The 115,343-nt window shown below is 62.8% G+C and carries 81 protein-coding genes, 2 tRNA genes and 1 riboswitch (1 of these 84 only partly in view); of the genes, 55 read left to right on the top strand and 28 right to left on the bottom strand.

The features are described 5' to 3' along the window. Nucleotides 1–988, bottom strand: the 5' portion of a protein-coding gene (locus tag HX881_RS05860; RefSeq protein ID WP_177083406.1) for an NAD(P)/FAD-dependent oxidoreductase. Its footprint begins 188 nt before the window's first position; 988 of the gene's 1,176 nt are visible here — the first part of the coding sequence; its start codon is at nucleotides 986–988; its stop codon lies beyond the left edge, outside the window. Between the two features lie 70 nt (nucleotides 989–1,058). Beyond that, nucleotides 1,059–1,391: a DMT family transporter gene (locus HX881_RS05855; RefSeq protein WP_177083404.1), complete on the bottom strand. Its 333-nt coding sequence runs from the start codon at nucleotides 1,389–1,391 to the stop codon at nucleotides 1,059–1,061. Between the two features lie 108 nt (nucleotides 1,392–1,499). On the opposite strand from HX881_RS05855, the gene HX881_RS05850 reads away from it, so the two are divergent. Continuing rightward, the gene (locus HX881_RS05850) at nucleotides 1,500–2,384 is read left to right on the top strand and encodes a LysR family transcriptional regulator (RefSeq protein ID WP_177083402.1); all 885 of its coding nucleotides are present in this window, start codon (nucleotides 1,500–1,502) and stop codon (nucleotides 2,382–2,384) included. Nucleotides 2,385–2,406: 22 nt separating this feature from the next. Further along, nucleotides 2,407–3,684, top strand: coding sequence for a lipid IV(A) 3-deoxy-D-manno-octulosonic acid transferase (gene waaA, locus HX881_RS05845; RefSeq protein ID WP_177083400.1), 1,278 nt, complete (start codon nucleotides 2,407–2,409; stop codon nucleotides 3,682–3,684). A 93-nt stretch (nucleotides 3,685–3,777) separates the two neighbouring features. Here the strand turns inward: waaA and HX881_RS05840 are convergent, their stop codons facing one another. After that, nucleotides 3,778–5,217 carry a TolC family outer membrane protein gene (locus HX881_RS05840; protein WP_177083398.1) on the bottom strand — a complete coding sequence of 480 codons (1,440 nt, stop codon included), beginning with the start codon at nucleotides 5,215–5,217 and terminating at the stop codon, nucleotides 3,778–3,780. A gap of 188 nt (nucleotides 5,218–5,405) precedes the next feature. Further along, nucleotides 5,406–5,511: riboswitch (TPP riboswitch) on the top strand. Between the two features lie 146 nt (nucleotides 5,512–5,657). On the opposite strand from HX881_RS05840, the gene thiC reads away from it, so the two are divergent. Both thiC and cytX read left to right on the top strand, forming a co-directional pair. Then, entirely contained in the window at nucleotides 5,658–7,547 is a 1,890-nt protein-coding gene (thiC, locus tag HX881_RS05835) for a phosphomethylpyrimidine synthase ThiC (protein ID WP_017125099.1), read from the top strand. Nucleotides 7,548–7,731: 184 nt separating this feature from the next. After that, nucleotides 7,732–9,024, top strand: a complete 1,293-nt coding sequence (gene cytX, locus HX881_RS05830; RefSeq protein ID WP_017125098.1) for a putative hydroxymethylpyrimidine transporter CytX — start codon at nucleotides 7,732–7,734, stop codon at nucleotides 9,022–9,024. Here the strand turns inward: cytX and HX881_RS05825 are convergent. Beyond that, entirely contained in the window at nucleotides 8,993–9,733 is a 741-nt protein-coding gene (locus tag HX881_RS05825; RefSeq protein WP_177083396.1) for an RsiV family protein, read from the bottom strand. The two genes, cytX and HX881_RS05825, sit on opposite strands and share 32 nt — an antisense overlap. 210 nt (nucleotides 9,734–9,943) lie before the next feature. Here HX881_RS05825 and HX881_RS05820 point away from each other — a divergent pair, with 210 nt between their 5' ends. The 8 genes from HX881_RS05820 (at nucleotide 9,944) to HX881_RS05785 (ending at nucleotide 18,957) form a co-directional block, all read left to right on the top strand. Next, nucleotides 9,944–10,564, top strand: coding sequence for an NUDIX domain-containing protein (locus HX881_RS05820; RefSeq protein ID WP_177083394.1), 621 nt, complete (start codon nucleotides 9,944–9,946; stop codon nucleotides 10,562–10,564). Next, complete coding sequence (locus HX881_RS05815) at nucleotides 10,555–11,010, top strand: DUF1249 domain-containing protein (RefSeq protein WP_017125095.1); 456 nt, start codon at nucleotides 10,555–10,557, stop codon at nucleotides 11,008–11,010. Before HX881_RS05820 ends, HX881_RS05815 begins: the two co-directional genes overlap by 10 nt. A 138-nt stretch (nucleotides 11,011–11,148) precedes the next feature. Then, on the top strand, nucleotides 11,149–11,967 hold the full coding sequence (gene cpdA, locus HX881_RS05810; RefSeq protein ID WP_017125094.1) for a 3',5'-cyclic-AMP phosphodiesterase: 819 nt from the start codon (nucleotides 11,149–11,151) through the stop codon (nucleotides 11,965–11,967). A gap of 176 nt (nucleotides 11,968–12,143) precedes the next feature. Beyond that, a complete protein-coding gene (locus HX881_RS05805) occupies nucleotides 12,144–12,752 on the top strand; it encodes a YqiA/YcfP family alpha/beta fold hydrolase (RefSeq protein WP_042934918.1) in 609 nt (202 codons plus the stop codon). Between the two features lie 39 nt (nucleotides 12,753–12,791). Continuing rightward, nucleotides 12,792–14,696 (top strand): DNA topoisomerase IV subunit B, encoded by a 1,905-nt coding sequence (gene parE / locus HX881_RS05800; protein WP_103033103.1) that lies wholly within the window; start codon nucleotides 12,792–12,794, stop codon nucleotides 14,694–14,696. Next, nucleotides 14,696–15,694 carry an esterase-like activity of phytase family protein gene (locus HX881_RS05795; protein ID WP_177083392.1) on the top strand — a complete coding sequence of 333 codons (999 nt, stop codon included), beginning with the start codon at nucleotides 14,696–14,698 and terminating at the stop codon, nucleotides 15,692–15,694. The genes parE and HX881_RS05795 overlap by 1 nt, the downstream gene beginning before the upstream one ends. A 117-nt stretch (nucleotides 15,695–15,811) precedes the next feature. Next, on the top strand, nucleotides 15,812–18,070 hold the full coding sequence (gene parC / locus HX881_RS05790; protein WP_177083390.1) for a DNA topoisomerase IV subunit A: 2,259 nt from the start codon (nucleotides 15,812–15,814) through the stop codon (nucleotides 18,068–18,070). Between the two features lie 176 nt (nucleotides 18,071–18,246). After that, nucleotides 18,247–18,957 (top strand): PqiC family protein, encoded by a 711-nt coding sequence (locus tag HX881_RS05785; RefSeq protein WP_484573274.1) that lies wholly within the window; start codon nucleotides 18,247–18,249, stop codon nucleotides 18,955–18,957. Nucleotides 18,958–19,030: 73 nt separating this feature from the next. Here the strand turns inward: HX881_RS05785 and HX881_RS05780 are convergent, their stop codons facing one another. Further along, entirely contained in the window at nucleotides 19,031–20,575 is a 1,545-nt protein-coding gene (locus tag HX881_RS05780) for an AhpA/YtjB family protein (RefSeq protein ID WP_177083388.1), read from the bottom strand. Nucleotides 20,576–20,707: 132 nt separating this feature from the next. On the opposite strand from HX881_RS05780, the gene serB reads away from it, so the two are divergent. Further along, nucleotides 20,708–21,922, top strand: a complete 1,215-nt coding sequence (gene serB, locus HX881_RS05775) for a phosphoserine phosphatase SerB (protein ID WP_017125088.1) — start codon at nucleotides 20,708–20,710, stop codon at nucleotides 21,920–21,922. A gap of 102 nt (nucleotides 21,923–22,024) precedes the next feature. Here the strand turns inward: serB and HX881_RS05770 are convergent, their stop codons facing one another. The 4 genes from HX881_RS05770 to HX881_RS05755 form a co-directional block, all read right to left on the bottom strand. Continuing rightward, nucleotides 22,025–23,830, bottom strand: a complete 1,806-nt coding sequence (locus HX881_RS05770) for a molecular chaperone (RefSeq protein ID WP_177083386.1) — start codon at nucleotides 23,828–23,830, stop codon at nucleotides 22,025–22,027. A 177-nt stretch (nucleotides 23,831–24,007) separates the two neighbouring features. Further along, a complete protein-coding gene (gene asd / locus HX881_RS05765) occupies nucleotides 24,008–24,871 on the bottom strand; it encodes an archaetidylserine decarboxylase (RefSeq protein WP_177083385.1) in 864 nt (287 codons plus the stop codon). A gap of 18 nt (nucleotides 24,872–24,889) precedes the next feature. Continuing rightward, nucleotides 24,890–25,705: a rhodanese-like domain-containing protein gene (locus tag HX881_RS05760; protein ID WP_177083384.1), complete on the bottom strand. Its 816-nt coding sequence runs from the start codon at nucleotides 25,703–25,705 to the stop codon at nucleotides 24,890–24,892. A gap of 43 nt (nucleotides 25,706–25,748) precedes the next feature. Continuing rightward, nucleotides 25,749–27,287 (bottom strand): HDOD domain-containing protein, encoded by a 1,539-nt coding sequence (locus HX881_RS05755; protein ID WP_017125085.1) that lies wholly within the window; start codon nucleotides 27,285–27,287, stop codon nucleotides 25,749–25,751. A gap of 210 nt (nucleotides 27,288–27,497) precedes the next feature. Between HX881_RS05755 and motA the strand changes: the two genes are divergently transcribed. Further along, nucleotides 27,498–28,349, top strand: coding sequence for a flagellar motor stator protein MotA (gene motA, locus HX881_RS05750; RefSeq protein ID WP_017125084.1), 852 nt, complete (start codon nucleotides 27,498–27,500; stop codon nucleotides 28,347–28,349). A gap of 3 nt (nucleotides 28,350–28,352) precedes the next feature. Continuing rightward, nucleotides 28,353–29,393 (top strand): flagellar motor protein MotB, encoded by a 1,041-nt coding sequence (gene motB, locus HX881_RS05745; protein WP_017125083.1) that lies wholly within the window; start codon nucleotides 28,353–28,355, stop codon nucleotides 29,391–29,393. 76 nt (nucleotides 29,394–29,469) lie between these two features. Here the strand turns inward: motB and rsgA are convergent, their stop codons facing one another. Next, complete coding sequence (rsgA, locus tag HX881_RS05740; RefSeq protein WP_017125082.1) at nucleotides 29,470–30,501, bottom strand: small ribosomal subunit biogenesis GTPase RsgA; 1,032 nt, start codon at nucleotides 30,499–30,501, stop codon at nucleotides 29,470–29,472. 110 nt (nucleotides 30,502–30,611) lie between these two features. Between rsgA and orn the strand changes: the two genes are divergently transcribed. The 6 genes from orn to HX881_RS05710 all read left to right on the top strand — a co-directional run bounded on the left by orn (nucleotide 30,612) and on the right by HX881_RS05710 (nucleotide 45,244). Then, nucleotides 30,612–31,154 (top strand): oligoribonuclease, encoded by a 543-nt coding sequence (orn, locus tag HX881_RS05735; protein WP_017125081.1) that lies wholly within the window; start codon nucleotides 30,612–30,614, stop codon nucleotides 31,152–31,154. 84 nt (nucleotides 31,155–31,238) lie between these two features. Further along, nucleotides 31,239–31,853, top strand: coding sequence for a trimeric intracellular cation channel family protein (locus tag HX881_RS05730; RefSeq protein ID WP_177083818.1), 615 nt, complete (start codon nucleotides 31,239–31,241; stop codon nucleotides 31,851–31,853). Nucleotides 31,854–32,052: 199 nt separating this feature from the next. Further along, nucleotides 32,053–36,057: a hypothetical protein gene (locus HX881_RS05725; RefSeq protein ID WP_246356466.1), complete on the top strand. Its 4,005-nt coding sequence runs from the start codon at nucleotides 32,053–32,055 to the stop codon at nucleotides 36,055–36,057. Between the two features lie 53 nt (nucleotides 36,058–36,110). Next, nucleotides 36,111–39,143: a hypothetical protein gene (locus tag HX881_RS05720; protein ID WP_177083383.1), complete on the top strand. Its 3,033-nt coding sequence runs from the start codon at nucleotides 36,111–36,113 to the stop codon at nucleotides 39,141–39,143. Nucleotides 39,144–39,155: 12 nt separating this feature from the next. After that, entirely contained in the window at nucleotides 39,156–41,012 is a 1,857-nt protein-coding gene (locus HX881_RS05715) for a hypothetical protein (RefSeq protein WP_177083382.1), read from the top strand. 8 nt (nucleotides 41,013–41,020) lie between these two features. After that, nucleotides 41,021–45,244, top strand: a complete 4,224-nt coding sequence (locus HX881_RS05710; RefSeq protein ID WP_177083381.1) for a hypothetical protein — start codon at nucleotides 41,021–41,023, stop codon at nucleotides 45,242–45,244. Between the two features lie 9 nt (nucleotides 45,245–45,253). Here the strand turns inward: HX881_RS05710 and queG are convergent, their stop codons facing one another. Next, on the bottom strand, nucleotides 45,254–46,327 hold the full coding sequence (gene queG / locus HX881_RS05705) for a tRNA epoxyqueuosine(34) reductase QueG (protein ID WP_177083380.1): 1,074 nt from the start codon (nucleotides 46,325–46,327) through the stop codon (nucleotides 45,254–45,256). Nucleotides 46,328–46,390: 63 nt separating this feature from the next. Here queG and HX881_RS05700 point away from each other — a divergent pair, with 63 nt between their 5' ends. The 12 genes from HX881_RS05700 (at nucleotide 46,391) to HX881_RS05645 (ending at nucleotide 60,776) form a co-directional block, all read left to right on the top strand. Then, nucleotides 46,391–47,251 carry an NAD(P)H-hydrate dehydratase gene (locus tag HX881_RS05700; protein WP_177083379.1) on the top strand — a complete coding sequence of 287 codons (861 nt, stop codon included), beginning with the start codon at nucleotides 46,391–46,393 and terminating at the stop codon, nucleotides 47,249–47,251. Next, nucleotides 47,239–47,709 (top strand): tRNA (adenosine(37)-N6)-threonylcarbamoyltransferase complex ATPase subunit type 1 TsaE, encoded by a 471-nt coding sequence (tsaE, locus tag HX881_RS05695; RefSeq protein ID WP_177083377.1) that lies wholly within the window; start codon nucleotides 47,239–47,241, stop codon nucleotides 47,707–47,709. The genes HX881_RS05700 and tsaE overlap by 13 nt, the downstream gene beginning before the upstream one ends. Before the next feature lie 3 nt (nucleotides 47,710–47,712). Continuing rightward, nucleotides 47,713–49,152 (top strand): N-acetylmuramoyl-L-alanine amidase, encoded by a 1,440-nt coding sequence (locus tag HX881_RS05690; protein WP_209436720.1) that lies wholly within the window; start codon nucleotides 47,713–47,715, stop codon nucleotides 49,150–49,152. Nucleotides 49,153–49,163: 11 nt separating this feature from the next. Further along, the gene (mutL, locus tag HX881_RS05685; protein ID WP_177083813.1) at nucleotides 49,164–51,068 is read left to right on the top strand and encodes a DNA mismatch repair endonuclease MutL; all 1,905 of its coding nucleotides are present in this window, start codon (nucleotides 49,164–49,166) and stop codon (nucleotides 51,066–51,068) included. After that, nucleotides 51,068–52,063 carry a tRNA (adenosine(37)-N6)-dimethylallyltransferase MiaA gene (gene miaA / locus HX881_RS05680; protein ID WP_017125071.1) on the top strand — a complete coding sequence of 332 codons (996 nt, stop codon included), beginning with the start codon at nucleotides 51,068–51,070 and terminating at the stop codon, nucleotides 52,061–52,063. The genes mutL and miaA overlap by 1 nt, the downstream gene beginning before the upstream one ends. A 93-nt stretch (nucleotides 52,064–52,156) precedes the next feature. Further along, on the top strand, nucleotides 52,157–52,417 hold the full coding sequence (gene hfq / locus HX881_RS05675; protein ID WP_017125070.1) for an RNA chaperone Hfq: 261 nt from the start codon (nucleotides 52,157–52,159) through the stop codon (nucleotides 52,415–52,417). A gap of 12 nt (nucleotides 52,418–52,429) precedes the next feature. After that, the gene (hflX, locus tag HX881_RS05670; protein ID WP_177083369.1) at nucleotides 52,430–53,731 is read left to right on the top strand and encodes a ribosome rescue GTPase HflX; all 1,302 of its coding nucleotides are present in this window, start codon (nucleotides 52,430–52,432) and stop codon (nucleotides 53,729–53,731) included. Between the two features lie 96 nt (nucleotides 53,732–53,827). Beyond that, nucleotides 53,828–54,997, top strand: a complete 1,170-nt coding sequence (gene hflK / locus HX881_RS05665) for an FtsH protease activity modulator HflK (RefSeq protein ID WP_017125068.1) — start codon at nucleotides 53,828–53,830, stop codon at nucleotides 54,995–54,997. After that, nucleotides 54,997–55,866: a protease modulator HflC gene (hflC, locus tag HX881_RS05660; RefSeq protein WP_017125067.1), complete on the top strand. Its 870-nt coding sequence runs from the start codon at nucleotides 54,997–54,999 to the stop codon at nucleotides 55,864–55,866. The genes hflK and hflC overlap by 1 nt, the downstream gene beginning before the upstream one ends. 300 nt (nucleotides 55,867–56,166) lie before the next feature. After that, the gene (locus HX881_RS05655; RefSeq protein WP_017125066.1) at nucleotides 56,167–57,354 is read left to right on the top strand and encodes an ATP phosphoribosyltransferase regulatory subunit; all 1,188 of its coding nucleotides are present in this window, start codon (nucleotides 56,167–56,169) and stop codon (nucleotides 57,352–57,354) included. A gap of 54 nt (nucleotides 57,355–57,408) precedes the next feature. Next, the gene (locus HX881_RS05650; RefSeq protein ID WP_177083359.1) at nucleotides 57,409–58,701 is read left to right on the top strand and encodes an adenylosuccinate synthase; all 1,293 of its coding nucleotides are present in this window, start codon (nucleotides 57,409–57,411) and stop codon (nucleotides 58,699–58,701) included. A gap of 140 nt (nucleotides 58,702–58,841) precedes the next feature. Continuing rightward, nucleotides 58,842–60,776, top strand: a complete 1,935-nt coding sequence (locus HX881_RS05645) for a methyl-accepting chemotaxis protein (protein WP_177083357.1) — start codon at nucleotides 58,842–58,844, stop codon at nucleotides 60,774–60,776. Nucleotides 60,777–60,990: 214 nt separating this feature from the next. Here the strand turns inward: HX881_RS05645 and HX881_RS05640 are convergent. After that, nucleotides 60,991–61,077 (bottom strand) — tRNA-Leu (locus HX881_RS05640). 298 nt (nucleotides 61,078–61,375) lie between these two features. Continuing rightward, a tRNA-Leu gene (locus tag HX881_RS05635) sits at nucleotides 61,376–61,462 on the bottom strand. Between the two features lie 224 nt (nucleotides 61,463–61,686). Between HX881_RS05635 and rnr the strand changes: the two genes are divergently transcribed. The 7 genes from rnr (at nucleotide 61,687) to dnaB (ending at nucleotide 68,972) form a co-directional block, all read left to right on the top strand. Beyond that, on the top strand, nucleotides 61,687–64,293 hold the full coding sequence (gene rnr / locus HX881_RS05630) for a ribonuclease R (protein WP_017125063.1): 2,607 nt from the start codon (nucleotides 61,687–61,689) through the stop codon (nucleotides 64,291–64,293). Then, complete coding sequence (rlmB, locus tag HX881_RS05625) at nucleotides 64,290–65,051, top strand: 23S rRNA (guanosine(2251)-2'-O)-methyltransferase RlmB (RefSeq protein WP_103033099.1); 762 nt, start codon at nucleotides 64,290–64,292, stop codon at nucleotides 65,049–65,051. The genes rnr and rlmB overlap by 4 nt, the downstream gene beginning before the upstream one ends. A 333-nt stretch (nucleotides 65,052–65,384) precedes the next feature. Then, complete coding sequence (gene rpsF, locus HX881_RS05620; protein WP_008035342.1) at nucleotides 65,385–65,807, top strand: 30S ribosomal protein S6; 423 nt, start codon at nucleotides 65,385–65,387, stop codon at nucleotides 65,805–65,807. Between the two features lie 28 nt (nucleotides 65,808–65,835). Then, nucleotides 65,836–66,066, top strand: a complete 231-nt coding sequence (gene rpsR, locus HX881_RS05615; protein ID WP_002551829.1) for a 30S ribosomal protein S18 — start codon at nucleotides 65,836–65,838, stop codon at nucleotides 66,064–66,066. A gap of 36 nt (nucleotides 66,067–66,102) precedes the next feature. Beyond that, entirely contained in the window at nucleotides 66,103–66,993 is an 891-nt protein-coding gene (locus HX881_RS05610) for a YybS family protein (protein WP_017125060.1), read from the top strand. A 19-nt stretch (nucleotides 66,994–67,012) separates the two neighbouring features. Continuing rightward, a complete protein-coding gene (rplI, locus tag HX881_RS05605; protein WP_017125059.1) occupies nucleotides 67,013–67,459 on the top strand; it encodes a 50S ribosomal protein L9 in 447 nt (148 codons plus the stop codon). Between the two features lie 115 nt (nucleotides 67,460–67,574). After that, nucleotides 67,575–68,972, top strand: a complete 1,398-nt coding sequence (gene dnaB / locus HX881_RS05600; RefSeq protein ID WP_017125058.1) for a replicative DNA helicase — start codon at nucleotides 67,575–67,577, stop codon at nucleotides 68,970–68,972. Nucleotides 68,973–68,991: 19 nt separating this feature from the next. On the opposite strand, the gene HX881_RS05595 is transcribed toward dnaB, so the two are convergent. Further along, nucleotides 68,992–72,996, bottom strand: coding sequence for a dermonecrotic toxin domain-containing protein (locus HX881_RS05595; RefSeq protein WP_177083355.1), 4,005 nt, complete (start codon nucleotides 72,994–72,996; stop codon nucleotides 68,992–68,994). A 41-nt stretch (nucleotides 72,997–73,037) separates the two neighbouring features. After that, a complete protein-coding gene (locus tag HX881_RS05590) occupies nucleotides 73,038–76,751 on the bottom strand; it encodes a dermonecrotic toxin domain-containing protein (RefSeq protein ID WP_177083353.1) in 3,714 nt (1,237 codons plus the stop codon). Nucleotides 76,752–76,953: 202 nt separating this feature from the next. Here HX881_RS05590 and HX881_RS05585 point away from each other — a divergent pair, with 202 nt between their 5' ends. Further along, on the top strand, nucleotides 76,954–79,257 hold the full coding sequence (locus HX881_RS05585; protein WP_103032799.1) for a YgiQ family radical SAM protein: 2,304 nt from the start codon (nucleotides 76,954–76,956) through the stop codon (nucleotides 79,255–79,257). Between the two features lie 33 nt (nucleotides 79,258–79,290). On the opposite strand, the gene HX881_RS05580 is transcribed toward HX881_RS05585, so the two are convergent. Further along, nucleotides 79,291–84,684, bottom strand: coding sequence for a hypothetical protein (locus HX881_RS05580; protein WP_177083344.1), 5,394 nt, complete (start codon nucleotides 84,682–84,684; stop codon nucleotides 79,291–79,293). A gap of 281 nt (nucleotides 84,685–84,965) precedes the next feature. Here HX881_RS05580 and ssp4 point away from each other — a divergent pair, with 281 nt between their 5' ends. From ssp4 to HX881_RS05555, 5 genes are all read left to right on the top strand, one after another. Continuing rightward, nucleotides 84,966–85,886, top strand: coding sequence for an Ssp4 family T6SS effector (gene ssp4 / locus HX881_RS05575; RefSeq protein WP_017125054.1), 921 nt, complete (start codon nucleotides 84,966–84,968; stop codon nucleotides 85,884–85,886). Beyond that, nucleotides 85,886–86,350 (top strand): hypothetical protein, encoded by a 465-nt coding sequence (locus tag HX881_RS05570; protein WP_017125053.1) that lies wholly within the window; start codon nucleotides 85,886–85,888, stop codon nucleotides 86,348–86,350. The genes ssp4 and HX881_RS05570 overlap by 1 nt, the downstream gene beginning before the upstream one ends. Before the next feature lie 176 nt (nucleotides 86,351–86,526). After that, nucleotides 86,527–89,802: a transglutaminase family protein gene (locus HX881_RS05565; protein ID WP_177083342.1), complete on the top strand. Its 3,276-nt coding sequence runs from the start codon at nucleotides 86,527–86,529 to the stop codon at nucleotides 89,800–89,802. An 87-nt stretch (nucleotides 89,803–89,889) separates the two neighbouring features. Next, entirely contained in the window at nucleotides 89,890–92,376 is a 2,487-nt protein-coding gene (locus HX881_RS05560) for a circularly permuted type 2 ATP-grasp protein (protein ID WP_177083340.1), read from the top strand. Beyond that, nucleotides 92,376–93,278, top strand: coding sequence for a transglutaminase family protein (locus HX881_RS05555; RefSeq protein WP_177083338.1), 903 nt, complete (start codon nucleotides 92,376–92,378; stop codon nucleotides 93,276–93,278). Before HX881_RS05560 ends, HX881_RS05555 begins: the two co-directional genes overlap by 1 nt. Nucleotides 93,279–93,495: 217 nt before the next feature. Here the strand turns inward: HX881_RS05555 and HX881_RS05550 are convergent, their stop codons facing one another. After that, on the bottom strand, nucleotides 93,496–93,669 hold the full coding sequence (locus HX881_RS05550; RefSeq protein ID WP_017125049.1) for a hypothetical protein: 174 nt from the start codon (nucleotides 93,667–93,669) through the stop codon (nucleotides 93,496–93,498). A 433-nt stretch (nucleotides 93,670–94,102) separates the two neighbouring features. Between HX881_RS05550 and azu the strand changes: the two genes are divergently transcribed. Further along, nucleotides 94,103–94,549 (top strand): azurin, encoded by a 447-nt coding sequence (gene azu, locus HX881_RS05545; protein WP_017125047.1) that lies wholly within the window; start codon nucleotides 94,103–94,105, stop codon nucleotides 94,547–94,549. A 36-nt stretch (nucleotides 94,550–94,585) separates the two neighbouring features. Here the strand turns inward: azu and HX881_RS05540 are convergent, their stop codons facing one another. From HX881_RS05540 to HX881_RS05520, 5 genes are all read right to left on the bottom strand, one after another. Further along, nucleotides 94,586–95,281 carry a hypothetical protein gene (locus HX881_RS05540; RefSeq protein WP_177083337.1) on the bottom strand — a complete coding sequence of 232 codons (696 nt, stop codon included), beginning with the start codon at nucleotides 95,279–95,281 and terminating at the stop codon, nucleotides 94,586–94,588. A 109-nt stretch (nucleotides 95,282–95,390) separates the two neighbouring features. Next, on the bottom strand, nucleotides 95,391–96,413 hold the full coding sequence (locus HX881_RS05535; protein ID WP_177083335.1) for a DUF1338 domain-containing protein: 1,023 nt from the start codon (nucleotides 96,411–96,413) through the stop codon (nucleotides 95,391–95,393). 368 nt (nucleotides 96,414–96,781) lie between these two features. Then, nucleotides 96,782–97,609, bottom strand: a complete 828-nt coding sequence (gene nadE / locus HX881_RS05530) for an ammonia-dependent NAD(+) synthetase (RefSeq protein WP_177083332.1) — start codon at nucleotides 97,607–97,609, stop codon at nucleotides 96,782–96,784. Nucleotides 97,610–97,645: 36 nt separating this feature from the next. Then, nucleotides 97,646–98,845 (bottom strand): nicotinate phosphoribosyltransferase, encoded by a 1,200-nt coding sequence (pncB, locus tag HX881_RS05525; RefSeq protein ID WP_177083325.1) that lies wholly within the window; start codon nucleotides 98,843–98,845, stop codon nucleotides 97,646–97,648. A gap of 209 nt (nucleotides 98,846–99,054) precedes the next feature. Beyond that, nucleotides 99,055–99,960, bottom strand: coding sequence for a LysR family transcriptional regulator (locus HX881_RS05520; protein WP_017125042.1), 906 nt, complete (start codon nucleotides 99,958–99,960; stop codon nucleotides 99,055–99,057). Between the two features lie 163 nt (nucleotides 99,961–100,123). On the opposite strand from HX881_RS05520, the gene amaB reads away from it, so the two are divergent. The 8 genes from amaB to HX881_RS05480 all read left to right on the top strand — a co-directional run bounded on the left by amaB (nucleotide 100,124) and on the right by HX881_RS05480 (nucleotide 110,177). Continuing rightward, nucleotides 100,124–101,614 carry an L-piperidine-6-carboxylate dehydrogenase gene (amaB, locus tag HX881_RS05515; protein WP_177083323.1) on the top strand — a complete coding sequence of 497 codons (1,491 nt, stop codon included), beginning with the start codon at nucleotides 100,124–100,126 and terminating at the stop codon, nucleotides 101,612–101,614. Between the two features lie 175 nt (nucleotides 101,615–101,789). After that, the gene (amaA, locus tag HX881_RS05510; RefSeq protein ID WP_177083321.1) at nucleotides 101,790–103,073 is read left to right on the top strand and encodes an L-pipecolate oxidase; all 1,284 of its coding nucleotides are present in this window, start codon (nucleotides 101,790–101,792) and stop codon (nucleotides 103,071–103,073) included. A 362-nt stretch (nucleotides 103,074–103,435) separates the two neighbouring features. Further along, entirely contained in the window at nucleotides 103,436–104,569 is a 1,134-nt protein-coding gene (locus HX881_RS05505) for a branched-chain amino acid ABC transporter substrate-binding protein (RefSeq protein ID WP_042934891.1), read from the top strand. Nucleotides 104,570–104,742: 173 nt separating this feature from the next. Beyond that, nucleotides 104,743–105,657, top strand: a complete 915-nt coding sequence (locus tag HX881_RS05500; protein ID WP_017125038.1) for an ABC transporter permease subunit — start codon at nucleotides 104,743–104,745, stop codon at nucleotides 105,655–105,657. A 3-nt stretch (nucleotides 105,658–105,660) separates the two neighbouring features. Further along, nucleotides 105,661–106,959 (top strand): high-affinity branched-chain amino acid ABC transporter permease LivM, encoded by a 1,299-nt coding sequence (livM, locus tag HX881_RS05495; protein ID WP_017125037.1) that lies wholly within the window; start codon nucleotides 105,661–105,663, stop codon nucleotides 106,957–106,959. After that, entirely contained in the window at nucleotides 106,956–107,831 is an 876-nt protein-coding gene (locus HX881_RS05490; protein ID WP_017125036.1) for an ABC transporter ATP-binding protein, read from the top strand. Before livM ends, HX881_RS05490 begins: the two co-directional genes overlap by 4 nt. Beyond that, nucleotides 107,828–108,544 carry an ABC transporter ATP-binding protein gene (locus tag HX881_RS05485; protein ID WP_017125035.1) on the top strand — a complete coding sequence of 239 codons (717 nt, stop codon included), beginning with the start codon at nucleotides 107,828–107,830 and terminating at the stop codon, nucleotides 108,542–108,544. The genes HX881_RS05490 and HX881_RS05485 overlap by 4 nt, the downstream gene beginning before the upstream one ends. Nucleotides 108,545–109,412: 868 nt before the next feature. After that, nucleotides 109,413–110,177, top strand: a complete 765-nt coding sequence (locus HX881_RS05480; protein WP_017125034.1) for an SDR family oxidoreductase — start codon at nucleotides 109,413–109,415, stop codon at nucleotides 110,175–110,177. Nucleotides 110,178–110,574: 397 nt separating this feature from the next. Here HX881_RS05480 and HX881_RS05475 read toward each other — a convergent pair whose 3' ends face one another. From HX881_RS05475 to HX881_RS05450, 6 genes are all read right to left on the bottom strand, one after another. Beyond that, nucleotides 110,575–111,708, bottom strand: a complete 1,134-nt coding sequence (locus HX881_RS05475; RefSeq protein ID WP_177083319.1) for an AGE family epimerase/isomerase — start codon at nucleotides 111,706–111,708, stop codon at nucleotides 110,575–110,577. A gap of 72 nt (nucleotides 111,709–111,780) precedes the next feature. Continuing rightward, nucleotides 111,781–112,353 carry a HupE/UreJ family protein gene (locus HX881_RS05470; protein ID WP_103033011.1) on the bottom strand — a complete coding sequence of 191 codons (573 nt, stop codon included), beginning with the start codon at nucleotides 112,351–112,353 and terminating at the stop codon, nucleotides 111,781–111,783. A 25-nt stretch (nucleotides 112,354–112,378) separates the two neighbouring features. Continuing rightward, nucleotides 112,379–112,993 (bottom strand): urease accessory protein UreG, encoded by a 615-nt coding sequence (ureG, locus tag HX881_RS05465; RefSeq protein ID WP_017125686.1) that lies wholly within the window; start codon nucleotides 112,991–112,993, stop codon nucleotides 112,379–112,381. Between the two features lie 9 nt (nucleotides 112,994–113,002). Further along, a complete protein-coding gene (locus HX881_RS05460) occupies nucleotides 113,003–113,677 on the bottom strand; it encodes an urease accessory protein UreF (protein WP_017125685.1) in 675 nt (224 codons plus the stop codon). Then, entirely contained in the window at nucleotides 113,674–114,174 is a 501-nt protein-coding gene (gene ureE / locus HX881_RS05455) for an urease accessory protein UreE (RefSeq protein ID WP_017125684.1), read from the bottom strand. Before ureE ends, HX881_RS05460 begins: the two co-directional genes overlap by 4 nt. 237 nt (nucleotides 114,175–114,411) lie before the next feature. Beyond that, nucleotides 114,412–115,044 (bottom strand): TetR family transcriptional regulator, encoded by a 633-nt coding sequence (locus HX881_RS05450; protein ID WP_177083317.1) that lies wholly within the window; start codon nucleotides 115,042–115,044, stop codon nucleotides 114,412–114,414. Nucleotides 115,045–115,343: the final 299 nt, after the last annotated feature.

Raw genomic sequence — 115,343 nt, 5'->3', positions numbered from 1 at the left:
CGTTGTCCGGGCGGGTCAGGCCGGACTGCAGGGGTTCGGCGCGATCGACGCGCAGGGTGGCCCATCGGGCCTGGCTCAGGTCGATCCAGGGCAGCAGGTTGCCCAGTTCCTTGCGTGCCGTGGCAATCTGCTCGGCGGGTTCGCGTGCGACGCCTTCGGCTTCGGAAATATCGCCGCCGAGGTACCAGACCCACTGGCCATCGGCCGCCGGGTGGGTGGTCACGGTGATCCGTGGCTTGGGCCCGCCGCCCAGGCAGTGGGCATACAGCGGCTTGAGGCTCGGGCCCTTGACCAGCACCATGTGCAACGGACGCTTCTGCATGGCCGGCTGGCTCAGGCCCAGGGCCTCCAGCAGATCGGCGTTGCCCGCCCCGGCGCTGAGCACGATGCGCTGGGCCCGGATCTCGCGCTCGTCGACCCGCAGGCCGACCAGTTGGCCATTGTCCAGCAGTGGTTCGATCTTCTGCCCGGCCAGCAGGCCGTCGCCCGCCAATTCGGCGAGACGCGCAATCAGGCTGGGAACGTCGATTACCAGTTCGGCCAGGCGATAGACCTTGCCCTTGAACTTCGGGTGCTGCAGGGCCGGTGGCAACTGGTCGCCCTTGACCTGGTCGACCCGTCCGCGCACCGCCTTGCTGGCGAAGAAACTGGTGAGATTGCCGGCGAGGGTGCCGGGGGACCACAGGTAATGGGCATCGGACAGCAGGCGCACGCCGCTCAGGTCGAGCTCGCCGCTGCCGGCCAGGGCCTCGCGCCAGCGGCGGGGCATGTCGGCGATGGCTTCCGAGGCGCCGGTCAGGGCGCCGTGCAGCGCGTATTTGGCGCCGCCATGGATGATGCCCTGGGACTTCACGCTTTGCCCGCCGCCTAGGCTGGCGCTCTCCACCAGTACCGTCGAAAAACCCTGGCGACGCAGGCGCGCGTTCAGCCAGAGGCCGGCGACGCCGGCGCCGACAATCAGGACATCGGTGGAAATAGCGGATGGCATGCGGCGACCTCGGTTTTCATGAGCAGGGTCGCAGTATACAGATTCGCGGGAATCGGCGATTTGCCTGCCATCAATGTCCGGCGGTTTTCGAGAACAGCTGGATCACCACCACGCCGAGGACGATCAGCGCCATGCCGAGTATGGCCGGGATATCCAGCTTCTGCCCGTAGAGAAACAGCGCGGCGACGCTGACCATGACGATGCCCATGCCCGCCCACACCGCGTAGGCCACGCCCACCGGTACCGTGCGCACCACCAGGGTCAGCATCCAGAACGCCGTGGCGTAGCCGACGATGATCAGCGTCAGCGGCAGGGGCGTGCTCAGGCCCTTGACCGCTTTCATGGAGACGGTGGCGATGACTTCGGCGCAAATGGCGATGGCGAGGTAGTAGTAAGCATTCATGGAGCGATCTCTCGTGTCTGGGCCTGCTGATGAGATCGGCATTTTAGACATTGCCCAGATGGGGTAAAGTCATTACCTATCTGAGTTTGAGATAGGTTGGGTGTCAGCATGCAATGGAACCTGGAGCAGATGCGCCTGTTTGTCAGCGTTGCCGAGCAGCGTTCGTTTTCCGCGGTGGCCCGTCATCAGCGCAAGGCGCAATCGGCGATCAGTTCGGCGATTGCCCTGCTGGAGGCCGACCTGGGGGTCAGCCTGTTCGAGCGTAGCAGCGGTCGCCAGCCGCGCCTGACCGAAGCCGGCGAGGCGTTGCTGGAGGAAGCCCGTGAAGTCCTGCGCCAGTGCGAACGCCTCAATGGCCGAGCATTGGCGCTGATGCGCGGCGAGGAAGCCAGCCTGCGCCTGGCCCAGGATGAGGCGATGCCCTATCAGCCGGTGATCGACAGCCTGGAGGCGCTGGCCAACCGCTTTCCCAGCCTGGAAGTGCAACTGACCAGCGCCGCCCAGGGCGATGTGGCGCGCAAGCTGGTGGAGCGGCGCGCCGATCTCGGGCTGCTGTTCTATCACGACCAGATCCCCGAGGCCCTCGAGCGGCGGGTGCTGGGCAGTATCGAAATGGTCACGGTGTGTGGCATCGGGCACCCATTGGCGGCGACCCGTCGCGTCGACGCCCAGCAACTGGCACGGCACCGGCAATTGCTGATGTCCACGCCCTCGAGTGTGTATCCCGGTGGCGAGGCGGCCAGTCCGCAGGTCTGGCGCGCCGACAGTTTCTACGTCATGGCCGAGTGGCTGGCCCGCGGTCTCGGCTGGGCCTGGTTGCCGCGGCATGTGGTGCAGTACCCGACGTACCAGGGGCAGATGGTCGAGCTGGTCAGCGAATGGACCCCGCCGGCGCTGGTGGTGGAACTGGTCTGGCGGCGTGACGAGCCCCTGGGCCCGGCCGCGCGCTGGCTGGCCGAACGTTTTGCCGAACACCTGCAGGCGATCGGCTGAAAACACAGTAAACTCCGCCGCCATGAATAGAACTCTCTACACCTTGCTGTTTCATCTGGGGCTGCCGCTGGTGGCGTTGCGTCTATGGTTGCGGGCACGCAAGGCTCCGGCCTATGCCCGGCGTATCGGTGAACGTTTTGCCCGTGGCCTGCCACCGATGCGCCCGGACGGTATCTGGGTCCACGCGGTGTCGGTGGGCGAGAGCATTGCCGCCGCGCCGATGATCCGCGCGTTGCTGGCGCAGTACCCGCAGGTGCCGATCACCGTGACCTGCATGACTCCCACCGGTTCGGAGCGGATCAAGGCACTGTTCGCCAGTGAGCCGCGTATCCAGCATTGCTACCTGCCCTACGACCTGCCCTGGGCCGCGGCGCGCTTTCTCGATGCGATACGGCCCAGGCTGGCGGTGATCATGGAAACCGAGCTGTGGCCCAACCATATCCATCAGTGCGCCCGGCGCGGGATTCCGGTGGCATTGGCCAATGCGCGGCTGTCGGCGCGTTCGGCCAGGGGATACGCCCGGTTTGCCCGGCTGACCCGGCCGATGCTGGAGGAGATGAGCCTGATCGCGGTGCAGACCGAGGCCGAGGCCGAACGTTTCCGGCAATTGGGCGCGCGTCCGGAATCCGTCGAGGTCACCGGTTCGATCAAGTTCGACCTGAGTATCGATCCGCAATTGCTGGCGCGTGCCGCCGAGCTGCGCGGGCAATGGCAGGCACAGCAGCGGCCGGTGTGGATCGCCGCGAGCACCCACGAGGGCGAGGACGAGGTGGTCCTGGCGGCGCATCGGCAACTGCTGGCCAGTCATCCGGATGCCTTGCTGATCCTGGTGCCCCGGCATCCGGAGCGCTTCAACAGTGTCTTCGAATTGTGCCGGCAGCAGGGTTTCCCCACTGTTCGGCGCTCCACCGCCGAACCGGTCAGCGCACAGGTTTCGGTGCTGCTCGGCGACACCATGGGCGAGTTGCTGTTTCTCTATGCCCTGGCGGACAGCGCCTTTGTCGGCGGCAGCCTGGTGCCCAATGGCGGGCACAACCTGCTGGAGCCGGCGGCCTTGTCCAAACCGGTATTGAGCGGGCCGCACCTGTTCAACTTCCTCGAGATCGCCGCGTTGATGCGCGAAGCGGGAGCATTGCAGGAAGTGGACGATGCCGAAGGGCTGGCGGTGGCGGTGCAGCGCCTGTTCGAACTGCCGCGGGATGCGCAGAAGATGGCGGAGGCGGGGTTGAAGGTGATGCAGGCCAACCAGGGCGCGTTGCAGCGATTGCTGGATGGGTTGGGGCGGTTGTTGTCGCTGTAGGAGCCGGCTTGCCGGCGATGAGGCCCGTGAGTCTTGCGCGTCTCAGGTGACGCCATCGCCGGCAAGCCGGCTCCTACAGGGTTTGTGGCGCCATCAATAACCCGGATTGGCCTTCAGATTGGCCGCTGCCGCCTTCGCCAGGTCAGGTGGCAGGAAGTCCTTGTCCGGGTTGTAGTCGGCCTTCAGGTAGCGCGCCAGGGCGCTCAGGTCGTCCGGGCTCAGGGTCCCGGCCGCCTGCTTCAGGCGCAGGTTGTCGAGGATGTAGTCGTAGCGGGTGTTGTTGTAGTCACGCACCGAGGTGTACAGCTGGCGCTGGGCATCGAGCACGTCGACGATATTGCGCGTACCCACCTGATAGCCGATTTCGGTCGCTTCCAGCGCGCTCTGGTTGGAGATGATCGACTGCTTGCGCGCCTGTACCTGTTCCACATCGGTATTGACCGCGCGATGCAGATTGCGGGTGTTTTCCACCACCTGCCGACGCAGGGCTTCACGTTGCTGCTCGGTCTGGCTCAGGCGCGAATAGGATTCGCGGACCTGCGAGCTGGTCAGGCCGCCGCTGTAGAGCGGGATGTTCAATTGCAGGCCGACCGTGGTCTGCTTCACCGGGCCGCCATAGTTCTGGCCCAGGGCATTGGGGTTGCTCAGGCCGAAGCCGTCGTTGTCGCCAGCCTGGTACTGGGCCACCGCGTCCAGGGTCGGTGCGTGGCCGGCCTTGCGCTGCTTGAGGGTTTCCTCGGCGGCGCTGACCGCGTAGTTGCTGGCCAGCAGGTTGAGGTTCTGCCTGGCCGCGGTATCGACCCAGGCCTTGGCGTCATTGGGCGTGGGCGCCAGCACCGGCAAGGTATGGACGATACCCTGGATCGAGTTGTACTGGCGGTTGGTCAGGGTGATCAGCGCTTCGAAGGCGTCTTCGACCTGGCGCTGGGCGACGATCCGGTTGGCCCGCGAGGTGTCGTAGCTGGCCTGGGATTGCAGCACATCGGTCTTGTCCGACAGGCCCACGTCGAAGCGTTCGTTGGACTGGTCGAGCTGGCGCTTGAACGCCGCTTCCTCGGCCTTGGTCGAAGCCAGGGTGTCCTGGGCGCGCAATACCGCGAAGTAGCTTTCGGCACTTTGCAGGATCAGGTTCTGCTCGGTGGCCGACAGTTGCAGGGCGGCCTGTTCGTTGACGTCCTTGGCCGCCTGGAACTGGAACCAGCGGTCGGCGCGGAAGAGCGGCTGGCTCAGGGTCGCCTGATAGACATTGGCGCTGCGGTTCATGGTCGCCGATGGCTGATCGATCGAGGTGTGGACGTTGTTGCTGCTGGCGCCCGCCGAAAGGTTCGGCAGCAGGCCGGCACGGGCCTGGGGCACGATTTCCTTGCGCGCGTCGTAGTCGGCGCGGGCGGCGGCCAGATCGGCGTTGTTGTCGACGGCTTCCTGGTAGACGCTGACCAGGTCGGTCTTGGTCGACAAGGGCGCTTCAGCTGCCCAGACCATTCCGTTGGTCGCACAAGACACGGCCAGGGCCAGTGAGAGTTTGCGCAGCATGTGGCGATCCTTGGAGTAAATATTACGGTGATAATTCGGTGGCCGAGGCTACTGCGCGGTGCGGGCAGCGTCAAGCCGTAGGCGAGTGTAGTTGCCGTGGGGTTTCGCAACAATCCTGCATATCGGCCATTTATCCAGACGAACACGAGGGTGGTGGCGTTATGTCGCAGTCTTGGTCTACACTCGGCCCGTTCTTGTCGGGGTGCCTTGCTATGGGGCTGAGATCGGATAATTCCGGATCCCGTTGAACCTGATCAGGTTAGCGCCTGCGTAGGGAACAAGATTTCTCGTCCCCCGGCGAGTCCTCTTGTGCTCCGTCCGGGATGTTGTTCGACAATCGAACAGCGTTTGTGAGGACAGAGCACAGCACCAGTCCTGGTGCGTCCGTGCCTTTCAGGTTCGTCCCGACAATCCCCCTGGATGCCGTCTGGAGAGCCGTGATGAGTACAAAATTGAGAGATGCCGCGAACCTCAGCGATTCCGCCAAGGTCGACGAGCAATCCGTGCAGCCGTTTACCCGCTCGCAAAAAATCTACGTGCAGGGCTCGCGCCCGGATATCCGCGTGCCGATGCGTGAAATCAGCCTCGACGTGACGCCGACCGACTTCGGCGGCGAGATCAACGCTCCGGTGACCGTCTACGACACCTCGGGCCCCTACACCGATCCCAACGTTGTGATTGATGTGCGCAAGGGCCTGGGCGATGTGCGTTCGGCATGGATCGACGACCGTGGCGACACCGAGCGCCTGAGCGGTCTGAGCTCGAACTTCGGCCAGCAGCGCCTGGCCGATCCCGAGTTGACCAAGCTGCGTTTCGCCCACGTCAACAACCCGCGCCGGGCCAAGGCCGGGGCCAACGTCAGCCAGATGCACTACGCGCGCAAGGGCATCATCACCGCCGAGATGGAATACGTCGCCATCCGCGAAAACATGAAGCTGCAGGAGGCCCGCGCAGCCGGCCTGTTGAAGCAGCAGCACGCCGGCCACAGCTTCGGCGCAAGCATCCCGAAAGAGATCACCGCCGAATTCGTCCGCGAGGAAATCGCCCGCGGCCGCGCGATCATCCCGGCCAACATCAACCACGTGGAGCTTGAGCCGATGATCATCGGCCGCAACTTCCTGGTGAAGATCAACGGCAATATCGGCAACAGCGCCCTGGGTTCTTCCATCGAGGAAGAAGTGGCCAAGCTGACCTGGGGCATCCGCTGGGGTTCGGACACGGTCATGGACCTGTCCACCGGCAAGCATATCCATGAAACCCGCGAGTGGATCATCCGCAACTCGCCGGTGCCGATCGGTACCGTGCCGATCTACCAGGCGCTGGAGAAGGTCAACGGCGTGGCCGAAGACCTGACCTGGGAGCTGTTCCGCGACACCCTGATCGAACAGGCCGAGCAGGGCGTCGACTACTTCACCATCCACGCCGGCGTACTGCTGCGCTACGTGCCGATGACCGCCAAGCGCGTCACCGGGATCGTTTCCCGCGGCGGTTCGATCATGGCCAAGTGGTGCCTGGCGCACCACAAGGAAAACTTCCTCTACACCCATTTCGACGAAATCTGCGAAATCATGAAGGCCTACGACGTCAGCTTCTCGCTGGGCGACGGCCTGCGTCCGGGCTCGATTGCCGATGCCAACGACGAAGCGCAGTTCGGCGAACTGGAAACCCTGGGCGAACTGACCAAGATCGCCTGGAAGCATGATGTGCAGTGCATGATCGAAGGCCCCGGCCACGTGCCGATGCAACTGATCAAGGAGAACATGGACAAGCAGCTGGAGTGCTGCGACGAGGCGCCGTTCTACACCCTCGGTCCGCTGACCACCGACATCGCCCCGGGCTACGATCACATCACCTCCGGCATCGGTGCGGCGATGATCGGCTGGTTCGGTTGCGCCATGCTCTGCTACGTCACGCCCAAGGAACATCTGGGCCTGCCGAACAAGGATGACGTGAAGACCGGGATCATCACCTACAAGATCGCCGCCCATGCGGCCGACCTTGCCAAGGGCCATCCGGGCGCGCAGATCCGTGACAATGCCTTGAGCAAGGCGCGGTTCGAGTTCCGCTGGGAAGACCAGTTCAACCTGGGCCTGGACCCGGATACCGCGCGTTCGTACCACGACGAGACCCTGCCGAAGGACTCGGCCAAGGTCGCGCATTTCTGCTCCATGTGCGGGCCGAAGTTCTGCTCGATGAAGATCACCCAGGAAGTCCGTGAATACGCGGCCAACCAGCGGATCGAGGCGGTCGATGTGGAGGCTGCCCAGGGCATGGCGGAACAGGCGGAGCGCTTCAAGCGCGAAGGCAGCCAGTTGTACCAGAAGGTCTGATCCGATCCGGGATGAGGGGCGCCCGTATGGGCCTCTTCGCGGGCAAGCCCGCTCCTGCGTGGATGTGTCGAACGCGGCTTTGCTGTACGACAACCAATCGTGGGAGCGGGCTTGCCCGCGAAGGGGGGCCTGACAGACGCCGCTGCATTCACAATAAAAATACTTGTCTTCGAGATACCTTCCCTTGAGCACACCCAGCAGTACCTATTCTCCCGATCTCGCGGTCCCGGCCGGCCAACGTGTGTTCGGCGCGCGCGATCTGTTTTCCCTGTGGTTTTCCCTCGGCATCGGCCTGATGGTCCTGCAGACCGGCGCCTTGCTGGCGCCGGGCCTGGGCCTGTCCGGCTCGCTGCTGGCGATCCTGCTCGGTACGGCGGTGGGCGTCCTGCTGCTGGCCGCCGTCGGCGTGATCGGCAGCGACACCGGCCTGGCCTCGATGGCCGCCCTGAAACTCACCCTCGGCCAGCGCGGCGCGAGCCTGCCGGCGATCCTCAACCTGCTGCAACTGGTGGGCTGGGGTTCGTTCGAGATCATCGTCATGCGCGATGCCGCGAGCCTGCTCGGCACCCGGGCATTCAGCGAAGGCAGCCTGATGGCCAACCCGTTGCTGTGGACCCTGGTCTTCGGCGCACTGGCGACCTTGCTGGCGGTGAGCGGTCCACTGACCTTCGTGCGCAAGATCCTGCGCAAATGGGGCATCTGGCTGTTGCTGGCCGCCTGCCTGTGGCTGACCTGGAACCTCTTTGCCAGGGCCGACCTGGGCGCCTTGTGGGCCCAGGCCGGTGACGGCTCGATGCCATTTGCCGTGGGCTTCGATATCGCGATTGCCATGCCGTTGTCCTGGTTGCCGCTGATCGCCGACTACTCGCGGTTCGGCAAGCGCGCGAAAAGCGTCTTCGGCGGGACGGCGCTGGGCTTTTTTATCGGCAACTTCTGGTTGATGAGCCTGGGCGTGGCCTACACCCTGGCCTTCGCCCCAAGCGGCGAAACCAACGCCCTGCTGTTGGCCCTGGCAGGTGCCGGGCTGGGGATTCCACTGCTGCTGATCCTGCTCGACGAGTCGGAAAACGCCTTTGCCGATATCCACTCGGCGGCGGTCTCCAGTGGCATCCTGTTGCGCCTGAAGGTCGAGCACCTGGCCCTGGGCATCGGCGTGATCTGCACCCTGATCGCCTGCCTCGCGCCGCTGGCGCAGTACCAGAACTTCCTGCTGCTGATCGGCTCGGTGTTCGCGCCGTTGTTCGGCGTGGTGCTGGTGGACCACTTCATCCTGCGCCGGCGCAGTGCCCAGGTGGCCTCGTCGCTGCTGCGCTGGCCGGCACTGCTGGCCTGGCTGGGCGGCATCAGCACCTATCACCTGCTGGCCAATCTCTACCCGGACCTGGGCGCAACCCTGCCGTCACTGGTGCTGGCAGGGCTGTTGCAACTGTTGCTGGGCAAGGCCTTCACTTACGGGCGGGAAACCGCTCGGGCCTGAGGATGCCATTGAGGCGCGAATAGTCGATCTTCAGCTCGATCAGGCCTGCCGCGTAAGGGGCAATGGTCATCACGTTGTACTTGAGGATCACGCCATCGCTGGCCAGGGTGACGTTCGGGGTCTTCTGGAAGGGCCAGGCGCGGATGAAGTCCAGGTCCTGGCGGTTGCTGATCTGCCAGTTGTTGTGGGCGACCTTGGCCAGTTTCCAGAAGACCTCTTCCTGGCCCGGCAGCAGCATGTCCTGCAGGGTCAGGGCCTTGTGTTCCTGGCGCGACCAGGTGATGAAGCTGCGTCCCGGCATGCCGTGGGCACCGCCATCATCCAGGTAGCTGGACAATTCGATGATCACCAAGCCGTCATGCTGCTCGCGTACCTTGGCTTGCAAATAGCTGTTGTGGCGGCTGGCCGAGGTGGCGAGGAACTGCTCCCGATAGGCCTTGAGCGAAGGCGGCAACGGCGCGTCGGGCGAGGTGCGGGCCATTTGCAGCAGGCTGCGCTCGATCAGGCCGTCCAGTTGCGGCTCGCTCGGAAAGTGCACGGTATCGATATTCACCAGCGGGCAATCCGGTTCGTTGCAGCCTGGCTTGATCTGTTCGGATGCGTCGCTCCTGAACTCCAGCGGTTTCTGCAGGGCGGGTTGGAACAGGCTCTGGCAGGCACCCAGGGTCAGGGCGATGCAGGTCAGTGAAGCGATTTTTAGAAACGACATGTACGTCCTTCGTCAGCGAAAGAAAGGCCAAAGTGATCGGGCTTCGACTCCCGGCAGCGCACTCGGTTCGCCACTAAGCTGATTAGAGTAGGTTTCAGGGGCGGCCGTCTATCCCGGCGATGGGAAAGGGGCTGCATCGGCAGGTGTCGGCGCGTTAGGATGGCGCGAAGTCGAGGGGGAGCCTCGCCGCTACAGCTAGAGAGGATCAGCATGACCGATACCATCAAGGCCAGTCCGACGACCGTCGAGATCACCCGGCGGGAGAACTGCTTCAAGGGATTCTACCAGCTTGATCGCCTGCATCTGCGCCACGAGCTCTTCGCCGGCGGCATGGGCAAGGAGATCACGCGCGAAGTGTTCGTGCGCCATGATGCGGTATGCGTCCTGCCTTACGATGCGCGGCGCGATGAAGTGGTCCTGCTGGAGCAGTTCCGGGTGGGGGCCATGGTGGGCAATGCCGGCAATCCGTGGATGGTCGAACTGGTCGCCGGTCTGATCGACAAGGATGAACAACCGGAAGAGGTTGCTCAGCGCGAGGCGCAGGAGGAAGCTGACCTGAATCTGCAGGCCCTGTGGCCGATCACCCGATACTTTCCGTCGCCGGGTGGCAGCAACGAATTCGTTCACCTGTACCTGGGACGCTGCGAGACCGAGGGGGCTGGCGGCCTGTTTGGCCTGGTGGAGGAGAGTGAAGATATCCGGGCGTCGGTCTGGGCTTTCGAAGATGCCCTGCAGGCCGTGCGTGACGGACGAATTGCCAATGCGGCGTCGATCATTGCCTTGCAATGGCTGGCATTGAATCGCGCCGAAGTGAGGGGGTTATGGTCGTAAGTCTGCTGCGTGAACGTTATCGGGTCGATCTGATCGGGCTGCAGGCGGCCTGCGAGGCGAACTATGCCCGCCTGATGCGCCTGTTGCCGGAGATGCGCGACCAGCAGCAGCGCGCCCGGCGGATCGCTGTGACCCAGGGCGAGCAGATGCTCGGCGTCCTGGCGCTGGAGGTCCTGCAGGACAACCCCTACACCACAACGCTGCTGGTTCGCCAGGAGCACAGCCTGCCCTGGTTGCCGGTACCGGAACTGCAGGTGCAGGTCTACCACGATGCGCGCATGGCCGAAGTGATCAGTGCCGAACATGCCCGGCGTTTTCGCAGCATCTACCCGTACCCGAACGCGGCCATGCACCAGCCGGACGAGAAGGCCCAGCTCAACGTGTTCCTCGGGGAGTGGTTGAGTCATTGCCTGGCCTGCGGCCATGAATTCGAGGCAGTGCGTTAGGTTGTATCCGGCTAAATGTGAACTGTGCCCCGTTTCAGCCATTTCCTCTTTTCAGGTTCCCCGACCATAATTGCGCCCAACGCGGTTTTGAACGAAACGGTTCAAAACGGTCCAGCCAGTATTTCCCGGGAGAGCGCCTTGTCGAGCGTAGCCACTCAGTCGACCACCACGGATTCGGTGCTGTTGGTGCAACTGTCCGACAGCCATCTGTTTGCCGAGGCAGACGGTACGCTGCTGGGCATGAACACCCGCGAGAGCCTGCAACGGGTGATTGATTGTGTCCTGGTCGAACAGCCGCGGGTTGACCTGGTGCTGGCCAGTGGCGACCTGTCCCAGGACGGCACGCTGGAGTCCTACCAGTGCTTCCGCCAGATGAGCGGGCGCATCCCGGCGCCGGCCCGCTGGTTCCCGGGCAACCATGACGAGTTGCGGGAAATGGCCGAGGCCGCCAGCCACAGCGATCTGCTGGAGGCCGTGGTGGACATCGGCAACTGGCGCGTGACCCTGCTGGACTCCGCCGTGCCGGGTTCGGTGCCGGGGTATCTGCAGGACGAGCAGTTGCAACTGCTGGCACAGTCCCTGAGCGAGGCGCCGCAGCGTCATCACCTGGTCTGCTTCCATCACCATCCGGTGTCCATCGACTGTGCCTGGATGGAGCCGATCGGCCTGCGCAATCCGGAGGCACTGTTCGCCGTGCTGGACCGCTTTCCCCAGGTGCGGGCGCTGTTGTGGGGGCATATCCACCAGGAATTCGACCAGCAGCGCAATGACGTGCGCCTGCTGGCCTCGCCCTCGACCTGCGTGCAGTTCGCGCCGGGCAGCGAGGACTTCAAGGTCGACGACAAGGCCCCGGGCTACCGCTGGTTGCGCCTGCATCCGGACGGACGGCTGGATACCGGTGTTTCGCGGGTCCGCGGCTTCGATTTCAAGGTCGACTACGGTGGCACCGGTTACTGAGCTTCTCCAATATCGGTAGGAAATATCTCTGGGCGAGTCATGGCCCCGGACTCAGGCTAAACTGCGCGTCTTTGTCCGTGCACTGCCTGGCGTCCTGAGCCGCCGGGCGACTGCGCAAGGCAGCGGCTGCCTGTGCGGGGCTGCCTATGGATAGCTTACCTATGGAGAGCAGCGACATGTCCGGATCGATCCTCTATATCCACGGTTTCAACAGCTCGCCCGAGTCGCAGAAGGCGAGCCAGCTGATCTCGGTGATGACCCGCTTGGGCCTGGGCGAGCAGCTGCGGGTCCCGGCCCTGCACCATCATCCGCGCCAGGCCATGCCCCAGCTGGAAGCCGCCATTGCCGAACTCGGTCGTCCGCTGCTGGTCGGCAGCTCGCTCGGCGGCTACTATGCGACTCACCTGGCCGAGCGCCATGGCCTGAAGGCCCTGCTGGTCAACCCGGCGGTCAGCCCGCATCGGATGTTCGACGGCCATCTCGGCCCGCAGCAGAACCTCTACAGCGGCGAAACCTGGGAACTGACCCTCGACCACGTGGCGGCCTTGGCCGAACTGGAAGTGCCGGCGCCCCAAGACCCGCAGCGATTTCAGGTATGGTTGCAAACGGCCGATGAAACCCTTGATTATCGTGCGGCGCAACAGTATTACCGGGCGTGTGCCTTGCGTATCCAGGCTGGCGGCGACCATGGTTTCCAGGGCTTTGCCCGACAATTGCCGGCGTTGCTGAGTTTTGCCGGCATCGGTGCCGATAAGTATCAAGCGATCGATTTCTCTGTACTTTGAGAATGACCCCTATTCATAGACGACTGACGACGAGACCCCATGGCCACTCCCAGCGCTAGCTCTTATAACGCAGACGCCATCGAAGTCCTCTCGGGCCTCGACCCGGTGCGCAAACGCCCGGGCATGTACACCGACACCAGTCGGCCGAACCACCTTGCCCAGGAAGTCATCGACAACAGCGTCGACGAAGCCTTGGCCGGGCACGCGAAGTCGGTGCAGGTCATCCTGCACGCCGATCATTCCCTGGAAGTGTCCGACGACGGACGCGGCATGCCGGTGGATATCCACCCGGAAGAGGGCGTGTCCGGTGTCGAGCTGATCCTCACCAAGCTGCACGCGGGCGGCAAGTTCTCCAACAAGAACTACCAGTTCTCCGGCGGCCTGCACGGCGTGGGCATTTCCGTGGTCAACGCCCTGTCGACCCAGGTGCGGGTCCGGGTCAAGCGTGATGGCAACGAATACCAGATGACCTTCGCCGACGGCTTCAAGGCCACCGAGCTGGAAGTGGTCGGCACCGTGGGCAAGCGCAATACCGGCACCAGCGTGTATTTCGCGCCGGACCCGAAGTATTTCGACTCGCCGAAGTTCTCCGTCAGCCGCCTCAAGCATGTGCTCAAGGCCAAGGCGGTGCTCTGCCCGGGGTTGCTGGTCAGCTTCGAGGACAAGGCCACCGGCGAGAAGGTCGAGTGGCATTACGAAGATGGCCTGCGTTCCTATCTGGTGGACGCGGTCAGCGGCTTCGAACGCCTGCCGGACGAGCCGTTCTGCGGCAGCCTGGCCGGCAACAAGGAGGCGGTGGACTGGGCCCTGCTGTGGCTGCCCGAAGGCGGCGACAGCGTCCAGGAAAGCTATGTCAACCTGATCCCCACGGCCCAGGGCGGCACCCACGTCAACGGCTTGCGCCAGGGCCTGCTCGATGCCATGCGCGAGTTCTGTGAATTCCGCAGCCTGTTGCCGCGTGGCGTGAAGCTGGCGCCGGAAGACGTCTGGGAACGGATCGCCTTTGTCCTGTCGATGAAGATGCAGGAGCCGCAGTTCTCCGGGCAGACCAAGGAACGCCTGTCGTCCCGCGAAGCCGCGGCGTTTGTCTCCGGGGTGGTCAAGGACGCCTTCAGCCTGTGGCTCAACGCCAACCCCGAGCTGGGCATGCAACTGGCCGAGCTGGCGATCAACAACGCCGGCCGCCGCCTGAAGGCCAGCAAGAAGGTCGAACGCAAGCGTATTACCCAGGGGCCGGCCTTGCCGGGCAAGCTGGCCGACTGCGCCGGCCAGGACCCGATGCGCTCCGAACTGTTCCTGGTGGAGGGTGATTCCGCCGGCGGTTCGGCCAAGCAGGCGCGGGACAAGGAATTCCAGGCGATCCTGCCGTTGCGCGGCAAGATCCTCAATACCTGGGAAGTCGACGGCAGCGAAGTGCTCGCCAGCCAGGAAGTGCACAATATCGCCGTGGCCATCGGTGTCGATCCGGGCGCGGCGGACATGAGCCAGCTGCGCTACGGCAAGATCTGCATCCTCGCCGACGCCGACTCCGACGGCCTGCACATCGCCACCTTGCTCTGTGCCTTGTTCGTCCAGCATTTCCGGCCGCTGGTGGATGCCGGTCACGTCTACGTGGCGATGCCACCGCTGTACCGGATCGACCTCGGCAAGGAAATCTTCTATGCCCTGGATGAGGCCGAGCGCGACGGTATTCTCGATCGCCTGGTGGCCGAGAAGAAACGTGGCAAGCCGCAGGTCACCCGATTCAAGGGCCTGGGCGAAATGAACCCGCCGCAACTGCGTGAAACCACCATGGATCCGAACACCCGGCGCCTGGTGCAGTTGACCCTGGACGATTTCGAGGCGACCTCGGAAATGATGGACATGCTGCTGGCGAAAAAACGCGCCGGTGACCGCAAGAGCTGGCTGGAATCCAAGGGCGACCTGGCGGAGGTGCTGGCCTGATGCGCAGAGCCCTTGCGGCGCTGTTGCTGCTCGTCGCCTGGCCGGCGTTCGCCGATTCGAGCGCGGAACCCGGGTTTCCCGAACTGAAGTTGCTGTCCGAGCACCCGGTCGAAGGCATGCGCGGCGGCAACCTGTCCGGGCTGGCGCTGTGTGGCAAGACGTTGTGGACGGTCTCGGATCGCGACGACGATCTGCTCTACCGGCTGGATACCGCGAACCGGGTCTGGCAGGCCGAGGGCGTGCACCTGGAAGTGCCGCCGGTGCCGGACAGCGGCTTGCCCTGGGGCTTGCAGGTGCGCACCTGGGCGGCCTCGTTCGTCCGGGGTGGCGAGCTGGATTTCGAGGGGGTGAGCTGTGATGACGCGGGTAACCGCTATATCGTCAGCGAAGCCCACGCCGCGGTCCTCAAAGTACCCGCGAACGGCGCGCCGGAGTGGCTGAAGATCACCCCGAACCTGGTACGCCAGGCGCGGGGCAGTGGCATGTTGCTGCATTTCAATGCGATCTTCGAAGGCCTGGCCGTCAGCCCGGAAGGTGACCGTCTCTGGCTGGCTGCCGAGCGCGAGCGCCGGGGCCTGTTGCTGGTCAAGCGCCAGCAGACGGTGTGGGATTGCGAGGGCGCCTGCGTGCTGCTCAGCGAAGGGGGGCGCGAGATGCAGCCGCCGCAGTTTCCCAAGGCCAAGGCGGCCACCCGGGACTTTGCCGATCTGTCGCTGTTCGATGGCAAGCTGTTCACCCTGGAACGCAATGCCTACCGGATCTGTCGCCGCGATGCGCGCAGCGGGCAGGTCGAGCGCTGCTGGTCGTTTGCCGCCGAAGCGCTCACCGCCCCGCGTATCTATCCGCAGAACTACGGCCTGGCCGAAGCCCTGGTGGTCGACGCCGAGGGGGCGTGGATCGGCCTGGATAACAACAACGGGGCCCGCGCCGATGGCGAGGCCCGGCCGATCGTCTGGCGTTTTGCTGCGCCGGAAGGTGGCTGGAGCGCCGGATCATGAGCCGGTGCTTGCCTGGCAAGCGCGCCGGCCTTGTGTCGAGTGCTTTGAACAAACCTGAATTCACCCAGCGTGGCGGCGCTTTGCCGTTGCGCCAGACTACGAACTGATGAGGCCCGCATGAGCGATTCCCTTGATCTCAGCCTGGATGGCGTAGAACGCCGGTCATTGGCTGACTTCACCGAACAGGCCTACCTCAACTACTCCATGTACGTGATCATGGACCGTGCACTGCCGCATATCGGCGACGGCCTGAAACCGGTACAGCGGCGGATCGTCTACGCCATGAGTGAGCTGGGGCTGGACGCCGACGCCAAGCACAAGAAGTCCGCGCGGACCGTCGGTGACGTGCTCGGTAAATTCCACCCCCACGGCGATTCGGCCTGCTACGAAGCCATGGTGCTGATGGCGCAGCCGTTCAGCTATCGCTACACCCTGGTGGACGGCCAGGGCAACTGGGGTGCGCCGGATGATCCGAAGTCCTTCGCTGCCATGCGTTATACCGAGTCGCGGTTGTCGCGCTATTCCGAAGTGCTGCTCAGCGAACTGGGTCAGGGCACCGCGGACTGGGTGCCGAACTTCGACGGTACCCTCGACGAACCCGCCGTATTGCCGGCACGTTTGCCGAATATCCTCCTCAACGGCACCACCGGCATCGCCGTGGGCATGGCCACCGACGTGCCGCCGCACAACCTGCGGGAAGTGGCCAACGCCTGTGTGCACCTGCTGGATGAGCCCAAGGCCACGGTCGAGGATTTGTGCAAGTTCATTCCCGGCCCGGATTACCCCACCGAAGCGGAGATCATCACCCCGCAGGCCGACCTGCTGAAGATCTATGAAACCGGTCGTGGCTCGGTACGCATGCGCGCGGTCTATCGCATCGAAGACGGCGATATCGTGGTGCATGCCCTGCCGCATCAGGTCTCCGGGGCCAAGGTGCTGGAGCAGATCGCCGCGCAGATGCAGGCCAAGAAGCTGCCGATGGTCGCCGACCTGCGGGACGAATCCGATCACGAGCATCCCTGCCGGATCGTGATCATCCCGCGCTCCAACCGCATCGACCTCGACGAGCTGATGCAGCATCTGTTCGCCACCACCGACCTGGAGTCCAGCTACCGGGTCAACATCAATATCATCGGCCTGGACGGCAAGCCGCAGTTGAAGAACCTGCGCACCTTGCTGGTGGAATGGCTGGAATTCCGGGTCAACACCGTCCGTCGCCGCCTGAAGTTCCGCCTGGACAAGGTCGAGAAGCGCCTGCACCTGTTGGACGGCTTGCTGATCGCCTACCTCAACCTGGATGAAGTGATCCATATCATCCGTACCGAGGAACACCCGCGGGCCAGGCTGATCGAGCGTTTCGCCCTCAGCGAGATCCAGGCGGACTACATCCTCGATACCCGCCTGCGTCAGTTGGCGCGGCTGGAAGAGATGAAGTTGCGCTCCGAGCAGGATGAACTGCTCAAGGAGCAGGCCAAGCTGCAAGCGCTGCTGGCCAGCGAGACCAAGCTGAAGAAACTGGTGCGTACCGAGCTGCTCGCCGATGCGCAAACCTATGGCGATGACCGTCGTTCGCCGATCGTTTCCCGTGCCGAGGCCAAGGCGCTGTCGGAAAACGAATTGATGCCCACCGAGCCGGTAACAGTCGTTTTGTCGGAAAAAGGTTGGGTTCGCTGTGCAAAAGGCCATGATATTGACGCCACTGGACTGTCTTACAAGGCCGGTGATGGCTTCAAGACCTCGGCAGCGGGGCGTTCCAACCAGTTTGCGGTGTTTATCGACTCCACCGGGCGCAGTTATTCGGTGGCGGCCCACACGTTGCCGTCGGCGCGTGGCCAGGGCGAACCGCTGACCGGTCGCCTGACGCCGCCGCCGGGTGCGAGCTTCGAATGTGTGCTGTTGCCGGAAGACGAGGCCTTGTATGTCATCGCTTCCGATGCCGGGTATGGTTTCGTAGTCAAGGGTGAGGACCTGCAGGCCAAGAACAAGGCGGGCAAGACCCTGCTGAGTCTGCCCAACGGTTCCAAGGTGATGCCGCCCAAGCCGGTGACCGACCGCGAGCAGAACTGGCTGGCGGCGGTGACCACCGAGGGTCGCCTGCTGATCTTCAAGATCAGCGACCTGCCGCAACTGGGCAAGGGCAAGGGCAACAAGATCATCGGTATTCCCGGTGAGCGGGTCGCCAGTCGGGAAGAGTACGTCACCGACCTGGCGGTGATCCCGGATGGCGCGACGCTGGTGCTGCAGGCCGGCAAACGTACCTTGTCGCTCAAGGCCGATGACCTGGAGCACTACAAGGGCGAGCGTGGGCGGCGTGGCAATAAACTGCCGCGGGGCTTCCAGCGGGTCGATGCGTTATTGGTAGAAGCTGGCAATTAAGCCGGTTTAGAGCGTTTGTCCTAGCTTTTTAGCGCAGGATCGACGCTGCAACACTGGAGTCATGGCGCATATTCACGGATGATATGCGCCTCTTGGGTGCCCGCGTGGCGGAGTGCCCAAACGAATTTTCTGGATCAGACTGTGGCATGCCTTGTGGTGGCCACCTGGATGGGATGATGACTGTTCTGCGCCTTCCTCTTATGTTGCTGCTCACCGGTGTGCTCGGTTTGGCCGGCTGCAGCGTTCACCAACCGGTTTCTTTGTATCAATTGGACAGTGGCACGCCGGGCCAACCTCAACAAAGCGCGGGCATGTCCGTGGTCCTGGGACCTGTGTCCCTGGCCGATTACCTGCAACGCGAAACCCTGTTGCAACGCCAGCCGGATGGCAGCCTGACGGCGGCGACCGATGGCCGCTGGGCTGGCAGCCTGTCTTCGGACATCAATCAACTGCTGGTCCGGCAACTGGCCTGGCGCCTGGACAGCCAGCGCGTGGTGCTGTCGCCGGCGACTCCGGGCACGACGCCGGATGTGCAGGTATTGCTGTCGATCACCCGCCTGGACTCCGGTGCCAAGCAGCCGGCGATCCTGGACGCGCAATGGCGTTTGCTCGATCGTCGTGGGCAGGTGCGCGACAACCGTATCGTCCACCTCGAGCAGCAGCATGCCGGCACCTCGGCAGCGCAGGTCCAGGCTCAGGGCGAGCTGTTGCAGCGCCTGGCCGAACAGATGAGCGTGGCACTCAAGCCGCTGGCCAATCAGCCGCCATTGGTGGAAGTGCGCAAGCCGGCGGCGGCGCCGGCTCCGGTCAAGCAGGCCGAGCCGGAGAAACCGAAGATTCCGATGGCTTCGCCGATCCGTACGGACATGGAAGTGTTTCGTTTCTGAGGCCTGTATTCGAGACAACAAAAAGCCCGCGTCGAAGCGGGCTTTTTGTTGTCCTGCATTGACCGGGGGCCGGTTACTTGCCGCTGTTCTCGTGCATCCGCGCCAGTTGCCGTTCGAGCATCGACGGGTAGGGTTCCATCAGGCGTTCCACGCAGCAGGCGCCTTCAGGGCTGGCAATCGGACGGATACGGGCGCGCTGGCGGATCAGCGCATCGTCGCTGATCTGTCGCTCCACCAGCAGCAGGTTGCGGCTGTGCTGCGACAGCGCCAGGGCATCCTGGGCGGTTTCGGTCAGCAGCAGGTCGATCTGGCTCATGCCGAACAGCTCGTCACCCAGGGTCAGGCCCAGTTGCAGTTGCAGGGTGATGCCGCTGTCGGCGACTTCGATCTGCAACTGGTGGCCCAGCGCCCTGAGCAATTCGCCGCAGCAGATGGCGTTGGTCAGGTAGTCGTCGCCACTGTCCTCGGTATGGAACAGCATCAGCGTGCTGCCGTCGTTCAAGGTGTGCAGTTCGCTCTGGTACAGCGAGGCGGCCTGGTCCAGGCAGTCGCGATACCGTTCCAGCAGTTCGGTCAGGCGGGCCCGGGGCAGGCGACGCAACTGATCCTGGGCGCCCAGCTGGACCGCGAGCACGGCACTGTGCTGGGGCTGCGCAGGCACCACCGGCGCTGGTCTTGGCGCCACGGCGGTGGCGCTGCGCGGGGTTTCCCGCAGGTCGGCGAACGGGTCTTCCTCGTCCAGGTCGAGATCGTCTTCGGCGGTGCTGACGATATGCCGCGGCGCCGGCTTGGGCGTCGGGACTGCCGCGCTTTCGTCGAAGCTGGGATCACGCAGGTTGCGCACCTGGAAGCTCGGCTCGGCGGGCTCTTCCTCGTAGTCGGTCTCGTCGTAGTCGATTTCCGGCTCGGGCTCGGGTTCCGGCTTGACCGGGGCAAAGCGCGAATGCAACTGGCGGGCGAGGTCGCCGATTTCGTCCTGGCGCTGGGTGGCCGGGGTGTGCTCGTCCATGTCCCGCAACCAGACCCGCAGTTGCAGCAACGGCGTGGAGATATGCCGTCCCAGACGCAGGCTCAAGGCCAGGGCCAATGCCAGCAGGATCGCACTGAGAATGCCCATGCTTTGCAGGCTGATGGTCATCGGCTGCTGGAACTGGGCCATGTCCAGGCTGATCCGCAGGTTGCCGGCGGTCACGTCCTGGAAAGTGATCTTGGTCTGGTAGACCCCTTCGGTTTCCCCCAGCAGGCCGCTTTTCGGACGCTGGCCGGCCTCGGCGAGGATCCGGTTGTCGACGCTGTAGATCGCCGCGTGGGCCACCAACGGGTTTTTCGTCAGGTTGTTGAGCAGCACGTTGAGGCTGAGGATGTCGTTGGACACCAGCAACTCGGTCGCGGACGTGGCGGTCTGGGTGGTCAGGCTCTGGCCAAGGGCATCGGCCTGCTGATGCATGGCTTCCTTGAACTGCAATCCCATCACGCAGGCGTAGATGACCAGCGCCAGCGCGACGAGAATCACGTTGTGGCTGGCGATACGCAATGCAAGCGGTACACGGCGGTGACGCAATGCCCGGAAGATCAGCAGGAAGAAGTTATCGGTTTTGACTGGCGTGGGCCGGTTCACTGAGCGCGGCTCTTTTGTCCGTGAAGTTGACGCGCAGTATAGCGAGAGGCCCTAGACCGGCAAAGCGCTGGCGGTGCCGATGGTCACTGAAAGTGAGTAGAATGCGACTTTTTTAACGAACGGGGGTGCGCTTTGCGCGAAATCGTCCTGATTAACATCACCGGTGAGGACCGTCCGGGTCTCACCGCGGCCATTACCGGCGTGCTGGCACAAGGTGGTGTGAACATTCTCGACATCGGTCAGGCGGTTATCCACGACACCCTGTCGTTTGGCATCCTGGTTGAAATCCCGAGCACCGAGCAGGCCTCGTCGGTGCTCAAGGATATTCTGTTCACCGCCTACAAGCTCGACCAGCAGGTCCGCTTCACCCCGGTGTCGGAAGCCGATTACCAGCATTGGGTCGACGGCCAGGGCAAGAAGCGCCATATCGTCACCCTGCTGACCCGCAAGGTCACGGCCGAGCAATTGCAGCGGGTGAGTTCGATCACCGCGCAGTACGGCCTGAACATCGATCATATCGACCGCCTGTCGGGGCGCATGCCGCTGGACACCCCGGTCGACCAGGGCAAGGGCTGCATCGAGTTCTCGGTCCGCGGCGAACCGGCCGATCCGCAGGCGCTGCGTGCCGAGTTCCTCAGCGTGGCCCAGGAACTGAACGTCGATATCGCCTTCCAGGAAGACTCGCTGTTCCGGCGCAATCGGCGCCTGGCGGTGTTCGACATGGACTCGACACTGATCGAGGCCGAAGTCATCGACGAACTGGCCAAGGCGGCGGGCGTCGGCGAGCAGGTGTCGGCGATCACCGAGCGGGCGATGGCCGGTGAGCTGGACTTCCGCGCCAGCTTCAAGGAGCGCCTGGCGTTGCTCAAGGGGCTGGACGTCAGCGTGCTGGATTCGATCGGTGCCTCGCTGCGCCTGACCGAAGGGGCCGAGACCCTGTTCGCCGAGTTGAAGCGCCTGGGCTACAAGACCGCGATCCTATCGGGCGGCTTTACCTATTTCGCCCGGCAGTTGCAGGCGAAGCTGGGCATCGACTACGTGTTTGCCAACGAACTGGAAGTGGTCGACGGCAAGTGCACCGGTGTCGCCATCGAGCCGATCGTCGACGCCCAGCGCAAGGCTGACCTGCTGCGCGAACTGGCCCACAAGGAAGGCTTGCGCCTGGAGCAGACCATCGCCGTCGGCGACGGCGCCAACGACCTGCCGATGCTGGCGATTGCCGGGTTGGGCGTGGCGTTCCGCGCCAAGCCGCTGGTCAGGCAGTCGGCCAAGCAGGCGATTTCCACCCTGGGACTGGATGGCGTCCTGTACCTGCTGGGGTTCCGCGATCGCGAAGGGCAGAACTGAGGAAGGGCACCGGCTTGCCGGCGATGAGCGTTTAGAGTCTTGTGGTGTCCGTCCGGACGCCATCGCTGGCAAGCCAGCTCCTGCAAGGGGTTGGCTTGGCTCCTACAGGGTTTTCCATAGCGAGCCGAAATCTTCTTCGTGTCCCGCCGCGCCACCCGCGGCCGATTCAGCCTTGATCGCTACCGGCTGCTCGAACAACCGATATTCGAACTGATTGAAGCTGCCGGTGCTGGCCAGGCGTTTGTTCAGCCCGCCGCGGCGTTCGTCGCCATTGGTGTTGATCACCACCTTGTGGCCTTCCTGGAAGGGCAGGCGCGGTGCCAGCAGCGTGGCGGGGACCCCGATGGCGCTGATTTCCGGCAACAGCAGGGCGCGCAGGTACTGGCTGCTCTCTTCGCTGCCGCGCACCAGTTGCAGGCCGCAGGGCTGGGCATGGGGTGCGACCAGCTCGATGCCCATCTGCGTGCCGCCGCTGCGGACCTGGCGGATCCAGCGCACCACCGCGACGCTCCAGCCCTGGGCCGTCGAATCCTGGATGCCCACCAGTTCTCCCGCCTGCAACTGGCCGGGGACCTCCCTGGGCCACGCCAGGCAGTAGCCGCCGGGACTGTGGTTGATGATCTGCAGGCCGAAGGTCGGGAAGTCCTCGGCGCTGTTGGCGGCCGCCTGGCTGACCTCGGCCTCCGTGGGGTGATACTGGATTTCCTCGTAGGGCAGCAGGGTATCGGCGCTGCCGTGGCGCTCGGCGTCGAAGGCGAGCGTCCAGCTGTCCTTTTCCGCGCTGTTGGCCATTTGCGCGGTGAAATGCGCCGCGCGGCTGGCGACCGGGCGCTTGAGGATTTCGCTGAAGGAACGTTGCCCGCCGAGGTAGTAGTGCAGGGCACTCATGCCGATACACAGCGTCAGTTCGCCTTGTCCCGGCGTGCGCTGGAAGGTCCGCTCGGCCGCTTCGCCCCAGGCCGCGCAAAGGTGTTGCAGGGTGTCCAGGCTGAAGCCGGAGGGCACCAGCAGGCGCGACTGGCCGCGCTGGTCGGCGGGCAGTTCGAGGTAATCCTTCATGGCCGCGACCAGGGGCAGGGTGTTGATGCCCATCAGCCCCGGCAATTGCTCGTCGAGGAACAGCGAGGTGTAGCGCGGTGGCGCATCGGCCGCGGGGGCGATGGCGAAGAGACTCGACGGCAGGCCGGCACTCTGCAGCGTGACCAGCGCGCTCCAGGGCTCGAGGACTTCCGCCAGGCGGGCGATATTGTTCTGGCGCATCTGGTTGCTGCGTGAACAGCCCAGCAGCAGCGCGACGATATAGGTCTGCTCGATGGTCAGGGACTGGGTCTGGCTCGCCAGTTCATCCCGTACCGGGTTGCCCTGCACCTGATGGATGATGGCCAGCTGGTACAACTGGTGGACTTCGAACCACAGGCTTTCCGGCACGGGGCAATACAGCTGGCTGGCGCGGATCAGCGGACCGTTCAGGCAGTGCAGGGCCCGCTGGATGCCGATGGTCATCAGGGCCGTGCGGTCCTTGCTGAAACGCGAGGCGACGCGCATCGCGATCTGCTTGTAGCCGATGGCCAGGTGATTCTGCAGGGCCTGGCAGAGGTTGGCGACCTTGCGCGGGCGCTCATCGAGGACGATGGACTGATTGAGGAAGTGCCGCTCCAGGTGCTTGCAGACGTAATACACCTCGGGGCGCATCAGTTCGAGCAGCTGCAGGCGGTTTTCGCTGGGGGTGAGCAACTGGTTGAGTTCGCCCAGCCCTTGATACAGCAGGCGCGCGGTTTCTCCGAGATTGGCTTTCGGCAGTTCGGCGATCCAACGCTTCAGATCGCGCGGTGTTCCATCGCAGAAGGACAAGCTCAACTGCGTGGGCGTTGGCGCGCGCAACAACAGGTGAGGACTCGGATTACTCATGTAGCGGGCCAGCTCCAGCAAAGAAACAACAGGCGCCATCCATGGGCGGGGTGACAAAAAATTGATGGCAATATAATGCCACGACTCTAGCAGCTATACGGAAAGGACGCAGCCCTGTCGGTCGGATCAGGCTGCGACTCTTTGTCCGGCGGGTGAAGTCTCAGGATAGCCCGCGACTCAGGCTTCCCGGGGCAGGCCCAAACCCTGGCCCATGGTCACCGGTGAACCGGCCACCAGGCCTTCAGCCCATTTTACCTGCTCGGGACCAAACAGCACGATGGCCGTGGAACCCAATTTGAAACGGCCCAACTCGGCGCCTTTTTCCAGGTGGATCGGCGCGCGGGCGGCTTCGTCGTAACGCACGCTCTTCAGCTCGCGCTTGGGCGGCGTCACCAGCCCGGCCCAGACGGTTTCGATCGAGGCGACGATCATCGCCCCGACCAGCACCACGGCCATCGGGCCGCGCTCGGTGTCGAACAGGCAGACCACGCGCTCGTTGCGGGCGAACAGCTCCGGGACGTTTTCGGCGGTGGTCTGGTTGACCGAGAAGATCCGCCCTGGCACGTAGACCATTTCCCGCAGGGTGCCGGCCAGTGGCATGTGCACCCGGTGGTAGTCCTTGGGCGACAGGTAGATCGTCGCGAAGTCACCGCCCATGAACGGCGCGGCGACCGCCGCATCGCCACCCAGCAGTTCGAGGACGCTGTAGCTGTGGCCCTTGGCCTGGAACACGCGGCCATGCTCGATAGGACCGAGCTGGCTGACGGCACCGTCGGCCGGGCAGAGGATTGCCCCCGGCGTCTGGTCCAGGGGGCGTGCGCCTTCTTTCAGGGCACGGGTGAAGAAGGCATTGAAGTGCTCGTAGGCGGTCAGGTCTTCGACCAGCGCCTGGGACATGTCCACCTGGTAGCGCCTGGCGAACCAGGCGGTGAAGGCATTCTTGAACCAGCGCACGCGGCATTCGGCGATGCAGCCGGCCAGGCGCGACAGCAGGTGATGGGGCAGCAGGTACTGGCTGAGGATGAACAAACGCTTTTTCATCAAGGGTCCTTGGAAATCTCAAATCTCTACGGGGGTGTCGGGGTGGTTGCCCCATTCGCCCCAGGAGCCGGCATAACCTTTGACGCGCGGGTAACCGAGCGCCTTGGCCACCAGGTAGGTGAAGCCGGAGCGGTGATGGGTCTGGCAGTGGGTGATGACTTCTTTGTCCGGGGTGATGCCCAGGCTGTCGAGAATCTCCGGCATGTCCTTACGGATCCGCAGGCTGCGGGCCTGGTCCATGCCGGCGGTCCATTCGAAATTCACGGCGCCGGGGATGTGCCCGCCCTTGGCGGCGAGGACTTTTTCACCGGAGTACTCCAGCGGGCCACGGGCGTCCCAGATCGCCAGGTCGGCGGCGCCCAGGCGCGACTGCAGGTAGTCGCGGGTGGCGGTCGGTTCGTCGTGCAGCGTCAGGGCCACCGGGCTGCCGGCGGCCACCGGGGTGTCGGTGGACACCGGCAGGCTTTCGGCCAGCCATGACAGGAGGCCGCCGTCGAGGTAGTGGTAACGGCCGTGGCCGATGACATCCAGCAGCCAGATAAAGCGTCCGGCCCACCCGCCGCCTTCATCGTCATAGACCACGTAGACCGCATCCGGGTTGTGGCCCAGTTCGCCGAACAGCGCTTCGAGCGCGGCCTTCGGCGGCATCAATCCGGGCGCTGGCGGCTGGCCCAGCTGGGTGCGCTTGGGGTCGACGAAACGCGCGCCGGGAATATGCCCGGTGGCATAGCGGGCGCTGCTGGTCAGGTCCACCAGGATCAGCCCGGGCGTGTCGAGGCGCGGCAGCAGGTCGCTGGGCTCGATCACCAGCGGCAAGCCAGAGAAGTCAGGCATGTGAGGTCTCCTGGACGCAAAAGGGAGGATTGTAGCGCAAGCTTCAGGCGCTGCGGTTGGTAAAGGCTTGCAGCGCTTTCTCGATGCACTGCGCGGTCTTGCCGAAGGCCTGCACGGTCATTTCCGAGAGCGGCCCGCCTTCCTGGTCGGCCATGATCAGCATGATCACCCGGCCATTGTTGCTCAACGAACGCAGCAGCAAGTGCTCGCCGGGGAACTGGGCCCGCAGGTTGCCGGGCAGGAGAGCGGAGAACTGGGCATTGTTGGCCGGCGTCAGGCGGATCTGCGCCGGCTGGCTCAGCAGGCGCTGCAAGACGGTGCTCTGGGCAACCTGGAAGATCAGGTTGGCGGCTTCCCTGGGCAGGCCGGCGATCTGGTTGACCCGCAATGCGCTATGGCTGCGGTCGGCCATCAGGATCATCACGCGGCGCATGCCGCAGGCCACCAGGGCGTCGCGAGCGACGGTGGTCAGGTGCATGGCATTGGTGAAGCGACCGGGCTCGGCCAGCAGCTGTGCGCAGTGTTTGCGCCAGGTGCCCAGCGCCTCGGCGGTGGGGGCCGGGGCCGGCAGCAGTCCGGCATGCACGCGGCGGACATGCCAGGGCCAGATCAGGGCTTCGGCCGGGTGCCAGAGGTCTTCCATCGAATGCTGGTTGGCACTCTGGGCCGCCTGTTGGTGGATCTGTTGCTGCAACTCATCCATCGGCTGTTGCAGGTAGAGGCTCGACAGCAGTTGCCAGCGCAGGCAGTGCGGGCTGTCCCAGGCCTGTTGCGCGGCCAGGGCCAGGCCGTTGGCCAGCAGCACGGTATTGGCGGGCTGGTTCAGCCAGCGGCGCAGAGCCGGATCGGCATCCAGCCGCTGTTGCTGGTGCAGCCGGTCATCGCTGTCGCGGGCGATATGCAGCACCCTGGCGAGGGTGCGCTGTTCGGTGAGCAGCAGTTGATAACCCTGGGTCACCCACACCGGCAGGCGCCAGACATCGGCCAGCCCCTGGCACAGCTCCAGCAGGCGGATGCCGAACAGTTCCCGTTCGACGGCGGCGGCCGGTTCGTGCTTGTGCAGCACCCGCAGCTCCCAGTTTTCGAGGAGCTTCGGATGGGTCAGTGCCAGAGGCCACAAGGGCGAGAGAAACAGCAGGCTGCCCCAGTGGATGTCCTGCCAGAGTCGCGCCAGGCGCGCGGCGAACAGGCCGTTGGCCTGCTGGCTGGCGTGCTGGCTGATCAACTGCAACTGTCGCAGGGCCACCGGGATTTCTTCCGGTGGTCGCGCCGGCAGGCGTTCGAGCAGTTCTTCGGTGCGCTTGAGGCCCAGGCGATTGATCGCCACCTCGAGGTTCTCGGCCGGCTCGGTCATGCTGCCGTGGGTGTGGTGGTTGGCTTCGCAGATCACGCTCAGCGCCAGCGCGGGGCTGTCCTGCATCAGCTCGGCGATATCGCGCAGCGAGCTGCGGTTGTCGCGGATGGCCCGGCAGACGCGGTCGTGACTGTCCTGGGGGACGGGCAAACGCACGCCTTGCAGCAGCTTGATCCAGCCCTGCAGCGTGTCGGGTTTCTGCGTGGAGACAGTCGTTTCGTTAGCCATATTCGAGCGCGGTCATCATCACTGTTAACAGGCCCGTAAAGGGCTGGGCAGGCGCTGCGCAATCGACCGGAGTTGCTGGCACATGGCCGGTTTTCTGGCTTTTCGCCTGAACTGGCTATAGTCTGGCGCAGATTCGCCGATAAGGAGAAGAAGAGATTTATTAACTTCCGAATATGACCTTGAACCCGACTCAGTAAGTGCTCTCTACCTATGGCTAAAATTATCGGCATCATCGTCGTATTCGCGAGCGTGCTCGGCGGGTACGTGCTTTCCCACGGCAAGATTGCCGCCCTGATCCAGCCCTTCGAGGTGATGATCATCGGTGGCGCGGCCTTCGGTGCGTTCCTGCAGGCCAACCCCGGCTACATGACCATGCACGTGGTCAAGAAATCCCTGGGCATGTTCAGTTCGCGCTTTACCCACACTTTCTATCTCGAGGTGCTGGGCCTGATCTACGAGATCCTCAACAAGAGCCGCCGCGAAGGCATGATGGCGATTGAAGGGGATATCGAAGACGCCGCCGCCAGCCCGATCTTCGCCAAGTACCCGGCCGTGCTCAAAGACGAGCGCATGACCGCCTACATCTGCGATTACCTGCGCATCATGTCCTCCGGCAACATGGCTCCCCATGAGCTGGAAGGCCTGTTCGACATGGAGCTGTTCTCCATGAAGGAAGAGCTGGAGCATCCGGCCCATGCGGTGACCGGCATCGCCGACGCCATGCCCGGCTTCGGTATCGTCGCGGCGGTACTGGGGATCGTGGTGACCATGGCTTCCCTGGGCGAAGGCGACCAGAAGTCCATCGGCCTGCACGTGGGTGCGGCCCTGGTAGGTACCTTCTTCGGTATTCTCGCCGCCTACGGTTTCTTCGGTCCCCTGGCGACTTCCCTGACCCACGACGCCAAGGAAGAGCTGAATATCTACGAAGCGATCAAGGCCTCCCTGGTGGCCTCGGCTTCGGGCATGCCGCCTTCGCTGGCGGTGGAGTTCGGGCGCAAGGTCCTGTATCCGAAGCACCGTCCCAGCTTCGCCGAGCTGGAACAAGCGGTTCGCGGTCGCTGAGTCATGGAAAACAATCAGCCGATCATTATCAAGCGCGTCAAGCGCTTTGCCGGCGGGCATCATGGTGGCGCCTGGAAAATCGCCTTCGCCGACTTCGCGACGGCGATGATGGCGTTCTTCCTGGTGCTGTGGCTGCTGTCCACGGCGACCCCGGAACAGAAGATCGCCATCGCCGGCTATTTCAAGGACCCGATCGGCTTCTCCGAGAGCGGCACGCCCTACATCATCGACCTAGGCGGTTCGCCGGTGCTGGCGCCGGACAAGACCCTCAATCCGGAAGTCAAATCCCAGCCGCAACCGGACAAGGTCACGGTCGACACCGACCAGGTCGAGAGCATGGCCGAACAGGTCGAGAAAGAGCGCCTGGAGTTGCTGCTGCAGGAGTTGCACAAGAAGGTCGACGAGAGCCCTGAGCTGCAGAAGTTCAAGGATCAGATCCAGTTCGAGATCACCCCGGACGGCCTGCGTATCCAGATCATGGACGCGGAAAACCGGCCGATGTTCGACTCCGGCAGTGCGCGCCTGAAGCCTTACTTCGAAGACATCCTGCTGGCCATGGCCGACACCATCAAGGCGGTGCCGAACAAGATCAGTATCAGCGGTCATACCGATGCCAAGCCGTACGCAGGCTCCGGTGACTTCGGTAACTGGGAACTGTCGGCCAACCGCGCCAACGCGGCCCGTCGGGCACTGGTGGCGGGGACCTATCCGGACACGCAAGTGGCGCGGGTGGTGGGTTATGCCTCGTCGTCGCTGTTCGACAAGGCCAACCCGTTCAACCCGGTCAACCGTCGCATCGATATCGTCGTGCTGACCAAGAAGGCGCAGAAGGCCATCGAGGGCGAACAGGGTGCCGATGACGACAAGCCCGCCCCGGTCCCGACTCCGGGCCAGGGTGCGCCGGGCGAAGTGCCGGCCGACCCGAATGCGCTGCCGGCGGACAAGCAGCCGCTGCCCGCCCATGAGGTGCGACAGCGCTTGAACATCTTCGAGGACGGCGTCTTGAAGATGGACGAACCGGGCAAGCCGAAGACCGGCTCATGAGCCGATAAACAACAAGGCCGCGATTATCGCGGCCTTGTTGTTTGGGTGTTGTTTCGGTCATTTGGGGCGACAGGGGTCAATAGCTGTCCTGCGGCAGGCTGGCGATGATCGAGCGGTAGCTGTTCATCCGCTGTTGCTGCACGCGGCCATCTTCCAGGGCCTTGAGCAGCGCGCAGCCGGGCTCGCGATCATGCTTGCAGTCGCGGAAGCGGCAGGTGCCGATCAGGTCGTTGAACTCGATAAAACCCGCTTCGACGTCGGCACGGCTGACGTGCCCCAGGCCGAATTCGCGGATCCCCGGGGAGTCGATCAGTTCACCGCCGCCGGGGAAGTGGAACAGCCGCGCGGTGGTGGTGGTATGGGTGCCCTGGCCGGACAGTTCGGAGAGCGGGCCGACGCGGGTGTCCACTTCGGGCAGCAGGCTGTTGACCAGCGAGGACTTGCCGACCCCGGATTGGCCGACAAACACGCTGATGCGCCCGTCCAGCTGTTGTTGCAACTGCTCCATGCCGTTGCCGTGATGGGCCGAGACTTCCAGCACCGGATAGCCCAGCGTGCGATACACCGCCAGCAGTGCGTTCAGGGCCGGGGCATTCTGCTCGTCGATCAGGTCGAACTTGTTCAGCAGCAGCAACGGCCGGATGCCGGCATGCTCGGCCGCCACCAGGTAGCGGTCGATCAGGTTGGCATGGGGTTCGGGCAACGGCGCGAAGACGATCACGATCATGTCGACGTTGGCGGCCACCGGCTTGAGCTGGCCACGGCTGTCCGGGCGCTTCAGTTCGGTGGTGCGCGGCAGTTGCGCGACGATCACGCCAATACCCTGGTTGCCGGCACGCCAGACCACCCGGTCGCCGGTCACCAGCGCCGGCAGGTTGGCCCGCAGATGGCAGCGGAATACCTGGCCCTTGAGCTCGCCTTCCAGTGCCTCGACTTCGACCTGCACGCCGAAGTGGGCGATCACCAGGCCCGTCTGCTCGGCGCCCAGGTCGCCGCCTTCCAGTGCCTCGACGGCCTGGGATTCGCGTTTGGCGGCGCGTGCGGCGCGTTCGCCCTGGATCTTTTCGATGCGCCAGTTCTGGCGGCGGTTGAGCTGGCGTTTGGCCATGGGTGTTCCGTGTCGTTGAATCGGCGGGGAGGGGCAAGCGGTCGCGAGTTTAGCACGCCCGGCAAGCGCGGCCTGCGCTAAACTGTGCGGCTACGCCGAGGAGCCAACCCATGCAAAACCCACAGAATCTGATCTGGATTGACCTGGAGATGACCGGCCTGAACCCGGACACCGACGTCATCATCGAAATGGCGACCATCGTCACCGACAGCAACCTCAACACCCTGGCCGAAGGCCCGGTGATCGCGATCCATCACAGCGATGAAGTGCTGGCCGGCATGGACGAGTGGAACACCCGTCAGCACGGCGGTTCGGGCCTGACTCAGCGCGTGCGCGAGAGCCGCATCAGCATGGCCGAGGCCGAGGCGCAGACCATCGCCTTCCTGGAACAGTGGGTGCCCAGGGGCAAATCGCCGATCTGCGGCAACAGCATCTGCCAGGATCGCCGCTTTCTCGCCCGCCATATGAAGGCACTGGAAAACTATTTCCACTACCGCAACCTGGACGTGTCGACCCTCAAGGAACTGGCCGCGCGCTGGGCGCCGCAAGTGCGTGACAGCTTCCAGAAGGGCAGCACGCACCTGGCGCTGGACGATATCCGTGAGTCGATCGCCGAGCTGCAGCACTACCGCAAGCATTTCATCAAGTTCTGATCCGCAGCGGTGCCTGCCGCGCTGCGCTCTTTTGGGGCGCGGCGCAAGTCAGTAGACTGCGGGCCTTCTCCTGCCCGGATCGCCATCATGCTGCTGATGCTCTACCTCGTCGCCATTACCGCTGAAGCCATGACCGGCGCATTGTCTGCCGGACGGCGTGGCATGGACTGGTTCGGCGTGGTGCTGATCGCCTGCGTCACCGCGCTTGGCGGCGGTTCGGTGCGCGACGTCCTGCTGGGGCATTACCCGCTGACCTGGGTCAAGCACCCGGAATACCTGGTACTGACTTCGGTCGCGGCCCTGGTGACGGTGTTCATCGCGCCGCTGATGCGTCACTTGCGCTCGCTGTTCCTGGTGCTCGACGCCCTGGGCCTGGTGGCCTTCACCCTGATCGGGTGCATGACCGCCCTGGAAATGGGCCAGGGCATGATGGTGGCTTCGGTCAGCGGAGTGATCACCGGGGTGTTTGGCGGGGTGCTGCGGGATATCTTCTGCAACGATATTCCCCTGGTCTTCCGCCGTGAGCTCTATGCCAGCGTCTCGTTCGCCGCCGCCTGGTGTTTCCTCGGTTGTACTTATTGGCAACTGCCCAATGAACAGGCGATTCTGATCACGCTCTTTGGTGGCTTTCTGCTACGCCTGTTGGCAATTCGCTTTCACTGGGAAATGCCGAAGTTCGTCTATAACGACGAAGCCTAGTGGGCCTATATATCTATAGTTTGAAACCTTATTGTTGATCCGATCGGACAGGGTCCGATCAACAAATTGCGTTTTTCTTTTGAAAAGGACAACGAGTAGCCTTGTGACTCATAAGTAGTAATAAGGATATTACGATGTCTGAGTCTTTTCTGTCCGCTTGTCTCCCTCCGTGCCTGATCGTGCGGGATGGGGTTCTTGTATGAACAGACTGTTGTTCGATTATGGCTCGAATCGCTACGAAATATCGGGTGACGCATTAAGCCAGGATGACCTGGCGTACCTCGCTGAAACTCAACGTGTCCTGGAGAAATATAAAGTCTGTTTTCCCGAGTTGTATCTGGAAGGCAAGGGAATACGTGTCACGCAAGGTGGCAAGAGCTATCTCCTGGGAACAATCCATACCCAGGGGGTGGATGAGCAACGAATTATCTATCCCTGCTTTCGGGAAGAGTTCGTATTTGATTTTCTTCGCGATATGTCGTCCTTTTCTCTGTGGCGTGACCTGGATGGCGAGTTGGCGGCTTCCTATCCTCTGCTCAAGTCGGAGTTGATAAGGGAGGGGGTTGCCGAAGAGCATCGGATCAACTGGGTATTGACCCGGGACTTTATCGCGATGGTCACTCCGACGGGCGAGAATTCCAGCATTAAAAAACAAGAGCTGGATTTTTTGAACGGCCTGCTTTCTCTCCAGCAGGTCGGGGCCGCACAGGCGAAGATGCGACGCTTGCAAGGTGTGAACCTGTCGAATCCGCCGGCAACGGATAGCGCATCGGGTCCGGGACGTCGTCGCAAGCGTGCCATTGAGCACACATTGAATCTTCTGGTGGGTGACGATGTTGCCGATGTCAGACTCTATCAGGTGGTCGCGGCGCAAAGTCCGGATTCCGCTGCCAGTATGCGTCTTGTTTCGAAGTACTACACACAATGGAAAGGGCGTATCAATACCCGGCAGGAATTTGCCAATTTCCTCCTGGCGATCAATCTCGGCTCAATGCCACCTTCGCTGTTTACCGGGTTCCATCAATTAGGCGCCTTGAGACAGCGACGCGTGACACAGGTCCTGCTCACCCTACCCAACGAAGGCTCTCCGGAGTGGCGGAGGATGCTGCTCAATATTCATGGCGAGTTCGATCAGTTCAGGCAGCGGGCGCTGGGCCGCATCCTCAAGCCGGGAGGGCGCAGTTACCTCGAGTTGGGGGCCGACTATTCAATCAGCAATAACGACCTGGTCATAAAATATTCCGCGGCGGCGGCGCCAGGTGTCGAATTTGACGGAGTCGTCAATGTCATCGCCCACGGTCAGTATATAGAGCGACGCGTGTCCGGTTATCCGGAAAAGGTTGCGGGCTGGCTGCACGACAACCTGCTCGCCAATTATGGCGCGACAGGGTTCAGGAAATTGAAGGTGATCAATTTTCAGTCCTGCCATATTCCGGATGTGCTGGCGAAGCACATTACCTGTCTTTTCCTGGAAAGGTCGTCGGTGTTTTTTGAACCGGATCGAATTCCCAATTTACTGATCATCTCCAGTCCGCGATCGCCGCTGGTATTGACGTCGCAGCTGCTACTCGGTCGTACCCTGTCGAGTCTGTGGCAGGAGCAGCACTTTGTTTTTCCCGGGCATGTGCTCAAGGCGTTCAGGCACCTGATCGATAACTCTTCGGGTATTCAGGTGGCGATCAGCGAGAATTTTCACTGGTCTTCTACCTTTACCGATCCGAACTATCTTTCATTCGCGGATTACCTGAGAAGCACACAGGTTTTACAGGCGGATCGACTGTTTACGGAAACGCCCGGTATTCCTTATGTCGCTAAGACCACGTTCGACTCTATCAACCGCGTCACACGCGCGGTGCTCGATCTGCGCAGGTCGGGAGTGGAGCAGTGTGCCCAACTGATCGTTGATCGGTTTCCCGGGGCGGTCGGCGATGTCCAGAGGCTGGTGTCGGTTGCCTCCATCGCCGAAGGGCCGGATATGCTGCCAGTCGGCGAAGTCGATACCGTGCGCAAAGTGATAGGTTTTCTGGCGCAATTGAAGTCGGCAGCGGACCGTCGGGATTTTCTCGGCGGTTATCAGATTTACCATGCGACGAAAGTAAAAATCCTGATTGATCCCTATGACCCCCATGGGCCTGCAAAGATCAGGCATTTCACCGACCTGATCTTCATATTGTGCGGTTCCAGGATGCCTGGCACCGAAGAGCGCTATGAGGCCGCCTATAAAAAGCTCTTTCTGCTGGAGAAGGAGGAGTATCGGGCGATGACCGGCATCGATATCGATTTCGCCGCCCGGCAGTTTTTCAAGAATTATCCGTATATACAGTTCGCTCCGAGCGAGTTTCATTCCTTTCAAGCGCCCAGCCCTCAGTCGGACATGGTGACCGTGGACACCGGCCTGCTGCGGGGGCTGCAGGGCAGCGAACAGTTGGGGATGCCCACACGGGAACTGCGGCGATTGCTGGACGCCGGGGACGAAATAAATACCCTGTCGGCCATGGAGCGGCTGGAAAGCAGCCTGGACAAGAAGAAGCCATTTCTCAACGACTCGCGTTCGCTGAGAAGCCTGCAAGAGACCCGGGAAAATCTCGAGCGCGCCAGGACCCGTCTCGAGAAAAAGCAGTTGTCACCCATCGCCCTGAAAGCCACTGCGCGCTTGGCCGCCGGCTCCAGTCGCCTGCTCGGGGCATTCGGGGTTTTCGCGGACTTCCGCACCCAACCCTTCCACCTCGACTTTTCCTCGGTCAGGTCGGGTCTGTTCAGCACCAGCGATTCGCTGGCGGTGGTCAAGGGGGTCTTTGATTTCAGCTCCGATATCGGCCCGGCGCTGGCCTTGCGCCTGGCCTCCAGCGCGTCGCGGGCACTCTGGCAACCGCGGCTGGACCAGCTGTTTTTCAAGATGAACAAGGTGCTGCTGCCCCTCGATGTGCTGTTCACGGCGGTCAGCCTGTATCGCAACGTCGAAGGCGCGCGGTTGGCCAGGAGCGTCGAGGAACAGGCGCTGTATATCACCATGACGGTGATCGATGGCGCCTCGTTCGGGCTGGGCCTGGCGGGCTTTATCCTGATCGGCGTGCCCGGGGTTGGCGTCGCGTTGATTCTGGTGGGGATGGCCCTGGCGGTGGTGAATATCCTGCTCAATGCCATCGTCAGCCTCTCGCAACTGGAGAACTATCGCTGGGATGAAAAGGTTGGCCTGTTCTTCGGCAACCTGTTCGGGGCCTCGGCGCTGCACGGCATCCTCACCCAGCAGCAGATGCGCCAGGCGGCGGATCAACTGTTCGCCGGGGTGAGCGAAGAGGGCATCGATCTGCTGCTGACGCCGATGATCAACGACGCCGACGACAGCGACCAGACCAATCCGCTCAAGGACATCGGTTCGATCAGCCAGGGTTCCAGCCTGCGCCAGCAGCCCAAGGGTTATACCCTGTCGCCGCTGGGGCTGACCCCGGATGACCTGCAGACCTGGACGGACGGGAAGGACCAGGACAAGACCGCGCAGGTCCACAAGGGCTGGTACCTGCGTCGCCGGGAGCGCCCGCGCAAGCTGATGGTGACGATGCCGTCCACGCCGAACACGAGGCTGGAAGTGCTGGATTTCGGTGCGATCCCGACCATCCTGCTGTTCGGTGCCACGCCCCACCTGTTGCTGGAGGCCAATCCGTTTGGCTGGGCGGCGGGAGAGTCACCCCAGGAGTGGGCGCTGAACCGCTACCAGGTCAGGCTGCACCGCGAGACGCCCTACACCCTGCAGTTCAAGAAAAGCGTGCTGAGCTCGAAGGACTTCGACTCGAACTTCGGCAGCCGGACGGAACTGCTCGTTCCGCCGGGGGACTTGCCGACGCTGCCGCAAGTGAGCCTGGACCTGTCCGGCCAGGACCGCGAGACCCTGGCGGAACTGGACTTGTCCCGCTCGTCGCTGGAGATCGTCAAGTTCAAGGGCAAGAGCACCTTCCGGCTCGATCTGGTCAGTGCCGATGACCAGGCCGCCTGCGCGCTGGAGCGGGTGGTGCGCACGGTTCAACTGTCGGCGCATATCTCGTTCAAGAGCGGCGAGACGCACCCGGTGATGGCGGTGGTGGAGGAAGGTTCGCGGATCACGCTGAGGCATTCGACGGGGCATTCCCTGCTGTTGCTGAAGCCGCAGGTGCGTCGTTGCGATATCGACCTGCACGCCCCGGTCAGCGGTTTTGCAGTTTCCATCTAGATGCAAGCCTGACGTTATAAATAAAGTTCAAGCACTTTAAGGGAATATAAGTGATGAGTGACAGGAAAGTAATAAAGATCACCGGGCATGCGGCCGCGACGGATTCGGAACTGGAAAAAGTCGAGCTGATTCTGACGGACACTTCGCTGAGGTACCATGATCTCACTACCCAACTTGATCCACGGGTAACGCCGGTCAAGAAGCAGTCTTTCAACATCGAGGACCGTGATCGGGAAAAGTTGCAGATTTCCCTGGAAGGCAATTTTTTTGTCACTGAGCTCAAGGGCGGGGAGCTGGTTTTAAGAAAAAATATAGAAAGTTGCTTGAAGCTTGTTCTGCAGAATCAAACCATTACCTTGAACCCGAATATTTATTACGGGAACCGGTTATATAACGTGATGGAAATGGACCTGCCGCAACTGCTTGTGCCAGGAAACAACCAGCCCGTCATGTTGGGCAGTGCCGCCAGTCGGCCCTATGACTCGACAGCGTTGCTATTCAATGCGGAAAGGGCCGCTGAGCTCGACCGCTATCCCGATGACACCCTCGTCAATTATGAAATCAGGCTGGCCCGGTATGACGGGCAACCGACAAACCCGACCGCGGGCTATCTGAGTTTCGCGGAGATAAAAAAGGCCCGATCAAGGGGCTTCGTTCTCCTGCCGAGTGTGCCGACGTCAGCCTTCGACTTGAGCTCGATCCGGTTTTCCTACCGTATCACGGCGCGTGGGGGCGCCCGGATAGATTCCCTGGAGGATGAAAAGAAGGACCTTTTGCAGGTCAGGGTCAGTGCTTCGAGTCATCAGCTTATCGACATGAAGGCGATCAACAAGGCGCACACCCTCGATTTTCTGGAGATGAAATGCCTGTTGAACGGCGAGGGCCTGTTCCGCTACCTGAATGTCGCCTTCCCTCGGTTCAGGGTCTTTTATGATTCGGGCAGCGAGGTGGCCTATAACAGCGTTCATCACCTCGATCTTTCGACGGCAGCCAAGAGGACAGAGCATGGGTTGCTGATCGATATGGCGTCGCTTGCCTCGGTCGATTTTATCGACAGGAGATCTTTTTTACGCATAAAGGGATTGGCGTATTTCGAGCAGGCGCCGCCAGAAGTCGCCAACTTTTCGTATGAGATGCTCGACTCGGATTACCGGGTGATCAACGAGGCGCATTACGTGGGGCGCTGCCACTTCAGAAAGGTTGTCGAGGACGCTGCTGCATCCCGCGTACTGCATCTGGAGACGCAAGGGAATCCCTATTATCTTGAGATGGATATCAAGGATCCATTAAAGGAAAGCCCCGCAAAACAGGGCTCCGCAGCTTGTTATTATCGAATCCATCTGATTTCTCCTTTCCCGTCAGTCGCAATGGACCAGCTGTTTTTTTCCGAAGTCGATTTCTACTTCGACAGGAAACTGAGCTTTGCCGATATTGCCCGGGACCTGGATCTGCCCTATGAGGAATTGGATATAGCGCCGCTGGTCCAGAGTGCAAAACTGCAGGACTTTCTTGAGGCGCATACGCTGGCCTATACGGCGATTCCGTTCTCCTTTGAACGGATGACGAAAGATGTGCTCATGCGGGCCGCCTTTCCCCAGGCGGTGGCAAAAAATGTCTCCGTCCACGGCTATTCCAGAACCGGAAGAAAGCTGTTCAGCACGCGCTGGCTGGAAAAAGACCGGGTAGAAGAAGCGCCCGCCTGGTGGCAGGGGGTGGAGATACTGGTGCTCTGTCTCTGGATGAAAAAGGATGCCCTGGCGCAAAGCCCTTCGCCCTATACCTACCGCGCGGAAAGAGAGTTTGACGGCGGCACTTATGACGCGCCGTATTTCCTGAGTGTCGAAGGGAAATTCAATCCGTATACCTACATTCCCTGCCTCAAAGGCAACCATGTCTATGAGCTCGATCCACTGTTCTCCAACACCCTGTATGTCGGGCAGGGGCGCAGTCGGGTTCAAGGTCGGGGTTCAGCCAATACGATTTATCTGATGTGGGACTCTCACACCGTCTTTGATTTCGCCGCGGAGGAGGACTTTCAAAAGGGCCTGGCACCTTCGCGCCTGAAACTCATGGGGGTCGAGTTGGAGAACGTGGTGATACAGGTGCCGGGGCCGGAGGAGGAACATTGGGGCAGTGTCGTCCTGGAGTGGGCGCTGCTGGTCGATCCGCAGAAGGAACTGGCCGCGACCCGTGATCCGGCCGTCCAGGGCTGGTTGAAAGGCAGTCAGGCAGCGCTCAAGGAAGGCTCGTTGACGCTGGTCAACTTCCTGAAGGAGCCGATTGGCGAGTTTCTGGAAATCGAGATCAAGGATCGCCTCTACACCCTGGAAGTGTCGCGAAACGATGGCAAGGTTCATTGGCGGCGGCAAGTCGATCTCGGTCGTGAAGCCCTGGGCGAGAAAACCGTGCTTCGTCGCTGGAGCGACAAGACCGAGTACGTGCTGCGCAACAGCATTCTGGGCAAACCCGACACGCCGCTGTATCCCAGCGATGACGGCCAGGACATCCTGATCGCCCGTGGCAACGTGGCCTATCTGCATGGCGGCAGGCATGAGACGCAACTGGTCGGCAATCTGCCGGAGAACTTCTTCTATCTCGATCAGGGTGGCGCCGACAGTGTGATCGCCAACGGTTATAGAAACACCATCGAGATATCCGGCGCCTCGGGTGGGGACAAGGTCCTTTTCCTGACGACGAAAAGGGCGGCGACCCATTTCATTTCCGCTTCCGGCGTCAGTTTCAGAACGGCCCGCATACAGGACGACGACCTGTTCTTTTTCCAGGAAGCCGAGACCCATCTGCTGACGATCTGCCTGAAGGACATCGTCGCCTGGCCGCGCTCAGCGCAGAACCGGGTCAGCCTGTTGCTTGAGGAAGGGATCTTCAGCGCCGATCGGTTGATCGAGTCCCTGCGGCTGTCGGCGTTGAGTTATCGAGAGGAGGTTTACCGGTTGCAATCCGTGTTGCCGGAACCGGCCCTGCAACAAGGGTTTACCCAACTGGCTGACAGAGTGGCCCAGGATGAACACTCGAAGGCGTATCTGAAAGATCAGATCAAACAGTATGACGTGGTCGAAAAGGAATAAGGAGAAGCCCTGATGTCTGCGCAAGCCAAGCTATTGGAGATGAATGAACATCGCTACAAGGTGGCGTGTCCTTTTTATGGAGAAAAGGACTATGCATTCACGTTCGAGTTTACCGCTGTCAACGCCGTCTGGCAGGCACATGATGCCGACTCCGCCAGTCTTGTCGCCAAGCCGAATATCTGGATGGGCGAAGAGCGAGAAGATCACTACACCGTTGCGCAACGGCCGGAAGCCGCCGATGAACGAGTGTTTGCCTATCGGCTCGGGCGCAGTTTCACCCTGGTCTGCCTGAACGAGCAGTTGTACCTGATGCTCAGGACCTGGGAAGAAGACCGGGAGGGAAAGGTGCTGGCGGCGAGCCGACGTAATAAAAGCGCGGTGAAAGTCGCGACCCGGATGGTCTCGGGGAAAACCGAGCCGCTGATGTTCGCCCATGGGGATCCCTGCGTCATCAAGCTGGAAACCAGGGACGGGCTTTCGACGGTCAAGGTCTGGAATACCGGAAAAGCGGGGGAAGCGCCTTATATCCTGGGCGACTTCGGTGAGGCGTTCAGGGATTTTTTCGCCGGCTTCAGCGAGTTCCAGTTCAATACCATTCCGCTGGCCATCAAGAATGGCCGGCACTCGTTGCGCCTGGAAAGAGTGGCGGCCTGGGTGGGTAACGCCCGGCCGGAGGGCGAGGCCAATCTGCGCGATTACCTGGAAGAAAAAAAATCGCTGTTGAAGGGCTTCGGCTATCGGCAACTCCCCCTGGAGCAACTGATTGCCCATTACCCACTGCAGAAGAACCGCTGGGGAACCCTGGATAACAAGCTGTTCCACTCCGTGGAGAACGCCAACTTCTCCATCGAGGCGGCTCGGGGACTGTGCTTTGATGCCTTCAGGAATTCATGCTCGGTTTCCCTGACACCTGCGGCGGATCGAGGCGTCTCCAGCGGTTTCATGCTGGATGTGCGACTGAAGGAGCCACGGTCACTTGAAATCCAGACGGTGGTCGCGTTGATCGACAGGTGGAATAAAGCGCAATCCGTTTTCTCGCGGCGCAAGCACGGGCTGGATTTTAAAAAGATCGTCGAGGACGTGGAGCGTTTTGATCCGGCTGAACCCTTTGTAGCGGGTGCTCATTACAACGATCGGACCCTCGCGCAATTCATCGGGACCAGCACGCTGGCGGGTAGTCTGCCGAATTTTGTCGGACAGTTGAGTGTGTCCGATTTCTCTGTCGAGGCGCAGTTGAAGGCCACCATGCGTCAGCTTCAGCTCAAGCTGAACGAGGATAAACAGACGCTTTACACCCGCCGCACGGATATCGGTGCGCTCACCTGTAAAACCGCCGCGCCTGAGAGCAGTACCCGTTTCTCCCTGCAGATCCTGAGGCAAATGAAGGCAGGCCCGGCGAATGGAGAGTTGGCTTACGAGGAGAAGATGGTCTTCAGCGACTCTCAGGGCAACGAGCGCGGATCAGTGGACTTGGAGGGTTTTCCCTGTTTCCTGCTGCTGTGCCTGAGTGACGATCGCAAGGCGTTCAATCTGTTCGTGGCGCGGGCCGAGAGCGATCTTTCCGGCGGGTTGCAAGCCGCTCTGACGTATGCGATTTCGCCTGCCGGCGATCAGGCGGCGTCTCGAGAAGATCCAGCCATCGCTGAAGTCGTGCTCACCCTTGGCCTGGGAACAGGCGTGGGGAATGGCCCGATGCTCGCGATCAGGGATCTGAGTCTTTGGAGTAGCGCCTTGTGGCAACGGGAAGGTTTGTTGACGGCGGGGGAGAAGATTGACCGGGGCTACAATGTCAAAACATTGGCCCATCTGGGTTTTTCAGGTTCGCTCGGTTCCCTGGTCGAACAATATGAAAAATCTTCGAAGTTCTAGGTGGGCTTATGCAAAGGTTATCGTTTGACTACAGCCTGCATCAATATGAAATATCAGGTGCCGGACCGGGCAAGGAAAGCCTGGCCCGTCTCGAATCCATCGAAAGGCTGTTGAAACATTACGCGGTGATTTTTCCCGAGCTTTATCTGGAGGACAACAGGATCAGCGCCGCGCAAGGCGGGCGGGTTTATACGCTTGGCGAACTATATACCGAGGGCGTCGGCGAGCAGCGAATCATATACCCCCGCTTTCGCGATCAATGGAGCTTTGAGTTTTCTCGGGATATATCATCCTTTCTGCTATGGCAGGCAATGGATAAGTCATTGCAGGGGAGTTATTCGCAGCTTGAGTCGGCATTTTCAAGTGCAAGAGGAGACGGTGCGCGGGCCCTGGTTGATTTGGCATTGCTCAAGGATTTTCTCGCAATGGCCAGGGTCGAGGGGGATAACGTTGTAAAAAAACAGGAGGAGCTGAATTTCCTGAAGGGACTGATCGCCCTGTATTATCTGGGGGTTGTCCAGAAACAGGTGCGGGTGTTTCGCGGGGTCAACCTGCCGGTGAGCCCGTCCAGGCCGGGTGGGCGGGTGAAGCGTGCCGTGGGAGGGACTCTCAATCTGCTTATTGGTGAAGATGTTGCAAGCGTCCTGTTGTATCACAACGCTACATCTTTTGAAGAAACCTACCCGTTGGCGATTATAAAGTTTTATTTCTATTACAAGAGTAGAGGCGGGCTGAAAGATGCGCAGGATCTGATCAGGTTCTCTATTTCGTTCAAGGAGTTTTTCAGACGGCTCTCCGGTCCGGCTTGGCAGATCAATGCGATCGAGTATCCCAGTATTGTCGACATTCTGAGTGCCGAAGGTGCAGTGCCCGAAGATGCCGAGGCCGCCCGTCGCTATATCGATAATATGGACAAGGAGTTCGTGCGTTTCAGAAAGAGCAATCTGGATCGGATCCTGATCCGTGAGCAGGAACTGGGTATTTACACCCTCAGTAGCTACCATAAGCTGCGATCGCGGGAAATCGATACGCTCCTGGGCCGAGGTCGGCCCAGGCCGATTGACGCGTTGCTCATTGATTACATCAGCCCTGGCGATACCGCGAGTCCTTTTGACGGCACCGTGCATATAGTGGGGCATGCGGATATTTTTGGCCTGGGTGGTGTTTCCAATCCGGAAAGGATAGCCAGTTGGATATACGATAATTTTTCCGGCGTGTTTGGAAAAAACTCCGCCAGGTTCAGGCAGATCCGCTGCATGAATTTCACCGCGTGCCATTTCCCCGAGGCCCTGGCGTCCTATGTGACGGTTCTTTTTATCGAGCGCTGCCTGGAGCAAGGGAATTTCAATGTCATCGGCGGCGACGGTATGGAGCGGCGCTGGATCCCCAATATAACCGTGATTTGCAGCCCTCATTCTTCCCTGGTCTATAGCTCGGGTCTGGGTCTGATTCCGTTTTCTTATATCGCCACTAACGACAATATGGCGCCATTGCCGGGCGTTGTGCTCAATGTCATGGATCGCATGCGCTCCCAGGGATTTTCTGCCTTTCTATCGAAGACGGGGAGCCTGGATTTTTCGGAGCCCGCCGTTCGGCGGTTTGTCCAGGAAACACGGGTGTTTTCCGTAGCCGGCATGGTTGGAGATGCGTTCCAGGTCAAAGTTGTATCGGAGGCCGGGTTCGAGGCGGTGAAACAGGAAAAAACAGCCGATTACAGGGTCTATGAGCGAGGTTTCGAGGAGGAGAGGCGCAGAAGAAAGGCTGAGGCGGTCGAGATTGCCCGAAGGCCGCTGCCAGGATTCGGAGGGTGGACGACGGAGCAGCATGTGGCCCGCGTCGAGCAGTTGATTTATGGCACTGCGTCCATCAGGCCAAAAGACCAGGCAGCGTTCTTGCGCGTCAATACATTTGAAACGATGCGGTTGTTGCACGGTTATTATGCAGAAGTAAAAAACCGCTATGCCTCGCCGGCACACGTTGGTGCGGACGAGAGCGAGGCTGAAGTCAATAGCAGGATATACACGCAGGCCCTGGAGGATCTGCGCGAGGAAAACAGAATCAAGATCCTGATTGATCCGGTGGATCCTGATTATCACTATAAGCGGCAGTCGATACTCAAGCTGTTCCGCGAGCATTTGGGCATTGTGTATCGCGAATTTCAGGATTTTGCGTTTTATAGCCCGCACGATGGGCCACTACTGGGCGTGCAGCCATATAACTATGGGTATGTCTCTTATTATGATCAGCAGTTGGCGGATATCCTGTTTGTCGTCACCAAGCAGGAATATCGGGAAATCACCGGCATCAAGGTCGATAATATCCAGTTGAACGCGGCACGCAGTGTGTCAGACGCTATTTTCAGGAACGCTCAAAAACCGAAAAGAGGCTCGCCAGGAGACACCATCCTGCTGGGCGCCCCGCCGTTGTACCAGGGCTTTCTGGGCAGCGCACAACTTGGCGTGTCAACACGAGAGTCGGGCGCCTTGCTCGAATCGGGCGAGGAAGCCAGGGTTCTTTCCGCCATCGAGCAACTGGAAAGCAGCCTGAAACGCAAGAAGCCGCTGTTGCAGGATGCGGGGGGCCTGGGAAAGCTGCAGGAGACCCAGGAAAACCTGGCCCGGAGCAAAGCCGCAGTCGAGAAAAAGCAACTGTCCCCTGTCGTCCTGAAGACCGCCGCGCGCATGGCCGCCGGCTCCAGTCGCCTGCTGGGGGCATTCGGGGTCTTCGCGGACTTCCGCACCCAGCCTTTCCACCTCGACTTTTCCTCGGTCAGGTCGGGGCTGTTCAGCACCAGCGATTCGCTGGCGGTGGTCAAGGGGGTCTTTGATTTCAGCTCAGATATTGGCCCGGCACTGGCCTTGCGCCTGGCCTCCAGCGCGTCGCGGGCACTCTGGCAACCACGGCTGGACCAGCTGTTCTTCAAGATGAACAAGGTACTGCTGCCCCTCGATGTGCTGTTCACGGCGGTCAGCCTGTATCGCAACGTCGAAGGCGCGCGGTTGGCCAGGAGCGTCGAGGAACAGGCGCTGTATATCACCATGACGGTGATCGATGGCGCCTCGTTCGGGCTGGGCCTGGCGGGCTTTATCCTGATCGGTGTGCCCGGGGTCGGCGTCGGCCTGATTCTGGTGGGGATGGCCCTGGCGGTGGTGAACATCCTGCTGAACGCCATCGTCAGCCTCTCGCAACTGGAGAACTATCGCTGGGATGAGAAAGTCGGCCTGTTCTTCGGCAACCTGTTCGGGGCCTCGGCACTGCACGGCATCCTCACCCAGCAGCAGATGCGCCAGGCGGCGGATCAGTTGTTCACCGGGGTGAGCGAAGAGGGCATCGATCTGCTGTTGACGCCGATGATCAATGACGCCGATGACAGCGACCAGACCAATGCGCTCAAGGACATCGGTTCGATCAGCCAGGGTTCCAGCCTGCGCCAGCAGCCCAAGGGTTATACCTTGTCGCCGCTGGGGCTGACCCCGGACGACCTGCAGACCTGGACGGACGCGAAGGACCAGGACAAGACCGGACAGGTCCACAAGGGCTGGTACCTGCGTCGCCGGGAGCGCCCGCGCAAGCTGATGGTGACGATGCCGTCCACGCCGAACACGAGGCTGGAAGTGCTGGATTTCGGTGCGATCCCGACCATCCTGCTGTTCGGTGCCACGCCCCACCTGTTGCTGGAGGCCAATCCGTTTGGCTGGGCGGCGGGAGAGTCGCCTCAGGAGCGGGCGCTGAACCGCTACCAGGTCAGGCTGCACCGCGCGACGCCCTACACCCTGCAGTTCAAGAAAAGCGTGCTGAGCTCGAAGGACTTCGACTCGAACTTCGGCAGTCGGACGGAGCTGCTCGTTCCGCCAGGGGACTTGCCGACGCTGCCGCAAGTGAGCCTGGACCTGTCCGGTCAGGACCGCGAGACCCTGGCGGAGCTGGACTTGTCCCGCTCGTCGCTGGAGATCGTCAAGTTCAAGGGCAAGAGCACCTTCCGGCTCGACCTGGTCAGTGCCGATGAGCAGGCCACCTGCGCGCTGGAGCGGGTGGTGCGCACGGTTCAACTGCCAGAGTACATCTCGTTCAAGAGTGGCGAGACGCACCCGGTGATGGCGGTGGTGGGGGAAGGTTCGCGGATCACGCTGAGGCATTCGACGGGGCATTCCCTGCTGTTGCTGAAGCCGCAGGTGCGTCGTTGCGATATCGAGCTGCAGGCCCCGGTCAGTGGGTTTGCGCTGTCTGCTTGAACCCGACGGTCAGGGGGCGTTGCGCCCGGCATGTTGATGCAGTGCCCACTGCACGTGTTCCCTGACCAGCTCCGACGGATAGTCCAGGCGGGTATTGAGGGCTTCCAGTACCACAATCGTCGAGGGCGCGTTGCCCAGGCCGACCGCCAGGTTGCGTAGCCAGCGCTCGTAGCCGGCCCGGCGCAGCGGCGAGCCTTCGGTGTTTTTCAGAAAGGTCTCTTCATCCCACAGGAACAGTTCGGCCAGCCCGGCATTGTCCAGGCTGTGCCGGGGCTTGAAGTCGCTTTCGTCGGAGGCGCGGGCAAAACGGTTCCACGGGCAGACGATCTGGCAATCGTCGCAGCCGAACACCCGGTTGCCGATCAGGGGGCGCAAGTCTTCCGGGATCGCGGTTTTCAGCTCGATGGTCAGGTACGAGATACAGCGTCGCGCATCCAGCACATAGGGGCCGACAAACGCCGCCGTCGGGCAGATATCCATGCACGCCGTGCAACGTCCGCAATGCTCGGTGGCATGGGGGGCGTCCACCGGCAGGGGCAGGTCGACGAACAGCTCGCCGAGGAAGAAATAGCTGCCGGCCTTGCGATTGAGCACCAGGGTGTTCTTGCCGATCCAGCCGAGCCCGGCCTGTTCGGCAATGGCCTTTTCCAGCACCGGGGCGCTGTCGACGAAGGCGCGGTAGCCAAACGGGCCGATGACCTGCTGGATGCGCTCGGCCAGTTGTTGCAGGCGCTTGCGGATCAGCTTGTGGTAGTCGCGGCCCAGGGCATAACGCGAGACATAGGCCTTTTCCGGCTGTCCCAGGCGCTGGGCCATCTGCGTGTCGCCGGGCAGGTAGTCCATGCGCAACGACACCACGCGCAATGTCCCGGGCACCAGTTCGTCGGGGTGCGAGCGCTTGCTGCCGTGCGCGCCCATGTAGTCCATGTCGCCGTGGTAGCCGGCATCCAGCCAGCGTTGCAGGTGCTGCTCATGCTCGCCCAGCTCGACGCCCGCGATACCGACTTGCTGAAAGCCCAGCTCACGGCCCCATTCCTTGATGGATTGGGCGAGGGCGGGAAGGTCGACGCTATTTACAGGCATGAGACAGGAGAAACCTAGGCTTTGGTGCGTATAATTCTGCCAGACATCAGAGCCGAACGACGCATGCCGCAGACCAAACCGCCTTTTCCCGATATTCAGTCACTGACCCTCGCCACTTTGCCGAGCCTTCCCGCACGTCAACCGGACGCTCACAAGGGCCAGTTCGGCCACGTGTTGCTGATCGGTGGCGACCGGCGTTTCGGCGGGGCGATCCTGCTCAGCGCCGAAACGGCCCTGCGCGGTGGCGCGGGCCTGGTCTCCCTGGCGACGCGGCCGGAACACGTGGCCGCTGCCCTGGCGCGCCTGCCTGAAGTGATGGTGGTCGGCGTCGAGTCGGCCAATCAGTTGATGGACGTGCTGGAGCAGGCCACGGTCCTGGTGGTCGGCCCGGGCCTCGGGCAGTTCGCCTGGAGCCGCAGCCTCTTGTCGCTGGCCGCGAACGCCGCGGTGGCGCAGGTCTGGGACGCCGACGCGTTGAATCTGCTGGCGAGCGGCGAGACGCGGCTGCCGGCCGATTGCGTGATCACCCCGCATCCGGGCGAGGCCGCGCGCCTGCTGGGCATGTCGACAGCGCAGGTGCAGGCCGATCGTGTCGCCGCGGCACGGGCCCTGGCCGCGAAGTACCAGGCGGTGTGCGTGCTCAAGGGCGCCGGCAGCCTGATTGCCGCGCCGGATGGGCGGCTGTCGCGCTGTGAGCGCGGTCATCCGGCCATGGCCACCGCCGGGCTGGGCGATGTCCTCGCCGGCCTGATCGGTGCCTTGCGCGCCCAGGGCCTGGCGGCATTCGAGGCGGCTTGCCTGGCGGTCTGGCTGCATGCCGGCGCCGGCGAGCTGCAAGGCAGAAAGGGCCGTGGGCTGGTGGCCAGTGACCTGATTCCAGCCATCCGTCAGTTGCTGGAGGAGCAATCGCCGTGTCTGAACTAACCCTGCAATTGCCTGACGAAGAAAGCATGGTGGCGTTTGGCCGGAAAATCGCCGAAGTGACCGCCGGTGTCGGGGTGATTTTCCTCGAAGGCGACCTGGGCGCCGGCAAGACCACGCTGTCGCGCGGCATCATTCGCGGGCTGGGGCATGCCGGGGCAGTGAAAAGTCCGACTTTTACGCTGGTCGAGCCGTACGAATTCGCTGAAGTTCGTGCCTACCATTTCGATCTTTACCGCTTGGTCGATCCCGAAGAGCTCGAATACCTGGGGATTCGCGACTATTTCGACGGCGATGCCCTGTGTCTGGTGGAGTGGCCCGACAAAGGTGCAGGCTTTTTGCCAAAGCCCGACCTGACCATTACCATTAGGCCGCATAATGGCGGACGTTCGCTGTGTCTGTTGTTCCAGGGGTCGCGAGGCGAGGCCTGGTGTGCCGCACTGGCATTGGAATTCAAATAAATGATGGGGTTTGGTATGCGCATTCGCGCGCTGGTTGCTGTCGTAGGACTGTTACTTACGGCACTGGCCGTCGACGCCGTAGCGGCGACACAGGTCAAGAGTGTTCGACTGTGGCGAGCCCCGGATAACACACGACTGGTGTTCGACCTGTCTGGCACCGTCCAGCACAGCGTCTTCACGCTGACCGCACCCGATCGCCTGGTGATCGACATCAATGGCGCGACCCTGGCCGGCCCGCTGAACGTGCCGACGGCCAATACGCCGATCACCAGCGTCCGCGCCGCCCAGCGCACGCCGACCGACCTGCGGGTAGTGGTCGACCTGAAAAAAGCCGTGACCCCGAAAAGCTTCACCCTGGCGCCGAACGCCCAGTACGGCAATCGCCTGGTGGTCGACCTGTTCGACAACCCGGCCGATGCCGCGCCGACGCCGACGCCCGCGTCCAATCCGGCGCCCAGCGTGGCGACGCTGCCGGCGGTGCCGGTGACACCGACGGAGCCGGCTATCAAGCTGCCTCCAGCCCCGGCCGGCAAGCGCGACATCATCGTGGTGATCGACGCCGGTCATGGCGGCGAAGACCCGGGTGCGTCCGGCTCCCGTGGCCAGCACGAGAAGGACGTGGTGCTGTCGATCGCCCGTGAACTGCAACGCCAGGTCAATGGTCAGAAGGGCTATCGCGCCGAGCTGACCCGTACCGGCGACTACTTCATTCCCCTGCGCGGACGTACCGAGATCGCCCGCAAGAAAGGCGCCGACCTGTTCGTCTCGATCCACGCGGACGCCGCACCATCCGCCGCGGCGTTCGGTGCCTCGGTATTCGCCCTGTCCGATCGTGGCGCGACGTCCGAGACCGCGCGCTGGCTGGCGGACAGTGAAAACCGTTCCGACCTGATCGGCGGTGCCGGCAACGTCAGCCTCGACGACAAGGACAAGATGCTCGCCGGCGTCCTGCTCGACCTGTCCATGACCGCCTCGCTGACGTCCAGCCTGAACGTCGGTCAGAAGGTCCTGAGCAACATCGGCCGGGTGACGCCGCTGCACAAGCAGCGTGTGGAGCAGGCCGGGTTCATGGTGCTGAAGTCGCCGGATATCCCGTCGATCCTGGTCGAGACAGGCTTTATCTCCAACTCCAACGAGGCCTCCAAGCTGGCCTCCGCGAACCATCAGCAGGCCCTGGCGCGTTCCATCAGTGCCGGTATCCGCCAGTTCTTCCAGCAGAACCCGCCACCGGGGACCTACATTGCCTGGCTGCGCGATTCCGGCAAGATTGCCCAGGGCCCGCGCGACCACCGCGTGGCGCCGGGCGAGACCCTGGCCATGCTCGCCGTGCGCTACCAGGTCTCGGCGGCGACCTTGCGCAGTGCCAACAACCTGAGCAGCGACGAGTTGAAGGTGGGACAGAACCTGACCATTCCTGGTGCTGAACTGGCGGCCAAACAATGAGCGATGCAATCCTGAACGAACGAGCCCGTATCGAGCTGCTCAGCCCGCGTCTGGCGAACCAGATTGCCGCCGGCGAGGTGGTCGAGCGCCCGGCCTCGGTGATCAAGGAGTTGCTGGAAAACAGCCTGGACTCCGGTGCCAGGCGTATCGATGTGGACGTCGAGCAGGCAGGGGTCAAGCTGTTGCGGGTGCGCGACGATGGCAGCGGCATTTCCGCCGATGACCTGCCGCTGGCCCTGGCGCGCCATGCCACCAGCAAGATTCGCGATCTGGAAGACCTTGAGCGGGTGATGAGCCTCGGTTTCCGGGGCGAGGCCCTGGCGTCCATCAGTTCCGTGGCGCGCCTGACCCTGACCTCGCGGACCCGCGACGCCGATCAGGCCTGGCAGGTGGAAACCGAAGGCCGCGACATGGATGCCCGGGTGCAGCCAGCGGCCCACCCGGTGGGCACCTCGGTGGAAGTGCGCGACCTGTTTTTCAATACGCCGGCGCGCCGCAAGTTCCTCAAGGCCGAGAAGACCGAGTTCGATCACCTGCAGGAAGTGATCAAGCGCCTGGCCCTGGCCCGCTTCGATGTGGCCTTTCACCTGCGCCATAACGGCAAGAGCATTCTCAGCCTGCATGAGGCCCATGACGACGCGGCCCGCGCCCGGCGTGTGGCGGCGGTCTGCGGTTCGGGTTTCCTCGAGCAGGCGCTGCCGATCGAGGTCGAGCGCAATGGTCTGCACCTGTGGGGCTGGGTCGGCCTGCCGACTTTCTCCCGCAGCCAGGCGGACCTGCAGTATTTCTATGTGAACGGCCGCGCGGTCCGCGACAAGCTGGTGGCCCATGCGGTGCGCCAGGCTTATCGCGACGTGCTGTTCAACGGCCGGCATCCGACCTTCGTGCTGTTTTTCGAGGTCGATCCTTCGGTGGTCGACGTCAACGTGCACCCGACCAAGCACGAAGTGCGCTTCCGTGACGGGCGCATGGTCCACGATTTCCTCTATGGCACCCTGCACCGCGCCCTTGGCGACGTGCGTCCGGAAGACCAGTTGGCCGCGCCGGCCGCGGTGACCGGCATCGTTCGCCCGAGCGGGCTCGAAGCGGGCGAGTTCGGTCCCCAGGGCGAGATGCGCCTGGCCGCCAACCTGCTCGAACAGCCCCAGGCGCAGCCTTCGCCGTCGTTTGCCGCGACTGCCGGCTCGGGTTCCGGCGCCGGCTATCAGTATCAATACCGTCCGCAATCGACGCAGATGCCGCCAGCGGCAGAAGCGCAAAGCGCCTACCGCGAGTTCTTCGCGCCGTTGCCCGAGGCTGGCGTACCGAGCCTGCCCGAAGGCCAGGGCGACATTCCGCCGCTGGGTTATGCGCTGGCGCAGCTCAAGGGCATCTACATCCTCTCCGAGAACGCCCAGGGGCTGGTGCTGGTGGATATGCACGCCGCCCACGAGCGGATCATGTATGAGCGCCTGAAGATCGCCATGGCCAGCGAGGGCCTCAGCGGCCAGCCGCTGCTGGTGCCCGAGTCCCTGGCCGTCAGCCAGCGCGAGGCCGACTGCGCCGAGGAGCATGTCGCCTGGTTCCAGCGCCTGGGCTTCGAATTGCAGCGCCTGGGTCCGGAAACCCTGGCCATCCGACAGATTCCGGCCCTGCTCAAGCAGGCTGAAGCCAACCGGCTGGTGCAGGATGTCCTGGCGGACCTGATGGAGTACGGCACCAGTGACCGTATCCAGGCGCACCTGAACGAATTGCTCGGCACCATGGCCTGCCACGGTGCGATTCGCGCCAACCGGCGCCTGGCCCTGCCGGAAATGAACGGCCTGCTGCGGGACATGGAAAACACCGAGCGCAGTGGCCAGTGCAACCACGGTCGTCCGACCTGGACCCAACTGGGCCTGGACGACCTGGACAAACTTTTCCTGCGCGGTCGCTGATGACGGGTTCCCGACTTTTGAAACAGACGGCATTACCCCCGGCGATTTTCCTCATGGGCCCGACGGCGGCCGGCAAGACCGACCTGGCCATCGAGCTGACCAGGGTCCTGCCCTGCGAGCTGATCAGCGTCGACTCTGCCCTGGTTTACCGGGACATGGACATCGGTACCGCCAAGCCTTCGAAAGAGCTGTTGGCACAGTTTCCGCATCGGTTGATCGATATTCTCGATCCCGCGCAGAGCTATTCGGCCGCGCAATTCCGCGCCGATGCGCTGGCGGCCATGGCCGAGATCACCGCACGGGGAAAAATTCCCCTGCTGGTCGGTGGTACGATGCTCTATTACAAGGCTTTGCTCGACGGCCTGGCGGAGATGCCGGCGGCTGATCCGCAGGTTCGCGCGGAAATTGAAGAAGAGGCTGCGCGCCTTGGCTGGCAAGCCCTGCACGACCAGTTGGCAAGTATCGATCCGGAATCGGCGGCGCGTATTCATCCCAATGACCCGCAGCGATTGAGCCGGGCGCTGGAAGTCTATCGGGTCAGCGGGTCGAGCATGACGGCCCATCGACAGCGACAATCTGCGCAAAGTATTGACGCAGCCGCTTCGGGACGGCCGCAATTACCCTATACTGTGGCGAACCTGGCCATTGCTCCGGCGAACCGCCAGGTCCTGCATGACCGAATTGCACAAAGATTCACACAAATGTTGGAACAGGGATTCATTGACGAGGTCGTAGCCCTGCGTAGGAGAGGTGACTTGCATGTCGGGTTGCCGTCTATACGTGCTGTAGGCTACAGACAAGTCTGGGATCATCTGGATGGCAAGCTGACGTCAGCCGAAATGCAGGAGCGGGGCATCATCGCCACGCGCCAATTGGCGAAGCGCCAGTTCACCTGGTTACGCGGCTGGGCTGATTTACACTGGCTGGACAGCCTGGATTGCGACAATCTGCCACGCGCCTTGAAATACCTTGGGACGATCTCCATATTGGGCTGAGTCCCTGCAATTGCCGTCTATCCTTGGGGGAGTGGCGGCATAAGCCACCTGTTTATTCATTTTTTATTATTGATCCTTAAAGGAGTGCGGCACATGTCAAAAGGGCATTCGCTACAAGACCCTTACTTGAATACCTTGCGTAAAGAGAAGGTTGGGGTTTCCATCTATCTGGTCAACGGGATCAAACTGCAAGGCACGATCGAATCCTTCGACCAGTTCGTGATCCTGCTGAAGAACACCGTCAGCCAGATGGTCTACAAGCACGCTATCTCGACAGTGGTACCGGTTCGTGCAATTCGTCTGCCTAGCGCAACCGAATCCGAACAGGGTGACGCTGAGCCAGGTAACGCCTGATAGGAGTCTCCTTTGTTCTTTGAGCGCCACGGTGGTGGTGAGCGGGCGATTCTCGTTCACTTGGAAGGTCAGGACCCTGAGGCGCGCGAAGATCCGCAGGAGTTTCAGGAGTTGGCACTATCGGCAGGTGCCGAGACCGTCGCGTTTTTCAACGTGCCGCGTCATCGGCCAACCGCCAAGTATCTGATTGGCACTGGCAAGGTCGAGGAACTTCGCGACCTGGTCAAGGCCGAGCAGGTCGAAATCGTGATTTTCAATCACATCCTCACGCCCAGTCAGGAACGTAACCTCGAACGTGTCTTCGAGTGTCGCGTGCTTGATCGCACGGGCCTTATTCTCGATATTTTCGCCCAGCGCGCACGTACCCATGAAGGCAAGCTCCAGGTCGAACTGGCCCAGCTTGAGCACATGAGCACGCGTCTGGTACGCGGCTGGACTCACCTTGAGCGCCAGGGCGGCGGCATCGGCATGCGCGGCCCGGGTGAAACCCAGCTGGAAACCGACCGGCGCCTGTTGCGGGTACGCCTGCGGCAGATCAAGGGCCGGCTGGAAAAGGTCCGCAGTCAGCGCGAGCAATCCCGTCGCGGGCGCAAGCGCGCCGATATCCCCACCGTGTCACTGGTGGGCTACACCAACGCCGGCAAGTCGACCCTGTTCAATGCGGTCACCGAGTCCGACGTGTATGCCGCCGACCAGTTGTTCGCCACCCTCGACCCGACCTTGCGCCGTCTCGACCTGGATGACCTCGGGCCGATCGTGCTGGCCGACACCGTGGGTTTTATCCGGCACTTGCCGCACAAGCTGGTCGAGGCTTTCCGGGCTACGCTCGAAGAGTCGAGCAACTCCGACCTGCTGCTCCATGTGATCGATGCCGCGGAGCCGGACCGGATGCTGCAGATCGAGCAGGTGATGGTGGTGCTGGGCGGGATCGGGGCCCAGGACTTGCCGATCCTCGAGGTGTATAACAAACTCGATCTGCTTGAGGGCGTCGAGCCGCAGATCCAGCGCGACGAGGACGGCAAGCCGCAGCGGGTCTGGCTTTCAGCCCGGGACGGAGTCGGCCTGGAGTTGCTCGGGCAGGCGATCGCCGAGTTGCTGGGCAACGATTTGTTCGTCGGCACCTTGCGCTTGCCACAGCGTTTTGCTCGACTGCGTGCACAGTTTTTCGAGTTGGGTGCGGTTCAGAAAGAAGAGCATGACGAAGAAGGCACCTGTCTGCTGTCGGTTCGTTTGCCCAGGGCCGAACTCAATCGAGTGGTCTCGCGCGAAGGGATGAAGCCGCCGGAGTTCATCGAACAACACACTTTGCAATAAAAGCCTGACAAAGCGGTTGTGCCGCTGTAGCAGGCATTCTGTAGCATTGGTCGGCGCGCCGTGGGTGCGTCTTTGCTTTATCAGATGGAGAGCGCTATGGCTTGGAATGAGCCGGGTGGCAACTCGAACAATCAGGATCCTTGGGGTGGCAAGCGTCGTAACAACGGCGACCGCAAGGGGCCACCGGATCTCGACGAGGCCTTCCGCAAGCTGCAGGAAAGCCTTAACGGGTTGTTCGGTGGCGGAAAGAAACGCAGTGACGACGGTGGTGGATCGAGCGGCAAGGGCGGTGGTTTCGGCCTGCTGGGCATCGGTCTCGTCGTGCTGGCGGCTGTCTGGCTGTACAGCGCGGTCTATGTCGTGGACGAGCAGGAGCAGGCCGTGGTGCTGCGCTTCGGCAAGTACTACGAGACTGTCGGCCCGGGCCTGAATATCTATTTCCCGCCGATCGACAAGAAGTACATGGAAAACGTCACGCGTGAGCGTGCCTACACCAAGCAGGGGCAGATGCTGACCGAAGACGAGAACATCGTCGAAGTGCCGCTGACCGTGCAGTACAAGATCACCAACCTGCAGGACTTCGTGCTGAACGTCGACCAGCCGGAAATCAGCCTGCAACAGGCCACCGACAGTGCCCTGCGCCACGTGGTGGGTTCCACCGCGATGGACCAGGTACTGACCGAAGGTCGTGAGCTGATGGCCAGCGAAATCAAAGAGCGCCTGCAGCGGTTCCTCGATACCTATCGTACCGGCATCACCGTGACCCAGGTGAACGTGCAGAGCGCCGCGGCGCCCCGTGAAGTCCAGGAAGCGTTCGATGACGTGATCCGTGCCCGTGAAGACGAGCAGCGGTCGCGCAACCAGGCCGAGGGTTATGCCAACGGCGTGGTACCGGAAGCCCGTGGTCAGGCCCAGCGTATCCTCGAGGATGCCAACGGCTACCGTGACGAAGTGATCTCCCGCGCCAAGGGTGAGGCAGACCGCTTTACCAAGTTGGTCGCCGAGTACCGCAAGGCACCTGAAGTCACCCGCCAGCGTCTGTACCTGGACACCATGCAGGAAGTCTTCAGCAACACCAGCAAGGTGCTCGTGACCGGCAACAAGAACGGCCAGAGCAACCTGCTCTACCTGCCGTTGGACAAGATGATCCAGAATAGTTCGGGCGGTAATTCGCCAGTAACCGGTTCGGCCGCAGCCTCCGGCAACACGGATGTCGTGCCGCATATCACTGACCTGCCGCAAACGCGCACAAGGGAGAGCCGCTGATGAGCAATAAATCGCTGATCGCCCTGATCGTTGGCGTCGTCGTGGTCCTGGCCGGCTGGAACTGCTTCTACATCGTGTCGCAGACCGAGCGGGCCGTACTGCTGCAATTCGGTCGCGTGGTCCAGGCGGATGTCCAGCCCGGTCTTCACGTGAAGGTTCCCTACGTCAACCAGGTGCGCAAGTTCGACGCCCGCCTGATGACCCTGGATGCCCCGACCCAGCGCTTCCTGACGCTGGAAAAGAAAGCCGTGATGGTCGATGCCTACGCCAAGTGGCGGGTCAAGGATGCCGAGCGTTTCTACACCGCGACTTCCGGTCTCAAGCAGATCGCTGACGAACGCCTCTCGCGCCGCCTGGAATCGGGCCTGCGTGACCAGTTCGGCAAGCGCACCCTGCATGAAGTGGTGTCCGGTGAACGTGATGCGCTGATGGCGGATATCACCTCCTCGCTGAACAAGATGGCCGAGAAAGAGCTGGGGATCGAAGTGATCGATGTCCGGGTCAAGGCCATCGACCTGCCGAAGGAAGTGAACCGCAGCGTGTTCGAGCGCATGAGCACCGAGCGTGAGCGTGAGGCTCGCGAGCACCGCGCCAAGGGTAACGAGCTGGCCGAAGGCATTCGTGCCGACGCCGATCGTCAGCGCCGCGTGCTGCTGGCCGAAGCCTATCGCCAGTCCGAAGAGGCTCGCGGTGACGGTGATGCCCAGGCCGCTGCCATCTATTCCAAGGCCTACGGCCAGGACCAGGAGTTCTATGCGTTCTATCGCAGCCTGCGCGCCTACCGCGAAAGCTTTGCGAACAAGAGCGACGTGCTGGTTCTGGACCCGAGCAGTGACTTCTTCCATTACCTGGAAAAAGCCAAGCCCTGATCTACAGCGCATCAACACACCCGCCCGGCGGCTAAAACGCCTGGCGGGGTGATCCTTTCGGAAAACGTGTGTATGATGCGGCAGCCGGGAAATTCCCGGCTTTTTTGCGTCTGCATGGTTGATTAGCCGGCAGGCTGGCAAAACCGAGTTGATCGACTCGACAGGTTTTTCGAGGAAAGTGGTAGGCGAAGCCGGTTTTCGGCTGTTCGTCGCGTCGTTCTTGCGCGCGCGTTAACCATTTTCTGCTTCACTCAAGGCTCGCCTGTGGGCTTGCCGCCCGGATCATAGGGGAAAGGCGTAATGGCAACGGTAGACCGCTGGCTCCTGCCAGATGGCATCGAAGAAGTACTTCCGCCTGAAGCGGCGCGCATCGAAGTGGCGCGCCGCCAGGTGTTGGATCTGTTCCAGAGCTGGGGCTATGAGTTCGTTGTCACCCCGCATATCGAGTACCTGGAGTCCTTGCTGACCGGTGCGGGCCAGGACCTGGACCTGCGTACCTTCAAGGTGATCGACCCGCAGTCGGGCCGGCAGATGGGTTTCCGTGCCGATATCACGCCGCAGGTGGCGCGTATCGACGCCCATACCCTGCGTCGCGAAGGTCCGAGCCGCCTGTGCTACGCCGGCAGCGTGCTGCATGCGCAGCCGCGGGCCCTGTCGTCCTCGCGCAGCCCGATCCAGTTGGGTGCCGAGTTGTACGGCGATGCCAGTCCGAGCAGTGACGTCGAAGTCATCAGCCTGATGCTGGCGATGCTGCAACTGGCCGACGTACCGGATGTCCACATGGATCTCGGGCATGTCGGTATCTATCGTGGCCTGGCCCGTGCGGCCGGGCTGTCCGGGGAAGTGGAACAACAACTGTTCGATGCCCTGCAGCGCAAGGCCATCGACGAAGTGATCGACCTGACCGAAGGCCTGCCGGCCGAACTCGCGGCGATGCTGCGCGCGCTGGTCGACCTGTGTGGCGGTCGTGAAGTGCTGGCGGCCGCGCGCGTGCGCCTGGCGGGGGCTCCGGCACCGGTCACGGCGGCGCTGGACGACCTGCTGGCGATTGCCGAGCGGCTGTCGGTGCGTTTCCCTGACCTGCCGTTGTACTTCGACCTGGGTGAGTTGCGCGGCTACCACTACCACACCGGTGTGGTGTTCGCGGTGTTTGTCCCGGGTGTCGGCCAGGCCATCGCCCAGGGCGGTCGTTACGACGATATCGGCGCGGACTTCGGTCGCGCGCGCCCGGCGACGGGTTTTTCCACCGATTTGAAAACCCTGGTGACCCTGGGGCGTGCTGAGATCGAGCTACCGTCTGGCGGTATCTGGATGCCTGACAGCGCGGATGCGGCACTCTGGCAGCAAGTCTGCCGGTTGCGCAGTGAGGGTCAGCGTGTCGTCCAGGCCTTGCCTGGGCAGCCATTGGCCGCCGCCCGTGAAGCGGACTGCGACCGGCAATTGATTCTGCAGAACGGGCTTTGGCAAGTATTGCCGCTGGCTTCTTGAGTTTTCCCGCCGGCGGCTGCCGGCACCAAGTTTGCGCGAATGAGGACAAGTGTTATGGGTAAGAATGTCGTAGTCCTGGGCACCCAGTGGGGTGATGAGGGCAAAGGCAAGATCGTTGATCTGCTGACCGAACATGCTGCCGCCGTAGTGCGCTACCAGGGTGGTCACAACGCGGGTCACACCCTGGTGATCGACGGCGAGAAAACCGTCTTGCACCTGATCCCCTCGGGCGTGCTGCGCGAAGGTGTGCAGTGCCTGATCGGCAATGGCGTGGTGGTTGCACCTGATGCCCTGCTGCGGGAAATCACCAAGCTGGAAGAGAAAGGCGTACCGGTGCGCGAGCGCCTGCGTATCAGCCCGTCCTGCCCGCTGATCCTGTTCTATCACGTGGCGCTGGACCAGGCCCGCGAGAAGGCCCGTGGCGAGCTGAAGATCGGTACCACCGGTCGTGGCATCGGCCCGGCGTACGAAGACAAGGTGGCCCGTCGCGGCCTGCGTATCGGTGATCTGTTCCACCGCGAGCGTTTTGCCGCGAAGCTGGGCGAGTTGCTGGACTACCACAACTTCGTGCTGGTCAATTACTACAAAGAGCCGGCCATCGACTTCCAGAAGACACTCGACGAGTGCATGGAATACGCCGAGCTGCTCAAGCCGATGATGCTCGACGTCACCGCCGAACTGCACAACCTGCGTCGTGCCGGCAAGGACATCATGTTCGAAGGCGCCCAGGGTTCGCTGCTGGACATCGACCACGGTACCTACCCGTACGTCACCAGCTCCAACACCACCGCGGGCGGTATCGCCACCGGTTCGGGCGTCGGTCCGATGTACCTGGACTACATCCTGGGCATCACCAAGGCCTACACCACGCGCGTCGGTTCGGGCCCGTTCCCGACCGAACTGTTCGATGACGTCGGCGCCTTCCTGGCCAAGCGTGGCCACGAGTTCGGTGCGACCACCGGTCGTGCCCGTCGTTGCGGCTGGTTCGATGCGGTCATCCTGCGTCGCGCCATCGACGTCAACAGCATCTCGGGCCTGTGCCTGACCAAGCTGGACGTACTGGACGGTCTTGAAACCATCAATATCTGCGTGGGTTACAAGAACGAGAACGGTGCGGTCATCGACGCGCCGACCGATGCCGACAGCTATATCGGCCTGGAGCCGGTGTACGAGCAGATGCCAGGCTGGAGCGAGTCGACCCTGGGTGCCAAGACCCTGGAAGAGTTGCCGGCGGCTGCCCGTGCCTACATCAAGCGCATCGAAGAGCTGGTCGGCGCGCCGATCGACATTATTTCGACAGGTCCGGATCGCAACGAAACCATCGTTCTGCGTCATCCTTTCGCCTGATAAGTCGTTGATGTAGATCACAAAGGGTCCCTTATGGGACCCTTTGTCGTTTATGTCTGTTGTGCGGCACGGCCCTTGCTGTGATTATCTTCTAAAAAGTGTGCCATCAAATTAATGGCGCCAAAGTGGAGGAGTCTCCAGTGTCGGCCGTTCTCTCACTGTTACAAAGCCGTTTACTGCGGCCTGTGTTCGTTACGCTCGGTATCGCCCTTTTGGTGCAAGTGCTGGTAGCGGTCGCCCTGACCCGAAGCACCGTCACTGCCCTCGAGGCCGATCTTGGCAGTCGCCTGGGTGTCGATAGCCAGAAACTCTCCGGCGAGCTGGAGCAGGCTGGCAAGGAAGTGACGTCGAGCCTCGACAATCTTTCTTCCAGCACGCGTCAGCGCCTGACCAGCGGTTTGTCCTCGCGATTGAAGGATGAGCAGGTTCAACTGCGCGCCACGCTGGAGAAGGATCTGCAGGATTCCGCCAACGATATGGCGCAATTGCTCGCCTCCGTCGCTCCCCGGGCGATGTGGGACAGCGACGTGCCGACCCTGTCCGAATTCGCCCGCCGCGCCCAGCGCAATCCGAACGTGTTGTTCGTGGTCTACGACGACGCCAATGGCGAGCACCTGACCCGCTACCTGAACCGGGAAAACCCGATCAACAAGGCCCTGCTGGAAAAGGGCCAGGGCGAGCGGGCGCTGGACAAGGTGTTGAACGCGGCGAAAAACGACCCGTCGGTCTACTACCTCGAGGCGTCGATCAATCCCAATGGCGTGGAAATCGGCAAGGTCCTGATGGGGGTCTCGACGGCCTCGGTCGAAACCGACCTGAAAGCCCTGGACCAGCGTTTCTCGGCCCTGATTGCCAGCAGCGACAAGCTGGTGGGTGACAGCCTGCAGGGGGCCGCGGCCGACAGTTCGACGGCCATGCGCGCGCGCCTGCAGTCGGCACAGTCGACGGCTGCGCAAATGCAGGTGAACACCACCGGTACGGTGCAGGATGCGGCGCAGACCCTGCGCTGGCGCATCGGCCTGGGCCTGGCGCTGGTCGGTCTTGGCGTGCTGCTGTTGCTGGCGGTGGTGCTGGGGCGGCGAGTGGTGAGCAAACTGCATCTGCTGATCGCGGCGCTCAATGACCTGGCGGCGGGCGAGGGCGACCTGACCAAGCGGGTCCAGCTCAACAGCAATGATGAAATCGGCGACATGGCCTCGGCGGTCAATCGTTTTGTCGACAAGCTGCAGCCCATCGTCCGTGAGGCGGGGGATGTGGCCCAGCGTACCGGTGTCGAGATCGGTGCCATGAGCTTGCGCAACGCCGGTGCCGACAAGGCGGCCGAGTTGCAGCGCGATGAAGTGGAGCAGAGCCTGCGGGCGCTGGAGCGCATGGCGGATGAGGCGCAGTCGGAGAGCCAGGCGATGCAGGCGGCCCTCAAGCAGGTGATCGATATTCGCCAGGCCACTGATGAAAATACCCGGACCTCGGCCCAGGTCGGCGGTCTGATCGAGGCCCTGGCGGTGCAGGTCGATACCGGTTCCAAGGTGATCGAGCGGCTGGCCCAGCAGAGCGAGCAGATCGAAGTGGTGTTGACGGTGATCCACGGGATTGCCGAACAGACCAACCTGCTGGCGTTGAATGCGGCCATCGAGGCGGCGCGGGCGGGTGAAACCGGTCGTGGGTTTGCCGTGGTGGCGGATGAGGTGCGGGCGCTGGCCAGCAAGACCCAGAGTTCCACGGGAGATATCCAGGCGCATATCGGCGCCTTGCAGCAGGGTGCCCGCGAGGCCGTGGCGGCCATCGGCCAGGCCGGACGGCAGGCGAACGAAGGGTTGGCGGTGCTGCGCAACAGTGTGAAATTGCAGCAGACGGTTCAGGCCTCGGTGGAGCAGGTGCATGCGGCCATCGGCCTGGCGACCCAGGCGGCGGCGCAGCAGGCCGAAGGCGCGCATGCGGTGCGTGGACGGGTCGAGGTGATTCATGCCCAGGCCGAGCGCGCGGCGCAGGCGGTGGTGGAAACCACGGCCAGCGGCAAGGTGCTCGACAGCCTGGCCGCGCAGCTCAAGGCGAGTCTGGGGCAGTTCCGGGCCTGATCGGGCGGTGTGGGGGCGTCCCGTTACTCGGATTCTTGTAGGGGGCGGCTTGCCGGCGATGGCGTCCGCAAGATCGATGCAAGACTTGCCGGCCTTATCGCCGGCAAGCCGGCTCCCACAGGGACTGGTGTGTTCAAGGATTGCGGAAGTCAGAAACGCAAAAACCCGCTTTCGCGGGTTTTTGGAGGACTCCAGAATCTCTGAAGTCTTGAATTGGTGCCCAGAAGAAGACTCGAACTTCCACGACCTTGCGGTCACCAGCACCTGAAGCTGGCGTGTCTACCAATTTCACCATCTGGGCAGCATCTTCAGCGTTGCCGCTGTTGATGTGGCGAACTATACGGAGGCTGTTTTGATCTGTAAACCCCTGTTTTGCTTTTAATAAATCAAATATCGGGCGCAAGGGGGGAGGGTGTCTTGATGGGAGCCGGCTTGCCGGTGATGACGTCTGCAAGATTGATGGGCGACTTGCTGGTCTCATCGCCGGCAAGCCGGCTCCCACAGGGGAATTGGCGTGTTCAAGGGTTGCGGAAGCCAGAAACGCAAAAACCCGCTTTCGCGGGTTTTTGGAGGACTCCAGAATCTCTGAAGTCTTGAATTGGTGCCCAGAAGAAGACTCGAACTTCCACGACCTTGCGGTCACCAGCACCTGAAGCTGGCGTGTCTACCAATTTCACCATCTGGGCAGCATCGATAACGTCTCCGTCGTCGATGGCGCGCACTATACGGAGGCTCTCTTGTACTGTAAACCCCTGTGATCGAAAAAGTGAAAAAAATATCGCGAATGGTCTGTAGCGGCGCCTGAAGCCGCCGACAAAAGGGTTTTCGGGTGTCATCCGTGCCTGAAATTTCCCGTTTCAATACGCGTATGCCAAACTAACCCGCATATAGACAAGGTGAAATTTATCTAATGGCCGATTGGCAGTCCCTCGATCCCGAGGCCGCTCGTGAAGCGGAAAAATACGAAAACCCTATTCCTAGCCGTGAGCTGATCCTGGCGCACCTTTCCGAGCGCGGGTCGCCGGCGAGTCGCGAGCAGTTGGTGGAAGAGTTTGGTCTGACCACCGAAGACCAGCTGGAGGCCCTGCGCCGCCGCCTTCGCGCCATGGAGCGCGATGCCCAGCTGATTTACACCCGCCGCGGCACCTACGCGCCGGTGGACAAGCTTGACCTGATCCTCGGCCGCATCGCCGGCCATCGTGACGGTTTCGGCTTCCTGATCCCGGACGACGGCAGCGACGACCTGTTCATGAGCCCGGCGCAGATGCGCCTGGTGTTCGATGGCGACCGTGCCCTGGCACGGGTTTCCGGCCTGGACCGGCGTGGTCGGCGTGAAGGGGTGATCGTCGAAGTGGTGTCCCGTGCCCACGAGACCATCGTCGGCCGTTACTTCGAGGAAGGCGGTATCGGTTTTGTCGTGGCCGACAATCCGAAGATCCAGCAGGAAGTGCTGGTCACGCCGGGCCGCAATGCCGATGCCCGCGTCGGGCAGTTCGTTGAAGTGAAGATCACCCACTGGCCGACACCGCGCTTCCAGCCCCAGGGCGACGTGGTCGAAGTCGTGGGCAACTACATGGCGCCGGGCATGGAAATCGATGTTGCCCTGCGCACCTACGATATTCCCCATGTCTGGCCTGAGGCCGTGCTCAAGGAGGCCAGCAAGCTCAAGCCGGTCGTCGAGGAGAAGGACAAGGAGAAGCGGGTCGACCTGCGCCATCTGCCGTTCGTCACCATCGACGGCGAAGATGCCCGCGACTTCGACGACGCGGTCTACTGCGAAGCGATCCCGGGCAAGCTGCGGCTGTTCTCCGGTGGCTGGAAGCTGTACGTGGCGATTGCCGACGTTTCCAGCTACGTGAAGATCGGCTCGGCACTGGATGCCGAAGCCCAGGTGCGCGGCAACTCGGTGTATTTCCCGGAGCGCGTGGTACCGATGCTGCCGGAAGAGTTGTCCAACGGCCTGTGCTCGCTGAATCCGCATGTCGATCGCCTGGCCATGGTCTGTGAAATGACCATGTCGAAAAAGGGCGAGATGACCGACTACGTGTTCTACGAAGCGGTGATCCACTCCCATGCCCGTCTGACCTACAACAAGGTCAGCTCGATCCTGGAGCAGCCGAAGACCACCGAGGCGAAGAAGCTGCGCGGCGAGTACTCGGAAGTGATCCCGGACCTCAAGCAGCTGTACGCCTTGTACAAGGTGCTGCTGGCGGCCCGTCATACCCGTGGCGCGATCGATTTCGAAACCCAGGAAACCCGGATCATCTTCGGCTCCGAGCGCAAGATCGCCGAAATCCGTCCGACCACTCGCAACGACGCCCACAAGCTGATCGAGGAATGCATGCTGGCGGCCAACGTGGCCACCGCCGAATTCCTCAAGAAACACGAAATTCCGGCCCTGTACCGGGTGCACGACGGTCCGCCGCCAGAGCGCCTGGAGAAACTGCGGGCGTTCCTCGGTGAGTTGGGCCTGTCCCTGCACAAGGGCAAGGAGGGGCCGTCGCCGAAGGATTACCAGGCCTTGCTGGCCAGCATCCAGAGCCGTCCGGACTTCCACCTGATCCAGACCGTGATGCTGCGTTCCCTGAGCCAGGCGGTGTACAGCGCCGACAACCAGGGCCACTTCGGCCTGAATTACGAGGCCTATACCCACTTCACCTCGCCGATCCGCCGTTACCCGGACCTGCTGACGCACCGGGCGATCCGCAGCGTCATCCACTCGAAGCAGGACACCCCGCACGTACGGCGTGCCGGTGCGATGACGATCCCGAAGGCGCGGATCTATCCGTACGACGAGGCGATCCTCGAGCAATTGGGCGAACAGTGCTCGATGAGTGAGCGGCGTGCCGACGAAGCCACCCGCGACGTGGTGAACTGGCTCAAGTGCGAGTTCATGAAGGATCGCGTGGGCGAGTCGTTCCCGGGCGTGGTCACCGCGGTGACCGGTTTCGGCCTGTTCGTCGAGCTGACCGATATCTACGTCGAGGGCCTGGTGCACGTCACCGCCTTGCCGGGTGACTACTACCACTTCGACCCTGTGCATCACCGCCTGGCGGGCGAGCGCACCGGACGCAGCTTCCGCCTCGGCGACACGGTGGAAGTGAAGGTCATGCGCGTCGATCTCGACGAGCGCAAGATCGACTTCGAGATGGCCGAGAAGACCCTCAGCGCACCGATCGGTCGCAAGAAGCGTGGTGCTGAAGGCAGCGCGCCGGCGGCCGTTGAAAAAGCCGCCGAGCCGGTCAAGACCGGGCGTCGCACCACTGCCGAGAAGAAGTCGAGCGAGGCCTACCGTCCAAGCGATGCCGCCGCGAAAAACGCTGAAGTGCGCAAGAGCCGCGAAATGAAGCAGGCACTGCTGGCCGAGGCGAAAAACGGTGGCAAGGCCAAGGCCGATGGCAAGCCGGGTCGCGGCGCGGCCCCGGAAAAGCCGAGCAAGCATCGTAAAGGTCCGCCCAAGGCGGGCACCGGTCCCGCGAAAAGCGGCGGGGCGCGCAAACCCAAGGCCAAGTCATGAGTCAGTTGGAAAAAATCTACGGCGTGCATGCCGTGGAGGCGTTGTTGCGTCATCACCCCAAGCGGGTCAAGCAGATCTGGCTGGCTGAAGGCCGCAGCGATCCGCGGGTCCAGGGCCTGTTGCAGCTGGCCGGCGAAAACAAGGTCTCCGTCGGCCAGGCCGAGCGTCGCGAAATGGATGCCTGGGTCGAAGGCGTGCACCAGGGTGTGGTGGCGGAAGTCAGCCCCAGCCAGGTCTGGGGCGAAGCCATGCTCGACGAGCTGCTCGATCGCACCGAGGGCGCACCGCTGATCCTGGTGCTCGATGGCGTGACCGACCCGCACAACCTCGGTGCCTGCCTGCGTACCGCCGATGCGGCGGGTGCGCTGGCGGTGGTGGTGCCGAAGGACAAGTCCGCGACCCTGACGCCGGCCGTGCGCAAGGTCGCCTGTGGCGCCGCGGAAGTGATTCCTCTGGTGGCCGTGACCAACCTGGCGCGTACCCTGGAAAAGCTCCAGCAGCGCGGCCTGTGGGTGGTCGGTACCGCCGGCGAAGCCGAGCAGGAGCTGTACCAGCAGGACCTGACCGGCCCGACGATCCTGATCATGGGCGCCGAAGGCAAGGGCATGCGTCGCCTGACCCGCGAGCACTGCGACTACCTGGTGAAACTGCCGATGGCCGGCAGCGTCAGCAGCCTGAACGTCTCCGTGGCCACCGGTGTGTGCCTGTTCGAAGCGCTGCGCCAGCGCAGCGTCAAGGCTTCCAGCAAAAAAGCCTGACGACCGCAAAACCCTTGTGGGAGCTGGCTTGCCAGCGATGATGGCCGCACAGTCACCGCAGGGCTTGCCGGCCTCATCGCCGGCAAGCCGGCTCCCACAGTGATCGCATTCACCTCGGTTGTGATGCAAGGGGCAAGTCGGCGGTGCTTGTTGCGCCGGGCTGTTCAAATAATCACCAATTGTCTTGCGCCCCTCGCCCCCCTTCTCTACAATTGCGCCCCTTGCCGTGATGGCTGGCGCATTTGTGCCTACTCGAAGGCAAGACACACCAGTGTCATTCACTCCTTGTCTGACCGCTTTTGAGCGGCAGGCTACAACCCGTAAGGAGCATTCATGCGTCATTACGAAATTATCTTTTTGGTCCACCCGGATCAAAGCGAGCAAGTCGGCGGCATGGTTGAGCGTTACACCAAGCTGATCGAAGAAGACGGCGGCAAAATCCACCGTCTGGAAGATTGGGGCCGTCGTCAACTGGCCTATGCAATCAACAATGTTCACAAGGCTCACTACGTGATGCTGAACGTTGAGTGCACCGGCAAGGCCCTGGCCGAGCTGGAAGACAACTTCCGCTACAACGATGCTGTGATCCGTAACCTGGTCATCCGTCGCGAAGAAGCCGTCACCGGCCAATCCGAGATGCTCAAGGCTGAAGAAAACCGCAGTGAGCGCCGTGAGCGTCGCGACCGTCCTGAGCACTCCGACGCCGAAGGCGTTGATGGTGATGACAGCGACAACAGCGATAACGCTGACGAGTAATCCACGGACCTTTTGAGGAGCCAATTACATGGCACGTTTCTTCCGTCGTCGTAAATTCTGCCGCTTCACCGCTGAAGACGTGAAAGAGATCGATTACAAAGATCTCAACACCCTGAAAGCCTACGTATCCGAAACCGGCAAAATCGTTCCAAGCCGTATCACCGGTACCAAAGCTCGTTATCAGCGTCAGCTGGCCACCGCTATCAAGCGCGCCCGCTTCCTGGCCCTGCTGGCCTACACCGACAGCCACGGCCGCTGAGACCGGGCAGTCGACAAGTAGTAAGGGATTGAATGCATGCGCGCCTTAGCTGACTTCATCATGCGGGGACGCGTGCAGGCCACGCTGGTTGTGGCCGGATCTGCGGCATTGCCGCTGTTGTTCTGGTTGAGTGCCGCCGCCGGATGCCTCGTGCTCCTGCGGCGTGGTTCGGACGCCTTGAGCGTCCTGGGTATCGGGTTGCTGTCGGTGTTGTTGAGCTGGCACTTCCTGAAAGACCCGACGGCCCTTCTGGTGCTGTTCGGGGCTTGCAGCCTGGCGCTGGTTCTGCGCGCCGGGCATACCTGGAACCGCGTGCTGCTGTGCAGCATGGCCGTGGGGTTGTTGTGTGCGGTGAGCCTGGGAACGCTGTTCAGTTCCTTCATCGAGTCACTGGCGCAGACGTTCGAACACGTCCTGCCGCTGGCGATGGGTGAGGTCTACGAGAAACTCTCGGCAGACCAGAAGGCGTTTCTCACTGCCCTGACCGTTCCGCTGATGATCATTTCGACAGCGATTTCGTTGCAGGTCTTTAGCGTGCTGTGCCTGATTCTTGGGCGCTATTGGCAGGCGTTGTTGTATAACCCCGGTGGTTTCGGTCGCGAGTTTCGCGCCATCCGACTGCCGAAGAACGTGGCGCTGTCGCTGCTGGCCGTCATGTGTGTGGCTCCGTTTTTCGGGCTGCATGCACTGATCCTGTTGCCGTTGTGCGGCGTACCGCTGGTCTTCGCCGGTCTGGCCCTGATTCACGGGCTGGTGGCGCAGAAGCGACTGGCCGGTTTCTGGCTGGTGGGGATATACGTGACGTTGTTGCCTTTCATGCACTTGCTCGGTCCGTTGCTCGTGGTTCTGGCCATTGTCGACAGCCTGATTGATTTTCGCGGTCGTCTCGCGTCGAAAGACGCCGATAACGCGAACGGTGAAGGTTAAAAGTTAAGAGGATTTCCACATGCAACTGATCCTTCTGGAAAAAATCGCCAACCTGGGCAACCTGGGCGATAAGGTAAACGTTAAGGCTGGTTACGGCCGTAACTACCTGCTGCCTTTCGGCAAAGCCACCGCTGCGACCGCTGCCAACCTGGCTGCGTTCGAAGAGCGTCGTGCCGAGCTGGAAAAAGCCGCAGCAGACAAGAAAGCTTCGGCTGAATCGCGCGCCGCCCAACTGGCTGAGCTGGAAGTGACCATCACTGCCACCGCCGGTGACGAAGGCAAGCTGTTCGGTTCGATCGGCACCCACGACATCGCTGATGCCCTGACCGCCTCCGGCGTTGAAGTGGCAAAAAGCGAAGTGCGTCTGCCGAACGGCACCATCCGCAACGTTGGCGAATTCGACGTGGCCGTGCACCTGCACGCCGAAGTCGAAGCAACCGTACGCGTTGTTGTGGTGGCTGCTTAAGCAGCACTCGATCGTCTGGCGGCTTGTCCGCCAGGCGGTTAACATCGGGCACGACTCTGTTCATTCAGGTCGTGCCCTTTGTTTTTCTGCACTCACCATCTGATTTCAAGTGGCCATGAACGATATCTCCGCTCCCGAGCAATATGATCTGCAAACCGCTGCCCTGAAGGTGCCGCCGCATTCCATCGAGGCCGAACAGGCCGTGCTCGGTGGCCTGATGCTGGACAACAACGCCTGGGAACGCGTGCTTGACCAGGTTTCGGACGGCGATTTCTATCGACATGACCACCGCCTGATTTTCCGTGCGATCGCCCGACTGGCCGATCAGAACATGCCGATCGACGTGGTGACCCTGGCCGAGCAATTGGACAAGGAAGGCCAGACGTCGCAGGTCGGCGGCTTGGGCTACCTCGGCGAGCTGGCGAAAAACACCCCGTCGGTCGCCAACATCAAGGCCTACGCCGCGATCGTGCGTGAGCGGGCGACCCTGCGCCAGCTGATCGGTATCAGTACCGAGATCGCCGACAGCGCCTTCAACCCCGAAGGCCGCACCGCTGCCGAGATCCTCGACGAGGCCGAGCGGCAGATCTTCCAGATCGCCGAAGCGCGGCCGAAGACCGGCGGCCCGGTGAGCGTCAACGACCTGCTGACCAAGGCCATCGACCGCATCGACACGTTGTTCAACACCGACAACGCCATCACCGGCCTGTCCACCGGCTACACCGACCTCGACGAGAAGACCAGCGGCCTGCAACCGGCCGACCTGATCATCGTCGCCGGCCGTCCGTCGATGGGCAAGACCACCTTCGCCATGAACCTGGTGGAAAACGCGGTGCTGCGCAGCGACAAGGCGGTGCTGGTGTACTCCCTCGAGATGCCAGGCGAATCGCTGATCATGCGTATGCTGTCCTCGTTGGGTCGGATCGACCAGACCAAGGTCCGTGCCGGTCGCCTGGAAGACGACGACTGGCCGCGCCTGACCTCGGCGGTCAACCTGCTCAACGACCGCAAGCTGTTCATCGACGATACCGCCGGTATCAGCCCGTCGGAAATGCGCGCGCGGACCCGGCGCCTGGTGCGTGAGCACGGCGATATCGCCCTGATCATGATCGACTACCTGCAGCTGATGCAGATCCCCGGCTCCAGCGGCGACAATCGGACCAACGAGATTTCCGAGATTTCCCGGTCCCTCAAGGCCCTGGCCAAGGAATTCAACTGCCCGGTGGTGGCCCTGTCCCAGCTCAACCGCTCCCTGGAGCAACGACCGAACAAGCGCCCGGTGAACTCCGACTTGCGTGAATCCGGAGCGATCGAGCAGGACGCCGACGTGATCATGTTCGTGTACCGCGACGAGGTCTACCACCCGGAAACCGAGCACAAGGGCATCGCCGAGATCATCATCGGCAAGCAGCGGAACGGTCCGATCGGCTTTATCCGCCTGGCCTTTATCGGCAAGTACACGCGCTTCGAGAACCTGGCGCCGGGCAGCTACAACTTCGACGATGACGAGTAAGGATAAGACGCTTGCGGCGTTATCCCCTGGGTGCCTGGCGGCTAGGCGATACAGCCTCCAGTGTCTGGATCTGCTGCCAGGTGTAACCGTGATTCACGCGTAGCTCGCGGAAGCCGTAGATGACCCGGCTGGTGAACAGGGCCGTGACGAAATAGCGGTTTTTCTCGAGGCTGCCGTCACGGCCCCTGACGTCGACCGCGAAGGCGACCGGCTCCACGTTGTAGCCGCTCCTGGCTTGTCGAACGGGCACCGCGTTGCTGTATTCGTAGATCGTATTGATCCTCGACAGGATATTGTCGCCTGACAGGCAGGGTGCGGCCGGTTCTGGCCTGCCCTTGCGAAAGCTGATCAGTTCCGCCGTGGCGTCCAGCCGGACCCTGGCGGCGAAGGGATCGCGACGATGGTGGCTGACGATCAGCGGAGTCAGCATGCCGCCGTAGACCCCGAGTATTTCGCCTCGCCCGAGGTAGCGCCTGGCAGACACCAGAAACCTGCCGACCAGATGTTCTTCCTGCGGGGAGCGCATGTCATCGTGTTCAAACCGTGTGATCTCCAGTTTGTCTTCGTAGAGGCGAGCGACCTTTTCATGACCCTGGGATTGCAGGTAAGGGACGATCTGCTCCGCGCGTGCCCTGGACTGGCGGCTCCCCTCGGCCTCGCTGTAGTGGATGGCGACAACGGTCAGGGGCTCTCCCTCCAGGTCGCGCAAGGGATAACGACCGTTGTCGACGCGATCGTAGGTGAGGGGGGAGTTCAAATGGGATCGGTAGGACTTGCGGGTGCGCATGCGCTGTCGTTCATCGGTGGTGAAATACTTGTCGTCAGTGGTCTCGGCCGGGGCGCCGGATTCCGTCTGGACCTGCAAGGTGCCGGTTCCTGAAGGCACGGAGGGGCCGGCATCTCGATACACGGCCCATTGACCGTCAGCCTGGTGTTGGAGCAACGGCTGATAAAAGCTGTAGGGATTGCGTGCGTTCAGCAGTCGCCAGCCCTCGGCAACCTGCCGGACCGGGTAGTAGCGGCTACCATCGCGGATGTAGTGCAGGTGGGCATGGGCGGCAACAGGCCTGTAGTTGAGATTCTGGTAGATGCCGTCGTGCAGCTCCAGGCCGGACAGGATTGTCCCGCGCACGGCGAAACTCTCCGGCAGCCGGGTGGGCGTGCCGGTTCCGGATCGCCCGGACGCAAGGTGCGGACCGCGCAGGGCCGGCACCTGGCTGCGTAATCTCGAGGCTTGCGCGAAGATGGCCCGTTTCAGGTCCAGCGCTGCCTGCTTCTCGTCCAGGCTGATGCCATGTGCGCTGTTCAGGCTCTGCTGCGTCAGTTTCGGCATCGCCAGCCAGACGCCGGCGTACAGGTCATGCGGGCCGGACAGCGTGTGGCCGCGACGGTCCTGCAGTTGGTAGAAGGCCCCGGTTTTCTTCAGGCGTCTGCAGGTCAGGCTGTCGTGTTCGCCGATGGTCTCCGGGGCCACGGTGGTGTCAATATCGGGGTCCCACAGTTCAAGACGAATATCCTGCGGCCAGGTTTCCAGGGTTTCCAGCAGGGAAAAGGCCAGCCGGTCACTTTGCTGGGCATGCGGCCAACCCGGATAAAGGCCTTCGAATACCCGTGAGATGCGAACCTGCTCCAGGGCCCGGTCGATCTCCCTGTTCAGCGCCGGCGCTGTTTCAGGCCTGGGTTGCTTCTGCAGGCCCAATGAGAAGATGGCGTCGACCAGATGACTTTTCGGCAGTTCGGGGTGTTCCTCGCGTAGCTGTCGTTGCACAGGGGTGTCGAGTTGCTCTGTCTCAAGATACAGGTGTTCGAACAGGGCCAGGCTGTTTCGCTTCGCCTGGGCCTGCAGATTCAGCGCCAATTGGTTCGCTTGATCGAGGTGGGAAATATGGCTCTCCAGCAACGCATCGATTTCTTTCTGGTCGAGCGCTCCGAGCACCACCTCGAGCAGCCTTCCAGCCGTCCAGCGCTGTTCGGAAATATTCACCAGGTTCACACCCGCGCCATATTGGATAACCGCCTGTGGGCCGCTGCTCAGGACTGCCAGCGCTTTGTTCGCCGGCCAACCGGGCAGCCGGGTCAGCAGATAGCACTGGATCCGGGGGGACAGTTGCGAGATCACGGTACCCTTGGCGCGGTCGAGGTCGAAGTCGTCGATTTCCTGAAAGATCCACAGGCGCTTGAGGCTGTCGAGCAGCAGGGGCGGGGTTCGACGGCCGTAGTGATGAATCTGGCGCAGCGTGTGAAGGTTGGTGCCGCTGAGGGGCAGGGCTGCGTTTGCAAGCGCTTCGGACAGCCTGGCGGCGTGTGGCCCCAGGCGTGTGATCAACTGTTGTTTCGACCAGGTCGAGACTTTCTCGTGGATCGTACGCCAGGCGCCGACGCAGTTGTGCTGCAGGAGGGGCCGGTAGACGTCGGGATAACCCGCCAGCACGATATGCCAGTGATCGGTGTCTTCGTCGTGCTCGACCCTGTAGTACTGCTGGTCAAGTTTCAGGACGATGGCCTTGCTCCATGCGTACACACCCAGTGAGTTCGCCTGCCAATGTGCATCAGGGGGCTTGATCGCTGACTGGTACGGCGTCAGGTCGCGCTTCCAGAGGCGCGTGCGGCCACGGAACCGCACGGGAAGCAGCTCGGGTAGACCATCTGTTGGGGTGGCTGTTCGACCGTTTGCCGGCGCCTCGAGGACATTCAGCAAATGCCTCAGGCCCGCGTTCACTTGCGTCGGGCTCCAGATAAAAAAGTCCTGATAGACCGTCGCCGCGAGCTGGCCGCCTGGCGGTGCCAGCAGGGTCTGGTGGAACCGGGGAGCGAGGTTCTTCAGCGTGGCCAGCAGGTCCTCGCGCGCGGTCTGGAATTCCTCCAGCAATTGTTCGCGCGCCAGGGCATCGGCCCGTGCGCTGTGGGTCATCAGTCTGCCGGCGTCGCTTTCAAGGCGTCGCAGTCGCTGCGAGTGAATGTCTTCGAACAGGTCGCCTTCAATCCTTGAAAGGCTGATGAGGTCCCTCAATTGGGCTTGTGAGCGTCCGCTGACGGCTTTGCCGATCCTGGCGGTCAACAGGCGGCCCTGATGGTCGATCGGCATGAGTCGGCTGACCAATTGCCGAAAACCCGCCGAGAGCATCTGTTCCTGGTAGTCCTCTTGAAACGCGACAAGGGACGGGTACTCCTTGAACTCACACCCAGGGTGCTCTGGAAAGTAGATGGCGCAAGGTCCGCTGCTGTTGTCCGGATCGGAAGTGAAATGAATGACGCCGGGCAGCGTGAGCTCGAGAAACTGCACCCTATGAAACAGAGGCAGCTCTCCGGCCCTTTTCCTGGCGGGCAGCAGGAAGTATTTCAAGCGCTCCTGGCACTTGGGCGTGATGTCTTTCTTCATGAAGGCCATTTGCAGCAGCACCTCGAAACGGCTCTGCTCATGGCGCACGAAGTGCTTGCGCTTGCTGGCAAGGATCATCAGTTCGTCAGCCGGGCGATCGAGGTCCAGGATCTCCCTGAGATGATCGAGATAGGCGCGACCGAGATCGAGCGTGCGGCAGCAGCGGGCAAACACTTCAGGTCTGAGGCCGCTTTCGAGGCCCGCGGTTTTGCCCGAGCAATAGATGGCCGAGCCGCTTTCGAAAGCGCTGGCGTGGGTTTCCCACTCCTCGAAGTTGTACAGCGCCGCTTCCAGCAGCGAGTATTCGGGGCTGGTGTCGTAGATGGGGATCAGGCCCAGGAGATTGTATTTTTTCCGGCGGATGACCAGGGTGGCGGCCTGCATGTCTCTGAGCTCGGGAGCACGACTCCTTATCTCGAGCTCCAGAATAGGCTCGGCGAAGATCTCGATACTCTTGAGTTGGCTGAGGATATTGGCCACCAGGAGCCTGGAGGCCGCATTTTTCAGCAGGGCCGAGCGCAGTTCGGCGCGCTGTGCGGCTGTCGAGTCGGTCATCCAGTCCGGCAGGCGGGACTTGATGAAACTGTAATGGGGCAGTGTGCGATGTAGGTTTGTTGCTGGCTTCGTGTGCATGGCGGGGCTCATTGTCGGCTTGACGGGGGGCAGGATTTGCGTGGCACCTGCCTTCAGGTTTCCAGGCTCGTCTCGGGTTCGGCGAACGTGGTGCGGACTCCCGCCTCGGTGTAGCCGTAGTTCCAGCGCAGTTCTTCATCGGCGGGAATGCCCCGGGTGGTGAAGAAGGCACTGAGCAGGAAGGGTTCCAGGCGACCGTCCGCGACTTCGACATCGACGGGAAACGTTGCCCCCTCGACGTTGTAGCCGCTGCTGGCCTGGCGGACCGGCAGGCGCCCTTCGTATTCGAAAATGGAGTTGATCCGCGAAATGATGTTGTCTCCCGTCAACACCAGCCGATCCCATTTCGGCCTGCCGCTGGGAGGGTTGGGCAGGATATCGATCACGAACGGATCCTTGCGGGCATTGCTGACGTGAAACGGGATGAAATTGCCGCCATACACGCCGATGGCTTCCCCGGCTTTCAGCGGCTTCCTGGCCACGACCATGGCTTGGCCGACCATGCTCGTTTCCGGGGGAAACCTGGCATCCTCCGCGGTGAACGTACGCAGCAGCAGTTTCTCCTCGTAGAGCTTGGCGACTTCCTCATGGCTATCCCATTTCAGGTACGGCAGGATGTCCTGGGCCTGGTGACGCAATCCCGAGTCCGTGACATCGCTCGTGCTCTGGATTTTCCTGATGCGCAGCGGCTTGCCCTGCAGGTCGCGTAATGGATAGCGACCGTTGTTCACCCGGTCATATTCGCCCATCCTGTTGGGCTGATGCTGGTAGGATTTGATGGTTTTCATCCGCTCCAGGTCTTCGCGGGTGAAGGGCTCGGGCTTGATGTACTCCTGCGCCGTGACCATGCTCGATTCACTCTCCACCAGTTCGATCTTGCTCAGTACCGGACCTGGCGCGCCGCCTTTCAAGCCCATGTCCGTGTTGATTTCCCAGCGCCCGGCCGTTCGCCGCAGCACCGGGCGATAAAAGCGGAAAGGGTTGCGGGCATCGATCAGTTTCCAGCCGGGATCTGACGGCTCGACCTGGTAGTACCGTTCTCCCTCCCGGATGTAGTGGCGGGAAAAGGCCCCCCGGTACAGCTCATCGCCGATGGGCTCGAGGTCGCCCGGTGGTGTTTCCAGCGCGAAGTGAATATCCAGGGCGCGGCCGGGCCGGCGGGGCCGCGAGGGCATCGCGGGAGGAATCTGTCGTACGACCGGAGGGGAGGCACTCAACTGCTTGATCTTGTCGATCAGCGCTCGCTTGAGGGCGCTGTTTCGGTTCGGGCCGCTGAAGCCCAGGTTCTCGAACTCGCTGTCGGGCAGGGCTTGTCCGATGGCCGAGTAGAGGTCGCTCGGGGCGAAGACCTGCAGGCTGTCGGTACCGTAGACCCGATAGCGCGAGCCTTCGCGAAGCAGGCGCCTGACGCTCGTGGCGTTGGCGCTCCCGGCGGTGGCGGCAGGCGGTTCGGTCAGTGTCGCCGAGTACAGTTCCAGGCGAACGTCGCCCGACCAGCCCGGCAGTGCTTCAAGGGTCTGGAACGCCAGCCGGTCCGAGTCCGGATTGAACGTCGTGTGCAGATAAAGGCCTTCATGGAGCCGGGCGGCATCCACGTTCTGCATGGACAGCTCGGCTTCGTCCTTCAGATAGGGCAACAGGCTTTTCTGCTCCAGGATCTGCCGGGCTTCGGCGGGGCTGATGGATTTCACCATGGCTTGCACATAGCTTTTGGGCAGGGCCGGAAAGTCCTGTCGGATCTGTTCGGACAGCGGGCCTTTGACCTGTTCGCTCTGCTGATAACGATCTTCGAAGCGTTCCGCCGTGCTGGGTTCGACGGTCGCGGAAGGGGGCGTGCCATCGTTGATCGGCGGGCTTTCCAGCCGTCGCTGGTGCTGGATCTGCCGGTCGAGCTGGAAGCGTTTCAAGGTGTCGAGCAATTGCGCCGGCGGCGACCGGTTGTCGCGATGAAGTTCAAGCAGCAGCTTCGAATCGCTGGCGCTGGCGTGCAGGATCGGCGCCAGGTCTTCGGGGCGGGTGCCCGCTGCGACCGGTCCCAGTCGCTTGAGCCGTTTCAGGTCGCTCCACTCCCGCGGGTTTTCATGCAGGGCACGCCAGGCCCCGCTGCCGTTATGGCGCAAGGGCGGCGCATACGCCCACGGGTCGTCGGGGTGCTGGATGGACCACTCGGGCGGGGAGCCCCCATGGCTGACCTCATAGAGCTGATCGTCCAGTGACAGGTAATGCCGGCCCTGGTAGTCGTACAGGCCCTGTTCATCGGGAAGCAGCGCCTGCGGCAGTTCAAGGGATTGTCGGTAGGGGGCCAGGTCCGGTTTCCACAGGCCGGAGCGGTGGGGTGCAAACTTGACACGCAGCAGCGAGCCGACGAAGCGGCCGGCCTTGGCGGCACCCGCGGTGGCGCCCATGAGCACGATCTGTTCGGTGACATCCATGAGGTAGTTGAGCGCCTCCACCTTTTCGCCGCGCCGCCAGGCATCGAACCCCAGATAGACCTCATGGATCAGCTGTATCCCCGTGGACACCAGCAGGACCTCGCCGATCACGGGGATGAACGAGGCCGCGAGGACCAGGGCGCTCAGGCCGGCCTTTTCGTAGGCTTGCAGCAGCTGTCGGCGGGCCTGGGCGTCGGTCTGCGCCGTGGGCACGACGACCTCGCGGCCATGGCGTTCGATCTGTTGCCTGCGCAGGTCGCGCAGGCCCTTGAACACGTTGCCATCGATGGGGTGCAGTACAAGCAAGACTGACCCGTGCTCCGCAACAAGACCGGGTTTGGGATGCCACTTTTGCCACATGGCCTGCCTGATCGTCTGGCTGAGCAGCGCTCCCTGGTGACTGGCCGGGAGGAAACGTGAAAAGAAAGAGCGGTAGGCGGGTGACAGCAGCCTGCGGCTCAACTCGTTTTCGAAATCCCGCAGGGAGCCGTAGCGCGCCAGGGGGCTGATCGGGTCCTGCGGTATGTAGACCAGGCATGGACGGGTGTCGTCGCTGGTGTCCAGGCCGATGATCAGTACCTCGCTGGCGACCATGCCGAGAAGTTCGAGCCGCGAGCAGGGCTGGGTGCCATAACGGACGACATAACGATCATTGAGTACGTCGAGGAGTACCCGGTAGCTGGCCGGCGTGATTTCCTGCTTGAGCATGGCCAGGTGTATCGCGCTGGCGAAGGCGTCCTTGCCGCTCTGGAGCAGAGGGTCCCGGGCACGGCTGGCGAGGTCGTCGCCATCGACCGGGGCGGCGGCATCGAGGACGGATCGCAGGTGGGCCTGGTAGAGGCGACCGAAGTCGAGCCGGCGACAGACCAGGGCGAACTCCTCGGGTCTGATCGGGGTCTTGCTATCGAGGGCGCCTGGCACCCGGTAGATCCCCGAGCCCGCGCCGAAGGCGTCGGCGCTGGTCAGCGATTCGTCGAAGTTGTGCAGGGCCGCCGATAGCAGGGTTTGTTCGCTGGTACTGCCCTGGACCGAAACCAGGCCGAAAAAATAGTCGTTCTTGCGCACATGGACGAAGGTCGCCTGCTCGACATCCAGGGTCAGTCGGAAATTGACGGCGATGGCTTCTTCCAGCAGCGGCTTGACGAACTGCGCCGGCGTTTGCAGCTTTGCCATCATCTGCTCGACGTCATGGCGGGAATTGCAACTGGCTATCATGCTCTGGCGCAACGCGTCGCGTTGTTCGCGAGGCGCATCGAGCAGCCAGGCGGGCAGATGCTCCTTGATTACGTCGAAATGCGGCTGCTCGTTGGAGAGCGGGGTGGGGGATGGAGTCATGACGGTGGCCTTGCCGGATTCTTGAAGCGCCAGCTAACGACAAGGCGGCGGTGCGGCGGCACTAGATAGTTGTCGGCCCGTCCCTGGGGAAGGGGCGCGGGTAAAACCGACGGTTATAGTCGGACTTGATCAAAATTTGTGCTATATTCCGCCCCCGCGAATTTTCATCTCGATACTTCCCATCTCGACATCGGTCATCGCCATGCAAGCAGCCAAGCCGTTATTTGACTATCCCAAGTACTGGGCCGAATGTTTCGGGCCAGCGCCCTTCCTGCCCATGAGCCGGGAAGAGATGGATCAGCTTGGCTGGGATTCCTGCGACATCATCATCGTCACCGGTGACGCCTACGTTGACCATCCGTCCTTCGGCATGGCGATCATCGGTCGGCTGCTGGAGTCCCAGGGCTTCCGCGTCGGGATCATTGCCCAGCCGAACTGGCAGTCCAAGGACGACTTCATGAAGCTCGGCGAGCCGAACCTGTTCTTCGGGGTCGCGGCCGGCAACATGGACTCGATGATCAACCGCTACACCGCCGACAAGAAAATCCGCTCCGACGACGCCTACACGCCGGGCGGCATGGCCGGCAAGCGTCCGGATCGCGCCAGCCTGGTCTACAGCCAGCGCTGCAAGGAAGCCTACAAGCATGTGCCGATCGTGCTCGGCGGCATCGAGGCCTCGCTGCGCCGGATCGCCCACTACGACTACTGGCAGGACCGCGTGCGCAACTCGATCCTGATCGACGCCAGCGCCGACATCCTGCTCTACGGCAACGCCGAGCGGGCGATTGTCGAGGTCGCCCAGCGCCTGTCGTACGGCCACAAGATCGAAGACATCACCGATGTGCGCGGCACCGCGTTCATTCGCCGGGACACGCCGCAAGGCTGGTACGAAGTCGACTCCACGCGCATCGACCGGCCGGGCAAGATCGACAAGATCATCAACCCGTACGTCAACACCCAGGACACCCAGGCCTGCGCCATCGAGCAGGAGAAAGGGCCGGTTGAAGACCCGCAGGAAGCCAAGGTCGTGCAGATCCTGGCCAGCCCGCGCATGACCCGCGACAAGACCGTGATCCGCCTGCCGTCGGTGGAAAAAGTCCGCAATGACGCGGTGCTCTACGCCCACGCCAACCGCGTGCTGCACCTGGAAACCAACCCGGGCAACGCCCGCGCGCTGGTGCAGAAGCATGGCGAGGTGGATGTCTGGTTCAACCCGCCACCCATCCCGATGACCACCGAAGAGATGGACTACGTGTTCGGCATGCCGTACCAGCGCGTCCCGCACCCGGCGTATGGCAAGGAAAAGATCCCGGCCTACGACATGATCCGTTTCTCGGTGAACATCATGCGTGGCTGCTTTGGCGGCTGCACCTTCTGCTCGATCACCGAGCACGAGGGACGGATCATCCAGAACCGCTCCGAAGAGTCGATCATTCGCGAGATCGAAGAGATCCGCGACAAGGTGCCGGGCTTTACCGGGGTGATTTCCGACCTCGGCGGTCCGACCGCGAACATGTACCGCATCGCCTGCAAGAGCCCGGAAATCGAATCCGCGTGCCGCAAGCCATCGTGCGTGTTCCCCGGCATCTGCCCGAACCTGAATACCGACCACTCGTCGCTGATCCAGCTCTATCGCAGTGCCCGCGCGTTGCCGGGCGTGAAGAAGATCCTGATCGCCTCCGGCCTGCGCTACGACCTGGCGGTCGAGTCGCCGGAATACGTGAAGGAACTGGTGACCCACCACGTCGGCGGCTACCTGAAGATCGCCCCGGAACACACCGAGGAAGGTCCGCTCAACCAGATGATGAAGCCGGGCATCGGCAGCTATGACAAGTTCAAGCGGATGTTCGAGAAGTACTCCAAGGAAGCCGGGAAAGAGCAGTACCTGATTCCGTACTTCATCGCCGCGCATCCTGGCACCACCGACGAAGACATGATGAACCTGGCCCTGTGGCTCAAGGGCAACGGTTTCCGTGCCGACCAGGTGCAGGCCTTCTACCCGTCGCCGATGGCCAGCGCCACGGCCATGTACCATTCGGGCAAGAACCCGCTGCGCAAGGTCACCTACAAGAGTGACTCGGTGACCATCGTCAAGAGCGAGGAGCAGCGCCGGTTGCACAAGGCGTTCCTGCGCTACCACGACCCGAAGGGCTGGCCGATGCTGCGTGAAGCCTTGCTGCGCATGGGCCGTGGCGACCTGATCGGGCCGGGCAAGAACCAGCTGATCCCGCTGCACCAGCCGGCGACCGACAGCTACCAGAGCGCCCGCCGGAAGAACTCGACGCCGGCCGGCAGCCACAAGGTGGCGAAGGAAACCACGACCAAAATCCTCACCCAGCACACCGGCCTGCCGCCGCGTGCCAGCGACGGTGGCAACGCCTGGGACAAGCGCGAGCAGGCCAAGGCCGCCGCGTTCGCCCGCAACAAACAGGCGGCCAAGGAGCGCGCCGATGCCGCCAAGGGCAAAGGCAAGAAGCCGCCCCGCAAGCCGGTAGTCCCGCGCTGAAACCAGGCGCTGCCGGGTGGGGGCAGCCCCGCCTCAGGCAACCCGATCAAACAGCTGTTGTGCCGTACGCCCATCGAAGGCTTCGCGCCAGATGGGCGTATGGGGCAACCCCTGCTGTTGCTGGCGAATCTGGCTTTCCACGCCCAGCCTGCTTTGTGCCAGGGTTTTCAGGTGCCCGCCCTTGAGTTCGAAGTTGCGCGGCGGGGTATCCTTGCGCGCGTAGTGGAAATGCGCATGCCAGAGTTCCTTCCGGGTGGCCTTGTCGCGTATCGAATAGACATCCAGGTAGTTTTTCCTGGCGCCCTTGCCGCGCTCGACCCGGTCCTGGATCTTTCTGACCTCTATCTGATCGTTGTCGATCAGATAGAGCAGGCGCTGCACGCTGAGTACGTTCGGGTCCTTGTATAGCCTCAGCCTGATGTTCTCGCCTTCGTTGCGCAGGTTCTGGCCGGCTTGCCTGAGGCGAGCGGCCAAGGCCGGCGCCTGCGGGGCCTCGGCGGCCGGCAGGGCGGCGATATCCGTGGCGTGCTGGTCCAGTCGCTCGGCCCTGGCGTCAAGGTATTCGACGATGTTGCTCGGGTTCTGCCTGGCCTGTTCATCTCGTTGGGCCTTGGCCAGATAGGTTTCCACTTGCCCCAGGAGCTGATTGGCGTCGCTGAGTCGGGTGGCTGGCAATTTGCTGGGCTGTTCGACGGGGGCCGCGGGGGCTTCGCTGAGAGTCCCTTGCCATTGGCCGTTGACCTGGCGATAGGACCGGAAGGGGAGGCCCGGCTTGTTCTCTTCGATGATATCGACCAGGGTTTCGCCATCGTCGGTGATGCGCTCCTGGCCGAGCTTGAGGTGATCCTGGCCGCCCCGCCTGACTTTGATCAGGCGCTTTCGCGGGGGCGGGAAATGGCTGGTCGATGGCTGGGCGGGGAGAAAGTCCAGGTCGATGGCGTCGAGGTCGGTGGACAGGGCTTCATTGCTGTGGGCCTGTGCATAGCGTTGTTCCAGCTCGCCGACGATGGCGTCGTTGAACTCGCCGATGAGGTCGATGATCGCCTTTTGATGGGCTGTCTCCGTGGCGGCGGTGGGGTAGTCGCGCATCGCTTCGAAGTTTTCCCGTATCCCCGAGGTTTGTTCCAACAGGTTATCGAGTACGGCGATCTGCTTGTCCTCGGGGATCAGCCTGATCTGGTCCAGGGTCACGAAGACTTCCCTGAACCGCGTCATTTCCTGGGTCGCCTCGAAGTGGTAAGTGGGCGGTGCGCTCAGATTCACCGGGTCGCCGACCGAATACAGATTGCTCAGGGCGATCAGCTTGCCCATGTCGATGGCCCGGATCGTGGTGGGCGTCCCCAGGATCAACTGCTCGATCCTTTGCTCGGTCTGCCCGCCTGGCGCCAGCTCGCGCAGGCTGGCAATCGCGACCTGCCGTTGTTCCAGGATGGGCGTTCGCTTGGTGAGGCTTGCCAGCATCTTTCTGTTGAAGTCCCGGAACTCTCGCAGGTGAGTCAATGGGTTCGGCAGGACCGGGCCGGCCTGGGCGATGAAGTTGTCGTCCTCGGCGAGGAACAGCCTGGAGTAGAACTCCACCTGGCTGGAGCGCATATCGTGCAGTTCTCTGCGGTAGATATCGGTCGCCTGTTTCCGGCTCCAGAGTTCCTTGTGGGTTTCGTAGCGTTTGATGTGTTGCTCAAGCAGATTGAGGTGGGTGCGCAGGTAAACCTCATTGGCGATCCTGGCAATCCTGCGGGCGTTGTCGTCAGCCGCCCGGATGACGGCGTCGCGCATTGCCGGCATTCGCTCCTGGGAGGCTTGCAGCGCGCGATGATGGGTTGCCAACTCGTGGACAAGTTGGTCGTCCTGCAGCTTGATCGTTTCCAGCCGGCTCAGCCTGCGCGGCATGCCGCCGGCCCCGCCCACGATAATCCCGACCCATTGGCCGTCCGCGCGACGAGTGATCGGCTCGCTTCTGCCGGGGCGCGTCGGGACATAGCTATTCTCGGGGTCCGCCGCCACCGGGTCGCCGGGTCTGACGATGCGGTAGACCTTGCGCGTCGGCGTCGAGGCCTCTCGATCATCCATGACCTGATAGGCGCCGCCGTCGATGCTTACAAAGCGCTTGCCGCCAAAGTTGTACAGCGATTGCTCGTCGTCGGCGATGGGCAGGTGTTTGTCCTGACGAAAATGCGCCAGTCGGCCAGGGGTGAGCAGGTACTGGTCGGGAACCGGGAGCAGCTCCTTGAGATCTTCGCGATGCTCCTGGGCGAGTCGCAGCAGATCGTCGACCAGACGCTGCGGCTCGTCGAGTCGATAGCCCAGGGCATCGCGCTGGGCATCATTGAGTGAGCGCAGCACGCTGCCGGCGAGGTTGTGTTCGGCCGAGGGCCCGTAGATCAGGCCGCCGGTGGCATCGATGCCCATGTAGCGCTCGTCGTTTCTGAACAACCTGAGGGTGGTCGTGGCGTCCTCCAGCCCGTAGCTGCGCGAGGGCAGGGTCGAGATGATCGGTCGGCCACTGCTGTCGATTCCCGGGTCGATGCGGATCTTCAGGTTGCCGGGCCAGCGTGGCAGGCTGCACAACAGCCGGCAGAACAGGGCCTCGCTGTCTTCGCCAAGGCCGCGCTCGGCCCTGTCCGCCCAACCGGCCAGCGCACTGATGATTCGGCTCTGCTGTTGTGACGCCTGAACCGCCGCCAGCACCGCGGGCTCGATCCGGCTATCCAGGGCAATGGCCTGGAGCGATGAGTGTTTGTCCACCAGGTCGATGGCCGCCGCCTGGCTCAATCCCGGAAAGCGTTCCCGCAGGACGCCGACGGCGGGCTTGAGAGGCTTGCCGGGTTGGCTGACGGGAGCAAAGGCATAGGCCGGGTCGCTCGGCTTGAGTTGTGAGCGCGTCGGGGTATCGAGCAGGGCCAGGTACAGGGCGTGCTGGTGATCCCTGATATCCCGGGCGAGCGCCTTGCGTAGCTGGGTCAGGCGCTGTTCGAAGCTCTGCTCGATCACGCCCGCCGTCTCGCTCGCCCAACGGTGCTGGTTGAGGTGTTCGTAGGCCTTCAGGGTGGTTTCCAGCAGCGCACCCGTTTCGGCCGACTTCGGCTCATACGCGGGCCGGTAGCGCCCCGGTTGGTCTTCGCTCAGCATGATCGTCGGTTTCGGCCTGGCATCCGCGCGTGGCAAGTCGGCGTAGCGGCTGGACGTGCCCGGCTCGCGGCTCTCGATCTCCAGGGGCGCCTGCAGTTGCCGGGCGAGCAGGGCGGGCAAGGCCTTGTCGGCATAGGGCGCCAGTTTGGCGTCGGGGCTGTCGAGGGCCTCTCGCAGCTGATCCAGGGCCTTACGCACCTGCAACTCGGCAATGGCCTGATTGGCTTCCCAGGGGGCTGTTTCATCGCCCCGCCAGATTTTTTCCAGTTTCGACCGGGAAAGGTCCGACCATGCCAGCAACCGGCCCAGTTCCTGCTCATTGAGGGAGGGCAGATCGCGGCGCAGCATTTTCTGCAGCAACTGGGTGTCGGAGAGTGCGCTGATATCGACCGGCGCCAGTTTCCACGAGCGGGTAACAGGATCGAACACCATGGCGGGCCTGTAGCTGCCGGCATCCGGGTGTAACAGGTGATAACGCCCGCTGTCCTTGTCCAGCATGACCTCGCCGACCCGGGTCTCGGTGTCGAGCTTGATCTGGACATAGAGCTTGCCGTCTTTTCTGATCAGGCCCTGGGCATCAACCGTCAGCCCCTCGACGCTGCTCTGGGCGAGCGGCGTGTAAGGGCGCAGGTCACTCAGCCAGAGGGCATTGCCGGTCGCCTGTGTCACCGTGCGGGGCCTGCCCATGGACTCGATCAGTGCGCGGGTGCGGCGGGCCGAAAGGCGTGCGCCGATCGCCTGGATTCGAGCCGTGATGACCAGCTCCGCCACATCGGTGACGGCCTGCACGAATTCCATTTTTCTGCCGCTGGCCAATTCGGTGCTGGCCACCAGGCTCTGGTAGGCCAGGGTGCCGAGGCTGGCGCTGATCATCAGAGGGTTGAGGCCCAGCACTCCGCCAGGCAAGGGCAGCAGGAGCAGTTCCATTGTCTCGCTGGCCATCCATTGAAGGGTGTTGATCAGCGTCTGCCAGTCGAGGCTGCGGCGGGTGGTGGCGAGATTGCTGATGTCGGCGATCAGTCTCAGGGATTGGGTCCGGGTCAGCGTGTCCAGCACCGAACTGCTTTGCTCGCGTTCCGCCTGCGGGGTCATGACCAGATTGATGCGTCGGGCCGGTGCTTCGGTATCGCCAAACGCCTTGTACAACCAGCGGGCGGGGGTGGTCAGTTCGTTTTCATCGACGCTCGGGACCTTGAGCTTGCCGTAGAAGTCGGCCTGGTTCATCAGCGACATGGTGCGTGTGAGCCAGGTGATCTGGCCCGTACCCGCATCCTCGCGTATCTGATCGCGCAGATCCTTGAGCGCCAGCGCGGACGTCAGGTGGTAGCGCAGGGCGCCGCCCGGCCGGTCCGGGAAATAACTGAATACGCCTTGAGAGGCTCCGCGCTCGAAACGCATCAGGCAGAAGGGCAGCGGCAGCCATTGCAGATCGCCGAAATTGGGCAGGTAGTCGCGACCAAAATCAAGGCTGTAGAACTGTGCGCTCATGAGCTGTTTATCGGCCACGGCCTGCATGAATTTTTCCGCCGAGGGCTGATCGGTGCCGGGCAGTGTCTGCTGGCGCAAGGCTTCCAGGACCGCGAGTTCCAGGCTGGCCTTCTGAAGGGCGCTCAGTGCGTCGTTGATCTGGCCGATCATTTGTTCATGCAGTTCGCGTCTCAGGCGCGATCCCAGGTCCAGGGCGCGAACGACCGAGATAAAGCGATCCACGCTCAGGGATACTCTCTGCGCGGGATCTTCGCAGACGACACTGATGCTGCTGTGCCTCTGGAAATCGAAGCCCGAAGGAAACGAGGCCGTGGCGCCGGTGAAAGAGAAGTTCTCCCTGGCGGCCTGCCACAGGGATATGGAGATGATCTCCTCTACCGGGGCGCTTGGGTCCAGGGCTCTGCGGTGCCTGGTTTTCCGATACTGCTCGATGATTCTGTAGATGAGCTCGATCGGGTCCTTGGCGTCGGTACGCGGGGGAACTTTCAGTGTTTTGGTATTCAGCCGGGATTTTTCCGCATCGATGTACTGGCCGGTTTCCTCATGGAGTGCCGTGCGCAGATCGTGCCTGGCGTTGCGTTCGAAACGGGCCTTGAACCCTTGTAGCGATTCGGCCAGCTTTTGCTTGAGCCGTGGTTCTTCCCGGCACAGCGCCAGGTAGCGTTTCTGTTCCTCGGCGCTCAGTGGCGCGAGGAAAGAGGTCAATTGGTGTTCGATGGTGTCCAGCGCATCGTAGTCGGACCAGGTGTCACTGGACATCAGATAGTCGCCAGGTGAGTCGACTACAGGGAAGGGGGCGATTGCGGTCATGGAGACACTCTCTTCAGTGGCGTTGCCTGCGTCAGTCAGGGGCAGAAACAGTCGGAGTGTCATCTAAGGGCGGAACGGCCTTGCCAAGGTGTTAGATATCTACCGTGCAGAGATTTCGCCCTCGTCCGCAGGCGGGTCGAGCGACCTGCCGGTGGATGCCAGGCGCCCCGGCGAAAGCTGCGGGCTGGCCGGATACTGGCATTTTGGTTTCTATCGGAGACCAGGTTCGTTTGCTAAGGTGCGGCGAATTTCCCCGCGCTCGATTCAAGGATGAACACTGCATGAGCAACCCGCTCCCTGGCATTGGCATGGACTCCAGCCCCTCGCAGTTCCTCGCGCGCAAACGCATCGAAAGCCAGATCAATCTGCCCCAGCTGTTTGCCGCGATCGATGCCGACCCCGGCATCGTCGGGGCCGGTGTGGTCTATATCGACGCCGACTTCAACGTGGTCACCCTGCGCGAATTCCAGCCGATCTGCAGCATCAAGCCCAAGCGCATCATCCTGCGCGAGGCGCAGAAGTACATCGCGCCGGTGCAGTTCGCCCAGCAGGTGCAGGACAATCCCCGCGAGTCGCGCCTGGTCGGCGAGGCGATCAATACCAGCCTGTCGTGCGCCGGCGCGGTGATCGGTTGGGTGGTGGTGCTCAGCGGCTCGGTGGCCGTGCCGTTCTCGGCCGGCGCCAGTTCGGTGCTGGTCGCCATTGGCTACACCGCGGCGGTCGCGAGTACCGCGCAATGCGTCGTCGGCGGCTATCGGACAGTCAACGAAGCGGTCAATCCCGCCCGCAATGACTACCTCGATGGCGAGGCCTGGTACCAGTACACCTCCATCGCCCTGGATGCGGCTTCCCTGGTCGGAGTCGGCGCCTCGTCGCTGACCACCCTCAAGCTGGTGCGCATGACCAAGGCCACCACCGGCAAGACAATCCGCGAAGTGCTGCGGGGCCTGAACCGCCAGGAGCGCTCGAAGCTGACCAAGGAGCTGTTGAGCATCAACGATCCGCGGCTGACGCCGAAAATGCTCAAGCTCAAGCAACTGGCCGGCGAACTGCCCAAGCGCTTCACGCCTACCCAGATCAAGCATGCCACCGTGACCCAGATCAAGGACTCCCTGGGGGCGGCGATCGGCCTGACCGGCAGTGCCTTGTCCGGCAATGTGAAAACCATTGCCGTGGGGCTCTACGAGGAGATCGAGGAGTAATGGAAGAGTTGAGCCTGCCGCGTTTCCTGGCGCAGTATTTCCCCACCTTCATCGGCGGGATTTTTGCCGCGCTGGTCGCTATCAGCTGTGGCGTGCCCCTGGTGGGCGGCCACTTTTTTCCCGATGCCTCCCTGGACGGCCAGGCGACCGGCATGTTCGTCGCGGTCCTGGTCCTGGCCCTGGTGGTGGTGCACTGCAACTTCCTGATCGTGCGCGGCCGTCCGCAATGGGTTTGGGGGCTGGTCCTGGTCTTTGCGCTGTGCTTTCTGAGCGTGCTGCCGACCATCACCTCGCATCCCCATCGGTTCATCTACGCCTTGGCCGTCCTGGCCCCGCTGGTTGGCCTGCTGTTGCTCAACAGTCGGCGCCACCGCGAAATGCGCCACCGGCTCGTCGCTATCCGCCACCAGCGCGAAGCCCTGCGCAAGGCCCTTAAGGCCCGGCGCAAGTCACGCCAGGGCTGATGTCCGGGCGTTCGCCCCGTTTCTGTGCGACTCTCTGCACTACGCCCTCAAGCTGGCGCCATTCTGGTGCTGTGCTTAGCTGAGCGAGCACGACTCACGCCGAAAGCGCAGGACTTGCCCGGGTGGCATAAGTCTTGCGCGCACAGGTATAAGCCCAGGCTCGCAGGAGGCACGCCGTGTCGATCCATGTCGCATTGCACCATGTCACGCATTACCGCTATGAGCGCGCCGTCGAGCTCGGCCCGCAGATCGTTCGCCTGCGTCCGGCGCCCCATAGCCGCACGCGGATTCTTTCCTATGCGCTGAAGGTTGCGCCCGAGCAGCATTTCATCAATTGGCAGCAGGACCCCCAGGGCAACTACCTGGCGCGGCTGGTGTTCCCGGAAAAGACCGACGAATTGCGCATCGAGGTCGACCTGGTCGCCGAGATGGCGGTGTTCAATCCGTTCGACTTTTTCCTCGAGCCCTACGCCGAGAGGATCCCGTTTGCCTACGCGGCCGATGAAAAGCACGAGCTGATGCCCTACCTGGAGAAGCTGCCGCTGACGCCCAGGTTCAAGGCCTATCTCGACGGCATCGACCTGACGCCCAAGCCCAGCGTGGATTTCCTGGTGGCCCTCAACCAGCGCCTGAGCGAGGACATCGGCTACCTGATCCGCATGGAGCCCGGCGTACAGACGCCCGAATACACCCTGGAAGCGGCGTCCGGCTCCTGCCGCGACTCGGCCTGGCTGCTGGTGCAACTGCTGCGTCACCTGGGCCTGGCGGCACGGTTTGTCTCCGGCTACCTGATCCAGCTGACCGCCGATGTGAAGGCCCTGGACGGTCCGTCCGGGACCGAGGTCGACTTCACCGACCTGCACGCCTGGTGCGAGGTCTATCTGCCGGGTGCCGGCTGGATCGGCCTGGACGCCACCTCCGGGCTGTTTGCCGGCGAAGGGCATATCCCGTTGGCCTGCAGCCCCGATCCGTCGTCAGCGGCGCCCATCAGCGGCCTGGTGGAGCCCTGCGAGTCGCAGTTCAGCCATGAAATGTCGGTGGAGCGGATCTGGGAGGCGCCCCGCGTCACCAAGCCCTACACCGAGGAGCAATGGCTGGCGATCCAGGCCCTGGGTCGACAGATCGACACCGACCTGCTCGAAGGCGATGTGCGCCTGACCATGGGCGGCGAGCCGACCTTTGTCTCCATCGACGATCCCGATGGCGCCGAGTGGAACACCGCGGCCCTGGGGCCGGACAAGCGCCGGCTGTCCGCGCAACTGTTCCAGCGCCTGCGCAAGCGTTATGCCCCGCAAGGCCTGGTGCACTTCGGCCAGGGCAAGTGGTACCCGGGCGAGCAACTGCCGCGCTGGTCGCTGAACTGCTACTGGCGCCGCGACGGCGTGCCGATCTGGCACAACAGCGCGTTGATCGCCGATGAGCAGGAGGATTATGGCGCCGATGGCGAACTGGCCGGGCGTTTTCTCGCCAGCGTCGCCGAACGCCTGAAACTGCCGGGCCGTTTTGTCTTCCCGGCCTACGAGGACAACTTCTACTACCTCTGGCGCGAGGGGCAGTTGCCGATCAACGTCAGCGCCGAGGATCCGCGGCTGGGCGACGAACTGGAGCGCGCGCGCCTGCGCAAGGTGTTCTCCCAGGGCCTGGACAAGGTGATCGGCCAGGTCCTGCCGCTGGCGCGCACCGCCGCCAATGACCGCTGGCAGAGCGGACGCTGGTACCTGCGCGACAGCCATTGCCGGTTGGTGCCGGGCGACTCGCCGCTGGGCTACCGCCTGCCGCTGGCCTCCCAGCCCTGGGTGACGGCGGCGGAATACCCGTTCGTGCATCCGCTCGACCCGAACCAGGACCTGCCCGAGTTGCCCGGCACCGAAGCCCTCAAGGCCCACGGCGAGCCGGCGCCGGCCGACGAACGCGTGCCGCAGATCGATCAGTCGGCGAACTGGCTGACCCGCACCGCCTTGTGCGCCGAAGCGCGGGAAGGCCGCCTGTACCTGTTCATGCCGCCCCTGGAGCGGGTCGAGGACTATCTGGAACTGGTCGGCGCCATCGAGGCCACCGCCGGGGAACTGCATTGCCCGGTGTTGCTGGAAGGCTACGAGCCGCCCGCCGACGGGCGCCTGGCGAACTTCCGGGTGACGCCGGATCCGGGCGTGATCGAAGTCAATGTGCAGCCGTCCGCGAGCTGGGACGAACTGGTCGAACGCACCGAGTTCCTCTACGAGGAGGCGCGCCAGACCCGCCTGACCACCGAGAAATTCATGATCGACGGGCGCCACACCGGTACCGGTGGCGGTAACCACTTTGTCCTCGGCGGCGCGACCCCGGCGGATTCGCCGTTCCTGCGGCGCCCCGACCTGCTGCGCAGCCTGATCAGCTACTGGCATAACCATCCGTCGCTGTCCTACCTGTTTTCCGGGCTGTTCATCGGCCCGACTTCCCAGGCGCCGCGGGTGGACGAGGCGCGCAACGATTCGTTGTACGAGCTGGAAATCGCCTTCGCGCAGATGCCCGCGCCGGGCGAAGAGTGCCCGCCCTGGCTGGTGGACCGATTGTTGCGCAACCTGCTGATCGATGTGACCGGCAACACCCACCGTGCCGAGTTCTGCATCGACAAGCTCTACTCGCCGGACGGCGCCACCGGGCGTCTCGGCCTGCTGGAATTGCGCGCCTTTGAAATGCCGCCCCATGCGCGCATGAGCCTGACCCAGCAACTGCTGCTGCGGGCGCTGGTGGCGCGCTTCTGGCGCGAGCCCTATGCACCGCCGAAGCTGGCGCGCTGGGGCACCGAGCTGCATGACCGCTTCCTGCTGCCGCACTTTATCGAGCAGGATTTCGCCGATGTGATCGTCGACCTCAACGCCGCCGGGTATCCCCTGCGCGCGGAATGGTTTGCCGCGCACCTGGAGTTCCGCTTTCCGAAAGTCGGCGACTACGCGGTCAATGGCATCGAGCTGGAAGTGCGCCAGGCCCTCGAACCCTGGCATGTCCTGGGCGAGGAGGGCGCGGTCGGCGGGACGGTGCGTTATGTCGATTCGTCCCTGGAGCGCCTGCAGGTCAAGCTCAACGGCTTGCCGCCGCAACGTTACCTGCTGACCTGCAACGGTATCCCGGTGCCGTTGCAGCCGACGGGGCGGGTCGGCGAGTTCGTCGCTGGCGTGCGTTATCGCGCCTGGCAACCGGCCAACTGCCTGCAACCGACCATCCCGGTGCACGCCCCGCTGGTGTTCGACCTGCTGGACACCTGGATGCAACGCTCCCTCGGCGGTTGCCAGTACCACGTCGCCCATCCGGGCGGGCGCAACTACGAGACGCTGCCGGTGAACGCCAACGAGGCGGAGAGCCGCCGCATGGCGCGCTTCTTCCGCCTTGGCCACAGCCCGGGCGTGCTGGCGATCCCGCTGTTGAAGATCAACGATGAACTGCCGATGACGTTGGACCTGCGACACACATAAGCCTGACAGGGCGCACGGAGTTTTCGCATATCCGTGCGTCACATGTCTGCGTTAACCTGACTTCCCTTGCCGTCTGCCGAGCTTTCCATGCCCGACCTGCTTGACCGCTACCCGCTGACACCGGGTACCTATCACGAACTGCTGGACGACAGTGGCGCGGTCCGTGCGCACTGGCGGCCGCTGTTCGACCAACTGCAGCGCAGTACGCCCACACAACTGGCCCAGCGCCAGGCCCTGCTGGCCCGGCAGATCCAGGAAAACGGCGTGACCTACAACGTCTATGCCGACCCCAAGGGTGCCGACCGGCCCTGGGAGCTCGACCTGCTCCCGCATATCATCCCGGCCGACGAATGGCAGCAGGTGGCCGCCGGCATCGCCCAGCGCGCGCGGCTGCTCAACGCCGTGCTGGCGGACCTGTACGGCCCGCAGACGCTGATCCGCGACGGCCTGCTGCCGGCCGAGCTGGTGTTCGGCCATAACAATTTCCTCTGGCCCTGCCAGGGGATCCGGCCGCCGGACGGCACCTTCCTGCACCTGTTCGCGGTGGACCTGGCGCGCACTCCCGATGGCCGTTGGTGGGTCACGGCAGACCGTACCCAGGCACCTTCCGGGGCCGGCTATGCCCTGGAAAACCGGACCATCGTATCGCGGGCGTTTCCCGACCTGTACCGCGACCTGCGGGTGCATCACCTGGCCGGGTTCTTCCGCACGCTGCAGGAAACCCTGGTGCGCCAGGCACCGAGCGACGCCGAAGCGCCGCTGGTGGTGCTGCTGACCCCGGGACGCTTCAACGAGAGTTACTTCGAACATCTCTACCTGGCCCGCCAGTTGGGTTATCCACTGGTGGAAGGCGGCGACCTCACCGTGCGCGACGCCACGGTCTACCTGAAGACCCTGAGCGGCCTGCAGCGGGTCCACGCGATCATGCGCCGGCTGGACGACGACTTCTGCGATCCCCTGGAACTGCGCACCGACTCGGCCCTGGGCGTGCCCGGCCTGCTGGAGGCGGTGCGCCAGGGCCGGGTGCTGGTGGCCAACGCCCTGGGCAGCGGCGTGCTGGAGTCGCCCGGACTCCTGGGTTTCCTGCCGAAGATCAACCAGCATCTGTTCGGTGAAGAGCTGCTCCTGCCGTCCATCGCCACCTGGTGGTGCGGTGAGGCCCCGGTACTGGCCCAGGCCCTGGAAAAACTCCCCGAGCTGCTGATCAAGCCGGCCTTTCCGTCCCAGAGTTTCGTGCCGGTGTTCGGCCGCGATCTCGACGATACCCAGCGCCAGGCCCTGGCCGAGCGGATGCGGGCGCGGCCCTACGCCTATGTCGCCCAGGAACTGGCGCAGCTGTCCCATGCGCCGATCTGGCAGGAACAGGACGGCAGCCTGCAACCGCGGGCCATCGGCATGCGGGTCTATGCGGTCGCCAGTGCCGACGGCTATCGGGTGTTGCCCGGCGGCCTGACCCGGGTCGCGGCGGAAGCCGATGCCGAAGTGGTGTCGATGCAGCGCGGCGGTGCGAGCAAGGACACCTGGGTCCTCAGCGAACGCATGCCGAGCGGTGAACAATGGCGCGCCCAGCGTTCCCTGGGGGTGCACGACCTGGTGCGGCGCGATCCCTACCTGCCGTCGCGGGTGGTGGAAAACCTGTTCTGGTTCGGTCGCTACTGCGAACGCTGCGACGACAGCGCGCGGCTGCTGCGGATCATGCTCGCACGGTATGTGGACGGCGACGACCCGCGAGCCCTGCAGGCGGCGGTCGACCTGGGCGAAAGCCTGATGCTGCTGCCGGACGAAGGCGAGCTGCCGGAACGCCTGCAGGCGGCCTTGCTCGGCGACGACTGGCATTTCAGCCTGCGGGCCAACCTGCAGCGCTTGCAGTGGGCGGCGTCCCAGGTTCGCGGCAAGCTGTCGCGGGAAAACTGGCAGGCCCTGGTGGAGCTGCAACGCGAGGCCCTGAGCCTGGAAACCGAAGCCCCGGATTTCGGTGAGCTGCTGGACTTCCTCAACCGGCTGGTGATGTCCCTGGCGGCGTTGTCCGGCTTTGCCCTGGACGACATGACCCGCGACGAAGGCTGGCGCTTCCTGATGATCGGGCGGCGCATCGAGCGCCTGCAGTTTCTCAGCAGCAGCCTGGCGGCGTTCCTGCGCGGGATCGCGGTGTTCGACCAGGCCGGCCTGGAGTGGCTGCTGGAACTGGGCAACAGCAGTATCACCTACCGTTCCCGCTACCTGGCGGTGCCGCAGTTGATCCCGGTGCTCGACCTGCTGCTGCTCGACGAGCAGAACCCCCATGCGGTGTTGTTCCAGCTGAAACTGGTGAGCCGCACCTTGCGTCGCCTGAACGATGACTTCGGGGTGCCGCGCGAGCTGGGCCTGAACCAGCTGGTGGAGCGTCTGGCGCGGTTCGACCTGGGCAACCTGGAGAGCGCGCTGTTCGGCGACACCGGCGTGCGCGAGGTGCTCGACGGTCTCGCCGGGCTGTTGCAGGAGGTCGCCGATGCCAGCGGCCAGGTCTCCGATCGCCTGGCCTTGCGGCATTTCGCCCATGTCGATGATATCAGCCAGCAGACGGTGTCCGTGTGATGAGCGCCCAGTACCAGATCTTCCACGACACCCACTATCACTACGACAGCCCGGTGTCCCTCGCCCAGCAGCTGGCGCACTTGTGGCCGCGCGCCTGCGACTGGCAGCGCTGCAGTGCGCGGACGTTGCAGATCAGCCCCGAGCCGACCACCCGCCGCGATGAGCTGGATGTCTTCGGCAATCCGCTGACCCGCCTGGCATTCGAGCGGCCCCACGATGAATTGCTGGTCAACGCCTGTCTGACGGTGGAAGTGCTGGCGCGGCCGGCACTGGACTTCAACCAGTCGCCGGCCTGGGAAGAGACGCGCGGTGCCCTGACCTATAGCAGCCAGCCGGTGACGGCCGAGTTGCTGGAGGCCTGCCGCTATCGCTTCGAGTCACCCTATGTGCACCTGAAGAAAAGCTTCGTCGAGTTCTCCGAGAGCTGTTTTGCTCCGGGACGCCCGTTGCTGGTGGGCGTACAGGCCCTGATGGAGAAGATTTTCCACGAGTTCACCTTCGATGCCGAGGCGACCCAGGTCGCCACGCCGCTGGTGGAGGTGCTGGAGCGCCGGCGCGGGGTCTGCCAGGACTTCGCCCACCTGATGCTTGCCTGCCTGCGCTCGCGCGGGTTGGCGGCGCGCTACATCAGTGGCTACCTGCTGACCCAGCCGCCGCCCGGCCAGCCCCGTCTGATCGGCGCCGATGCGTCCCATGCCTGGGTGTCGGTGTTCTGTCCGGTGCTGGGTTGGGTGGATTTCGATCCGACCAACAATGTGCAGCCGGCACTGGAGCACATCACCCTGGCCTGGGGCCGGGATTTCTCCGATGTGTCGCCGTTGCGGGGGGTGATTCTGGGGGGCGGCAGCCATGACCCGGAAGTCCGGGTGACGGTGATGCCGGTGGGCGAGGCAGGGCCCTGATTGATCGTTCCCACGCTCCGCGTGGGAACGCCTCGCTGGACGCTTCGCGTCCGCTCTGTGGGTTAGGCGGAGCGTGGGAGCAGTCGGAATCGCTAAAAGCTTCGCGGGCAAGCCCGCTCCCACACAAGCCCCATCCACTCAAGCCCGCTCTCACACAGGCCCGTTTCCATACCTGCCGGCTTCTGGACTAGTTCTGCCCTGCCGGTGTCCGGTGTGATCAGGCGTCCGGCGCCTGCTCTTTTTCTTCGGTGTCTTGCGCGGTGTCGCTGTCTGCTTCAGGGGTCAGCAGGGCTTCGGCCTCGGCTTTCTTGCGTTGCAGCTTTTCCTCTTTCTTCTGTTCCTTGGCCAGGTCTCGTTGACGTTTGGCGAAGGAGTAATTGGGTTTGGCCATGGGCGATCCTCTGGGGTCGAAGGTGAGGTTGAGCGGCGCGTATTGTGCCTGTGTTCGTCACGCAGTACACGTGGCAATGGCACGGGCGGACACGGGCGCCAGCGCGCTCTGCCTCCAGAGTAAAGGCTGGCCGACCAGGCTCCAAGCTTTAACGCTCGCGGGCCGGCGTTTCACAGGTGCCGCAGGCACCACAGGCGTAGGCGGCGAGCAAACTGTACAGCAGGCTGTTGAGAGGCATGGCAGACGCTCCGGTGGATGACGATGGGCTAATGTTAAGCCGCGCCGGTTCGTCTGGCTGGTTGATTGTATCCATCGAGGCGATAGCTTAGGATTGTATACAATCTCTTGATTCAGATCATGGGAACCCGGCCTGGTTTCAGGCAGTCTTCCCATTTGATCCCTTGATTTTCATACCCTGCCTTGGAGATTCACCATGTTCGCCAAAGTTGTTGCGGTATCCTTGCTGACCCTCGCCAGTGGTCAGTTGCTTGCCGCCGAGTGCAAGACCACCGTCGATTCCACCGACCAGATGTCCTTCAATACCAAGGCCATTGAAATCGACAAGAGCTGCAAGACCTTCACCGTCGAACTGACCCACAGCGGCAGCCTGCCAAAGAATGTCATGGGCCATAACTGGGTATTGAGCAAGGAAGCCGATATGCAGCCGATCGCCTCTGACGGCATGGCGGCGGGGATCGACAAGAACTACCTGAAGGACGGCGACGCCCGTGTCATCGCCCATACCAAGATCATCGGTGCCGGCGAGAAAGACTCGGTGACCTTTGATGTGTCGAAGCTGGCCGCGGGTGAGAAGTACGGCTTCTTCTGCTCGTTCCCGGGCCATATCTCGATGATGAAAGGCACCGTCACCCTCAAGTAACGGCCTTTGTCGCACCTGATCCCGCGCCACGCGGGGTCAGGACTGATCGCCCATCCTCAACTCCAGCCGAATCTTCCTCCCCTCCAGCTCCTGGCGGCTGAATACCCCGCCCAGCTGCTTGCGCTTGTAGTCATTGCCAAGCATCTGCCACTGCTCGTCGACACTGTAGCAACTCAGGGTTTTCTGCGGCTCGACGCCGGCCGGTGTGTCCTGCTCCTGCCAGTGGCAGAGACCGCGATAGTGTTTTTCCCCCGACGCCGGAAATCCCGACACGCCCGCCCGCAGATCGTCGCGCAGGGTGATGGCGCCGCTGTTGCTGATGCTGCGCTGGTGGTTGTCCTGGCCGTAGAACGCCTCGGTCTCGAAGCTCACCTCGCTCAGGGAGAGCTGGCAGTCGGGCAGTTCATAGCCGGTGGGTATGTCGAAGTCGAAGTCGCGGCGGGTGTCGCCCGCAGGGGTATCGAAGTGCAGGGTCGGATGCTGGTAGGGGCAACCCGCCTGCTGGCGATCGGGCGTATAGCGGGCACTGGCGCGCAATGCCGTCTGGCCGGGCATGGCGCCGGTCAGGGTGAAGTGTTCCTTGCTGGGACGACCGTTCGCCGTGGTGCCTGACTGACTGGTGGCGGTGGCGATCCAGCACAGTGCGCCGATCAGTCCGAACAGCGGAATGATCCACGGGCGCTGGAAGAGGGGCGTGGCTCGGATATGAGGGGCTTTGTGCGGGAACAACATCGGCGGCAGTCCTGACCAACAAGGGTTGGCGCAGACTGCCGAGGTGTTTCCGGCGTCTCAAGAGGTGCCGAATAAAACAGAAATTTCCTACGATAAACAGGCCATTGCTTCAGGCCTTCGAGGCCGTCATCTTGAAAATGCCCTGGGCGTTGCTGCTGTCGAAGTTCAGGTCGAGCCGGTCGGTTTCCGGATCGATCCGGCGCTGGATGAATTCGACGAAGGAGCCCGGCACCGAATGCTCGCGATACTGGCCCTGGGCATCGATCAGCCCGCGGCTGACCGTGCAGGCACGGTAGGCGGTCTGCATCACACGGCCGGAAGCGGAGACTTCGATGCTGTCCTTCATCGGTCGCTGGCGTTGGCGCTGCTGGGCGACCGTGGCCTCAAGATCGGCGACGCGGTCGGTGAGGTGGTTGAAGCTGTTGCCCTCGGTGGCGATCCAGGCCATTTCCGCGCTTTCGCCGAGCAGGACCCGGTAGTCCGCCTCGTGCACCGCGCCGTGTTGCCGGCCAAAGGCCTGGTACAACGCCGGCAACAGGACCAGGGCTTCGCCCAGTTGGCAATGGCGGGTCAGGCGCAGGCGCTTGAGAATGCTCAGGTGCTCGGCCTGCAGCGGGTCGCGGCTGGAAGCGACCACGCGCCCGACGGCGTCCTGGAAGGCCTCGCTGAAGCGTCCCGGGTGCAGTTCGGAGACGAAGAACTGGGCGATATCCTCCGGCAGGTCCATCTGGCGATAACCCCAGCCGGTCATGCCCAGCTTGGTCAGCGGGTAGGTGCGGACATCGGTGAAGCCCAGGGGCTCCAGCAGTCGCGAGAAGGCCAGGCGTCCGCGCGGCAACTCGCCGTTTTCGGGCCAGTCGACGGTACGGATGGCGCCATGGTCGAACACCACCTTGCGGCCGTCCCCGGCCTGTTCTTCCACATAGCGGCGGCCATCGGGCACGGCTTCCACCAGCTTGTGGAACAGGCACAGGTTCAGGGCTTCGGCCAGCCAGACCCGATGCAGGGCGTCGTCGTCGAAGGAGAAGTCATGCAGCGCCGCCGGCACGTCGACGTGTTGTTCCAGCCACTGGGCGGCGGGTTGGCCGAGCACGGAAGCGACAAGGGAGAACAGGCCTTCGAAGGAGGACATGGGGCAGGACTCTGGCGGCAAAAATGAGTCCCTATGAAAGCCCTCGGACGGCAACCGGGCAAGCGAAAAAAAATGCTGGGTTCATTCCGTTTTGTCGGGTTGTGGTGTCTGGAAGGGATTTGTTCCTCGGGCTGGCGCTTTCGCGGGCAAGCCCGGCTCCCACAGTGATCGCGTCGGAGCTGGATTCCCGGTCCGAACGCAACCTGTGGGCGAACCGCTTGCCCGCGAAGGGCATCTCGCGCTTTGATCGTTCCCACGCTCTGCGTGGGAATGCAGCCCTCGACGCTCCGCGTCGTCGCAGCAAGGCTGGATGCGGAGCGTCCGGTGAGGCGTTCCCACGCAGAGCATGGGAACGATCATCATGGGGCCTATGGCGCGAAAGGCATCTCGCGCTTGTGGTGGGTCTTTTCGTAGGTCCGGCAGATGATATCGAAGGCTTCCTGGCGCACCGCTTCGCCGTGCAGGAAGGCGTCGATCTCGGCATAGGTCACGCCATGGGACGCTTCGTCCGGCTTGCCCGGCGCGAGGTCTTCGAGGTCGGCGGTCGGAACCTTCTCCACCAGCGACTCGGGGGCGCCGAAGCTGCGGGCAATCGCCCGGACCTGGTTCTTCACCAGGCCGCTGAGGGGCGCGAGGTCGCAGGCGCCGTCGCCGAACTTGGTGAAGAAGCCCATCACCGCTTCCGCCGCGTGGTCGGTACCGATCACCAGGCCATTGGCGGCGCCGGCGATGGTGTATTGCGCGACCATGCGCATGCGCGCCTTGGTGTTGCCCAGCACAAAGTCCCGCGAGACCGCCGCCTTGCCTTCAAAGGCCGCGACTTCGCCGGCCAGCGACTTCACCGCCGGACCGATATTCACGGTATGGCGCTCGTCGGGGTCGATGAAGTTCACCGAGGCGGTGGCGTCGTGTTCGTCGAACTGGGTTTCATAGGGCAGGCGCACCGCGATAAAGCGGTACTGCGCGTCGCCGGTGCTTTCGCGCAGTTCACGCATGGCACGCTGGGCCAGCAGGCCGGCGGTCAGCGAATCGACGCCACCGCTGATGCCCAGCACCAGGGTCTTGAGGCCCGAGTTGCGCAAGCAGTTCTGGATAAAGGCGATGCGCCTTGCCACCTCGGCCTCGAGGGCGGCCTGGTTGGCGAACGGCGGCTGGACCTTGAGCTGTTCAGCAATCTGGCGCTGTACGGCTTGCATGATTCACTCCTCACGTAACATTCAATCGAAAACGGATTAGTCGGTCACCTGGAACACGTGGCGCAGGTAGGCGACGAAGTTCGGGTCCTTGCACTGGGCCTTGCCCGGCTCGTCGGAAATCTTCGCCACCGGCTGACCGTTGCAGGCGGTCATTTTAAGCACGATGCTCATCGGCTCCACCCCGGGAATGTCACAGGTGAGGTTGGTGCCGATGCCGAAGCTGACATTGATCCGACCGCGCAGGGCCCGGAATATCTCCAGGGCCTTGGGCAGGCTGAGGCTGTCGGAGAACACCAGGGTCTTGCTCATCGGGTCGATGCCCAGCTGGTGATAACGGGCTATGCATTTTTCGCCCCAATGCACGGGGTCGCCGGAGTCATGGCGCAAGCCGTCGAACAGCTTGGCGAAATACAGGTCGAAATCCCGCAGGAAAGCGTCCGTGGTGATGCAGTCGGTCAGGGCGATACCCAGCAGGCCACGGTACTCGCGGACCCAGCAATCGAGTGCGGCGATCTGGCTGTCGATCAGCCGGGGGCCGAGTTGCTGGTGGGCCATGATCCATTCGTGGGCCATGGTGCCCAGGGGCTTCATGTCGAACTCGCGGGCCAGGTGCACGTTGCTGGTGCCGACGAAGCGCCCCGGGAAGTCATGCTTGAGCACGCTGACCACTTCTTCCTGGACCCGGTAGGAGAAACGCCGGCGGGTGCCGAAGTCGGCGACCTGCAGCTCGGCGAGCTCGTCGGGGCTGGCATTGGCGTTCAGCCAGTCGAACTTGCGATACAACTGCTCGCGGGCCTGGCTCAGCAGGGTTTCCTGATAGCGGTAGCGGTTGCGCACTTCACTGACGATCGCCAGCAAAGGCACCTCGAACAGGATCACATGCAGCCACGGACCGCGCAGGCGGATGAACAGCTCGCCGTTTTCGATCCCGGTGTGCACATAGCGCAGGTTGAAGCGGAACAGGCCGAGGAAGCGCAGAAAGTCCGGCTTGAGGAAGCTGATGCGTTCCAGGAAGCTCAACTGGTCGGCACTCAGGCTCAACTCGGCCAGGCGCTCGATCTGGTAGCGGATTTCCGCCAGGTACGGACGCAGGTCCTCGCTGTTGCGGCAGCGGAAATCCCATTCGACTTCGACGTTGGGGTAGTTGTGCAGCACCGCCTGCATCATGGTCAGCTTGTAGAAGTCGGTGTCGAGCAGGTTCTGCACAATGCGATCGCCGAAGGCCTTATCGCTCATAACGGGTATCTCCATGCCGGTCGCGCGTCATGGCAGCGTCCTGGCAGTACTTGAATGAAGACCGCTAGTGGCGCATATCCGCGGGCGGTTTTACCAGCGATTTTTGTTGGCTGCCCCGGCCTTTTCGTCGGAGTGCCACCCGGACCGGGCCCGCTCCCACAGTCGATCACATATCCCTTGTGGGAGCGGGCTTGCCCGCGAAGCGGTCCTCAAGATTGCACGGGACTGTCGATCTGCTCCAGCATCCAGCGCACGAAATCGCGCACCTTCGGTACTTCCGCCGAATGCTCCGGATAGGCCAGGTAATAGGCGTCGTGGCTGGGCATCGCGTGCTGCCAGGGAATGACCAGCTTGCCGTCGGCCAGTTCCTCTTCCACCAGGAACCGTGGCAGCAGGGCCACGCCACAGCCGACCTGCGCCGCGCGAATGCACATGTAGAAGGTTTCGAAGCGCGGCCCGTGGTAGCTGTGTTCGGTCTGGTAACCCTGGCTTTCGAACCAGTCATGCCAGGCCTGGGGGCGCGAGGCATTCTGCAGCAGGACCAGGTCGCTCAGTTGCGTCGGGTCGGCGAACGGCTTGTCCGGCAGGCTGGAGGGTGCGCAGACCGGCACCAGTTCCTCGCTGAACAGCTTCACGCACTCGGTGCCCGGGCGCGAGCCCTGGCCGAAATAGAACGCCAGGTCGCTGCGGCCTTGCAGCAGATCGTCGGCTTCCTGCTCGTTGCACAGGTCCAGGTGGATATGCGGGTGACGCAGGCGCCAGCCCTTGAGCCTCGGCACCAGCCAGCGGGCGCCGAAAGTCGACGGCGTGGAGACTCGCAGGACTTCGGTTTCACCGCCGTAGGAGCGCAGGTAATGCGTCGACATTTCCACCTGGGTCAGGATTTTTCGGACTTCCACCAGGTACAGGTCGCCCGCCGGCGTCAGTTGCAGGCGCCGCCGCACCCGACGGAACAGCAGGTGCTGGAGCAATTCCTCGAGCTGCGCGACCTGTTTGCTGACCGCGCTCTGGGTCAGGTTCAGCTCTTCTGCCGCGCGGGTGAAGCTCAGATGGCGGGTGACGGCCTCGAAACATTGCAGGGCAGTGATCGAGGGCAGGTGTCTTTTATTCAGCATGAACGGGCCTTTTCTTCTGTTTCTTGCGCTGCATGAATAAACGGAATGATATCTCGCCTAAAGGTCGTTTGTTGGCAAGTCTCAAGGCCGCTACAACTAGAGGTCTGAAACGCCGTGTTTTTCCGGCTGAAGATTTCCGATTCCCGTTTGAAGGAGTGACCCCATGGTTGCCGCATTGCTCGATCGTCTTGGCGTGAACCCGGCGCTGTACCAACAGGGCAAGCAGCCCGTGCATTCGCCCATCGACGGCAGTCGCATCGCCTCCGTGAGCTGGGAAGGCCCGGCGGAAGTGGAACAGCAGGTCAGCCGTGCCGAGCGCGCCTTCGACGCCTGGCGCAAGGTGCCGGCCCCACGTCGTGGCGAGCTGGTGCGCCAGTTCGGCGAGGTGTTGCGTGAATACAAGGCCGACCTGGGCGAACTGGTGTCCTGGGAAGCCGGCAAGATCACCCAGGAAGGCCTGGGTGAAGTGCAGGAAATGATCGATATCTGCGATTTCGCGGTCGGTCTGTCGCGCCAGCTCTACGGTTTGACCATCGCCTCCGAGCGTCCGGGCCACCACATGCGTGAGTCCTGGCACCCGCTGGGCGTGGTCGGCGTCATCAGCGCCTTCAACTTCCCGGTCGCGGTCTGGGCCTGGAACACCACGCTGGCGCTGGTCTGCGGCAACTCGGTGATCTGGAAGCCGTCGGAGAAGACCCCGCTGACCGCACTGGCCTGCCAGGCGCTGTTCGAGCGGGTGCTGAAGAATTTCCACGATGCTCCCGAGTACCTGAGCCAGGTGATCATCGGTGGCCGCGATGCCGGTGCCGCGCTGGTCGATGACCCGCGTGTGGCGCTGATCAGTGCCACCGGCAGCACGCGCATGGGCCGCGAAGTGGCGCCGAAAGTGGCCGCGCGCTTTGCCCGCAGCATTCTCGAACTGGGCGGCAACAACGCGATGATCCTCGGCCCGAGCGCCGACCTGGACATGGCGGTACGCGCGATCCTGTTCAGCGCCGTCGGTACTGCCGGCCAACGCTGCACCACCCTGCGACGGTTGATCGCCCACGAATCGGTCAAGGCGGAGATCGTCACCCGTCTGAAGGCGGCCTATTCCAAGGTGCGTATCGGCCATCCGCTGGAAGGCAACCTGGTCGGCCCGCTGATCGACAAGCAAAGCTTCGAGAACATGCAGGACGCCCTGGAGCAGGCCCTGAGCGAGGGTGGGCGGGTGTTCGGTGGCGAGCGCCAGTTGCAGGACAAATTCCCCAATGCCTACTACGTGTCGCCGGCCATCGTCGAAATGCCGGAGCAGAGTGAAGTGGTCTGCAGCGAGACCTTCGCGCCGATCCTGTACGTGGTCGGCTACAGCGACTTCGCCGAGGCCCTGCGGCTGAACAATGCAGTGCCCCAGGGCCTGTCGTCGTGCATCTTCACCACCGATGTGCGCGAGGCCGAGCAGTTCATGTCGGCAGTGGGCAGCGATTGCGGTATCGCCAACGTCAATATCGGCCCGAGCGGGGCGGAGATCGGCGGCGCGTTCGGCGGCGAGAAGGAAACCGGTGGCGGCCGTGAGTCCGGTTCCGATGCGTGGCGCGGGTACATGCGTCGCCAGACCAATACCGTGAACTACTCGCTGGAACTGCCTTTGGCCCAGGGCATCACCTTCGACTGAGGCCCTGCGAGCGCAGTGCTCGTCCGCACTGCCCGGCTGGGTGCGGACACTGCAGGAGCCGGCATGCTGGCGATGGCGTCTTCAGGGGCGCCAGCAGTTTCGCCGGCAAGCCCGCTGCTACAGGGGGGCGTATCAAGTCCAGGAGTTTGTTGGGTTTCATTTTCGGAGTCTGGCAATGCCGTTACGCGAAGAGTGTCTATGGGAAAAACTGACGCCGCAGCGACCTGAGGCGGCGCGCTTCAAGGGTGAGCTGAGCGTCGATGTCTGTGTGATCGGTGCCGGTATCACCGGCCTGTCCGCCGCGATCCATCTGCTGGAACAAGGCAAGCGTGTCTGCGTGCTCGAAGCCCATCGCACCGGCCATGGCGGTTCCGGGCGCAATGTCGGGCTGGTCAATGCCGGGATGTGGATCCCGCCGGACGAGATCGAGGCCGGTTTCGGCGAAGCGGTGGGCAGCCAGCTCAATCGCATGCTCGGTGCCGCCCCGGCCCTGGTGTTCAGCCTGGTCGACAAATATGCCATCGATTGCCAGTTGCGCCGCGAAGGCACCTTGCACATGGCCCACAATGCCCGTGGCGAGGCCGACCTGCGTAGCCGCGAAGAACAATGGAAGCGTCGTGGGGCGCCGGTGGAACTGTTGACCGGCAGCGCCTGCGAAACCGCCACCGGGACCAGGAAGATCGCCGCCGCCTTGCTCGATCGGCGCGCCGGCACCCTCAACCCCATGGCCTACACCTCGGGCCTGGCCAGGGCGGCTGCCGGGCTCGGTGGTCAACTGTTCGATCATTCTCCGGTCACCCGCCTGGAGCGCCAGGGCCAGCGCTGGTCGGTGCAGACGGCCGATGGCGCGGTCAGCGCGGAGCAGGTGGTCATGGCCTCCAACGCCTACACCGAGGGCGAATGGACCGAGCTGCGGCGCAATTTCTTTCCCGGTTACTACTATCAGGTCGCGTCCAGCCCGCTGACCGAAGACGCCGCGCGGCAGATCCTGCCGGGCGGGCAGGGCTCCTGGGACACCCGCCAGGTGCTCAGCAGCATCCGTCGCGATGCCGACGGTCGGCTGCTGCTGGGCAGCCTCGGCAACGGTAATCAGAAACCCGCGTGGTTCCTGCGCGCCTGGGCCGATCGGGTGCAGCAGCACTACTTCCCCTACCTGAAAAAGGTCGATTGGGAGTGCACCTGGACCGGCTGCATCGCCTTTACCCCCGATCACCTGATGCGCCTGTTCGAGCCGGCGCCCGGTTTAGTGGCAGTCACCGGCTACAACGGTCGCGGCGTTACCACCGGAACGGTGGTCGGCAAGGCATTCGCCGATTACCTGTGTAACGGAAATCCTCAGGCCCTGCCGATTCCCTTCGCGCCGATGCGTCCGGTCCTGGCGGTGGGGCTGCGCAGTTGTCTGTACGAGGCCGGATTCTCGCTGTATCACGCGGGCCAGTGCCTGCGCATAGTGATTTGATACAACAAAAGCGCCAATACGGACGGCGCTTTTACCCAATGCAGCTAGCCTGTAATGGTGCGCGATGTAGCAGTCGCGCACTGTGAGTGTGCACTTCGGTGACGCACGTTGTTACAGGGCGGTTGCACGCCTTTCGGTGCGGTGGTTGCAGTAGTGGCACCTTTAGGTTGCACCTTTTGAAAAAATGGGTTTCACCTTCCGCGGTTTAGACGGTTGCACGCCCAGTTAAAAAGGGCCCGAAACAGTCCATAAAACAATAAGACAGCGACTTTTTGCAGAACAAAAAACCTATGGCACGCCCCTTGCTCTGAGCATTCAGTGAAGTCGCAGTGCCAACTAAAAAAACCTTGGAGCACCACCTCATGTCCCAGACGTTTTACAAGAAAGGCTTTGTAGCCCTCGCAGTGGCTGCTGCGTTGGGTGTTTCTGCGTTTGCTCAGGCTGATATCAAGATTGGCGTGGCAGGTCCCATGACCGGTGCCAACGCCGCCTTTGGCGAGCAGTACATGAAAGGTGCACAAGCGGCGGCCGATGCGGTCAACGCGGCGGGCGGTGTCAACGGCGAGAAGATCGTCCTGGTCAAGGGCGACGACGCCTGCGAACCGAAACAGGCGGTAACGGTCGCCAAGGACCTGGCCAACCAGAAAGTGGCCGGCGTCGTCGGGCACTTCTGCTCGTCCTCGACCATCCCGGCGTCGGAAATCTACGACGAGGCGGGCATCATCGCGATCACCCCCGGCTCCACCAACCCGCAGGTGACCGAGCGCGGCCTGAGCGCCATGTTCCGTATGTGCGGACGTGACGACCAGCAGGGCATCGTCGCCGGCGACTACATCGTCGATGTGCTCAAGGGCAAGAAAGTCGCGGTCATCCACGACAAGGACACCTACGGCCAGGGCCTGGCGGATGCCACCAAGGCGCAGCTTGAAAAGCGTGGCGTGAAGCCGGTGCTTTATGAAGGCCTGACTCGTGGCGAGAAGGACTTCAGCGCCCTGGTCACCAAGATCCGCGCGGCCGGTGCCGACGTGGTCTATTTCGGCGGCCTGCACCCGGAAGCCGGCCCGCTGGTCAAGCAACTGCGCACCGAAGGCCTGAAGGACGTCAAGTTCATGTCTGACGACGGTGTCGTGACCGACGAACTGGTGACCACCGCTGGTGGCCCGCAATACGTCGATGGCGTGTACATGACCTTCGGCGCCGACCCGCGCCTGCTGCCGGACAGCAAGGCGGTCGTGGAGCAGTTCCGCAAGGCCGGCACCGAGCCTGAAGGCTACACCCTGTACGCCTATGCTTCGATCCAGACACTGGCCGCCGGCTTCAACGGCGCCAAGTCGAACAAGGGCGAAGATGCGGCCAAATGGCTGAAATCGCACCCGGTCAAGACCGTGATGGGCGAAAAGACCTGGGACGCCAAGGGCGACCTGAAAGTCTCCGACTACGTGGTTTATCAGTGGGACAACACCGGCAAATACCATCAGCTGGAAAAACAGAAGTGACATGAAGGCCTGATCCGGCCGGCGCCCGCGGGGGCCGGCCGGTCGTCATGCGTGTTCGTGCAGTACCTGTCTTTTCTCGTAGAACTGCACATGGCTGTGCTGCGGCGGTGGTTGAACCCCGGTCCGTCGCGGTGCGCCTGCGTGCAGTCTCTCCAAATGCGTGAGATTGCGTTATGGATGGTATTTTCCTGCAGCAACTGGTCAACGGCCTGACCCTCGGGTCGGTCTATGGCCTGATCGCCATCGGCTACACAATGGTCTATGGCATCATCGGCATGATCAACTTCGCCCACGGCGAGGTTTACATGATTTCCGCTTACCTCGCGGCAATCAGTCTGGCTCTGCTGGCTTACTTCGGTATTGAATCCTTCCCGCTCCTGATGCTCGGTACCCTGATCTTCACCATCGTCGTCACCGGCGTCTATGGCTGGACCATCGAACGCATCGCCTACAAACCGCTACGCAACTCCACCCGCCTGGCCCCGCTGATCAGCGCCATCGGTATTTCGCTGATCCTGCAGAACTACGCACAGATCGCCCAGGGTCCGAAACAGCAAGGGGTTCCGACCCTGCTCACCGGCGCCTGGCGCATCGAGGTCGGTACCGGCTTCGTCCAGCTGACCTACACCAAGGTCTTTATCCTGATCGCCGCGTTCCTCGGCATGGGCCTGCTGACCTATGTCATCAAGTACACCAAGCTCGGTCGCATGTGCCGCGCGACCCAGCAAGACCGCAAGATGGCCTCGATCCTCGGGATCAACACCGACCGGGTGATCTCCTATGTGTTCGTCATCGGCGCGGCCATGGCGGCCCTGGCCGGCGTGCTGATCACCATGAACTACGGCACCTTCGACTTCTATGCCGGCTTCGTCATCGGGATCAAGGCGTTTACCGCCGCGGTGCTCGGCGGCATCGGCTCGTTGCCGGGCGCGATGCTGGGCGGGGTGATCCTCGGGATTTCCGAGTCGCTGTTCTCCGGCCTGGTCAACTCGGACTACAAGGACGTCTTCAGCTTCTCGCTGCTGGTCCTGGTCCTGGTCTTTCGGCCGCAAGGCCTGCTCGGCCGTCCTCTTGTGTCGAAGGTGTAAGCAATGTCCTCAGCCACTAAAAAATCGCTCGATATCAAAAAAAGCCTGGTGGATGCCATTCTTGCCGGCCTGATTGCCCTGATCGTCTTCGGTCCCATCGTCGGGATCGTCCTGGAGGGCTACAGCTTCAACCTGGAACCGACCCGCGTTGCCTGGCTGGTGGCAATCGTCATGCTCGGCCGCTTTGCCCTCAGCCTGTTCCTGCAGACGTCGAAGGGCCTGCGCATTCTCGACGGTTTCGAGAGCAGCGGCTCGGGCGTGCACGTGCTGGCGCCGGACTACAAGTCGCGTCTGCGCTGGATCATCCCGCTGATGATCGCGATTGCGGTGATCTTCCCGTTCTTCTCCAACTCCTACCTGCTGGGGGTGGTGATCCTCGGCCTGATCTACGTGCTGCTCGGGCTCGGCCTGAACATCGTGGTCGGCCTGGCGGGCCTGCTCGACCTGGGTTACGTGGCCTTCTACGCCATCGGTGCCTATGGCCTGGCACTGGGTTATCAATACCTGGGGCTGGGGTTCTGGACCGTGCTGCCGCTGGCTGCGATCGCAGCCGCGATGGCCGGCTGCATCCTCGGTTTCCCGGTATTGCGCCTGCATGGTGACTACCTGGCCATCGTGACCCTGGGCTTTGGCGAGATCATCCGCCTGATCCTCAACAACTGGCTGTCGTTGACCGGTGGCCCCAACGGCATGCCGGCGCCGCTGCCGACCTTCTTCGGCCTGGAGTTCGGCAAGCGGGCCAAGGAGGGCGGGATTCCGTTCCACGAGTTCTTCGGGATCGCCTACAACCCGGACGTGAAGTTCTACTTCATCTACGCGGTGCTGTTCCTGGTGGTGCTGGCGGTGCTCTACATCAAGCACCGCCTGACCCGCATGCCGGTCGGTCGCGCCTGGGAAGCCCTGCGTGAAGACGAAATCGCCTGCCGCGCCATGGGCCTGAACCATGTGCTGGTGAAACTCTCGGCGTTCACCCTCGGTGCTTCGACGGCAGGTCTGGCGGGGGTGTTCTTCGCCACCTACCAGGGCTTCGTCAACCCGACCTCGTTCACCTTCTTCGAATCGGCGCTGATCCTCGCCATCGTGGTGCTCGGCGGTATGGGCTCGACCATCGGCGTGGTGATCGCAGCGTTTGTCCTGACCGTCGCCCCGGAGTTGCTGCGCAGTTTCGCCGAATACCGCGTGCTGCTGTTCGGCGTCTTGATGGTGTTGATGATGATCTGGCGCCCCCGTGGCCTGATCCGCATCAGCCGGACCGGTGTCACCCCGCGTAAAGGCGCTTTGCACGAGGGAGCCGCGCAATGAACGATGAAATCATTCTGTCGGTCGAGAAGCTGATGATGCACTTCGGTGGGATCAAGGCCCTCAGCGACGTCAGCCTGCAAGTCAAACGCAACTCGATCTTCGCCCTGATCGGTCCCAACGGGGCCGGCAAGACCACCGTGTTCAACTGCCTGACCGGGTTCTACAAGGCCTCCGGCGGCCGCATCGAGCTCAATACCCGTGGCGAGGTGACCAATGTCATCAAGCTGCTCGGCGAGTCTTTCCGCGTCAGCGACTTCGTGTCGCCGAAGACCTTCGCCAGCCGGCTCTACTACAAGATGTTCGGCGGTACCCACCTGGTCAACCGGGCGGGACTGGCGCGGACCTTCCAGAACATCCGTCTGTTCAAGGAAATGTCGGTGCTGGAAAACCTGCTGGTGGCCCAGCACATGTGGGTCAATCGCAACATGCTGGCCGGCATCCTCAACACCAGGGGCTATCGCCAGGCCGAGAGCGACGCGCTGGACACGGCGTTCTACTGGCTGGAAGTGGTCGACCTGGTGGACTGCGCCAACCGCCTGGCCGGTGAGCTTTCCTATGGCCAGCAGCGTCGCCTGGAAATCGCCCGGGCCATGTGCACGCGGCCGCAGATCATCTGCCTCGACGAGCCGGCGGCCGGCCTCAACCCTCAGGAAACCGAAGCGCTGAGCGCGATGATCCGGCTGCTGCGCGACGAGCACGATCTGACCGTGGTGCTGATCGAACACGACATGGGCATGGTAATGAGCATTTCCGACCACATCGTGGTGCTGGACCACGGCAACGTGATCGCCCAGGGCGGGCCCGAGGCGATCCGCAACGACCCGAAAGTGATCGCGGCCTACCTGGGTGCGGACGAAGAGGAGCTGGTATGAGTCAACCTATCCTCGAACTCAAGGATCTGGACGTGTTCTACGGTCCGATCCAGGCCCTGAAAAAAGTCTCGCTGCATATCGACGAAGGCGAAACCGTGAGCCTGATCGGCTCCAACGGCGCGGGCAAGTCGACGCTGCTGATGTCGATCTTCGGCCAGCCCCGGGCGGCGAGTGGGCAGATCCTCTACCGTGGCGTCGATATCACCCACAAGTCCTCCCACTACATCGCTTCCAACGGCATTGCCCAGTCGCCGGAAGGCCGGCGGGTGTTCCCCGACATGACCGTGGAAGAGAACCTGCTGATGGGCACCATCCCGATTGGCGACCAGTTCGCCGCCGAGGATATGCAGCGCATGTTCGAGCTGTTCCCCCGGCTCAAGGAGCGGCGCAACCAGCGGGCCATGACCATGTCCGGTGGCGAGCAGCAGATGCTCGCCATTGCCCGGGCCCTGATGAGCCGGCCCAAGCTGTTGCTGCTGGATGAACCGAGCCTGGGCCTGGCGCCGATCGTGGTGAAGCAGATCTTCGCCACCCTGCGAGAACTGGCGGCCTCGGGCATGACCATCTTCCTGGTGGAGCAGAATGCGAACCACGCGCTCAAGCTGTCGGACCGGGCCTATGTGATGGTCAACGGACAGATCCGCCTCAGTGGCACCGGCAAGGAACTGCTGGTCAACGAGGAGGTGCGTAACGCTTATCTGGGCGGGCATTAAGCCTTTACCGGATAGGTAACAGCAGGGCACGGTCACTGTAGGATCTGGCTTGCCAGCGATGAGGCCAGCAAGTCTTGCGGCGCCCAAAAGGACGCCATCGTCGGCAAGCCGGCTCCTACAGGTTATGTGCAACCTTGAAGCGCCCCGCGATCCTCGGATCCGGGGCGTTTTTCATATCCACAGCGGCGCCGCGAAATTGTGGACAACAAAATTGGAAACTTCGTAAAACGCGACATAAAGCCGCTGCAAACAGTTGTTTTGTCACAGTTTTGACTTGTCCCCGTTTGCTGTGGAGGTGGCTGTGGGTAACGTGGGAGTACCTCGCTACAGGCCTTTGAAATCGTGGCTTATAGCCTGTTGTATGTTTTTTGATCAGTGGTTTTTGCGCAAGTCTCTGAGGTATTTGTCAACAGATTTGTTGCTGTGCAACCCGTGCCGGAAAGGAGTTGTCCAGCCTGTGGATAACTCTGTGGGCAAACTCTGGAAAGACCGCCGCGAGCAGCGTAGTTACTGGCCTGGAGCCACCCCTTTGAAATCGGCCGGATGAGCTGTTCCGGCGACCGCTGCATACGGGGTCGTCCGGGGTCAAGCAAAAAACTTTTGAAACAGGGCCGCAAGCCTTGTGGATAGAGGGCTCGACGCCTTTCGACTTGCCCCCAGAGACTGTGGACGGGACTGTGGATAAGGTGCGCACATCAGGCGCCAGGGCCCGGCCCGCCTGTCTTGGCGGTGATTGATCGTTTTTTGTACAGTGACGCCGGGGAGGGCGTGGCGAACGGGTAGAGTTGCTGGCCTCACTCAGGCCGGGCATGCTGGGCAACGACCGACTTTATTTCTGGCTGTAACCAGGCCGAGCAAGGAGAACATGATGACATCCACGCTGTTTATCACGGGCGCCACTTCGGGTTTTGGCGAGGCTTGTGCCCGCCGTTTTGCCGAGGCCGGTTGGAAACTGGTGCTGACCGGGCGTCGCGAAGAGCGCCTCAACGCCCTCTGCGCCGAGTTGTCCAAGCAGACCGAAGTCCATGGCCTGGTGCTCGACGTGCGTGACCGCAAGGCCATGGAAACCGCCATCGCCAACCTGCCGCCGAGTTTCAGCACCCTGCGCGGGCTGATCAACAACGCCGGCCTGGCCCTGGGCGTGGACCCGGCGCCCAAGTGCGACCTGGACGACTGGGACACCATGGTCGATACCAACATCAAGGGCCTGATGTACAGCACCCGCCTGCTGCTGCCGCGGCTGATCGCCCATGGCCGTGGCGCCGGGATCATCAACCTGGGCTCGATTGCCGGCAACTACCCGTACCCGGGCAGCCATGTGTATGGCGCGAGCAAGGCATTCGTCAAACAGTTCTCCCTGAACCTGCGTTGCGACCTGCAGGGCACGGGCGTGCGGGTGACCAATATCGAGCCGGGGCTGTGTGAGAGCGAGTTCTCGCTGGTGCGCTTCGCCGGTGACCAGGCGCGGTATGACGCGACCTACGCCGGCGCCGAGCCGATCCAGCCGCAGGATATCGCCGACACCATCTTCTGGGTGCTCAACACCCCGGCCCACGTCAATATCAACAGCCTAGAGCTGATGCCGGTGAGCCAGACCTGGGCCGGGTTCGCCATCGAGCGCAACAAGGGCTGATCAAGGGATCTGTAGGAGCCGGCTTGCCGGCGATGGCGTCGGCATGGGCGGCGAATGGCTTGATGGCCTCATCGCTGGCAAGCCAGCTCCCACAAGTCTTCGGGTGTAGCCGATATCCGGTGTTAACCCGGACCCTGTAGGAGCCGGCTTGCTGGCGATGGCGTCCACACGGGCGGCGAATGGCTTGATGGCCTCATCGCTGGCAAGCCAGCTCCTACAAGTCTTCGGCTGTACCCGATATCCGGTGTTAACCCGGACCCTGTGGGAGCCGGCTTGCTGGCGATGGCGTCCGCACGGGCGGCGAATGGCTTGATGGCCTCATCGCTGGCAAGCCAGCTCCTACAAGTCTTCGGGTGCACCCGATATCCGGTGTTAACCCGGACCCTGTAGGAGCCGGTCAGCGCAGATAGTCGGCCAGGCCGTACAGGCAGGTCGCCAGATGGTAAGGCGTGGTCGATGGCATGTCCTCGCGGCTGACCACGCCTGTCGCGTCCAGGCATTCGTGCCAGCCGCCCGGATGCATGAAGTGCTGCTGCAAGGCGGTCAGCTGACGCTGCAGGCGGGCCGAGTTATCCACACGCAGGGTCAACGCCCGCAGGTATTCGGCCTGGGCCCAGATCCGCCGGGTGCCATCGCGCACGGTGCCATCGAGCGCGAGCATGCCGCTGACCGCACCGCTGTGCGGATCGACCCCCGACTGCTCGGCGAACGCGAACGCGCGATCCAGCGAGCCATGCAGCGGCGTGTCGCGAAGCAGGGGAGATGACTCCAGCAGGAACAGCCATTCGAATTGATGGCCGGGTTCGAACCAGTTATCCACAGCCCCCAGCGGTTTCTCCAGCATCACGCCGTGCTGGCGGTCGATAAAACGTTGCTGCATGCCGGCGGCCAGGGCCAGCAGCGCGCTTTGCGTCGCTGCATCCTCGCGTACCGACAGGGTCGCCAGAAAGGCTTCGGCCAGGTGCATCAACGGGTTCTGCAACGGCCCGCTGCCCAGGGGCGACCAGTCGCGATCCAGGCTGGCTTCATACAGGCCGTCGCCATTGGCGAAGCGCACGGCGATCACTTCCAGGACGGCGTTGAGCACCGACTCCACCAGCGGTTCGCGGACCTTGTCCCAGTAATGGGCGCAGGCGAAGAGGATGAACGCGTGGGTGTAGAGGTCCTTGCGCGTATCCAGCGGCTTGCCTTGCGGATCGATGCTGTAGAACCAGCCGCCATGCTCGGCATCGTGGAAATGCCGTTGCAGCGAACGGAACAACGCCGCGGCGCGACCGGCGGCGTCGGGGAAGGCGCTGTCGCCGATCAGGCTGGAGAACAGATACAGCTGGCGGGCACAGGCCATCGCGCGATAGCGCTGCGGGGGCAGCGGGCGATGGCCGGCGTCCAGCGCTTCATAGGGCAATGCCAGTTCGGCATTCCACCCCGGGCCTTGCCACAGGGGCACGATCACCTGACGAAAGTGCCGTTGCAGCGCGGCGAACAGGGCGGTCAATTCAGGCTGGGAGGCAGAGCTGGAAACATCGGGCATCGGCTGGCGTCGTCAGGGCAAGGGCGTTTGCGCGACATGGTAACAGGCAGGCCAGCCTGGACACTATGATTCTCAGCCCGCGAGCAACCAGACCCCGGTCGCCGCCGAAGCCGCGCCGGCCAGTCGTACCAGCGGTGCCGCGGCTTGCGGCAATACCCGTACCACGACATAACCCAGCGCATGCAGGGCGGCTGTCGCCATCACGAAACCGGCGGCGTAGGCCCAGGGGCTCGACATCTCCGGCAATTCCAGGCCATGGGCGACGCCATGGAACAGGGCGAACACGGCCGTTGCACCGATGGCCAGGCTCAACGGTGGTCGTACCGCCAGCGCCACGGCCAGGCCCAGGGCCAGTACCGAGGCGGCGATGCCGCTTTCCAGCGCCGGCAACTGCAGGCCTTCGAAGCCGAGCACGCCGCCGATCAGCATGGTGCCGACAAAGGTACACGGCAGCGCCCAGCGCGCCGCACCCCGTTGTTGCGCGGCCCAGAGACCGACTGCCAGCATGGCCAGCAAATGGTCGATGCCGCCGATCGGGTGTTCCACCCCGGCGAGCAGGCCGCTGTCCCCGTGTCCGGGGTGGGCAAAGGCCAGGGCCGGAGTGAGCAGCAGGGCAACGGCGCCGAAAAGCTTCTTGAGTGTCATGTACGGATTCCTCGTTGTTGATGGATCAGGCGGCGGTCAGCAGGCCCTGACGTTCGATAAAGGCCACGATGGCATCCAGGCCGAGCCCGGTTTTCTGGTTGCTGAACACGAACGGCTTGTCGCCGCGCATCCGCCGGGTGTCGCCATCCATCATTTCCAGGGAGGCGCCCACCAGCGGTGCGAGGTCGATCTTGTTGATCACCAGCAGGTCGGACTTGCAGATTCCCGGCCCGCCCTTGCGCGGCAGCTTGTCGCCGGCCGAGACATCGATCACATAGATCGTCAGGTCAGAGAGTTCCGGGCTGAAGGTCGCCGACAGGTTGTCGCCGCCGGATTCCACCAGGATCAGGTCCAGGCCCGGGAAGCGCCGGTTCAACTGGTCCACGGCCTCGAGGTTGATCGAGGCATCCTCGCGGATCGCCGTGTGCGGGCAGCCACCGGTCTCCACGCCGATGATCCGCTCGGGCGCCAGGGCTTCGTTGCGCACCAGGAAGTCGGCGTCCTCGCGGGTATAGATGTCGTTGGTGACCACCGCCAGGTTGTAGCGGTCGCGCAGGGCCAGGCACAGGGCCAGGGTCAGGGCGGTCTTGCCGGAGCCGACGGGGCCACCGATACCGACACGCAAGGGTTGTGCGTTCATTTTTCTCTCCTAGGAACGAAACAGGCGGCTGTACTGGCGCTCATGGGCCATGCACGCCAGGGACAGGCCGAAGGCGGCGCTGCCGATTTGTCGCGGATCTTGTGCCGTGGCCGATTGCTGCGCCTGCTGCAGCAGCGGCAGCAGTTCGCTGGTCAGGCGCTGGGCGGCCTGCTGGCCCAGGGGCAGGGTTTTCATCAGCACCGCCAGCTGGTTTTCCAGCCAGCTCCACAGCCAGGCGGCCAGGGCATCCTGGGGACTGATCCGCCAGGCCCGGGCGGCCAGGGCCCAGCCGAGGGCCAGGTGCGGTTCGGCTTGCCCGGCGAGAAAGGCGCGGGCGGCGTCATCGAGTTCCGGCAGGCCATTGAGCAACTGTTGCAGGGAATAGCCCATTTGCCGGCTCTCCTGATACAGCTCTCGGGTTTCACGACTGGCGCGGTGTTCTTCGCCCAGTTGCCGCAGCGTGGCCCAGTCGGCGGCGGCTGCCGCGTTGCAATGGGCGAGCAGCAGCGGCGCTTCGAAACGGGCGAGGTTGAGCAGCAACTGGTCGCTGATCCAGCGCCGGGCGCTGGCCGGATCCGTGACCCGGGCCTGCTCCACGGCCATTTCCAGCCCTTGGGAGTAGCTGTAGCCGCCAATCGGTAATTGCGGGCTGGCCAGGCGCAGCAGCGCCCAGGCCGGATTCATGTGCGGACACCAAACTGGTGCAGGCGCGGCGGGTAGTTGAAGTCCTCGTCGCCATGTCGGGAGTGGTGATGGCCGCCGCCATAGGCGCCGTGTTCCGGCTGGAACGGGGCTTCGAGGGTTTCGGTCCGGGCGCCGAGCTGTTCGAGCATGGCCTTGAGCACATAGTCGTCGAGCAGGCGCAGCCAGCCATCGCCGACTTGCAGGGCGACATGGCGGTTACCCAGGTGATAGGCCGCGCGGGTCAGTTCGAAGGCATTGCTGCAGGTGACATGCAGCAGTTGTTCGGGCCGGGCGCAGACCCGCACGATACGGCCGTCCTGGGCTTCCAGGCATTCGCCGTCGTACAGGGGGGGCTGACCGCGTTCGAGGAACAGTCCGACATCTTCACCCTCGGCGCTGAAACAGCGCAGGCGGCTTTTGCTGCGGGCTTCGAAGTTCAGGTGCAACTCGGCGGCCCAGGTGGGCTGAGGTTCGATTCTTCTATGAATCACCAGCATCGGGAGGCTTCCAGCAGTGAGCAATGCTTGAGCTAGAGCAAGGGGCTTGCCAATCGGGCGAAACGTAGGAAAGCCCTGTCAGAAAGCACGGAGCGCCTGAAAAGGGAGCGTAGCGGTGTTTCTGAATGTTTCAAGATGGTGCGCGATGGGATTTTTGGCTCTGTTCCGGTGCGTCTTTCGCTCCGGGGCACCTTCACGGGCAAGCCCGCTCCCACGGGTTCGCTCCCCCGGGCTGCGTTACTCGGTGCTGCCCAGGCCCTGCCAGTGTTTCAAGCCGATAAAGATGAAGCGCAGTTGCTGGGTGATCTTGGCTTGCGGCGTCAGGTGCTCGGGCAGCGGTTCGAGGGGCGGGTCGATGATTTCCGGCAGGGTGGCGAACACGCTCTTGACGATCAGGTCGGCCATGACCGCCAGGCCGGCGGGGTCCAGGTGCTGCAGCTTGGGCATGAAGGTCAGGTCGGCGGCCAGGTCCGAACTGATATGTTCGCGCAGGATGCCGATGGCCTGGCGCACGCGCAATGATCCGCCGTACTGCTCGCGGGCGAGAAACAGGAATTGCGAGCGGTTCATCGCCACGACATCGAGGAAGATCCTCACCGAGGCATCGATGATGCCGCCCATGACGAACTCGTTGTGCCGGACCAGCCGGATGGTTTCCCGGAAGGTCTGGCCGACTTCGCTGACCAGCGCCAGGCCGAGCTGGTCCATATCGTCGAAATGCCGATAGAAGCCGGTCGGCACGATGCCGGCGGTTTTTGCCACTTCCCGCAGGCTGAGGCTGCCAAACCCACGCCCACCCTCCATCAGATGGCGCGCGGCGTCCATCAGGGCATGGCGGGTCTGTTGTTTCTGTTCGGCACGGGGCAGCATCGGGAGGGGCGTTTTTCTGGAGGACAAGAGCGGGGCACTCTAGCAAATCAGCTTTGCCGGCGTCGAACGCGGCGATGCAACTGGCGGGTGATGCGATGAACCGGTGCTACAGAAATGTCAAAGCCCGATCCAGGGGACCGGGCTTTGTTCCAGGCCAGCATGGCCTTAGCTCAAGGACTGGTGACGTTCGGCCAGGCGATCGGCACCGCCTTCGGTGATCAGGCCTTTGTCTTTCAGGCGATCGTTGCCACCTTCAGCCAGGGTCTGGCCTTGTGGGGTGCGGTCGCTACCGTCGGCAG

Origin of the sequence: Pseudomonas gingeri, from assembly GCF_013386115.1 — a bacterium.
GTDB classification, from domain to species: domain Bacteria; phylum Pseudomonadota; class Gammaproteobacteria; order Pseudomonadales; family Pseudomonadaceae; genus Aquipseudomonas; species Aquipseudomonas gingeri.
Note: the sequence above shows the minus strand (reverse complement) of the source record. Positions and strands in the feature narration are given on the sequence as shown.

What these genes read in the sequence shown, in the direction of transcription:
- HX881_RS05540 (WP_177083337.1), bottom strand. Translation starts at nt 95,281, where the DNA reads ATGTTGTTCCCGCACAAAGCCCCTCATATCCGAGCCACGCCCCTCTTC.
- HX881_RS05490 (WP_017125036.1), top strand. Translation starts at nt 106,956, where the DNA reads ATGAACGATGAAATCATTCTGTCGGTCGAGAAGCTGATGATGCACTTC.
- motA (WP_017125084.1), top strand. Translation starts at nt 27,498, where the DNA reads ATGGCTAAAATTATCGGCATCATCGTCGTATTCGCGAGCGTGCTCGGC.
- HX881_RS05715 (WP_177083382.1), top strand. Translation starts at nt 39,156, where the DNA reads ATGTCTGCGCAAGCCAAGCTATTGGAGATGAATGAACATCGCTACAAG.
- amaB (WP_177083323.1), top strand. Translation starts at nt 100,124, where the DNA reads ATGGTTGCCGCATTGCTCGATCGTCTTGGCGTGAACCCGGCGCTGTAC.
- HX881_RS05720 (WP_177083383.1), top strand. Translation starts at nt 36,111, where the DNA reads ATGAGTGACAGGAAAGTAATAAAGATCACCGGGCATGCGGCCGCGACG.
- HX881_RS05560 (WP_177083340.1), top strand. Translation starts at nt 89,890, where the DNA reads ATGCCCGACCTGCTTGACCGCTACCCGCTGACACCGGGTACCTATCAC.
- waaA (WP_177083400.1), top strand. Translation starts at nt 2,407, where the DNA reads ATGAATAGAACTCTCTACACCTTGCTGTTTCATCTGGGGCTGCCGCTG.
- asd (WP_177083385.1), bottom strand. Translation starts at nt 24,871, where the DNA reads ATGAAAAAGCGTTTGTTCATCCTCAGCCAGTACCTGCTGCCCCATCAC.
- HX881_RS05450 (WP_177083317.1), bottom strand. Translation starts at nt 115,044, where the DNA reads ATGCTGCCCCGTGCCGAACAGAAACAACAGACCCGCCATGCCCTGATG.
- parE (WP_103033103.1), top strand. Translation starts at nt 12,792, where the DNA reads ATGGCCACTCCCAGCGCTAGCTCTTATAACGCAGACGCCATCGAAGTC.
- HX881_RS05655 (WP_017125066.1), top strand. Translation starts at nt 56,167, where the DNA reads ATGGCAACGGTAGACCGCTGGCTCCTGCCAGATGGCATCGAAGAAGTA.
- ssp4 (WP_017125054.1), top strand. Translation starts at nt 84,966, where the DNA reads ATGAGCAACCCGCTCCCTGGCATTGGCATGGACTCCAGCCCCTCGCAG.
- HX881_RS05770 (WP_177083386.1), bottom strand. Translation starts at nt 23,830, where the DNA reads ATGAGTAATCCGAGTCCTCACCTGTTGTTGCGCGCGCCAACGCCCACG.
- amaA (WP_177083321.1), top strand. Translation starts at nt 101,790, where the DNA reads ATGCCGTTACGCGAAGAGTGTCTATGGGAAAAACTGACGCCGCAGCGA.
- ureE (WP_017125684.1), bottom strand. Translation starts at nt 114,174, where the DNA reads ATGCTGGTGATTCATAGAAGAATCGAACCTCAGCCCACCTGGGCCGCC.
- HX881_RS05505 (WP_042934891.1), top strand. Translation starts at nt 103,436, where the DNA reads ATGTCCCAGACGTTTTACAAGAAAGGCTTTGTAGCCCTCGCAGTGGCT.
- queG (WP_177083380.1), bottom strand. Translation starts at nt 46,327, where the DNA reads ATGCCTGTAAATAGCGTCGACCTTCCCGCCCTCGCCCAATCCATCAAG.
- rpsF (WP_008035342.1), top strand. Translation starts at nt 65,385, where the DNA reads ATGCGTCATTACGAAATTATCTTTTTGGTCCACCCGGATCAAAGCGAG.
- HX881_RS05760 (WP_177083384.1), bottom strand. Translation starts at nt 25,705, where the DNA reads ATGCCTGACTTCTCTGGCTTGCCGCTGGTGATCGAGCCCAGCGACCTG.
- HX881_RS05550 (WP_017125049.1), bottom strand. Translation starts at nt 93,669, where the DNA reads ATGGCCAAACCCAATTACTCCTTCGCCAAACGTCAACGAGACCTGGCC.
- HX881_RS05520 (WP_017125042.1), bottom strand. Translation starts at nt 99,960, where the DNA reads ATGCTGAATAAAAGACACCTGCCCTCGATCACTGCCCTGCAATGTTTC.
- hfq (WP_017125070.1), top strand. Translation starts at nt 52,157, where the DNA reads ATGTCAAAAGGGCATTCGCTACAAGACCCTTACTTGAATACCTTGCGT.
- hflK (WP_017125068.1), top strand. Translation starts at nt 53,828, where the DNA reads ATGGCTTGGAATGAGCCGGGTGGCAACTCGAACAATCAGGATCCTTGG.
- HX881_RS05460 (WP_017125685.1), bottom strand. Translation starts at nt 113,677, where the DNA reads ATGAATCCGGCCTGGGCGCTGCTGCGCCTGGCCAGCCCGCAATTACCG.
- nadE (WP_177083332.1), bottom strand. Translation starts at nt 97,609, where the DNA reads ATGCAAGCCGTACAGCGCCAGATTGCTGAACAGCTCAAGGTCCAGCCG.
- HX881_RS05805 (WP_042934918.1), top strand. Translation starts at nt 12,144, where the DNA reads ATGTCCGGATCGATCCTCTATATCCACGGTTTCAACAGCTCGCCCGAG.
- ureG (WP_017125686.1), bottom strand. Translation starts at nt 112,993, where the DNA reads ATGAACGCACAACCCTTGCGTGTCGGTATCGGTGGCCCCGTCGGCTCC.
- dnaB (WP_017125058.1), top strand. Translation starts at nt 67,575, where the DNA reads ATGAACGATATCTCCGCTCCCGAGCAATATGATCTGCAAACCGCTGCC.
- motB (WP_017125083.1), top strand. Translation starts at nt 28,353, where the DNA reads ATGGAAAACAATCAGCCGATCATTATCAAGCGCGTCAAGCGCTTTGCC.
- HX881_RS05570 (WP_017125053.1), top strand. Translation starts at nt 85,886, where the DNA reads ATGGAAGAGTTGAGCCTGCCGCGTTTCCTGGCGCAGTATTTCCCCACC.
- miaA (WP_017125071.1), top strand. Translation starts at nt 51,068, where the DNA reads ATGACGGGTTCCCGACTTTTGAAACAGACGGCATTACCCCCGGCGATT.
- HX881_RS05650 (WP_177083359.1), top strand. Translation starts at nt 57,409, where the DNA reads ATGGGTAAGAATGTCGTAGTCCTGGGCACCCAGTGGGGTGATGAGGGC.
- HX881_RS05585 (WP_103032799.1), top strand. Translation starts at nt 76,954, where the DNA reads ATGCAAGCAGCCAAGCCGTTATTTGACTATCCCAAGTACTGGGCCGAA.
- HX881_RS05580 (WP_177083344.1), bottom strand. Translation starts at nt 84,684, where the DNA reads ATGACCGCAATCGCCCCCTTCCCTGTAGTCGACTCACCTGGCGACTAT.
- hflC (WP_017125067.1), top strand. Translation starts at nt 54,997, where the DNA reads ATGAGCAATAAATCGCTGATCGCCCTGATCGTTGGCGTCGTCGTGGTC.
- HX881_RS05690 (WP_209436720.1), top strand. Translation starts at nt 47,713, where the DNA reads ATGGGGTTTGGTATGCGCATTCGCGCGCTGGTTGCTGTCGTAGGACTG.
- HX881_RS05815 (WP_017125095.1), top strand. Translation starts at nt 10,555, where the DNA reads ATGGTCGTAAGTCTGCTGCGTGAACGTTATCGGGTCGATCTGATCGGG.
- HX881_RS05785 (WP_484573274.1), top strand. Translation starts at nt 18,247, where the DNA reads ATGACTGTTCTGCGCCTTCCTCTTATGTTGCTGCTCACCGGTGTGCTC.
- HX881_RS05500 (WP_017125038.1), top strand. Translation starts at nt 104,743, where the DNA reads ATGGATGGTATTTTCCTGCAGCAACTGGTCAACGGCCTGACCCTCGGG.
- HX881_RS05840 (WP_177083398.1), bottom strand. Translation starts at nt 5,217, where the DNA reads ATGCTGCGCAAACTCTCACTGGCCCTGGCCGTGTCTTGTGCGACCAAC.
- HX881_RS05795 (WP_177083392.1), top strand. Translation starts at nt 14,696, where the DNA reads ATGCGCAGAGCCCTTGCGGCGCTGTTGCTGCTCGTCGCCTGGCCGGCG.
- HX881_RS05535 (WP_177083335.1), bottom strand. Translation starts at nt 96,413, where the DNA reads ATGTCCTCCTTCGAAGGCCTGTTCTCCCTTGTCGCTTCCGTGCTCGGC.
- HX881_RS05480 (WP_017125034.1), top strand. Translation starts at nt 109,413, where the DNA reads ATGACATCCACGCTGTTTATCACGGGCGCCACTTCGGGTTTTGGCGAG.
- rpsR (WP_002551829.1), top strand. Translation starts at nt 65,836, where the DNA reads ATGGCACGTTTCTTCCGTCGTCGTAAATTCTGCCGCTTCACCGCTGAA.
- HX881_RS05485 (WP_017125035.1), top strand. Translation starts at nt 107,828, where the DNA reads ATGAGTCAACCTATCCTCGAACTCAAGGATCTGGACGTGTTCTACGGT.
- HX881_RS05610 (WP_017125060.1), top strand. Translation starts at nt 66,103, where the DNA reads ATGCGCGCCTTAGCTGACTTCATCATGCGGGGACGCGTGCAGGCCACG.
- HX881_RS05590 (WP_177083353.1), bottom strand. Translation starts at nt 76,751, where the DNA reads ATGACTCCATCCCCCACCCCGCTCTCCAACGAGCAGCCGCATTTCGAC.
- HX881_RS05710 (WP_177083381.1), top strand. Translation starts at nt 41,021, where the DNA reads ATGCAAAGGTTATCGTTTGACTACAGCCTGCATCAATATGAAATATCA.
- HX881_RS05755 (WP_017125085.1), bottom strand. Translation starts at nt 27,287, where the DNA reads ATGGCTAACGAAACGACTGTCTCCACGCAGAAACCCGACACGCTGCAG.
- HX881_RS05700 (WP_177083379.1), top strand. Translation starts at nt 46,391, where the DNA reads ATGCCGCAGACCAAACCGCCTTTTCCCGATATTCAGTCACTGACCCTC.
- pncB (WP_177083325.1), bottom strand. Translation starts at nt 98,845, where the DNA reads ATGAGCGATAAGGCCTTCGGCGATCGCATTGTGCAGAACCTGCTCGAC.
- HX881_RS05555 (WP_177083338.1), top strand. Translation starts at nt 92,376, where the DNA reads ATGAGCGCCCAGTACCAGATCTTCCACGACACCCACTATCACTACGAC.
- azu (WP_017125047.1), top strand. Translation starts at nt 94,103, where the DNA reads ATGTTCGCCAAAGTTGTTGCGGTATCCTTGCTGACCCTCGCCAGTGGT.
- rsgA (WP_017125082.1), bottom strand. Translation starts at nt 30,501, where the DNA reads ATGGCCAAACGCCAGCTCAACCGCCGCCAGAACTGGCGCATCGAAAAG.
- HX881_RS05855 (WP_177083404.1), bottom strand. Translation starts at nt 1,391, where the DNA reads ATGAATGCTTACTACTACCTCGCCATCGCCATTTGCGCCGAAGTCATC.
- HX881_RS05825 (WP_177083396.1), bottom strand. Translation starts at nt 9,733, where the DNA reads ATGTCGTTTCTAAAAATCGCTTCACTGACCTGCATCGCCCTGACCCTG.
- parC (WP_177083390.1), top strand. Translation starts at nt 15,812, where the DNA reads ATGAGCGATTCCCTTGATCTCAGCCTGGATGGCGTAGAACGCCGGTCA.
- orn (WP_017125081.1), top strand. Translation starts at nt 30,612, where the DNA reads ATGCAAAACCCACAGAATCTGATCTGGATTGACCTGGAGATGACCGGC.
- rlmB (WP_103033099.1), top strand. Translation starts at nt 64,290, where the DNA reads ATGAGTCAGTTGGAAAAAATCTACGGCGTGCATGCCGTGGAGGCGTTG.
- HX881_RS05595 (WP_177083355.1), bottom strand. Translation starts at nt 72,996, where the DNA reads ATGAGCCCCGCCATGCACACGAAGCCAGCAACAAACCTACATCGCACA.
- HX881_RS05850 (WP_177083402.1), top strand. Translation starts at nt 1,500, where the DNA reads ATGCAATGGAACCTGGAGCAGATGCGCCTGTTTGTCAGCGTTGCCGAG.
- HX881_RS05820 (WP_177083394.1), top strand. Translation starts at nt 9,944, where the DNA reads ATGACCGATACCATCAAGGCCAGTCCGACGACCGTCGAGATCACCCGG.
- HX881_RS05725 (WP_246356466.1), top strand. Translation starts at nt 32,053, where the DNA reads ATGAACAGACTGTTGTTCGATTATGGCTCGAATCGCTACGAAATATCG.
- thiC (WP_017125099.1), top strand. Translation starts at nt 5,658, where the DNA reads ATGAGTACAAAATTGAGAGATGCCGCGAACCTCAGCGATTCCGCCAAG.
- HX881_RS05470 (WP_103033011.1), bottom strand. Translation starts at nt 112,353, where the DNA reads ATGACACTCAAGAAGCTTTTCGGCGCCGTTGCCCTGCTGCTCACTCCG.
- HX881_RS05475 (WP_177083319.1), bottom strand. Translation starts at nt 111,708, where the DNA reads ATGCCCGATGTTTCCAGCTCTGCCTCCCAGCCTGAATTGACCGCCCTG.
- rplI (WP_017125059.1), top strand. Translation starts at nt 67,013, where the DNA reads ATGCAACTGATCCTTCTGGAAAAAATCGCCAACCTGGGCAACCTGGGC.
- rnr (WP_017125063.1), top strand. Translation starts at nt 61,687, where the DNA reads ATGGCCGATTGGCAGTCCCTCGATCCCGAGGCCGCTCGTGAAGCGGAA.
- livM (WP_017125037.1), top strand. Translation starts at nt 105,661, where the DNA reads ATGTCCTCAGCCACTAAAAAATCGCTCGATATCAAAAAAAGCCTGGTG.